This is a genomic window from Kitasatospora sp. NPDC018619 (assembly GCF_044391605.1).
Taxonomy (GTDB): Bacteria; Actinomycetota; Actinomycetes; order Streptomycetales; family Streptomycetaceae; genus Kitasatospora.
Genome location: NZ_JBISAI010000006.1, coordinates 229,968 through 340,668, shown reverse-complemented (window position 1 = coordinate 340,668; position 110,701 = coordinate 229,968). Strand labels below are relative to the sequence as shown.

Annotated in this window: 106 protein-coding genes, 1 tRNA gene and 1 riboswitch (1 of these 108 running past the window's edge); of the genes, 57 read left to right on the top strand and 50 right to left on the bottom strand. The window is 74.4% G+C overall.

Annotated features, from left to right (window positions below):
- Nucleotides 1-1,254, bottom strand: the 5' portion of a protein-coding gene (locus tag ACH5AR_RS12380; RefSeq protein ID WP_396301311.1) for a glycosyltransferase family 4 protein. The gene continues 57 nt to the left of window position 1, outside the view; the window shows 1,254 of its 1,311 coding nt (coding positions 1-1,254); the start codon lies at nt 1,252-1,254; its stop codon lies beyond the left edge, outside the window.
- Nucleotides 1,255-1,510: 256 nt separating this feature from the next.
- Here ACH5AR_RS12380 and ACH5AR_RS12375 point away from each other — a divergent pair, with 256 nt between their 5' ends.
- The 9 genes from ACH5AR_RS12375 (at nt 1,511) to ACH5AR_RS12335 (ending at nt 12,443) form a co-directional block, all read left to right on the top strand.
- Nucleotides 1,511-2,119 carry a TetR family transcriptional regulator gene (locus ACH5AR_RS12375; RefSeq protein ID WP_396301369.1) on the top strand — a complete coding sequence of 203 codons (609 nt, stop codon included), beginning with the start codon at nt 1,511-1,513 and terminating at the stop codon, nt 2,117-2,119.
- A 115-nt stretch (nt 2,120-2,234) separates the two neighbouring features.
- Nucleotides 2,235-2,316: riboswitch (cobalamin riboswitch) on the top strand.
- A gap of 107 nt (nt 2,317-2,423) precedes the next feature.
- Nucleotides 2,424-3,668 carry a prenyltransferase/squalene oxidase repeat-containing protein gene (locus ACH5AR_RS12370; protein WP_396301310.1) on the top strand — a complete coding sequence of 415 codons (1,245 nt, stop codon included), beginning with the start codon at nt 2,424-2,426 and terminating at the stop codon, nt 3,666-3,668.
- Nucleotides 3,668-4,336 carry an SCO2322 family protein gene (locus tag ACH5AR_RS12365; RefSeq protein ID WP_396301309.1) on the top strand — a complete coding sequence of 223 codons (669 nt, stop codon included), beginning with the start codon at nt 3,668-3,670 and terminating at the stop codon, nt 4,334-4,336. The genes ACH5AR_RS12370 and ACH5AR_RS12365 overlap by 1 nt, the downstream gene beginning before the upstream one ends.
- A 62-nt stretch (nt 4,337-4,398) precedes the next feature.
- The gene (locus tag ACH5AR_RS12360) at nt 4,399-5,508 is read left to right on the top strand and encodes a CbiQ family ECF transporter T component (RefSeq protein ID WP_396301308.1); all 1,110 of its coding nucleotides are present in this window, start codon (nt 4,399-4,401) and stop codon (nt 5,506-5,508) included.
- Nucleotides 5,505-7,106 carry an ABC transporter ATP-binding protein gene (locus ACH5AR_RS12355; protein WP_396301307.1) on the top strand — a complete coding sequence of 534 codons (1,602 nt, stop codon included), beginning with the start codon at nt 5,505-5,507 and terminating at the stop codon, nt 7,104-7,106. Before ACH5AR_RS12360 ends, ACH5AR_RS12355 begins: the two co-directional genes overlap by 4 nt.
- A 116-nt stretch (nt 7,107-7,222) precedes the next feature.
- Entirely contained in the window at nt 7,223-8,092 is an 870-nt protein-coding gene (locus tag ACH5AR_RS12350; protein WP_396301306.1) for an ECF transporter S component, read from the top strand.
- A gap of 489 nt (nt 8,093-8,581) precedes the next feature.
- On the top strand, nt 8,582-8,998 hold the full coding sequence (locus tag ACH5AR_RS12345; protein WP_396301305.1) for an NUDIX hydrolase: 417 nt from the start codon (nt 8,582-8,584) through the stop codon (nt 8,996-8,998).
- Nucleotides 8,999-9,145: 147 nt separating this feature from the next.
- Nucleotides 9,146-11,440 carry an excinuclease ABC subunit UvrA gene (locus ACH5AR_RS12340; RefSeq protein WP_396301304.1) on the top strand — a complete coding sequence of 765 codons (2,295 nt, stop codon included), beginning with the start codon at nt 9,146-9,148 and terminating at the stop codon, nt 11,438-11,440.
- Nucleotides 11,441-11,597: 157 nt separating this feature from the next.
- Nucleotides 11,598-12,443, top strand: coding sequence for a LysR family transcriptional regulator (locus ACH5AR_RS12335; protein WP_396301303.1), 846 nt, complete (start codon nt 11,598-11,600; stop codon nt 12,441-12,443).
- A gap of 57 nt (nt 12,444-12,500) precedes the next feature.
- On the opposite strand, the gene ACH5AR_RS12330 is transcribed toward ACH5AR_RS12335, so the two are convergent.
- Entirely contained in the window at nt 12,501-12,824 is a 324-nt protein-coding gene (locus tag ACH5AR_RS12330) for an antibiotic biosynthesis monooxygenase family protein (protein ID WP_396301302.1), read from the bottom strand.
- 178 nt (nt 12,825-13,002) lie between these two features.
- Here ACH5AR_RS12330 and ACH5AR_RS12325 point away from each other — a divergent pair, with 178 nt between their 5' ends.
- Entirely contained in the window at nt 13,003-13,194 is a 192-nt protein-coding gene (locus ACH5AR_RS12325) for a hypothetical protein (RefSeq protein WP_396301301.1), read from the top strand.
- Between the two features lie 62 nt (nt 13,195-13,256).
- Here ACH5AR_RS12325 and ACH5AR_RS12320 read toward each other — a convergent pair whose 3' ends face one another.
- On the bottom strand, nt 13,257-13,667 hold the full coding sequence (locus tag ACH5AR_RS12320; protein ID WP_396301300.1) for a cupin domain-containing protein: 411 nt from the start codon (nt 13,665-13,667) through the stop codon (nt 13,257-13,259).
- 62 nt (nt 13,668-13,729) lie between these two features.
- Between ACH5AR_RS12320 and ACH5AR_RS12315 the strand changes: the two genes are divergently transcribed.
- Nucleotides 13,730-14,206 carry a MarR family winged helix-turn-helix transcriptional regulator gene (locus ACH5AR_RS12315; protein ID WP_396301299.1) on the top strand — a complete coding sequence of 159 codons (477 nt, stop codon included), beginning with the start codon at nt 13,730-13,732 and terminating at the stop codon, nt 14,204-14,206.
- 100 nt (nt 14,207-14,306) lie between these two features.
- Here the strand turns inward: ACH5AR_RS12315 and ACH5AR_RS12310 are convergent, their stop codons facing one another.
- Together ACH5AR_RS12310 and ACH5AR_RS12305 are read right to left on the bottom strand one after the other, a co-directional pair.
- Nucleotides 14,307-14,789: a CYTH domain-containing protein gene (locus ACH5AR_RS12310; protein WP_396301298.1), complete on the bottom strand. Its 483-nt coding sequence runs from the start codon at nt 14,787-14,789 to the stop codon at nt 14,307-14,309.
- Nucleotides 14,790-14,815: 26 nt separating this feature from the next.
- Nucleotides 14,816-16,888 (bottom strand): MFS transporter, encoded by a 2,073-nt coding sequence (locus ACH5AR_RS12305; protein WP_396301297.1) that lies wholly within the window; start codon nt 16,886-16,888, stop codon nt 14,816-14,818.
- A gap of 328 nt (nt 16,889-17,216) precedes the next feature.
- Here ACH5AR_RS12305 and ACH5AR_RS12300 point away from each other — a divergent pair, with 328 nt between their 5' ends.
- Nucleotides 17,217-18,452, top strand: a complete 1,236-nt coding sequence (locus tag ACH5AR_RS12300) for a hypothetical protein (protein WP_396301296.1) — start codon at nt 17,217-17,219, stop codon at nt 18,450-18,452.
- Between the two features lie 46 nt (nt 18,453-18,498).
- On the opposite strand, the gene ACH5AR_RS12295 is transcribed toward ACH5AR_RS12300, so the two are convergent.
- The 4 genes from ACH5AR_RS12295 to ACH5AR_RS12280 all read right to left on the bottom strand — a co-directional run bounded on the left by ACH5AR_RS12295 (nt 18,499) and on the right by ACH5AR_RS12280 (nt 23,249).
- Nucleotides 18,499-19,083, bottom strand: coding sequence for a TMEM165/GDT1 family protein (locus ACH5AR_RS12295; protein ID WP_396301295.1), 585 nt, complete (start codon nt 19,081-19,083; stop codon nt 18,499-18,501).
- 246 nt (nt 19,084-19,329) lie between these two features.
- Nucleotides 19,330-20,115 (bottom strand): ABC transporter permease, encoded by a 786-nt coding sequence (locus ACH5AR_RS12290; RefSeq protein ID WP_396301294.1) that lies wholly within the window; start codon nt 20,113-20,115, stop codon nt 19,330-19,332.
- A gap of 27 nt (nt 20,116-20,142) precedes the next feature.
- Nucleotides 20,143-21,756 (bottom strand): dolichyl-phosphate-mannose--protein mannosyltransferase, encoded by a 1,614-nt coding sequence (locus ACH5AR_RS12285; RefSeq protein ID WP_396301293.1) that lies wholly within the window; start codon nt 21,754-21,756, stop codon nt 20,143-20,145.
- 185 nt (nt 21,757-21,941) lie between these two features.
- A complete protein-coding gene (locus ACH5AR_RS12280; protein ID WP_396301292.1) occupies nt 21,942-23,249 on the bottom strand; it encodes an MFS transporter in 1,308 nt (435 codons plus the stop codon).
- 143 nt (nt 23,250-23,392) lie between these two features.
- Between ACH5AR_RS12280 and ACH5AR_RS12275 the strand changes: the two genes are divergently transcribed.
- Together ACH5AR_RS12275 and ACH5AR_RS12270 are read left to right on the top strand one after the other, a co-directional pair.
- Nucleotides 23,393-23,974: a MarR family winged helix-turn-helix transcriptional regulator gene (locus ACH5AR_RS12275; RefSeq protein WP_396301291.1), complete on the top strand. Its 582-nt coding sequence runs from the start codon at nt 23,393-23,395 to the stop codon at nt 23,972-23,974.
- 92 nt (nt 23,975-24,066) lie between these two features.
- Nucleotides 24,067-24,618: a hypothetical protein gene (locus tag ACH5AR_RS12270; RefSeq protein WP_396301290.1), complete on the top strand. Its 552-nt coding sequence runs from the start codon at nt 24,067-24,069 to the stop codon at nt 24,616-24,618.
- A 114-nt stretch (nt 24,619-24,732) separates the two neighbouring features.
- Here ACH5AR_RS12270 and ACH5AR_RS12265 read toward each other — a convergent pair whose 3' ends face one another.
- From ACH5AR_RS12265 to ACH5AR_RS12255, 3 genes are all read right to left on the bottom strand, one after another.
- Nucleotides 24,733-26,562, bottom strand: a complete 1,830-nt coding sequence (locus ACH5AR_RS12265; RefSeq protein ID WP_396301289.1) for a glycosyl hydrolase family 18 protein — start codon at nt 26,560-26,562, stop codon at nt 24,733-24,735.
- A gap of 304 nt (nt 26,563-26,866) precedes the next feature.
- Nucleotides 26,867-27,487, bottom strand: a complete 621-nt coding sequence (locus ACH5AR_RS12260) for a hypothetical protein (protein ID WP_396301288.1) — start codon at nt 27,485-27,487, stop codon at nt 26,867-26,869.
- Nucleotides 27,488-27,619: 132 nt separating this feature from the next.
- Complete coding sequence (locus tag ACH5AR_RS12255) at nt 27,620-28,180, bottom strand: DoxX family protein (RefSeq protein ID WP_396301287.1); 561 nt, start codon at nt 28,178-28,180, stop codon at nt 27,620-27,622.
- A 275-nt stretch (nt 28,181-28,455) separates the two neighbouring features.
- Here ACH5AR_RS12255 and ACH5AR_RS12250 point away from each other — a divergent pair, with 275 nt between their 5' ends.
- On the top strand, nt 28,456-29,088 hold the full coding sequence (locus ACH5AR_RS12250) for a MarC family protein (RefSeq protein ID WP_396301286.1): 633 nt from the start codon (nt 28,456-28,458) through the stop codon (nt 29,086-29,088).
- 40 nt (nt 29,089-29,128) lie between these two features.
- On the opposite strand, the gene ACH5AR_RS12245 is transcribed toward ACH5AR_RS12250, so the two are convergent.
- Both ACH5AR_RS12245 and ACH5AR_RS12240 read right to left on the bottom strand, forming a co-directional pair.
- Entirely contained in the window at nt 29,129-29,668 is a 540-nt protein-coding gene (locus tag ACH5AR_RS12245) for an NADPH-dependent FMN reductase (RefSeq protein ID WP_396301285.1), read from the bottom strand.
- A gap of 46 nt (nt 29,669-29,714) precedes the next feature.
- The gene (locus ACH5AR_RS12240) at nt 29,715-30,149 is read right to left on the bottom strand and encodes an Lrp/AsnC family transcriptional regulator (protein ID WP_396301284.1); all 435 of its coding nucleotides are present in this window, start codon (nt 30,147-30,149) and stop codon (nt 29,715-29,717) included.
- Nucleotides 30,150-30,364: 215 nt separating this feature from the next.
- Between ACH5AR_RS12240 and ACH5AR_RS12235 the strand changes: the two genes are divergently transcribed.
- The 5 genes from ACH5AR_RS12235 (at nt 30,365) to ACH5AR_RS12215 (ending at nt 34,646) form a co-directional block, all read left to right on the top strand.
- Nucleotides 30,365-31,195: a tryptophan 2,3-dioxygenase gene (locus ACH5AR_RS12235; protein WP_396301283.1), complete on the top strand. Its 831-nt coding sequence runs from the start codon at nt 30,365-30,367 to the stop codon at nt 31,193-31,195.
- Between the two features lie 86 nt (nt 31,196-31,281).
- On the top strand, nt 31,282-32,508 hold the full coding sequence (kynU, locus tag ACH5AR_RS12230) for a kynureninase (protein ID WP_396301282.1): 1,227 nt from the start codon (nt 31,282-31,284) through the stop codon (nt 32,506-32,508).
- A 96-nt stretch (nt 32,509-32,604) separates the two neighbouring features.
- A complete protein-coding gene (locus ACH5AR_RS12225; protein WP_396301281.1) occupies nt 32,605-33,240 on the top strand; it encodes a TetR family transcriptional regulator in 636 nt (211 codons plus the stop codon).
- Nucleotides 33,237-34,001 (top strand): glucose 1-dehydrogenase, encoded by a 765-nt coding sequence (locus ACH5AR_RS12220; RefSeq protein ID WP_396301280.1) that lies wholly within the window; start codon nt 33,237-33,239, stop codon nt 33,999-34,001. Before ACH5AR_RS12225 ends, ACH5AR_RS12220 begins: the two co-directional genes overlap by 4 nt.
- 135 nt (nt 34,002-34,136) lie before the next feature.
- Entirely contained in the window at nt 34,137-34,646 is a 510-nt protein-coding gene (locus ACH5AR_RS12215; protein WP_396301279.1) for a hypothetical protein, read from the top strand.
- 99 nt (nt 34,647-34,745) lie between these two features.
- Here ACH5AR_RS12215 and ACH5AR_RS12210 read toward each other — a convergent pair whose 3' ends face one another.
- Nucleotides 34,746-35,696 carry a hypothetical protein gene (locus tag ACH5AR_RS12210; RefSeq protein WP_396301278.1) on the bottom strand — a complete coding sequence of 317 codons (951 nt, stop codon included), beginning with the start codon at nt 35,694-35,696 and terminating at the stop codon, nt 34,746-34,748.
- A gap of 76 nt (nt 35,697-35,772) precedes the next feature.
- On the opposite strand from ACH5AR_RS12210, the gene ACH5AR_RS12205 reads away from it, so the two are divergent.
- Nucleotides 35,773-36,414 carry a TetR/AcrR family transcriptional regulator gene (locus ACH5AR_RS12205; RefSeq protein ID WP_396301277.1) on the top strand — a complete coding sequence of 214 codons (642 nt, stop codon included), beginning with the start codon at nt 35,773-35,775 and terminating at the stop codon, nt 36,412-36,414.
- A 90-nt stretch (nt 36,415-36,504) separates the two neighbouring features.
- Here the strand turns inward: ACH5AR_RS12205 and ACH5AR_RS12200 are convergent, their stop codons facing one another.
- Nucleotides 36,505-37,905: a choice-of-anchor A family protein gene (locus tag ACH5AR_RS12200; protein ID WP_396301276.1), complete on the bottom strand. Its 1,401-nt coding sequence runs from the start codon at nt 37,903-37,905 to the stop codon at nt 36,505-36,507.
- Between the two features lie 322 nt (nt 37,906-38,227).
- Between ACH5AR_RS12200 and ACH5AR_RS12195 the strand changes: the two genes are divergently transcribed.
- The 3 genes from ACH5AR_RS12195 to ACH5AR_RS12185 all read left to right on the top strand — a co-directional run bounded on the left by ACH5AR_RS12195 (nt 38,228) and on the right by ACH5AR_RS12185 (nt 40,558).
- Complete coding sequence (locus ACH5AR_RS12195; protein WP_396301275.1) at nt 38,228-38,935, top strand: 4'-phosphopantetheinyl transferase family protein; 708 nt, start codon at nt 38,228-38,230, stop codon at nt 38,933-38,935.
- Nucleotides 38,936-39,062: 127 nt separating this feature from the next.
- Nucleotides 39,063-39,545 (top strand): DUF2269 family protein, encoded by a 483-nt coding sequence (locus ACH5AR_RS12190; protein WP_396301274.1) that lies wholly within the window; start codon nt 39,063-39,065, stop codon nt 39,543-39,545.
- Between the two features lie 137 nt (nt 39,546-39,682).
- Entirely contained in the window at nt 39,683-40,558 is an 876-nt protein-coding gene (locus tag ACH5AR_RS12185; RefSeq protein WP_396301368.1) for a helix-turn-helix domain-containing protein, read from the top strand.
- Here the strand turns inward: ACH5AR_RS12185 and ACH5AR_RS12180 are convergent.
- Together ACH5AR_RS12180 and ACH5AR_RS12175 are read right to left on the bottom strand one after the other, a co-directional pair.
- Complete coding sequence (locus tag ACH5AR_RS12180; RefSeq protein ID WP_396301273.1) at nt 40,555-40,992, bottom strand: hypothetical protein; 438 nt, start codon at nt 40,990-40,992, stop codon at nt 40,555-40,557. The genes ACH5AR_RS12185 and ACH5AR_RS12180 overlap by 4 nt on opposite strands.
- Before the next feature lie 127 nt (nt 40,993-41,119).
- Nucleotides 41,120-42,112: an Lrp/AsnC family transcriptional regulator gene (locus tag ACH5AR_RS12175; RefSeq protein ID WP_396301272.1), complete on the bottom strand. Its 993-nt coding sequence runs from the start codon at nt 42,110-42,112 to the stop codon at nt 41,120-41,122.
- 120 nt (nt 42,113-42,232) lie between these two features.
- On the opposite strand from ACH5AR_RS12175, the gene ACH5AR_RS12170 reads away from it, so the two are divergent.
- Nucleotides 42,233-43,114 carry an inositol monophosphatase family protein gene (locus tag ACH5AR_RS12170; RefSeq protein ID WP_396301271.1) on the top strand — a complete coding sequence of 294 codons (882 nt, stop codon included), beginning with the start codon at nt 42,233-42,235 and terminating at the stop codon, nt 43,112-43,114.
- 149 nt (nt 43,115-43,263) lie between these two features.
- Here the strand turns inward: ACH5AR_RS12170 and ACH5AR_RS12165 are convergent, their stop codons facing one another.
- From ACH5AR_RS12165 to ACH5AR_RS12145, 5 genes are all read right to left on the bottom strand, one after another.
- Complete coding sequence (locus ACH5AR_RS12165) at nt 43,264-44,898, bottom strand: acyl-CoA dehydrogenase family protein (protein WP_396301270.1); 1,635 nt, start codon at nt 44,896-44,898, stop codon at nt 43,264-43,266.
- Nucleotides 44,882-45,589 carry a TetR/AcrR family transcriptional regulator gene (locus ACH5AR_RS12160; protein ID WP_396301269.1) on the bottom strand — a complete coding sequence of 236 codons (708 nt, stop codon included), beginning with the start codon at nt 45,587-45,589 and terminating at the stop codon, nt 44,882-44,884. The genes ACH5AR_RS12165 and ACH5AR_RS12160 overlap by 17 nt, the downstream gene beginning before the upstream one ends.
- A gap of 156 nt (nt 45,590-45,745) precedes the next feature.
- A complete protein-coding gene (locus ACH5AR_RS12155; RefSeq protein WP_396301268.1) occupies nt 45,746-47,272 on the bottom strand; it encodes a S28 family serine protease in 1,527 nt (508 codons plus the stop codon).
- A 233-nt stretch (nt 47,273-47,505) separates the two neighbouring features.
- Complete coding sequence (locus tag ACH5AR_RS12150; protein ID WP_396301267.1) at nt 47,506-48,360, bottom strand: serine protease; 855 nt, start codon at nt 48,358-48,360, stop codon at nt 47,506-47,508.
- 152 nt (nt 48,361-48,512) lie between these two features.
- Complete coding sequence (locus ACH5AR_RS12145) at nt 48,513-49,142, bottom strand: TetR family transcriptional regulator (protein ID WP_396301266.1); 630 nt, start codon at nt 49,140-49,142, stop codon at nt 48,513-48,515.
- Between the two features lie 119 nt (nt 49,143-49,261).
- Here ACH5AR_RS12145 and ACH5AR_RS12140 point away from each other — a divergent pair, with 119 nt between their 5' ends.
- The 3 genes from ACH5AR_RS12140 (at nt 49,262) to ACH5AR_RS12130 (ending at nt 50,831) form a co-directional block, all read left to right on the top strand.
- Nucleotides 49,262-49,417 carry a hypothetical protein gene (locus tag ACH5AR_RS12140; RefSeq protein WP_396301265.1) on the top strand — a complete coding sequence of 52 codons (156 nt, stop codon included), beginning with the start codon at nt 49,262-49,264 and terminating at the stop codon, nt 49,415-49,417.
- A 54-nt stretch (nt 49,418-49,471) separates the two neighbouring features.
- Nucleotides 49,472-49,735 carry a DUF4190 domain-containing protein gene (locus ACH5AR_RS12135; RefSeq protein ID WP_396301264.1) on the top strand — a complete coding sequence of 88 codons (264 nt, stop codon included), beginning with the start codon at nt 49,472-49,474 and terminating at the stop codon, nt 49,733-49,735.
- 211 nt (nt 49,736-49,946) lie between these two features.
- Complete coding sequence (locus ACH5AR_RS12130; RefSeq protein WP_396301263.1) at nt 49,947-50,831, top strand: metallophosphoesterase family protein; 885 nt, start codon at nt 49,947-49,949, stop codon at nt 50,829-50,831.
- A 75-nt stretch (nt 50,832-50,906) separates the two neighbouring features.
- Here ACH5AR_RS12130 and ACH5AR_RS12125 read toward each other — a convergent pair whose 3' ends face one another.
- The 6 genes from ACH5AR_RS12125 to ACH5AR_RS12100 form a co-directional block, all read right to left on the bottom strand.
- Nucleotides 50,907-51,197, bottom strand: a complete 291-nt coding sequence (locus tag ACH5AR_RS12125) for an SHOCT domain-containing protein (protein ID WP_396301262.1) — start codon at nt 51,195-51,197, stop codon at nt 50,907-50,909.
- Nucleotides 51,198-51,455: 258 nt separating this feature from the next.
- Complete coding sequence (locus ACH5AR_RS12120; RefSeq protein WP_396301261.1) at nt 51,456-52,133, bottom strand: response regulator; 678 nt, start codon at nt 52,131-52,133, stop codon at nt 51,456-51,458.
- Nucleotides 52,130-53,398 (bottom strand): sensor histidine kinase, encoded by a 1,269-nt coding sequence (locus tag ACH5AR_RS12115; RefSeq protein ID WP_396301260.1) that lies wholly within the window; start codon nt 53,396-53,398, stop codon nt 52,130-52,132. The genes ACH5AR_RS12120 and ACH5AR_RS12115 overlap by 4 nt, the downstream gene beginning before the upstream one ends.
- 92 nt (nt 53,399-53,490) lie before the next feature.
- The gene (locus ACH5AR_RS12110) at nt 53,491-56,022 is read right to left on the bottom strand and encodes an ATP-dependent Clp protease ATP-binding subunit (protein WP_396301367.1); all 2,532 of its coding nucleotides are present in this window, start codon (nt 56,020-56,022) and stop codon (nt 53,491-53,493) included.
- 246 nt (nt 56,023-56,268) lie between these two features.
- Entirely contained in the window at nt 56,269-56,973 is a 705-nt protein-coding gene (locus tag ACH5AR_RS12105) for a VIT family protein (RefSeq protein WP_396301259.1), read from the bottom strand.
- Between the two features lie 90 nt (nt 56,974-57,063).
- Entirely contained in the window at nt 57,064-57,687 is a 624-nt protein-coding gene (locus tag ACH5AR_RS12100; protein ID WP_396301258.1) for an HAD family hydrolase, read from the bottom strand.
- A 583-nt stretch (nt 57,688-58,270) separates the two neighbouring features.
- Here ACH5AR_RS12100 and ACH5AR_RS12095 point away from each other — a divergent pair.
- The 6 genes from ACH5AR_RS12095 to ACH5AR_RS12070 all read left to right on the top strand — a co-directional run bounded on the left by ACH5AR_RS12095 (nt 58,271) and on the right by ACH5AR_RS12070 (nt 63,871).
- On the top strand, nt 58,271-59,734 hold the full coding sequence (locus ACH5AR_RS12095) for a pyridoxal phosphate-dependent decarboxylase family protein (RefSeq protein WP_396301257.1): 1,464 nt from the start codon (nt 58,271-58,273) through the stop codon (nt 59,732-59,734).
- Nucleotides 59,735-59,809: 75 nt separating this feature from the next.
- Nucleotides 59,810-61,372 (top strand): hypothetical protein, encoded by a 1,563-nt coding sequence (locus tag ACH5AR_RS12090; RefSeq protein WP_396301256.1) that lies wholly within the window; start codon nt 59,810-59,812, stop codon nt 61,370-61,372.
- Nucleotides 61,373-61,433: 61 nt separating this feature from the next.
- Nucleotides 61,434-61,946, top strand: a complete 513-nt coding sequence (locus tag ACH5AR_RS12085) for a hypothetical protein (protein WP_396301255.1) — start codon at nt 61,434-61,436, stop codon at nt 61,944-61,946.
- Between the two features lie 28 nt (nt 61,947-61,974).
- A complete protein-coding gene (locus ACH5AR_RS12080) occupies nt 61,975-62,772 on the top strand; it encodes a hypothetical protein (protein ID WP_396301254.1) in 798 nt (265 codons plus the stop codon).
- A gap of 43 nt (nt 62,773-62,815) precedes the next feature.
- Nucleotides 62,816-63,250, top strand: a complete 435-nt coding sequence (locus ACH5AR_RS12075) for a hypothetical protein (RefSeq protein WP_396301253.1) — start codon at nt 62,816-62,818, stop codon at nt 63,248-63,250.
- Nucleotides 63,251-63,316: 66 nt separating this feature from the next.
- Nucleotides 63,317-63,871: a hypothetical protein gene (locus tag ACH5AR_RS12070; RefSeq protein ID WP_396301252.1), complete on the top strand. Its 555-nt coding sequence runs from the start codon at nt 63,317-63,319 to the stop codon at nt 63,869-63,871.
- Nucleotides 63,872-63,938: 67 nt separating this feature from the next.
- Here ACH5AR_RS12070 and ACH5AR_RS12065 read toward each other — a convergent pair.
- A tRNA-Val gene (locus ACH5AR_RS12065) sits at nt 63,939-64,010 on the bottom strand.
- Between the two features lie 146 nt (nt 64,011-64,156).
- Here ACH5AR_RS12065 and ACH5AR_RS12060 point away from each other — a divergent pair.
- Nucleotides 64,157-65,563, top strand: coding sequence for a hypothetical protein (locus ACH5AR_RS12060; protein WP_396301251.1), 1,407 nt, complete (start codon nt 64,157-64,159; stop codon nt 65,561-65,563).
- A 111-nt stretch (nt 65,564-65,674) separates the two neighbouring features.
- Nucleotides 65,675-65,893, top strand: a complete 219-nt coding sequence (locus ACH5AR_RS12055) for a zinc ribbon domain-containing protein (RefSeq protein ID WP_396301250.1) — start codon at nt 65,675-65,677, stop codon at nt 65,891-65,893.
- 30 nt (nt 65,894-65,923) lie between these two features.
- Here ACH5AR_RS12055 and ACH5AR_RS12050 read toward each other — a convergent pair whose 3' ends face one another.
- From ACH5AR_RS12050 to ACH5AR_RS12040, 3 genes are read right to left on the bottom strand one after another with little or no spacing between them, the layout of a single operon-like run.
- Nucleotides 65,924-66,757 (bottom strand): HAD family hydrolase, encoded by an 834-nt coding sequence (locus ACH5AR_RS12050; RefSeq protein WP_396301249.1) that lies wholly within the window; start codon nt 66,755-66,757, stop codon nt 65,924-65,926.
- Nucleotides 66,757-69,261 carry a phosphoribosyltransferase gene (locus tag ACH5AR_RS12045; RefSeq protein WP_396301248.1) on the bottom strand — a complete coding sequence of 835 codons (2,505 nt, stop codon included), beginning with the start codon at nt 69,259-69,261 and terminating at the stop codon, nt 66,757-66,759. Before ACH5AR_RS12045 ends, ACH5AR_RS12050 begins: the two co-directional genes overlap by 1 nt.
- Nucleotides 69,262-69,311: 50 nt before the next feature.
- Nucleotides 69,312-70,520, bottom strand: coding sequence for an HpcH/HpaI aldolase/citrate lyase family protein (locus tag ACH5AR_RS12040; RefSeq protein WP_396301247.1), 1,209 nt, complete (start codon nt 70,518-70,520; stop codon nt 69,312-69,314).
- A 356-nt stretch (nt 70,521-70,876) separates the two neighbouring features.
- On the opposite strand from ACH5AR_RS12040, the gene ACH5AR_RS12035 reads away from it, so the two are divergent.
- Nucleotides 70,877-72,019: a TerD family protein gene (locus tag ACH5AR_RS12035; protein WP_396301246.1), complete on the top strand. Its 1,143-nt coding sequence runs from the start codon at nt 70,877-70,879 to the stop codon at nt 72,017-72,019.
- A gap of 51 nt (nt 72,020-72,070) precedes the next feature.
- Here ACH5AR_RS12035 and ACH5AR_RS12030 read toward each other — a convergent pair whose 3' ends face one another.
- On the bottom strand, nt 72,071-72,811 hold the full coding sequence (locus ACH5AR_RS12030) for a Tellurium resistance (RefSeq protein WP_396301245.1): 741 nt from the start codon (nt 72,809-72,811) through the stop codon (nt 72,071-72,073).
- A 340-nt stretch (nt 72,812-73,151) separates the two neighbouring features.
- Here ACH5AR_RS12030 and ACH5AR_RS12025 point away from each other — a divergent pair, with 340 nt between their 5' ends.
- Nucleotides 73,152-74,279: a DUF2637 domain-containing protein gene (locus ACH5AR_RS12025; RefSeq protein WP_396301244.1), complete on the top strand. Its 1,128-nt coding sequence runs from the start codon at nt 73,152-73,154 to the stop codon at nt 74,277-74,279.
- A gap of 88 nt (nt 74,280-74,367) precedes the next feature.
- Here ACH5AR_RS12025 and ACH5AR_RS12020 read toward each other — a convergent pair whose 3' ends face one another.
- The 5 genes from ACH5AR_RS12020 to ACH5AR_RS12000 form a co-directional block, all read right to left on the bottom strand.
- Nucleotides 74,368-75,468, bottom strand: a complete 1,101-nt coding sequence (locus tag ACH5AR_RS12020; protein WP_396301243.1) for a DUF475 domain-containing protein — start codon at nt 75,466-75,468, stop codon at nt 74,368-74,370.
- A 147-nt stretch (nt 75,469-75,615) separates the two neighbouring features.
- The gene (locus ACH5AR_RS12015; RefSeq protein ID WP_396301242.1) at nt 75,616-76,194 is read right to left on the bottom strand and encodes a TerD family protein; all 579 of its coding nucleotides are present in this window, start codon (nt 76,192-76,194) and stop codon (nt 75,616-75,618) included.
- 228 nt (nt 76,195-76,422) lie between these two features.
- Nucleotides 76,423-76,998, bottom strand: a complete 576-nt coding sequence (locus ACH5AR_RS12010) for a TerD family protein (RefSeq protein ID WP_396301241.1) — start codon at nt 76,996-76,998, stop codon at nt 76,423-76,425.
- A gap of 230 nt (nt 76,999-77,228) precedes the next feature.
- Nucleotides 77,229-77,687, bottom strand: coding sequence for a peroxiredoxin (locus ACH5AR_RS12005; RefSeq protein ID WP_396301240.1), 459 nt, complete (start codon nt 77,685-77,687; stop codon nt 77,229-77,231).
- 256 nt (nt 77,688-77,943) lie between these two features.
- Nucleotides 77,944-78,384, bottom strand: coding sequence for a DUF3052 domain-containing protein (locus ACH5AR_RS12000; RefSeq protein WP_396301239.1), 441 nt, complete (start codon nt 78,382-78,384; stop codon nt 77,944-77,946).
- A gap of 518 nt (nt 78,385-78,902) precedes the next feature.
- Here ACH5AR_RS12000 and aceE point away from each other — a divergent pair.
- Together aceE and ACH5AR_RS11990 are read left to right on the top strand one after the other, a co-directional pair.
- Nucleotides 78,903-81,653, top strand: a complete 2,751-nt coding sequence (aceE, locus tag ACH5AR_RS11995; protein WP_396301238.1) for a pyruvate dehydrogenase (acetyl-transferring), homodimeric type — start codon at nt 78,903-78,905, stop codon at nt 81,651-81,653.
- 354 nt (nt 81,654-82,007) lie between these two features.
- On the top strand, nt 82,008-82,244 hold the full coding sequence (locus ACH5AR_RS11990) for a nitroreductase/quinone reductase family protein (RefSeq protein WP_396301237.1): 237 nt from the start codon (nt 82,008-82,010) through the stop codon (nt 82,242-82,244).
- Between the two features lie 53 nt (nt 82,245-82,297).
- Here the strand turns inward: ACH5AR_RS11990 and ACH5AR_RS11985 are convergent, their stop codons facing one another.
- The gene (locus ACH5AR_RS11985) at nt 82,298-83,899 is read right to left on the bottom strand and encodes an MFS transporter (protein ID WP_396301236.1); all 1,602 of its coding nucleotides are present in this window, start codon (nt 83,897-83,899) and stop codon (nt 82,298-82,300) included.
- A gap of 216 nt (nt 83,900-84,115) precedes the next feature.
- On the opposite strand from ACH5AR_RS11985, the gene ACH5AR_RS11980 reads away from it, so the two are divergent.
- The 7 genes from ACH5AR_RS11980 to ACH5AR_RS11950 all read left to right on the top strand — a co-directional run bounded on the left by ACH5AR_RS11980 (nt 84,116) and on the right by ACH5AR_RS11950 (nt 91,613).
- Nucleotides 84,116-84,802 carry a TetR/AcrR family transcriptional regulator gene (locus tag ACH5AR_RS11980; RefSeq protein ID WP_396301235.1) on the top strand — a complete coding sequence of 229 codons (687 nt, stop codon included), beginning with the start codon at nt 84,116-84,118 and terminating at the stop codon, nt 84,800-84,802.
- A gap of 115 nt (nt 84,803-84,917) precedes the next feature.
- A complete protein-coding gene (locus tag ACH5AR_RS11975) occupies nt 84,918-86,228 on the top strand; it encodes a sensor histidine kinase (RefSeq protein WP_396301234.1) in 1,311 nt (436 codons plus the stop codon).
- On the top strand, nt 86,225-86,899 hold the full coding sequence (locus ACH5AR_RS11970) for a response regulator (protein ID WP_396301233.1): 675 nt from the start codon (nt 86,225-86,227) through the stop codon (nt 86,897-86,899). Before ACH5AR_RS11975 ends, ACH5AR_RS11970 begins: the two co-directional genes overlap by 4 nt.
- A 140-nt stretch (nt 86,900-87,039) precedes the next feature.
- Nucleotides 87,040-88,164: an alpha/beta hydrolase gene (locus ACH5AR_RS11965; protein ID WP_396301232.1), complete on the top strand. Its 1,125-nt coding sequence runs from the start codon at nt 87,040-87,042 to the stop codon at nt 88,162-88,164.
- 26 nt (nt 88,165-88,190) lie between these two features.
- The gene (locus tag ACH5AR_RS11960) at nt 88,191-89,507 is read left to right on the top strand and encodes an acyltransferase (protein ID WP_396301231.1); all 1,317 of its coding nucleotides are present in this window, start codon (nt 88,191-88,193) and stop codon (nt 89,505-89,507) included.
- Between the two features lie 138 nt (nt 89,508-89,645).
- Nucleotides 89,646-89,981 (top strand): MmcQ/YjbR family DNA-binding protein, encoded by a 336-nt coding sequence (locus ACH5AR_RS11955; protein ID WP_396301230.1) that lies wholly within the window; start codon nt 89,646-89,648, stop codon nt 89,979-89,981.
- A 417-nt stretch (nt 89,982-90,398) separates the two neighbouring features.
- Nucleotides 90,399-91,613 carry an alpha/beta hydrolase gene (locus ACH5AR_RS11950; RefSeq protein ID WP_396301229.1) on the top strand — a complete coding sequence of 405 codons (1,215 nt, stop codon included), beginning with the start codon at nt 90,399-90,401 and terminating at the stop codon, nt 91,611-91,613.
- 49 nt (nt 91,614-91,662) lie between these two features.
- Here the strand turns inward: ACH5AR_RS11950 and ACH5AR_RS11945 are convergent, their stop codons facing one another.
- Complete coding sequence (locus ACH5AR_RS11945; RefSeq protein WP_396301228.1) at nt 91,663-92,646, bottom strand: helix-turn-helix transcriptional regulator; 984 nt, start codon at nt 92,644-92,646, stop codon at nt 91,663-91,665.
- Nucleotides 92,647-92,747: 101 nt separating this feature from the next.
- Here ACH5AR_RS11945 and ACH5AR_RS11940 point away from each other — a divergent pair, with 101 nt between their 5' ends.
- A complete protein-coding gene (locus ACH5AR_RS11940; protein ID WP_396301227.1) occupies nt 92,748-93,326 on the top strand; it encodes a TIGR03086 family metal-binding protein in 579 nt (192 codons plus the stop codon).
- Between the two features lie 105 nt (nt 93,327-93,431).
- Here ACH5AR_RS11940 and ACH5AR_RS11935 read toward each other — a convergent pair whose 3' ends face one another.
- The gene (locus tag ACH5AR_RS11935) at nt 93,432-94,445 is read right to left on the bottom strand and encodes an aldo/keto reductase (protein WP_396301226.1); all 1,014 of its coding nucleotides are present in this window, start codon (nt 94,443-94,445) and stop codon (nt 93,432-93,434) included.
- Nucleotides 94,442-94,945, bottom strand: coding sequence for a MerR family transcriptional regulator (locus ACH5AR_RS11930; RefSeq protein ID WP_396301225.1), 504 nt, complete (start codon nt 94,943-94,945; stop codon nt 94,442-94,444). The genes ACH5AR_RS11935 and ACH5AR_RS11930 overlap by 4 nt, the downstream gene beginning before the upstream one ends.
- Before the next feature lie 145 nt (nt 94,946-95,090).
- Between ACH5AR_RS11930 and ACH5AR_RS11925 the strand changes: the two genes are divergently transcribed.
- Nucleotides 95,091-95,924 (top strand): serine hydrolase domain-containing protein, encoded by an 834-nt coding sequence (locus ACH5AR_RS11925; protein WP_396301224.1) that lies wholly within the window; start codon nt 95,091-95,093, stop codon nt 95,922-95,924.
- Between the two features lie 9 nt (nt 95,925-95,933).
- Here the strand turns inward: ACH5AR_RS11925 and ACH5AR_RS11920 are convergent, their stop codons facing one another.
- Complete coding sequence (locus tag ACH5AR_RS11920; RefSeq protein WP_396301223.1) at nt 95,934-96,710, bottom strand: pirin family protein; 777 nt, start codon at nt 96,708-96,710, stop codon at nt 95,934-95,936.
- Between the two features lie 218 nt (nt 96,711-96,928).
- On the opposite strand from ACH5AR_RS11920, the gene ACH5AR_RS11915 reads away from it, so the two are divergent.
- From ACH5AR_RS11915 to fabF, 5 genes are all read left to right on the top strand, one after another.
- Nucleotides 96,929-98,125 (top strand): PucR family transcriptional regulator, encoded by a 1,197-nt coding sequence (locus tag ACH5AR_RS11915; protein WP_396301366.1) that lies wholly within the window; start codon nt 96,929-96,931, stop codon nt 98,123-98,125.
- A 91-nt stretch (nt 98,126-98,216) separates the two neighbouring features.
- Entirely contained in the window at nt 98,217-99,167 is a 951-nt protein-coding gene (locus ACH5AR_RS11910) for an ACP S-malonyltransferase (RefSeq protein WP_396301222.1), read from the top strand.
- The gene (locus tag ACH5AR_RS11905) at nt 99,164-100,195 is read left to right on the top strand and encodes a beta-ketoacyl-ACP synthase III (protein WP_396301221.1); all 1,032 of its coding nucleotides are present in this window, start codon (nt 99,164-99,166) and stop codon (nt 100,193-100,195) included. Before ACH5AR_RS11910 ends, ACH5AR_RS11905 begins: the two co-directional genes overlap by 4 nt.
- Before the next feature lie 74 nt (nt 100,196-100,269).
- The gene (locus ACH5AR_RS11900) at nt 100,270-100,512 is read left to right on the top strand and encodes an acyl carrier protein (RefSeq protein WP_396301220.1); all 243 of its coding nucleotides are present in this window, start codon (nt 100,270-100,272) and stop codon (nt 100,510-100,512) included.
- A 183-nt stretch (nt 100,513-100,695) separates the two neighbouring features.
- Complete coding sequence (gene fabF, locus ACH5AR_RS11895; RefSeq protein ID WP_396301219.1) at nt 100,696-101,961, top strand: beta-ketoacyl-ACP synthase II; 1,266 nt, start codon at nt 100,696-100,698, stop codon at nt 101,959-101,961.
- Nucleotides 101,962-102,035: 74 nt separating this feature from the next.
- On the opposite strand, the gene ACH5AR_RS11890 is transcribed toward fabF, so the two are convergent.
- Nucleotides 102,036-102,530 (bottom strand): DUF3145 domain-containing protein, encoded by a 495-nt coding sequence (locus ACH5AR_RS11890; RefSeq protein WP_396301218.1) that lies wholly within the window; start codon nt 102,528-102,530, stop codon nt 102,036-102,038.
- Nucleotides 102,531-102,891: 361 nt separating this feature from the next.
- Entirely contained in the window at nt 102,892-103,920 is a 1,029-nt protein-coding gene (locus ACH5AR_RS11885; RefSeq protein WP_396301217.1) for an NADP-dependent oxidoreductase, read from the bottom strand.
- Between the two features lie 128 nt (nt 103,921-104,048).
- Here ACH5AR_RS11885 and ACH5AR_RS11880 point away from each other — a divergent pair, with 128 nt between their 5' ends.
- Together ACH5AR_RS11880 and ACH5AR_RS11875 are read left to right on the top strand one after the other, a co-directional pair.
- Nucleotides 104,049-104,513, top strand: a complete 465-nt coding sequence (locus ACH5AR_RS11880; RefSeq protein ID WP_396301216.1) for a MarR family winged helix-turn-helix transcriptional regulator — start codon at nt 104,049-104,051, stop codon at nt 104,511-104,513.
- A gap of 119 nt (nt 104,514-104,632) precedes the next feature.
- Nucleotides 104,633-106,207, top strand: a complete 1,575-nt coding sequence (locus tag ACH5AR_RS11875; protein ID WP_396301215.1) for an LCP family protein — start codon at nt 104,633-104,635, stop codon at nt 106,205-106,207.
- A gap of 45 nt (nt 106,208-106,252) precedes the next feature.
- Here ACH5AR_RS11875 and ACH5AR_RS11870 read toward each other — a convergent pair whose 3' ends face one another.
- The 4 genes from ACH5AR_RS11870 to ACH5AR_RS11855 form a co-directional block, all read right to left on the bottom strand.
- A complete protein-coding gene (locus ACH5AR_RS11870; RefSeq protein WP_396301214.1) occupies nt 106,253-107,164 on the bottom strand; it encodes a 1-aminocyclopropane-1-carboxylate deaminase/D-cysteine desulfhydrase in 912 nt (303 codons plus the stop codon).
- 152 nt (nt 107,165-107,316) lie between these two features.
- Entirely contained in the window at nt 107,317-107,985 is a 669-nt protein-coding gene (locus ACH5AR_RS11865; RefSeq protein ID WP_396301213.1) for a GPP34 family phosphoprotein, read from the bottom strand.
- Nucleotides 107,986-108,023: 38 nt separating this feature from the next.
- Nucleotides 108,024-108,320, bottom strand: coding sequence for a hypothetical protein (locus ACH5AR_RS11860; RefSeq protein ID WP_396301212.1), 297 nt, complete (start codon nt 108,318-108,320; stop codon nt 108,024-108,026).
- A gap of 9 nt (nt 108,321-108,329) precedes the next feature.
- Nucleotides 108,330-109,277, bottom strand: a complete 948-nt coding sequence (locus ACH5AR_RS11855) for an SPFH domain-containing protein (RefSeq protein WP_396301211.1) — start codon at nt 109,275-109,277, stop codon at nt 108,330-108,332.
- Nucleotides 109,278-109,836: 559 nt separating this feature from the next.
- Here ACH5AR_RS11855 and ACH5AR_RS11850 point away from each other — a divergent pair.
- Nucleotides 109,837-110,190: a beta/gamma crystallin domain-containing protein gene (locus ACH5AR_RS11850; RefSeq protein ID WP_396301210.1), complete on the top strand. Its 354-nt coding sequence runs from the start codon at nt 109,837-109,839 to the stop codon at nt 110,188-110,190.
- The last annotated feature ends 511 nt before the right edge of the window (nt 110,191-110,701 follow it).

Genomic DNA, 110,701 nt, shown 5'->3' with positions numbered 1-110,701 from the left:
GATCGCCGCGCGGTAGGCCTCGGCGGTCAGCTCGGCGGCCCGCTCCCAGGTGAACCGGGCCAGCACCCGCTCCCGCCCGGCCGCGCCGAGCCGGGCCCGCAGCGACGGGTCGTCCAGCAGCCGGCCGAGCGCGGCGGCCAGCGCGTCCGCCTCCCCCGGCGGCACCGCCAGGCAGGTCCGCCCGTCCGGCCCGGCCACCTCGGGGATCGCCCCGCCGGTGGTGGCGACCAGCGGGGTGCCGGTGGCCATCGCCTCGGCGGCGGGCAGCGAGAAGCCCTCGTACAGCGAGGGGACGCAGGCCACCTCGGCCGAGCGGTAGAGGTCGACCAGCTCCCGGTCGGTCAGGCCGCTGCGGAACTCGATGTGCCCGGCCAGCCCGAAGCGGCGCACCGCGTCGGCCACCGGCCCGTCGTCCTTCTGCGGCTTGCCGACCACCACGAGGTGGGCCTCCCGCTCGGTGCGGACCTTGGCGAGCGCCTCGACCAGGAAGACCAGGCCCTTCAGCGGGACGTCCGCGCTGGAGGTGGTGACGATCCGGCCGGGGACCCGGTCGACCGCCGCCGAGGGCGACCACAGCCGGGTGTCGGCGCCGATCGGCACCACCGAGATCGCGTCCGGCGCGGCGCCCAGGTGCTCGGCGATCTCGCGCCGCGAGGTGCCGGAGACGGTGATCACGTGGTCCAGCCGGGCGGCGACCCGGCGCTGCATCCGGGTGAAGGCGTACCAGCGGCGCAGCGACAGCCGCCTGCCCCGGGTGGTGGCGGCGTCCAGCTCCAGCTGCCGGTCCACGGTGATCGGGTGGTGGATCGTGGTGACCAGCGGGAAGCCGTGCCGGGCCAGGCCGAGCAGGCCGTAGCCGAGGGTCTGGTTGTCGTGCACCACGTCGTAGCGGCCCTTGTGGGCGGCCAGGTAGCGGCGGGCGCGCAGCGAGAAGGTGAGCGGCTCGGGGAAGCCGCCGGTGCGCATGGTGGCGTACTCCAGCACGTCCACCGGGCCGCGGAACTCGCCGCGGGCCGGGGTGCGGAAGGGGTCGTCGGCGCGGTAGAGGTCCAGGCTGGGCAGCTCGACCAGGCGCACCGAGCCGGGGCCGTCCACCTCGTCCAGCACCGGGAAGGGCTGGGCCCCGATCACGTCCACGTGGTGGCCGAGCCCGGCCAGCTCCCGGGAGAGGTGCCGTACGTACACGCCCTGACCGCCGCAGAACGGGTCCCCGCGGTACGACAGCAGGGCAATCCGCAGCGGCTGCGCGATCATCCTGGGCCCTCTTCTCTAGCTGCTATCGGTGCTGCCGGTCGTGCGTCCGGTCGCTAAAGTAGATCAGGTTCCAGTGGCTGGGGAACTCGTCGTCGACCACGTGAACAATGAGAGACCTCGAAGATACCGGCCCGTAGCTTTCCCCCAGGAGCCAGGGCTGGTGATTCCCGCCACGCCGAACCCCGCCGACCACGTGGAGCACCCCGCCACTCTCGCCCGCCCGGGAGCACCCTTGCCGCCACCCCCTCCATCGACGCTGCCGCCGCTCTCGCCGTCCGCACCGCCCCCCGGCGAGCCGCAGCTGACCGCGCGCCAGGCCGAACGGCGCCGGCGCATCCTGCGGGCCGCCACCGCGCTGGCGGTGCGCGGCGGGTACGAGGCGGTGCAGATGCGGGAGGTCGCGGAGAGCGCCCAGGTCGCCCTCGGCACCCTCTACCGGTACTTCCCGTCCAAGGTGCACCTGCTGGTCGCGGTGATGCTGGAGCAGCTGCAGGGCCTGCACGAGCACATCCGGCGGCACCCGCCGACCGACCGGGAACCGGCGCCGAGGGTCGCCGACACCCTCACCCGGGCCTTCCACGCGCTGCAGCGCGAGCCGCTGCTCGCCGAGGCGATGGTCCGGGCGCTGTCCTTCGCGGACCGCTCGGTCGGGGCCGAGGTGGACCGGGTCAGCGCGGCCACCGGGCAGCTCATCCTGGATGCGATCGGCCAGTGCGGGCCGCCCACCGAGAGCCAGCGCGCGGCCGTCCGGGTGATCGAGCACACCTGGCACTCGGCGCTGGTCTCCTGGCTCTCCGGACGCTCCTCGATCGCCGAGGTGCGAGCCGACCTGCACACCGCGGCGCGGCTGCTCACCCTGCCCTGAGCGGGCCGCCGCCCGCGCCGCCGACTGGAACCTGTTCCTGCCCGCGCGGAGCCGCCGCCCCGGCCGCGGCGGCTAGAGTCGACGGGCAGCACAACTCCATCCCGCCCCTCCCCCGGGGGAAGCCGGTGCGAATCCGGCGCTGACCCGCAGCCGTGAGACCGGCGCCGCCCCGGCGGCCCGGTCGAGTCGGAGCACCCGGGGACGGGCGAGCGGCCAGTCCGGACGTACGCGCCCGGCACCCGTCGAGGACTACGGAACGGCCCCGCCCGGGCCACCACCGCTCACCGAAAGGCACCCCCGCACCATGCTGACCGCCGCCCGCCTGGGCGCCGCCGCCCTGTCCGCCGCGCTGCTCACCGGCCTCGCCGCCGCACCGGCCCTCGCCGACACCCCCGCACCCGCCGTCCCGGACGGCCTGTACGGCAGGAGCGACCCGACGTACGACGGCGTCTGGCGGCAGTCGCTGGCGCTCACCGCGCTGATGGCGGCCGGTGTCCGGCCCGCCGACTCGGCGGTCGAGTGGCTCACCGGGCAGCAGTGCGAGGACGGCGGCTGGCCCTCGTACCGGGCCGCCGGCGCCGCCTGCGTCGCCACGGCCGAGGACAGCAACGCCACCGCCGTCGCCATCCAGGCCCTGACCGCCCTCGGCGGGCACCAGGAGGCCGTCGACAAGGGCGTCGGCTGGCTCAGGAGCACCCAGAACGCCGACGGCAGCTGGGCCTACAACCCGGGCAGCCCGGGCGACGCCAACTCCACCGGCCTCGCCGTCAACGCGCTGTTCGCCGCCAAGGCCGACCCGGCGGGCGTCGCCAAGGCCGGCAAGTCCGCCTTCGACGGGCTCGCCCGGTTCCAGCTCGGCTGCGCCGCCCCCGCCGACCAGCGCGGGGCCTTCGCCTACCAGGCCGACCCGGCCGGCGGCCCGCTCACCCCGAACGCCCTGGCCAGCGGCCAGGCCGCGCTCGCCGCCGCCGGCGGCCACCTGCCGGTCGCCGGCTCGGTGCACGCCGACACCGCGCCCAAGGCCCTCGCCTGCGCCTCCGACGCCTCCGCCGCCGCGGCCCCGGTGCCGCACGCGGACTCCGGCGAGGCCGCCGGCGCCTACCTCACCGCCCGGCTTGCGGCCGAGGGCGGCCACCTCAGCCTCACCACCCCGGGTGCCGAGCCGAAGCCCGACTACACCGCCACCGCGTGGGCCGCCCTCGCCCTGATCCAGAGCGGCCACCCCGAGCAGGCCGCCGGCGCCGTCGACTGGCTCGCCACGGAGGGCGCCGCCTGGACGAAGGACGGCAGCGACGCCGGCGCCACCGCGACCCTGCTGCTGGTCTCCGAGGCCGCCCACCGCGACACCGCCGCCCTGACCGGCCGGCTCACCGCCCTCGGCCCGGCGCCCAAGGCCACCGCCGCCGCCTCCGCCGAGGCCTCCGCCCCGGCGAAGAAGAAGGACGGCGGCGGCATCGGCCAGTACTGGCTCATCGGCGTCGGCCTGCTCGTCGGCATCGGCGGCGGGCTGCTGCTCAGCCTCCAGCGCAAGCGCAACCCGCACCTCTGATGCGGCCCGCCACCCGCCCCGCGCCCGCCGCGCTGCTCCTGCCCCTCCTCGGGGCGGTGCTGCTGCTCGCCTCGGCCGCGCCCGCGCAGGCCGCCGGGTACCGCTACTGGTCCTTCTGGCGCGGCGCCGAGGGCGGCGCCTGGACGTACCAGCAGCAGGGGCCCGCCGTCGCGGTGCCGCCGGACGGCGCGGTGGACGGGTGGCGGTTCGCCCTGAGCCCGGACGGCGGACAGGACGCCGCGAAGCCCCGGCAGGCCGGGAGCTTCGCGGAGCTCTGCGCGGACACCCCCGCCCAGGAGGGGCGCAAGCGGGTGGCCGTGGTGCTGGACTTCGGGACGGCCGAGGACGCCGGCTCCGCCGCCGCCCCGGTGCCCGGGCCGCGCACCGCCTGCGCCGCCGTCGCCCCCCGCGCCACCTCCGCCGAGGTGCTGGCCGCCGTCGCCCCGCCGCTGCGCTACGACACCAACGGGCTGCTCTGCGCCATCGCCGGGTATCCGAAGGCGGGCTGCGGCGACCAGGCCGGCGCGGCGGGCGCCGCCGGACCGGACACCGGCGGCGGGTCCGCGGACCACGGCGGCAGCGGGCCGGACGTCGGCCTGATCGCCGGCGGCGCCCTCGTCGCCGTCCTGGTCGCCGGCGCCGTCCTGCAGGCGCGCCGGCGCCGCTAGCCGGTCGGCCCCCACCAGTCCCCCGCCCAGGTAGCCGTCCAGGAAGCCCGCCAGGAACCCCCGTGAGCAGCAGCACCGCCCGAAGCAACCGGCCGCCCGCCGGCCCCCGTCAACTGCACCCCGGCGCCTGGTGGCTGTGGGCGCTCGGGCTGGGCGCGGCGGCGACGCGCACCACCAACCCGGCGATCCTGCTGCTGCTCGCCGCCGTCGCCGGGTACGTCGTCGCGGCCCGGCGCGGCGATGCGCCGTGGTCGCGCTCCTACGGGGCGTTCCTGCGGCTGGGCCTGCTGGTGCTCGGCATCCGGCTGGTGTTCGCGGTGTTCCTCGGCTCGCCCGTCCCCGGCACCCACGTGCTGTTCACCCTGCCCGAACTCCCCCTGCCCGCCTGGGCGCAGGGCGTGCGGATCGGCGGGCGGGTGACCGCCGAGGGGCTGCTCGCGGCGCTGTACGACGGCCTGCGGCTGGCCACCCTGCTGGTCTGCGTCGGCGCCGCCAACTCGCTGGCCAGCCCGGCCCGGCTGCTGCGCGCCCTGCCCGGCGCGCTCTACGAAGCGGGCGTGGCCGTCGTCGTGGCGATGACCTTCGCGCCCAACCTCGTCGCGGACGTCCGCCGGCTGCGGGCCGCCCGGCGCCTGCGCGGCCGCACCGACAAGGGCGTCGCGGCCGTCCTGAGCGTCGGACTGCCGGTGCTGGAGGGCGCGTTGGAGCGGTCCATCGCCCTGGCCGCCGCCATGGACACCCGCGGCTTCGGCCGCACCGCCGACGTCCCGCGCCGGCTCGCCCGGGCGACGGCCGCGCTCACCCTGGCGGGCCTGCTCGGGGTCTGCCTGGCCGCGTACGGGCTGCTGACCGCCGGCGGCGCGGGCTGGGCGCTGCCCGTCCTACTGACCGGCCTGGCCGCCGCCTTCGCCGGACTGCTGCTCGGCAGCCGACGGTCCGTCAGGAGCCGCTACCGGCCGGACCCGTGGGCCCTGCCCGAGTGGCTGACCGCCGGATCCGGCGCGGCCGTGGCGGCCCTCACCGGCTACCTGGCCGTACGGGACCCGACCTCCTTCGCCCCCACCGTCGTCCCGCCGGCCGTCCCCGCGCTGCCCCTGGCCGCCGTGCTGGCCGTGCTGCTCGGCCTGGCACCGGCGCTCGCCGCCCCGATTCCGCCCCGGAGGGCATCGTGATCACCTTCGAGCAGGTCTCCGTCCGGTACGCGGACGCCGCCGCGCCCGTCCTGAACGGCGTGGACCTCACCGTCCCCGAGGGCGAACTCTGCCTGCTGGTGGGCCCGTCGGGCGCCGGCAAGTCCACCCTGCTGGGCACGGTCAGCGGCCTGGTGCCGCACTTCACCGGCGGGGTGCTGCACGGCCGGGTCACCGTCGGCGGCCGGGACACCCGCGAGCACCGGCCGCGCGAACTCGCCGACCTGGTCGGCACGGTGGGGCAGGACCCGGCGGCGCACTTCGTCACCGACACCGTCGAGGACGAACTCGCCTACGGCATGGAGTCGTTGGGCCTGCCCGCGGACGTGATGCGCCGCCGGGTCGAGGAGACCCTCGACCTGCTCGGCCTCGCCGACCTGCGCGACCGCCCGCTGGGCTCGCTGTCCGGCGGGCAGCAGCAGCGCGTCGCGATCGGCTCGGTGCTCACCGTGCACCCGCGCGTGCTCGTCCTGGACGAGCCCACCTCCGCGCTCGACCCGGGCGCGGCCGAGGAGGTGCTCTCCGTCCTCCAGCGGCTGGTGCACGACCTCGGCACCACCGTGCTGATGGCCGAGCACCGGCTGGAACGGGTCGTCCAGTACGCCGACCAGGTGCTGCTGCTCACCCCCGACGCCCCGCCCGTCCTCGGCGAGCCCGCCGCGGTGATGGCGCACTCCCCCGTGCACCCGCCGGTGGTCGGCCTCGGCCGGCTCGCGGGCTGGCGACCGCTGCCGCTCTCCGTCCGCGACGCCCGCCGCAAGGCGGCGGGGCTGCGGGACCGGCTCGACGGCCGGGCGCCGGCCGCCGCTCCCGCCCCGTCCGGCGCCCCGATCGCCGCCGCCGACCGCCTCGCCGTCCGGCGCGGCCCGGTCCAGGCGCTGCGCGGGGTGGGCCTCGCGCTGCGCCCCGGCGAGGTCACCGCCCTGATGGGCCGCAACGGCGCCGGCAAGTCCACCCTGCTCGGCAGCCTGGTCGGCCTGCACGCCCCCGCCTCCGGCAGCGTCACGGTGGGCGGCCGCACCCCGCACCGCACCCGCCCCGCCGAGCTGATCCGCGAGGTCGGCCTCGTCCCGCAGGACCCGCGCGACCTGCTGTACGGCGAGTCGGTCGCCGCCGAGTGCGCCGCGGCCGACGGCGACGCCGGCGCCGCCCCCGGCACCTGCCGCGCCCTGGTGGAACGCCTGCTGCCCGGCATCGCCGACGACACCCACCCGCGCGACCTCTCCGAGGGCCAGCGGCTCACCCTCGCCCTCGCCGTGGTGCTCACCGCCCGGCCCCCGCTGCTGCTGCTGGACGAGCCGACCCGGGGCCTCGACTACGCCGCCAAGGCGCGGCTGGTGGAGATCCTGCGCTCGCTGGCGGCCGAGGGGCACGCCGTGCTGCTCGCCACCCACGACGTCGAGCTGGCCGCCGAACTCGCCCACCGCACGGTGATCCTGGCCGAGGGCGAGATCGTCGCGGACGGGCCGACGGCGCAGGTCGTGGTCTCCTCGCCGGCGTTCGCCCCGCAGGTCGCCAAGGTGCTGGCGCCCGGGCCGTGGCTCACCGTCGGGCAGGTCGCGGAGGCGCTGGACGCATGAGCACCCCTGCCGTTCCGCCGGGCACCCCGCCCGTTCCCTCGGATCCCCCGCCCGTTCCCTCGTCTCCCCCGCCCGTTCCCTCGGGCACCCGTCCCGTCCGGCCGGGCGCCCGGCCCGTGCCGCTGGGGCGCCGGTCCGTCGCGGCGCTGCTGGCCGTCACGTTCGTCGGCGTGGCCGCCTTCGGCTGGCCGCTGCTCGCCTCCACCGGGTCCGCGCTGGTCGGCCACTCGGCGGACGCGCCGTGGCTGTTCGCCCTCCTCCTCCCCCTGCTCCTCGCCGTCGTCATCGCCCAGATCTCCGAGGGCCGCTCGGCGGGCGGCGGGGCGCCGGGGCTGGACGCCAAGTCGGTCGCCCTGCTGGGCGTGCTGGCCGCGGCGGGCGCGGCGCTGCGGCCGCTCGGCGCGGGCACGGCGGGGCTGGAGCCGATGTTCTTCCTGATGGTGCTGTCCGGGCGGGTGCTCGGCCCGGGCTTCGGCTTCGTGCTCGGCTCGCTGTCGATGTTCGCCTCGGCGCTGCTGACCGGCGGGGTGGGGCCGTGGCTGCCCTTCCAGATGCTCGCCATGGGGTGGGTGTGCCTGGGCGCCGGGCTGCTGCCGGGGGCCTCCTGCCTGCGCGGCCGCCGCGAACTCTGGCTGCTCGCCGGGTACGGGGCCGTCGCGTCCCTGCTGTACGGCACGGTCATGAACCTCCAGGGCTGGCCGTACATCGGCGGCCTGGCCGGATCGATCTCCTTCGTCCCGGGGGATCCGCTGCCGGCCAACCTGGTCCGCTTCGCCGCCTACTGCCTGACCACGTCGCTGGGGTGGGACCTGCCCCGAGCCGCGCTGACCGTCGTCCTGTGCCTCACCCTCGGCACCCCCGTCCTGCGCGCCCTGCGCCGCACCACCCGCCGCGCCGCCTTCGACGCCCCGGTCGCCTTCCGCCCGCCGGAGCAGCGGCCGGAGGACCGGCCGGAGCAGCGGCCGGAGCAGCGGCCGGAGCGTTAACGGCACACCCCGCACAGCCGTCCCGCCCCGGCGGCGGGCCGCCCGCACATCCCGCGCCGCCCGGGGCACTCGTGCCGGCGCGGGCCGCCGGCGTCCCGGAGTTCCTGGAGCGCCTACGCACCGCCTGAGCGCCCGCCGGGAGGACGGGGCAACGCTCCCGTGGCACGGATTCCCCTCCCCGGGGGACGTGTCGGTCGAGACGGTCCTGGTGTCCGACCGGCGGTGGCCGCGATCCCCGCCGCGGAACGCGAACGGCTGCCGGACGTGCGGCGCGGTGGTGACGGGCCGTCGGGAGGCGGGCGGCCGCTGCCCACCCCCACCCCCGTGACCGGCGGTGCGCCGTCCGCGCTCCACGGGTCGGCGCACCGGTGGCCGCCAGGGGTGGCCGCCGGGGCCGGCGCGACACGCGGCCGGCCGCGCGCTGCCGACCGGGCCCGCCGCCCCGGGCCAGGATGGCGTCGACACCGCCCCCGTCCGAGGAGCAGAGCCATGACCGAGCAGAGCCCCGAGCAGCAACCCCCCGCCGTCGCCGTCGCGATCGTCGTCAGGGACGGCCGGGTGCTGATGGTGCGGCGGCGGGTCGCCGAGGGTGAGCTGTCCTGGCAGTTCCCGGCCGGGGAGGTCGAGCCGGAGGAGTCCCCCGAGGCGGCGGCCGTGCGCGAGACCGCCGAGGAGACCGGCCTGCGCGTCGCCGCCGCCCGGCGGCTCGGCGAGCGGGTGCACCCGCAGAACGGGCGGCGGATGACGTACACGGCCTGCGAGGTGGTCGGCGGCACCGCGATGGTCGCGGACTCCGACGAGCTGGACCGGGTGGTGTGGGCGTCCCGCGCCGAGCTGGCCGAGTACGTGCCGTTCCCGCTGTTCCCGCCGGTGCAGGAGTACCTGGACGGCACGCTCGCCGGATAGGGGGCGGGCGGACCTCGCGCAGGACGTCGGACGGGCCGACGTCCTGCGCGAAGGCCCACGCGCTCGCCCGCCCGGTCGGCCGGTGGTCCCACCCGTTCCGCCCGTCCCATACCGGGCGTTTTCCCGAACAAACCTATGATGGCGGGCATGGGCGTTCAGCATTCCACCGACGAGGCCGTCATCCGCGTCGTGGGGGCGGCCGTCAACAACCTCAGGAACGTCAGCCTGGACCTGCCGAAGAAGGCCCTGACGGTCGTCACCGGAGTGTCCGGATCCGGCAAGTCGTCGCTCGTGCTCGACACCGTCGCCGCCGAGGCCCAGCGCCTCGTGAACGACACCTACGCCTCCTTCGTGCGCAACCGGCTGCCGCACATGCCGGCGCCCGAGGTGCAGTCGATGAGCGGCCTGACCTTCACCGCGATCATCGACCAGCGCCGCTTCACCGGGAACGCCCGGTCGACCGTCGCCACGGCCTCCGACCTCGCCCCGCTGCTCAGGCTGGTGTTCTCGCGGATCGGCGAGCCCTCCGCCGGGTTCTCGCCCGCGTACTCCTTCAACGACCCGGCGGGCATGTGCCCCGACTGCGAGGGCCTCGGCACCGTCGTCGACATCGACGTCGAGGAACTGATCGACCCGGAGCGGAACATCGACGAGGGGCCGGTGCGGTTCAGCCAGTTCCGGCCCGGCGTCTACCGCTGGAAGCGCTTCGCCTACTGCGGGCTGTTCGACCGCAGGAAGCCGCTGAAGGACTACTCGGAGGAGGAGATGCGGCTCTTCCTCTACGCGGACCAGCTCAAACTGCCGAACCCGGATCCGCGCTTCCCGAAGACCGCCCGGTTCGACGGGGTCATCACCCGGATGCGCGACGTCTACGTGAAGAACCGGCCGTCCAAGATGTCCCCGCAGGTGCGCGAGGAGCTGGAGCGCCTCACCACCCACCGGGTCTGCCCGGCCTGCGGCGGCGCCCGGCTGAACGCCGCCGCCCGCGCCAGCCTGATCGACGGGCGTTCGATCGTGGACTGGTCCGCGCTGTCGGTGGCCGAACTCCGCGCCCTGCTGGAGACGGTGGACGATCCGCGGGTCGAGCCGGCGCTCGACGGCATCCGCCGCACGCTGGACGCGCTGCTGTCGGTCGGCCTCGGCTACCTCTCGCTCGACCGCGAGTCCTCGACGCTGTCGGGCGGCGAGGCGCAGCGGGTGAAGATCGTCCGGCACCTCGGGAGCGCCCTCACGGACATCACGTACGTTTTCGACGAGCCGTCGACCGGCCTGCACCCCGCCGACGTGCAGCGCCTCAACCAGCTCCTGCTGCGGCTGCGCGACGCGGGCAACACCGTCCTGGTCGTGGAGCACCACCCCCAGGTGATCCGGATCGCCGACCACGTGGTCGACATGGGGCCGGGCGCGGGGGCGGACGGCGGCCTGGTGCGGTTCCAGGGGACGCCGGCGGAGCTGCGCGGGAGCGGCACCGTCACCGGGCGGCTGCTCTCCACCCCGCTGGAGGTGCGGCACACGGTGCGCGAGCCGCGCGGCCGCGTCCGGGTCGTCCGCGCCTCGGCCCACAACCTCACCGGCTTCGACGTCGACGTACCGCTGGGTGTCCTCACCGCCGTCACGGGTGTCGCCGGCTCCGGCAAGAGCTCGCTGGCCGTCAACGAACTCCCGCGCCAGCACCGGGAGTTCACGGTGGTCGGGCAGGACCCGCTGCGCGGCGGGGTGCGGTCGATGCCGCTGAGCGTCCTCGGCGTCGCGGACGGCGTGCGCGAGGTGTTCAGCGCCGCGTCCGGGCTCGAAGCGGCCTGGTTCAGCTTCAACTCCAAGGGGGCCTGCCCCGCCTGCCGGGGCAAGGGCCACATCACCACCGAACTCGCCTTCCTGGACGACGTCGCCACGCCGTGCGACGCCTGCGGGGGCGAGCGCTTCAACCCCACGGCCCTGAAGGCGGAGCTGGACGGCCACACCGTCGCGGACGTCCTGCGGATGGCGGCGGGACCGGCGGCCGAACTCTTCGCCGACCGCCCGCAGATCGCGGAGCCGCTGCGGTGGCTGGAGCGCGTCGGGCTCGGCTACACCGCCGTCGGGCAGTCCCTCGACACCCTCTCCGGCGGCGAGAAGCAGCGCCTCCTGCTCGCCCGGCACCTAAGCGCCTCCGCCGGGTTCGCCGAGGAACGGATCGTCCTCGACGAACCGACCACCGGCCTCCACCCCAGCGACGTGGAACGGCTGGACGCGCTGTTCGCCGAACTCGTGGACGCGGGGGCGACGCTGGTCGTCGTCGAGCACAACCTCCGCGTCGTGGCGCAGGCCGACCACGTGATCGACATCGGGCCGGGCGCCGGGGCGGACGGCGGGCGCCTGCTCTTCACCGGCCCGCCGGCGGAGCTGGCCCGTCGGACGGACTCGCTCACCGGCCGGGCCCTGGCCGAGGCGGCCGCCGGGTAGCCCGCCGACGCCCGCCACCCCCGAGGCCCCCGAGGCCCCCGGAACCGCCCGATTCCCCGAAGTCCCCCGCGCACCCGCCGTACGCTGTCCGGCAGCACGAGCACGAGCACGGTACGAACCTTCGGTGGAACCGGGGAAACCAGTGGAACTACGTCAGTTGCGCGTCTTCGAGGCCGTCGTCGCCCACCGCACCGTCAGCGGCGCGGCCGTGGCGCTCGGCCTCGCCCCGGCCTCCGTCTCCGAGCAGGTCCGCACCCTCGAACTCAGCCTCGGCGCCGACCTGTTCGACCGGGCCGCGCGCAGCCTGACGCTCACCCCGGCCGGGGAGCGGCTGCTGCCCTGGTCCCGCCGGCTCCTCGCCCAGGCCGAACAGGCCCGCCGCGAGGTCGTCGTCCCGCCCGCCGCCCGGCCCCGGCTGCGCCTCGGCGTCCTGAAGGCCGTCGCCGCCTCCCACCTCCCGGCCGCCCTGGCCCGCCTCACCGACCACCGCCCCGACCTGGAGATATCCCTCCGCACCGACGCCACCCGGGACACCCTGCTCGACGGCGTCGCCGCCGGAGCCCTGGCGGCGGCCCTCGTCCTGGACGCCCCCGGCCCGCTCGGCGCCCTCGGCTTCCCCCTGCCGCCCGCCCTGCTCGACCACCTCGACCTCCAGGACGTCCCCCTCGCCCTGGTCGCCGCCCCCGCCCACCCGCTGGCCCGCGCCGCCGAGCTGACGCCCGAGCACCTCCGCGGCCACCGCCTCCTCGTCGATTCCCCCTCCTGCTCCTACCGCCTCGCCGGCGAGCGCCTCCTCGGCCACCACGTCCGGCGCCTCCACACCGGCGCCGTCCCCACCACCCGCGCCTGCGCCGAGCAGGGCCTCGGCATCGCCCTCCTCCCCGCCCACGCGGTCCATGCCCACGTCGCCGCCGGCACCCTCACCCGCCTCCCCCTCGACCCCCCACCCCTGCGCCTGCGCCTCCTCTGGCCCGCCGGCCACTCCCCCCTCGCCCCCGCCTGAACAGCCGCGCGCCCCGGGGCTCCCCGAACCCCGGGGCGCGCAACCGCCGTACGGACGTCAGGCCTTGGGGCCCCCGGACTGGACGACCTCGAAGGACCAGAGGGTGGAGCCGGAGGCGGCGGGGCGCTTGGGGGCCTCGCCGGAGGGGCCGTGCTGGTGGGCGGCCTTCATGGGGCCCTCCATCCAGGCCGTGAAGTCCTCCTCGCTGCGCCAGCGGGTGTAGACGAGGTACTGGTCGGTGCCCTCGACGGGACGGAGGAGTTCGAACCACTCGAAGCCGTCCGAGTTCTCCACCGCGCCGGCGCGGGCGGCGAAGCGCTGCTCCAGCACCTCGCGCTGTTCGGCCGGCACCGTCAGGACGTTGATCTTGACGACGGACATGGTGCTCCTTCTGCTGAGCGTGACTGCTGACGGGCAGCAGTCTGCTACACCTCACGGGCGGGCCGTCCGCGGGCGCCGGTGGTCACGGCGCGTGGCGGGCGGTCGACGTGCGGGGACGGAGCCGCGGTGGAAGCCTGGAGGTAGAACCCAGCACCCGAGGACAACGTGGGGAGTGGTCATGGGTATCGGCGACAAGTTCCGCGACAAGGCCCAGCAGGCGGCGGACGAGGCCAAGCAGCGCATCGGCAGCCAGCAGCCACAGGAGGGCGACGACCAGCAGAAGGCCTCCCAGGCCCAGCAGCAGGCCCAGGAGCAGGCCCAGCAACAGGGTCAGCAGAACCCGGACGACATCGAGGGGCAGCAGCCGTAGCCACGCGCGTCAACCATGGGGACGGCCCGGGCGACCCGGAGCCGTCCCCAGCCGCGTCGGCCTCAGGCGATCCACGGCGGGAGGATCCGCTGGTCGTCTCGCGGGGCGAGCGCGCAGGCGCCGGGCGGGGTGACGGCGCCGGGGTTGTAGGCGTGCGCGGGCGAGAGGGAGGCGACGACCGCGGTGAAGCCGGTGCCGGTGGCGATCCGGCGCGCGGTGTCCGCGGGGAGGACGGCGGTGTCCCCGGTCGCGAGGGCGAGGGCCTCCCCCGCCAGGTCGATCTCGGCGGTGCCGGCGAGCAGGGTCCAGACCTGCTCGGTGTCCATGGCGTGCAGCGGCCCCCGGGCCCCGGCGGCCATCTCGACCTGCCAGACGGCGAGGGCGGCGGAGCCCTGGGTCGGCGAGGCCCAGGTGGTCATGACGGCGTTCGGCGTCTCGGTGCGGCGGGCGTCGGTCCGGCGGATGACGGGCATGGCGAGGGAACCCCCTAAGATGGACAATGAAGTTGTCTATATGGTCAATGAGGTTGTCTATCGTGTCAAGTGACCTGCCCCCGCCGGGTTTCGAGCTGCCCCTGCGCCTGCTCCTGGCCTTCCGGACGATCATCGACGAGCTGCACGAGCGCATCGCCCGCGAGGGCCACCCCGACCTGCGACCGATGCACGGCTTCGTCTTCCAGGCGATCGGCCCGCACGGCACCACGGCCTCCGAGCTCGGCCGCCGCCTCGGCGTCACCAAGCAGGCGGCCGGCAAGACCGTCGACAGCCTGGAGCAGCTCGGCTACGTCGAGCGCGCCGCCGATCCGGCCGACACCCGGCGCAAGGTGGTGCGGCTCACCGGGCGGGGGGTGGACTGCCTGCGCCGCTCGGCCCGGATCTTCGACGAGCTGCGCGAGGAGTGGGCGGCGGCCCTGGGCGAGGAGCAGCTGCGGCAGGTGGAGGACGGGCTGCGCCGACTCGCCCCCGGCGACCCGTTCCGCCTCGACACCCCGCGCTGGTTCGGCTCCCCGTGAAGCCCGGAGGCCCGGGGGCCCAGGGGCCCAGGGGCCCGGGGGCCCAGGGGCCCGGGCCAAGGCGCCTCCCGTCCAAGGAAGTTCGGGCCGTCCGGGGCGTTCAGTCCCCCGGAAGGCCCCGGACGGCGAGGCTCTGGTTCTGGTACGCCCGCACGCCGGTGATCTCGGCCCCGAACCACTCCGGCGCCGAGAACGCCCGCGCGTCGGCCTCCGAGCCGAACTCGACCTCGGCGGTGCGCAGTCCGGCCAACGCGCCCTGGTAGACGTCCACCTGGACCGTGACGCCGGAGACCTCGAAGGTGTAGCGGTCCTTGACCAGCCGCGCCCCCTCGGTGGCCGGCCAGAGCTCGGTGAACTCCCGTTCCCCGAGCTCGCGTTCCACCTCGACCCGGACCGGGGAGCCCTCCGCGGAGGACGTGCCCCGCTTGACGCCGAGGACGTGGCCGGCGCCGGTGCGCCGCAGCCGCACCTCCGTCCCGTCCTCCTTGATCGCGATGTAGCCCTGTTCGATGTGCTGCCGCACCGCCGTCCGCGGCGGCTCGAAGGCGTCCAGCAGGAACTTGCGCTCGATCTCCAGCGGCATCGCCGCACCACCTCTCCGGCAGGCCGTCAGAACGACCGCCCCTCCCCACGGTACGGCCCGCGGGGCCCCGACGGGTCGGGCCGGTCTCGCCGGTCCGCGCACAGCGAGGAGCTGAGCCGGTTCAGCAGCCCGGCGAGTTCGGCGTACCGCTGCTCGTCCCAGTCGCCCAGCAGTTCGGCGAGCTGGGTGCGCCGGGCGGCGACCAGCCGCAGCGCCGCCTCCTCCCCCGCCTCGGTGAGCCGCAGCGGCAGCCCGCCGGCCCTCGCCGCCAGCCCCCGGCCCTCCACCTCCCGGGCGGCCTCCTCGATCACGGCGGCCGGGACGATCCGCCGCTCGGCCAGTTCGGCCGGCTCCGCCGAGCCGTGCTGGTGCATCTGGAGGAGCAGCCAGCTGGAGGCGGGACGCAGGTCCAGCCCGGCGGTCTCGGTGATCCGCCGGAAGAGGTCGCGCCGGGCCTCCCGGCTGTTCAGCACCGCCAGCGCGCGGGCGATCTCGTCCAGCGAGGTGCGCTCGACCGGGTTGACCCCGATGGACTCGCCGAGGTCCGGCGCGGTGACGGTGGAGCGCAGCTTCTGCTCGCGCAGGAACAGCGACAGCACGAAGGCGACCACCGCGACGGGCACCGCGTACAGGAACACCCGGGTGATCGACTCGGCGTACGCGTGGTAGACCCCGGGCTGGACGGCGGCCGGCAGCCGGGGGATGAGCCGCGGGTCGGAGGTGATGGCCTCGGGCCGGAAGCCGGGCGGCAGCGGCACCCCCGCCAGGGCGTCGGCGAGCCGGCTGCGCAGGCCGCTCGCGAAGACCGTCCCGAAGACGGACACCCCGAAGGAGGCCCCGATCGAGCGGAAGAAGGTGGCGCCCGCGGTGGCCACGCCGAGGTCCTCGTAGCCGACCGAGTTCTGCACGATGAGCACCAGCACCTGCATCACCAGGCCCAGCCCGAGGCCGAACACCAGGAAGTAGAGGCTCATCTCGGCGGTGCTGCTGTGCTCGTCCAGCCGGGAGAGCAGCAGCAGCCCGACGGTGGTGACGGCCGTCCCGGCGATCGGGAAGATCCGGTAGTGGCCGGTGCGGGCGACGATCTGGCCGGAGCCGATCGAGGTCAGCAGCATGCCGAGCACCATCGGCAGCATGTGGACGCCGGAGAGGGTGGGCGAGACCTGCTGGACCACCTGGAGGAAGGTCGGCAGGTAGGTCAGCGCGCCGAACATCGCGAAGCCGACCACGAAGGAGATCACCGCGACCAGGCTGAACGTCCGGGAGCGGAACAGCCGCAGCGGCAGCACCGGCTCCGCGGCCGTCCGCTCGACCAGGACGAAGGCCAGCAGCAGCACCAGCCCGAGCACGGCGAGGCCGACGACCTGCCAGGAGCCCCACGCCCAGGTCGTCCCGCCGAGCGAGGTCATCAGCACCAGGCAGGTGGCGACGGCGGCGATCAGGGCGGTGCCGAGGTAGTCGATCCGGTGCTCGCGCCGCACCTCCCGGCCGTGCAGCACGGCCGCGATCACCAGCAGGGCGACGATGCCGATCGGCAGGTTGACGTAGAAGACCCAGCGCCAGCTGAGGTGGTCGACGAACACCCCGCCGAGCAGCGGGCCGAGCACGCTGGTGACGCCGAACACGGCGCCGAACAGGCCCTGGTAGCGGCCGCGGTCCCGGGGGGCGACGAGGTCCCCGACGATCGCCTGGGAGAGCACCATCAGCCCGCCGCCGCCCAGGCCCTGGAGGGCGCGGAAGGCGATCAGCTCGCCCATGTTCTGGGCGATCCCGCACAGGACCGAGCCGAGCAGGAAGATCACGATGGAGGCCTGGAAGAAGCGCTTCCGGCCGTACATGTCGCCGAGCTTGCCCCACAGCGGGGTCGCGGCGGTGGAGGCCAGCAGGTAGGCGGTGACCACCCAGGAGAGGTGGTCGAGGCCGCCGAGGTCGCTGACGATCGTCGGCAGCGCGGTGGAGACGATGGTCTGGTCGAGGGCGGCGAGCAGCATCGCCAGCAGCAGGGCGCCGATCGGCACCCAGAGGTTGGGAACGGTGACCGCCGGCGGGCCGAACTCGCCCGCCGGGCTCCGTTCGGACCCGGTGCGCGGCTCCGTCATGGCCTCTCCATGGGGTCGCGGGCCCGTCGGCCGGGCCGTGCGGATGATCACTCCCAGCTCACCGCGCTGGTCGGTTTCGTCCCGGGATGTTCCACGGGGTTGAGCCGAGCGTAAGCGCCGGGGGCGGCCACCGCGCCCCGGGCGGTCCCGGAGGGGCCAACCCGCACCAACCGGCGCAACACCCCCGCCGGGGGGCGGATGCCCCTGTCCCCCCTCCGGGCCGTCCTGCATAATCAGGCGCGTCCGTGCGCCCGGGCCCGCCCGGGGCGGCGCCGGACGACCGGACGACCGCCCGCGCAGCCGACCCGAAACCGAGGAGGACCGGCCGATGCCGGACCAGCACTGCCCGACGTGCGGCACCGCACGCTCCACCGGGTGCGGCTGCGTCCCGGACCGGAGCCTCACCGAGACCGCCGTGTTGCCCCATCCGGAGGGGCCGCCGCTGGTCCGCCCGTACGTGCCGCAGACCGCCGACCAGGTGGCCGACGAGAGCCACCCGGGCACACCGGTGGTGGACCCGTTCGCGACCACGGTGCTGCCGCCGGTCGCCCCGGGGCGCCCCGCGCCCGGTCGGGCGGCCGCTCCCCCGCTGGGGCCGGACGCGGACGCGTACGCCACCACGGTGCTGCCGCCCGTCGCCGCAGGGCCGGGCCGGGAGCACGGGCAGGCGCCGGCCCAGCCGTACGGCACCGGCCGGGCGCCGTACGGCACGGAGCGGGCCCCGTACGGCACGGAGCAGGCGCCGTACCCCGCTCCCGCCGACGGGCACCCGCAGGCCCACGCCACCGCCCTGCTGCCACCGGTCCCGCCCGCCGAGCCGAGTGCGCCCGAGATCGGCCTCTTCCCCTTCGGGCAGGCCCCGGGCCCCGGCCGGGCCGCGGCGGCGCCCGGCCCGGAGGACGGCGGCGGCCGGGCCGCCCGACGGGCCGCCGAGCAGACCGGGCGCCCGCTCGCCCGGCGCAAGGGGCTGCTCGCCGGGATCGGTGCCGCCCTGGTCGCGCTCACCATCGGCGTCGCGTACGCGGTGACGCCCTCCCCGGAGCCGCCGGCCAGGCAGGCACAGCCGCTGCCGACGGCCACCCTGGCCCCCGGGCCGGTGGACCCGCCCACCCTGGCGACGCCCGTCCCGAGCGCGGCGCCGACCAGCGAGGCGCCGAGTCCGGCGCCGACCCCCACCCGCAGGCCGAGCCCGACCAGGACGGCCGCCCCGTCGCCGACCACCGCGCCGGCCACCGGGGCCGCGGCCGCTCCCCCGGCGGCCCCGGCCCCGGCCCCCACCCCGACCGCGCCCGCGCCCACCTCCTCGGCCCCCGCCCCGACGCCCACCGCCGCCGCGACCCCGAGGGTCCTGCAGTACGGGATGAGCGGCCCCGACGTGACGGCGCTCCAGCAGAAGCTCTCCGTCGTGGTCTGCTGGGCGAGCGTCCCGGTGACGGGGCTGTACGACGACGCCACGGTGAACACCGTCGGCTACGTCCAGTGGATGTGGGACGTCAAGGGCGACAAGCGGGGCGTCTTCGGGCCCAACACCCGTGCCGCCCTGGACCGGCACAGCACCTGCTGAGGCAGCACCTGCCGACCGGTGCGGCGCCCGGCGCCCGTCCTGACGGTCAGCCGGTGATCGCGCCGACGATGCTGATGCCCGCCAGCACCACCATGATGGCCGCCGCCACCCGGACGATCAGCTTCATCGGCACGAGCTTGAGCAGCTTCTGCCCGCCCACGATGGCGATGCCGCCGACCGCGCACAGCGCCAGCCAGGAGCCGATCCCGACGGCCAGCGGGTCGGCGTACTTGGCGGCCAGGTTGGCGGTCATGATCTGGGTCAGGTCGCCGAACTCGGCGATCGCCACGACCACGAAGCTGGCCCCGGCCACCTTCCAGAAGCTGTTCGAGGACGGTTCCTTGGCCGCGTGCCCCTCCTCGTCCTCGCCGCCGTGGAAGAGCAGCATCGCCGCACCGACCAGGAACAGCAGGCCGGTCACGCCCTCCACCCAGCGGTGCGGCAGCAGCGAGAGCAGGTGCCCGGCGGCGAGCGCGATGCCCACCTGGAGGGCGAAGGCGGCGGCGATCCCCGCGAACACGTAGCTCGCGCGGTACCTGGTGCCGAGCACCAGGCTGGCCAGCGCGGTCTTGTCCGGCAGTTCGGCCAGGAAGATGATGCCGAAGGTCAACGCGGCAACGGTCAGACTCATCGATGGATCCTCGGTCGGGCTGCCCGACCGCCGCGGCTCCGTCAGGGGACGCTCCGGCCCGACAGCACTGGTCATGTCACAGCACTGCGGCCGAAGGTCTCGCCGGCGCCGCTCTGCGAGCGGTGCCCCGGGCGCCGGGCCCCTGGGGGCCAGTATGTCGACGGTCCGGTGGAGGGCTACTCCCCTTCAACGGCTCCCAGCCTACCCGACGGCGCCGCCGGGCCCGTCCGCAGGCACGGACGCGGCCTACCCGACGGCGCCGGCCGGCTCGGCGGCCACCAGCCCGCGCCCGACCAGTTCCAGCACCACCACGATCGCCACCGACTCCACCGCCAGCAACCCGATCAGCACGAACAGCTGCACCGCACCCGCCTGGACCGGCGACGCCCCGCCCAGCAGCATCCCGACGAACGCCCCGGGCAGGGTGACCAGGCCGACCGTCCGGGTCTGGTCCAGCGCCGGGACGAGCGAGGTCGCCGCCGCCGTCCGGCAGATCTCCAGCCGGGCGTCGCGCTCCTCGAAGCCGAGCGCCAGCGCGGCCTCCACCTCGCCGCGCCGCAGCCGCAGCTCGTCCAGGGCCCGCCGCCCGGCCAGCGAGGTCGCGCTGAGCGCGCCGCCGATCAGGATGCCCGCGACCGGGATGACGGACAGCCCCTCGGCCGGCAGCAGGCCGACCCCCAGCAGCAGGGCGAGCACCGGCAGCACCCCGGCGCCGATCGGTGCGGCCGCCCAGACCCAGGCCGGGCCCGGGGTCATCCGCCGTCCGGCGGTGCGCACCGCGACCGAGAACATCAGCAGCACGAACAGCGCCGACCACCAGAGCGAACCGACCACCCAGGTGATCACCGCGGCGACGGCCGCCAGCTGCACCACCGCCCGCAGGCCGGCCCGCAGCACGGCGTGCCCGTGGCCGAGCAGGCCCCGCCCGGCCACCGCGACGGCGGCCAGCAGCAGCACCGCGGTGACCACCCCCAGCACCGGGGTGACCGGCAGCAGCTGGCCCCCGGAGGCCGCCAGGCCCGCTGGCTCCATCGGTTCCCGCCCCTCCGGTCCGCCCGGTCAGATCCAGCTGGTGAACCACATCCGGTCCTGCCAGGACGACATCGGGATCACCTCCGCCGTGTACAGCGGGTAGAAGAACGCGAAGCAGCCGACGATCGCGAGCACGACCGCCCCGGCCCCGATCGCCCCGATCCGGCGGCGCCGGGGATCGCACCCGGCCGGGCCGAGCACCGCCCCGAGCAGCTGGGCGACGGCCAGGCACAGGAACGGCACCAGCACGACCATGTAGAAGGAGAAGATCGTCCGCTCCTGGTACCGGAACCAGGGCAGGTAGATCGCGGCCACCGCGCAGAGCACCGCGCCCGAGCGCCAGTCCCGCCGGAAGAACCAGCGCCACAGCAGGTAGACCAGCGCGAAGCAGGCCGTCCACCACAGGAACGGCGTGCCGAGGCCGAGGATCTGCGCCGCGCAGCCGCCCGAGGCGGTGCAGCCGCGCTGCCCGTACGGGATCTGCTCCCAGTACATCGAGACCGGGCGGCCGTCGACCAGCCAGGCGAAGGGGTTGGACTGGTACGTGTGCGGGGTGCTCAGGCCGGTGTTGAAGTCGTACATCTGGGCGTGGTAGTGCCACAGGCTGCGCAGCGGGGCGGGCACCCAGCTCATCGGGACCTGCGGCAGCGGGACGCCGAGGAAGCTGTCCGGGGAGAGCCCGGCGCGCCCGTCCGCCCAGTGCCGGTCGTAGCCGCTTCCGGTGGCCAGCCAGCCGCTCCAGGCCCCGACGTACACCACCACGGCGGAGCCGACGGTGGCGAGGAAGGCGGGGACGGCGTCCAGGCGCAGCATGGAGCGCCAGGGGCGGCGGGCGCCGGCCCCGCGGCGGCCGGCCTGGTCCCACAGGACGGTCAGCACGCCGAAGGCGGCCAGGATCGGGGCACCGTTCCACTTGACCGCGCAGGCGGCCCCGACGAACACCCCGGCGGCGATCCGCCAGGGGCGCGGGCCGAGCCGGACGGTGTCGCCGTTCCCGCCGGCCGCGACCCCGCGCGCGAGCCGGGCGCGGGCGTGGTCGCGGTCGACCAGCAGGCTGCCGAAGGAGGCGAGCACGAAGAACATCTGGATGCCGTCGAGCAGGCCGACCCGGCTCATCACCAGCTGGAGGCCGTCCACCGCCATCAGCAGCGCGGCGGTGCAGCCGATCAGGGTGGAGCCGAAGAGGCGGCGGCCGATCCGGGCCAGCACCAGGACGGCGACGGTGCCGAGCAGGGCGGTCATGAACCGCCAGCCGAGCGGGTTCAGCCCGAACAGCTGCTCGCCGACCGCCATCACCCACTTGCCGAGCGGCGGGTGCGCGACGAACTCGGGTGCCGAGCCCAGCGGGATCGACTGCGGGACGGAGAGGATGTCGGCGTTGGCGTGGTCGGGCCAGGTGCCCTCGTAGCCCTGCCGGAGCAGCGACCAGGCGTCCTTGGGGTAGTACGTCTCGTCGAAGACGAAGGCGTCGGGGTGGCCGAGGTTCCAGAACCGCAGCAGGCCGGCGAAGAGCGCGACGGCGATCGGTCCGAGCCAGCCGGAGTGGTCGGCCGCCCAGCGGACCAGGCCGCCGCGCGGGGCCGGGGCCGGGGCGGCAGGGGCCGGGGCCGCCGGTGGGTGCGTGAGCGCCGCTTGCGTCATAGCCTCGCCGATTCGCCTGTCTGCTCTGCCCGGGGCTGGCTCCGCCCGGGTCGCGCCGCCCGGGCGGGGCCGGACGGTCAACAGCCACTGACACTATGTGGCGGTGCGCGCGAAGCCAAGCGCGACGGGCGCCGACCAGGTGACCTGGCCGGCGCCCGTTTCGAACCCATGTGTGGGACGCCCCGCTACGCGGCGGTCTGGAGCTCCCGGACCGGGGCCGGCGTGCGGGCCGCGGCCGGGGCCGCGTTGTCCTGCTCCGGCGTGAGGTGCGGGCGCAGCCGCAGCGCCAGGACGACGACCAGCAGCGTGGAGCCCGCCATGGCCGCCAGGTAGAGCGGCCAGGTGCCGGAGCCGACCATCAGCACGCCGACGGCCGGGCCGACCGCGATCGCGATCTGCTTCACCAGGGCGTACCCGGCGTTGTAGGTGCCGAGCAGCCGGGCCGGGGCGAGGTCCGCGACGATCGGGCCCATGGTGGGCGCGAGCAGCGACTCGCCGACGCCGAACAGGGCGTAGATCGAGACGATGGCGACCGTGGCGGCCAGCGCCTCCGTCCGGATCAGGCCGGCGACCAGGGCCATCGCCCAGGCACCGAGCCAGACCAGGCCGGCCGCGGCCATCGCGGTGGTGCGGCGGCGGCGCGCGGTGATCCGCACCATGAACATCTGCAGCACCACGATGGTCAGCGCGTTGGCGCCGATCGCGAAGCCCAGGGTGGAGGGCGCGGTGCCGACGGTGTCGGTGGCGAAGGCCGCGACGCCGGACTCGAACTGGCCGTAGCAGGTGAAGAAGATCAGCCCGGCGAGGACGCAGAGCCGCACCATCGCCTTGTCGGCGAGCAGGGCGCGCAGGCCCGTCGGGCCGTCGGCCTTCCCGTGCAGGGCGGTCAGCTGGACCTTGGGCATCCGGGCGGTGCCGGTGACCAGGGCGAGGCCGAGGAACGTCGCCGCCTCGATGGTGAACAGCCGGGTGAGGCTGGCCGGGTCGGCCACGTTCACGATCTGCCCGCCGACCAGCGCACCGATGCCCATGCCCAGGTTGACCAGGGTGAACTGGAGCGCGAAGGCGTGCGAGCGGGTGGCCGCCGTCGAGCAGCGGACGATCATCGTGGCGAGGGCCGGCTGGCAGGTGGTGACGCCCGCGCCGAACAGGAAGGACGAGACCAGCAGGGCCGGGGTGCCGGTGGCGTGGCCGAAAGCGAACGCGCCGGTGGCGGCGAGCGCCGTACCGGCCAGCAGCACCGGGCGGGGACCGTACCTGTCGATGCCCCGGCCGGTGAGCGGCAGGACGGCGAGGGCCGCCAGCGCGAAGACGGTGAACACCATCCCGGCCGCCAGCGAGCCCAGCCCGCGCACCTGGTCCACGTACACGAACATGTACGGCATCGTGAACCCGCTGCCGAACGCACTGAGCGCGTTGCCGATCTGGACGCGGCGCAGCGGGCCGCCCGCTCCACGCCGCTGCCGCCTCTGCTGCTTCACCGTGCCGGTCACCGTGCACATCCCTTCCTGGTTCGACTGGATACTCTTGAGTCCAGAAGATTTCAGAGCTAAAGTTTGACGAGATAAAGTCTTAGCACCAGAAGAGTGCCGAGTCAAAGGCTTAAGGGGTGCACCCTCGTGCGACACTGGTCCGCATGACTACGGACAAGCCGCGGCCGGCCGCCGACAAGCCCGCCCCGGCCACCCCGCTGGAGTTCGGCATCGCCGAACAAGTGGCCCTCTACCAGAGGGAGTTCCCCACCGTCGACCCCCAGGTGGAGACCATCGTGCAGACCCTCCTGCGGGTCTCCCGGCGGATGGGCGTGGCGTACGACCGGCAGCTGACTGTGCTCGGAATCACCTCCGCCGAGTGGGAGGTGCTCAAGGCCCTGGTGGTCTCCGGCAGCCCGTACCGGCTGGGCCCGGGCGAGTTGGCCAAGCGGCTCGGGCTCACCCCGGCGGCGATGACCCACCGGATCGACCGGATGGTGGCCGACGGGCTGGTCACCCGGGACCGGGACGAGACCAACCGGGTGCGGGTGATCATCGAGCTGACCGAGACCGGCCGGGACAAGTGGCTGGAGTCGATGCGGATGGCGGCGGTGTTCGAGGAGGAGTTCCTCCAGGACGTCGCGGGCTCGGAGCGCGCGGCGCTCTCCGCGACGCTGGGCCGGATGCTGCGGCGGATCGAGGAGAGCCAGCCGGACGCGCTGGGGCGCACCGCCGACCTGGCGTAGGGCCCGGGACGGCGGAGGAGCGCGGTCCCCGCGGAAGTCGTTGGCCTTCGGCCTTTTCCTATGACAATCTGCCTGGCGCCAGAACGCTGCTGATGTTCCGTTACCGATTGGGCCCCACCATGCAGATCAAGCGCGCCTCCGCCCTGCTCGCCACCGTCGTCGTGGCCGGATTGGGGCTCACCGCCTGCAACGGCGACAGCTCGTCCCCCGCCGCCGCGACCACCGCCGCGAGCGCCCCCGCGGCGACCGCTCCGGCGACTCCGGCCGCCTCCTCCTCCGCCCCGGCGGCCGCGCCCTCCACCCCCGCCACCGGCGCCCTGGCCACCACCCCGGCCGCTCCGGCGGCGGGCGGGGCCGATCCCGCCGCCGCGGTGGTCAACGGCAAGACCAGGCCGGCCGACCTGCCCGCCGACATCCCGCTGCCCGCCGGGAAGATCACCACGGTCAACGGCGCGAGCGGCGGCTACCTGATCACCTGCGAGGCCGCCGACGGCGACCTCGCCAAGTACGAGGCGGCGCTCAAGGCCGCCGGCTTCGAGGTGACCAGCATGGGCGGGGGTTCGAGCCTCGCCGAGAAGGGCGCGAGCAACCTGCTGATCACCAGCTCGTCGACCTCGATCACGGTCACCTACGCCAAGATCTGAGCGGCCGGACGGCAACGCGACGGGCGGCCCCGGACGAGCACTGCGCTCGTCCGGGGCCGCCCGGGTTCGGTTCGGGGGTCCGTCAGGCCCCTCCGTCACTCCGTCGTGGGTGCGTCAGCAGGGGCCGTTGTCGGTCCAGACGCCCCACTGACCGCTCAGGCTCGGGTCGTCGCCCTTGGTCCACCACTTGTTGGTGTAGTAGTGGCCCTTCCACGAGACCTTGGTGCCGCCGGCCGCGTAGGTGGTGTTCGCGTCCCAGCTCGGGGCGGCCGGGCAGGAGGCCGGGGTGGTCGGGGTGCCGGTCGGGGTGCCCGTGGGGGTGCCGGTCGGCGTGCCGGTCGGGGTGCCGGTCGGCGTACCCGTCGGCGTGCCGGTCGAGGTCGGGGTCGGAGTCGGCGTGCCGGTCGGCGGGGCCGGGCAGGCGGAGGCGGAGCCGTTGGTGGCGCTCACCATCTTGTCGAACAGGGCGGTCCTGGTGCCCAGGTCGTAGAGCGAGAAGGCGAAGGAGCCGCCGAGGCCGTTGCAGTGCGCGTAGTCGAGCTTGGCCTGGATGGACCTGGCGTCCTCACCGCTCCAGAAGGTGTTGCCGTCGTAGAAGTACGTGGCCTGCGCCGCGTCGTCCCAGAAGGTCTTGGACGGGTTGTCCACGAAGCCCGCGAGCTCCTTGAACATCTGGATGCCGGGGACGTTGCCGGACATCGCCGCACCGGCGGCCGGCTGGGTGGCGGGCTGGTACAGGCCGTGCTTGCCGTTGTCCTTCACCCCGGTCCAGCCGCGGTAGTAGAACGGCACACCGATGTTGATCTTGTTGGCCGGGAAGCCGCCGGGGATGCCGTACTCCTTGTCACCGACGGTCCACGCCTTGATGGCGTTGTCGATGGAGTACTTGCCGTTGCCCGGCTTGGCCGGGGACGACGGGTCGTCCGGGGTCGAGTACAGCCCGGCCTGGTGGTTGGTCGGGCCCTGGGCGTCCCAACCGCCGTGCATGTCGTAGGTCATGACGTCGAGGAAGGTCAGGTACTGACCGATCTTGTCGGTCTCGACGTTCATGATCTTGTCCTGGCCGGCGCCGACCGCCGCCGCCAGGGCGTAGGTCTTCTTGTCGGCCGCGCCCTGCGCGTCCAGCTGGGTGCGGAACTCCTTCAGCAGCGCGGTGAAGTTCTGCTTGTCCGCGGGGCTGGAGATGTTGCCGGTGTGGCCGCCGCCGCCCGGGTACTCCCAGTCGATGTCGATGCCGTCGAAGACGCCGGCCGCCGAGCCCGGGCCGCCGAAGCCGGCGTCGTTGGGCAGGTTGCCCTTGATGAACATGTCGATGCAGGAGGAGACCAGGTGCTTGCGCGAGGCGTCCGTGGCGGAGGCCGGCGAGAAGTACTTGGAGTAGGTCCAACCACCGATCGAGAGCAGGACCTTGAGGTTGGGGTTCTTCGCCTTCAGCTTCTTCAGCTGGTTGAAGTTGCCCGCGATCGGCTGGTTCCAGACGTCGCCGACGCCGTCGACCGAGATGTCCGCGCCGAAGCTCTTCTGGTAGTCGGCGAACGCGTCGGCCGCGCCGTCACCCGCGTTGGGGTTGTTGTCGTTCGTGTCCGCGGCCTTGGTGGCCTCGAAACACCCCAGGTCGGTCGGGTGGATGTTGGCGAAGTCGTAGATCAGGTAGTCCAGCTTCCCGGCGACGCCGGTGTCCTGGATCGTCTTGGGGTAGTACGCGTTCGCGTAGACCGACCACTGGTCGTAGTACGCGACCTTGATGCCGCCGCTGGTGGCGGGCGCACCGGTGGAGTTGGTGGTCGCGGCGTTGGCCGAGGCGCCGCCGGTCAGCGCGAGGCCGGCGCCGAGCAGCAGGGAGGCGGCGGTGCCGGCCGCGAGCGCGGCCGTGCTCTTGGGGCGGCGTCGGCGGCCGCCCTGCGGTGCCGGCGTCCCGGCCCTTTCAATGCGTGAGCGCAGCATGGGTGCGTGACTCCTGGTTGTGGGGGTACCCGTCGGCCCCGGGGGCGAGCGTCCGGGGTGGGGCCGGACGACCGGGACATGACAGGCATGGGTGGGGAATCGAGCGTGGACGGACCATGACGGACTACCGGGATGTGCCGAACCGGCGCCCGCGGCACGAGGCCGCCGACGCCGGTTCAGGGGCTCCCTGCACCTGGGCAATAAAAATGGACTAGACCAACTCGCCCGTCAAGGGGTCCTGTTGGGCCTTGAGTCCCGCTTAAGGTTCCACGCCCGCGCTGACCTGGGCGGCAGGCGGCCGGAGTCAGTAGCGGACGGCGTTGGCCACCTCGGCCCGGACCGTGCCGTTCAGCGCCCGGTTGGCGTGCCCGGTCGCCTCGGCACTCTGCCCGGCGGCCACGTCCTGGAGCGTCACCGCCGTCGCGTCCAGCACCTTGCCGGACTCGTCGGTGAAGTTCAGCTGGACCACGTACCGGTACGACTGCTTCCCGTGGTTGGTGACGGTCAGCGGCACCTGCGGCCGACCGTCCGAACCCGTGGTCACCGCCCCGGCGGCGACGTCCCCCTTGGCGTCCAGGCCGCCCTTGATCCCGGCGACGGCCGAGGAGGCCGCCGACACCGCTGCCGAGGCCTGCGCCTGCGCCTGCGCCGAGGCGATCGCCGCCCCCGCCCCGGCCGCCCCCGAGGCCAGCGCCGACGCGGCCGAGGCGGCGGCGCTCGCGCCCTTCTCCACCGCGGCCGCCGCCGAGGAGGCCACGCTGCTCGCGCTCCTGCCCGAGGAGCAGCCCGCGAGCACCGCCGCACCGGCCACGGCCAGCGCCAACGCCCCTGCCGCCGTCCGCCGCCGGCGACTCGGCGGCGGCGCGCCCAGGCCCTGCGCGGTGGTCCTCGGGGAGCTGCCTCGGGTCAGCGGCTGGCGGTCCATGCGGTCCTCGCTTCCGGTCGGCGCCGGGCTGCCCGGCACGCTGCACGCCCACCCTCCGAGCGCCGACGGACCGCCGCCAGCAGGGCTGCTGCCTCCGGGTGAGCCGGCCCCGCCGGGCGGGAGCGCCGAGCGCTACGAGAGACCCGAGCCCTCCTGGGTGTCCGCCTCCACCGCGGCCCGCTCCTCGCGCAGCCGGACCTGGTGGCGGCGCCGGGCGACCACGCCGTACGCCGCGGCCGCGCTCGCCGCGAAGGACGCCAGGCCGACCCACGGCCGGTCGAAGACGTGGCCGGTCGCGTGGTCCAGCGAGTACCGGCCGGCCCCGGCCAGGCCGATCGCCAGCCCCGTCGCCCCGAGGAAGGCCGGGTACTCGTAGCCGCCGGACATCGCGAAGAAGCCGGCCGGAGCGTGCACCGACACCGCACCCGCCATCGTCCCCGCCACCACCGCGCCGGCCGCCGGGGTGGCCAGCCCCGCCACCAGCAGCGCGCCGCCGCCCGCCTCGCCGACGCCGGCCGCGATCGCGCTCTGCCGGGCCGGGTGGAAGCCCATGTGCTCCATGGCCTGGGTGGTCCCCTCCAGGCCGCCGCCCCCGAACCAGCCGAACAGCTTCTGGGTGCCGTGCGCGATCAGCACCCCGCCGACCGCGCTGCGCAGGGCCAGCAGGCCCAGGTCCTTACGGTTCAGGCACATGACGCTTCCTCGTTTCCGCGGCGCGGTGGCCCCGCGCGGGGGCCGTCCTCCCTCCATGGCAACCGAGAGCGCCCGCCCCTTCGAGCCGGGGCCGCCATCCGGGCGAACCCGGGCCGGGCCGGGGACAGGACGGGGGCCGGGAGCAGGGCGGCTCCGGGAACGGGCCGGGGCCGGGAACGGGCCCGGCCGGAAGGCCGCCCCGGGAGACGCAGGCCACCCCCCGCCGCGGGGCGTGGCGGACCGGCCGCCCGCCGCCGCGCGGTCATGCTGGGCCCATGTTCGTCTTCAACCTGGGCAGCGCCTTCATCACCTTCTTCGCCGTGGTCGGCCCACCGAAGACCCTGCTGGCCTTCGCCCGGCTGGCCGGAACCCGGAGCAACCTGGAGCTGCGCCGGCTGGCGGCGCTCAGCACGGCCGTCTCGGCGGTGATCGGCCTGGTGCTCGGCTTCGGCGCCGACGAACTGACCACCCTCTTCCACATCAGCGACCAGTCGCTCCAGCTCGCGGGCGGGGCGATCTTCTTCGTCTACGCCGTCGCGCTGGTCTTCGGCGTCCACCTCGGCTCGGACGGCGAGGACGACGAGCACCTGGCGAACCCGCTGGTGGACGGCATCCGCGAGCTGCTGCTGCCGTACATCGCCAGCCCGCTCGCCATCACGGCCGTCCTGGTCGCCTCGCTCAACCAGGACGACTGGGGCTGGAAGGCCGCCGTCGCCGGGGCGTACGTGGGCGTCGCGGTGATCAACTACCTCTGCGTCGCCGTGCTCGCACCGCTGATGCGGCGCACCCACCGCACCTCGCTGGAGGTGCTGTCCCGGCTGCTCGGGCTGCTGCTGGCGGCGGTCGGCGTCGAACTGTTCCTGGAGGGCCTGGCGGGGCTGGGGGTGCACCTGCCGGAGGGGCACTGAGCCCGGCGCCCCCTGCGGCCCCGGCCGCTCGGCCCGCCGGTCAGGCCGCCGCGAGCCGGGCCAGCACCTCGCCGATCCGCTCGCGCACCAGCGGGTCGGCGACCAGCCCGTCCGGGCCGACCGCGCCGTGCTCCAGCGGGAGCCGGACGCAGGCCCCGTCCAGCACGGCCGCGCCGGTGTAGCCGAGGACGGTGCGCAGGGCGGCCTCGGCGCCGCGGCCCCGGCCCGGGCCCGCCGCGTTGATCCAGCCGGCGGGCTTGTCCGAGATCTCGACCCCGCCGACCGTCCAGTCCAGCAGGTTCTTGAACGCGCCCGGCAGCGTCCCGGCGTACTCGGGGGTGCAGACCAGCAGCGCGTCGGCCGCCTCGACCGCGGCCCGCAGCGCGGCCACCGGCTCCGGCAGGGGGTCGGTGTCGTGGTCCGGGTTGAAGTGCGGCAGCCCGGCCAGCCCGGCGTAGTACGTGGCCCGCAGGCCCGGGGTGGTGTCGGCCACCGCGGCCGCGGTGCGCAGCACGGCCTCGTTGGTGGAGCCGGCCCGCAGGCTCCCGGGCAGCAGCAGGATGTGGCGCTCGTTCGACATGCCGGGCAACCTACCCCCTGCCGTCCGCGTCAGGGCCAGGCGCCGCTCAGCGCGGCACCACCGGCCGCCAGGGCACCGGGCTGGAGAGGATCATCGAGCTGGACGGCTGGCCGTAGCCGCCGAGCCGGTCGCACACCGCCTCGAACTCGGCCATCGTGGACACCGCGACCAGCAGCACGCAGCACGCCCCGCCGGTGACCCGGTGCAGCTGGACGACCTCCGGCCAGGTCGGCACCTCCGGGTCGCGCAGCACGCAGCGCGGGCCGTAGCACTGGATCTGGACCAGCGCGGTGATCGGCAGCCCGGCCCGGGTGAGGTCCACGTGGGCGTGGTAGCCGCTGATCACGCCCTCGGACTCCAGCCGGCGGACCCGTTCGGCCACCGCGGGTGCGGACAGGCTCACCCGGCGGGAGAGTTCGTTGTACGAGAGCCGGGCGTCGGCCTGGAGCTCGGCGAGCAGGCGGCGGTCGACGGCGTCCACGGCGGGCCTCCCGGGGGTCAGGATCGTGCGGTTTCCGTTCGGAAGGCGAATCGCGGGAACGCCTCGCGAACGACAACTGCGAAGGCGGTTGCGATGCCCGTCGACCATTCAAGCGGGGGGCACCGCCGCCGCACAATGGGCACCCGGTGGAATCCGGCAGTCCGGCCGGTCCGCCGCACCGGGCGACGCGGCCCGGAGGATCAGGAGGGATCGGGATGGGGCACGACACGGTGGAGACACCCAACCTGTCGTTCGGTCGGGGCACAGCGGCCGGCCGCGGCACCCCGTACGCCCAGTACGTGCGGCTGGAGGAGCTGCACGCCCTGCAGCACCCGCGCAGCGAGGAGCCCGCCGAGCTGTCGTTCATCGTCACCACCCAGGTGATGGAGCTGCTGTTCGACCTGCTACGGCACGAGTGGACGCTCGCCCTGCGGGCGCTGCGCGCGGACGACCTGCCCGCCGCGCTGGCCGCGCTGCGCCGGGGCACCCACGCCCAGGACGTGCTGGTGGAGTCCTGGGACCTGCTGGCCACCATGACCCCGCGCGAGTTCAACTCCTTCCGCCCGCTGTTCGGCGAGGCCTCCGGCTTCCAGTCCGCCGCCTTCCTGCGGCTGGAGTTCCTGCTCGGCAACAAGAACGCCGCACTGCTGTCGATGTACGAGGGGATGCCCGGCACCCAGGCCGAGCTGACCGAGGCGCTGCGCTCCCCCGGCCTGTACGACGAGGCGCTGGCGCTGCTGGCCCGCCGCGGCCTGGCCCCCCACCGGGCCGCCTCCGAACGGCGCTACCAGCCGTCCGCCGAGGTCGAGACGGCCTGGCGGCGGGTGTACACCGAGCCGGAGCTCGCCGGGCTCCAGCCGCTCGGCGAGGCCCTGCTGGACGTGGCCGAGCGGGTCACCCGGTGGCGCCAGCGCCACCTCGCGGCGGTCAAGCGCACGATGGGCGGCAAGCCCGGCTCGGGCGGCTCCAGCGGGCTGGAGTGGCTGCGCAGGTCGGCCGAGCAGGACGTGTTCCCGGAGCTGTGGACGATCCGGGACGAGCTGTGACGGGCCCCACCGGACCGGGGCGGGCTCTGGCGGGCCCCACCGGACCGGGGCGGCCGGTACGGACGGATGACGAGGGAGGGACGGGCATGACCACGCGCGAGGAGTGCGCGGCGCTGGACGCCGCGGACCCGCTGGCGGCGTTCCGCGAGGAGTTCGCCCTGCCGGCCGGGGTGATCTACCTGGACGGCAACTCGCTGGGCGCGCTGCCCGCACGCACCCCCGAGCGGGTGCGCCGGGTGGTCGAGCAGGAGTGGGGCCGGGAGCTGGTCCGCAGCTGGAACGACGCCGGCTGGTTCGAGCAGCCGTACCGGCTGGGGCGGCGGATCGCGCCGCTGGTCGGCGCCGACCCGGCGCAGGTGGTCGTCTGCGACACCACCTCCGTCAACCTGTTCAAGGTGCTGTCGGCCGCGTTGCGGCTGCGCCCGGGCCGGCGCACGGTGCTCGGCGACGCCGAGGCCTTCCCGACCGACCTGTACATCGCCGAGGGCGTGACCGGCCTGGTCGAGGGCGCGCGCAGCGCGCTGATCCGCCCCGAGGAGCTGGACCGGCACCTGGACGGGGACGTCGCCGCGGTCGTGCTCTCGCACGTGGACTACCGCACCGGCGAACTGCTGGACATGCCCGGGATCACCGCCCGGGTACGGGCCGCGGGCGCCCTGATGGTCTGGGACGTGTGCCACTCGGTGGGCGCGCTGCCCGTCGGGCTCGACGCCGCCGGGGCCGACTTCGCGGTCGGCTGCACCTACAAGTACCTGAACGGCGGCCCCGGCTCGCCGGCCTTCCTGTACGTCGCCGAGCGGCACCTGGCGGCCGGCCCGCGCCAGCCGCTGAGCGGCTGGTTCGGCCACGCCCGGCCGTTCGCCTTCGAGCCCGGGTACGACCCGAAGCAGGGCATCGGCCGGTTCCTGACCAGCTCGCCCTCGCTGCTGGGCCAGGCCGCCCTCGGCGCCTCGCTGGACGTCTGGGAGCGGGTGGACCTGGCGGCGGTGCGGGCGAAGAGCCTGGCGCTGACCGACCTGTTCGTCTCGCTGACCGAGGGGCTGGACGGCGTCGAGGTGGTGACCCCGCGCGCCCATGCCCGGCGCGGCAGCCAGGTCGCGCTGCGGCACGCCGACGGCTACCCGGTGGTGCAGGCGCTGATCGCGCGCGGGGTCGTCGGCGACTTCCGCGCACCGGACCTGATGCGCTTCGGCTTCACCCCGCTCTACCTGTCGTACACCGAGGTCTGGGACGCGGCCCGGCAGCTGGCCGAGGTGCTGGAGAGCGGCGAGTGGCGGGCGGAGCGCTTCTCCCGGCGGGGCGAGGTGACGTGACGGGGGGCGAGATGACGTGACGGGGGACGAGATGACGTGACGGGGGCGACGCCCCGGTCCTTTGCCTTTAATAATGCGCAGCATTAACCTTGCCGCATGGCAAGGACGTCGGCGGGCCACGAGACCCGCGAGAGGCTGCTGCGGGCGGCGGAGGAACTCTTCGCCACCCGGGGCGTGGAAGCCGCTCTGACCAGGGACATCATCCGACTGGCCGGGCAGAGCAACCCGTCCGCCGTGCAGTACCACTTCGGCTCCCGCGAGGGCCTGCTCGACGCGATCATGGCCGGCCGCCAGGAGCGCACCGAGCGGGCCCTCGCGCCGCACCTGCCCGCACTCGCGGACGCGGACCTGCCCGGACTGCTCGGTGCCCTGGTCGCGGCCGAGGCCACCGAGCTGCGCACCGAACAGGGCCGGCACTGCCTGCGGATCTCCGCCCAGGTCAGCCACAGCAGCGGGGTCCGCACCCGGACCCCGCACCCGACCCTGGCCGGCGGCGGCTACTGGCACCTGATCGAGCTGGTCGAGGAGCGGATCTCCGCCCTGCCCGAACCGATCCGGCTGGAGCGGATCGACCTGGTCCTCACCCTGGTCGGCGCGGCCCTGGCCGACCGCGCGCAGCAGTACCTCACCGGTTCGACCCCCCTGACGGACGAGGAGACCTTCCTCGCCGACCTGGTGACGATGTCCGCCGCCATGCTCTCCTCCCCCACCCCCCGAAGGAGCAGGTCATGAACGACCTCACCGGCAAGACCGTCATCATCACCGGCGGCGCCCGCGGCCTGGGCGCCGAGGCCGCCCGGCTCGCCGTCGCCTCCGGCGCCAGCGTGGTGATCACCGACGTCCTGGTCGAGGACGGCGAGGCCACCGCCGCCGAACTCGGCGACCGGGCCCGGTTCGTGCGCCACGACGTGACCTCGGAGGAGGACTGGCAGCACGTGGTGGACTTCGCGGCGGCGGAGTTCGGCGCGGTGCACGGCCTGGTCAACAACGCGGGGATCTCCACCGGCACGCTGCTCGCGGAGGAGAGCGTCGAGCACTTCCGCAAGGTGCTGGACGTCAACCTGACCGGCGTGTTCATCGGCATGAAGACCGTCGTCCCGGCACTGCGCGCGGCCGGCGGCGGCTCGATCGTCAACATCTCCTCGGCGGCCGGCCTGATGGGCCTGGCGCTGACGGCCGGCTACGGCGCCTCCAAGTGGGGGGTGCGCGGCCTGAGCAAGATCGGTGCGGTCGAGCTGGGCACCGAGCGGATCCGGGTCAACTCGGTGCACCCGGGCATGACCTACACGCCGATGACCGCCGCCGTCGGCATCCGGCAGGGCGAGGGCAACTACCCCAACACCCCGATGGGCCGGGTCGGCGAGGCGCCCGAGATCGCCACCGCCGTGGTCTACCTGCTCTCCGACGACTCCTCCTACGTGACCGGCGCCGAGCTGGCGGTGGACGGCGGCTGGACCACCGGCCCGACCGTCAGGTACGTCATGGGGCAGTGAGTCCCACGGCCTGCGGGGCGCCGCCGCCGACCCGGTAGGCCGCCGTGACGCGGCTCATGTCCGGACCGAGTTCGACCACCGCCGCCCTCGGGGATACTCCCGGCTGACGGGACGTCACCTCAGGGGAGGCCGCGCGTGACACTCGAACTCGGCCCGCTCCGGCCCGAACCGGCCCCGCTGCTCCTGGGCCTGGGCCTCTTCCTCCTGCTGCTGTGGGCGCTCGGCCGCCATCTGCTCCCCCGGATCGAACGGCTGCGGGCCGAACGCCGGGAGGCCACCGAGGGCCGCGCCGAACGCGCCGAGGCCCTGCTGGCCGAGGCCGAGGCCACCCGGGAGGCCCGGCTGCGGGAGCTCGCCGAGGCCCGGCACGAGGCGGCCCGGATCCGCGAGGAGTACGCCGAGCGCGGCGCGGCGGCGATGGCGGCGGCCCGTGCGGAGGGCGTCCGCAACCGGGACGAGCTGCTCACCGCCGGCCGCGCCAGGCTCGCCGCCGACCGGGCCGCGGCGGCCCGGCTGCTGCGGCAGGACGTCGGCGCCCTGGCCGTCGCACTGGCCGGGAGGGTGATCGGCGAGCCGGTGCACGCCGTCGCCGCCCGGCGACGGACGGTGGAGCGCTTCTTCGAAGCGAACCAGCGGGCCTCGTAGGCCTGTTGACCGCGCCCCTCGCCCCCGCACCGCCGGCCCGCCGGCGGCTCGGGCTTCGCCGGCCGGCTCCGTCGGCCGGCCTTCGTCAGTCGGCCTTCGTCAGTCGGCCTTCGTCAGCTCATCGACCAGGGCGCGGTAGACCGCGAAGGCCGGTTTGGGCGCGTAGTCGTCGCGCACCAGGCCGAAGTGCGGGAACAGCCCGGCCCCCGCGCTGTCCGCGTCGCGCAGGGCGAAGAACGCGTAACCGGTGACGTTGAGTTCGGCGGCCAGCCCGGCGACCTCCCGGACCACCTCCGCCACCGCCTCGGCCTGCCGCGCCTCGCTCCGCCCGGGGCCGGTGGGCCAGCCGTTCTCGCAGATCCGCACGGGCACGCCCGGCCCGATCCCGGCCCGGGGCAGGGCCTCCCGGCGGAACCCGGCGAGCACCGCCCGGACCGCGTCGGCGAGCCCGCCGGGCGGGACGGGGCGGAAGACGTCCGGGAAGAAGTCCAGGCCGACGTAGTCCAAAGCGCGGTGGAAGCGCTCGTCGGCGAGCCGCCCGAGCTCGGGCCAGAAGTCGTCCTCGGGGTCGAGGGAGGGCACCGCGTTGAAGCCGACGGCCAGCCGGTCGAACCCGCGGGCCAGCGCCTCCTCCTTGGCCGCGACCACGCCCTCGACCAGCGCCCGGCGGACGTTCGGGATGCTGCCGTCCACGGGCGGGAGGTCGAGGTTGGGCTCCTCGCAGACCTGGAGCAGGGCGAGGCGGTGTCCCTCGGTCCGGACCGTCCGCCGGACGAAGTCCAGCCAGCCGGCCAACTCCCCGCCGCGCTCCCGGTACTGGAGCACCAGGTCGAGCCGGCGGCCCTCGACGGCGTACTGCTCGGGCCGCTCCGGAGTGTGCTCGCCGCCCGGGTACGAGCGGTAGGCGCGGACCAGGAACTCCGCTGCGCCGCCCTGGAGTTCGCGCAGGGCGGCGGTGATCAGGGCCGGGTCGTCGGGGCGGACGGGCGCGAGGACGCCGGTCTCGTCGCCGGTCGATCCGCCGGGGTAGATGCCGAAGGTGAAGGTCATGCGGCCACCGTAGCCGATATTCTTGGTGTCACTGCAAATTTGAGCTGACACCATGTTTCGCCGGTAGGATCCGGCCATGGGACTTCGCGAACTCAAGAAGCAGCAGACCCGGGAGCTGCTCTCGGACACCGCCATGGGCCTGTTCGCCGAACGCGGCTTCGACCGGGTCACGGTGGTCGAGGTGGCCCGGGCCGCCGGGGTCTCGCCGAACACGGTCTTCAACTACTTCCCGACCAAGGAAGACCTGTTCTTCGACCGGCAGGAGGAGGTGGTCGCCCACCTGGCCGAGGTCGTCCGGCGCCGCCCCGCGGGCAGTTCCGCCGTGGACGCCGTCCGGACCGACCTGCTGACGGCCTTCGCCACCGGGGAGCCGACCGTCGGGCTGAACCCGGGGATCGCGGCCTTCTGGCGGATCGTCGAGGACAGCGCGGCCCTGCGGGCCCGGCTGCTGGAGCTCGGCGAACGGTCCGAGGCGGCGCTGGCGGCCGCCCTGGCCGAGGAGTCGGGGGCGGCGCCGGAGGACCCGCTCCCCCGGGTGCTGGCCGGAGCCGTCGCGGGGGCGCACCGGGCGGTGCTCGGCGAGATCCGGCGGGCCGTGGTGGCCGGGGAGCCGGCCGGGGCGGTGCGCGCCAGGGTCGAGGCGGCGGTGGAGCGGGCCTTCGGCCTGCTCGCCTCGGGCCTCGCCCGCTACCCGGCCCGGGGTCCGGCGGACCGGTAGGCCGCCAGGCCCGGAAACGGCGCGGGCCGCCCGGATCGACTCGACCCGGGCGGCCCGCACCGCCGTTCAGCGGCTCGGCCGCGGCGTCCGTCAGCCGTGGCGGCCGCGGCGGCGGGCGGCCAGCACGGCCAGACCGCCGAGGCCGAGCAGGCCGATGCCCGCCAGGCCGAAGACCGTCGTGGCGTTGCCCGCACCGGTGGAGGGCAGCTCACCGCCGGGGTGGTGGCCGCTCGGCTCCTTGGTCGGGTGGTGGCTGGTCGGGGCCGGGCCGGCGCTCGACGTCGTCGCGGTGGCCGACGGCGAGGTCGGCGCGGGCGAGGTGGGCGTCGGAGAGGTCGGCGCGGGGGACGTCGGCGTCGGGGACGTCGGGCCCGGCGAGGTGGGCGTCGGGGACGTCGGGCTCGGCGAGGTCGGGGAAGGAGACGTCGGCGAGGGGGACGGCGTCGGCGAGGTCGGCGACGGGCTGGGCGTCACCGCGCAGTCCGGCAGGTCCCCGTCGAAGGGGTAGCTGTGGATCTCGTAGCCGCCCGTCCCGGTGTGGACCAGGTTGCCCGCGAGGTACACCCGGCCGTTCAGGCCCGGCTGGGAGATGGTCATGGTGCCGCCGGGGTTGCCGGCCAGGACCGAGCCCTGGAACTGGGCGCTGCCGGTGATCTGCGCCGAGCTCGCGGTCGGGAAGTTGTAGATGAGCTTGGAGCGCATCTCGGTGGTCTGGTCGCCGGCCAGGCCCGTACCGGTGTAGGTGTTGATGACCGGGCTGTCCCCGAGCATGTTGACCACCACGGTGGCGCCGGCCGGGATGCCGGTGAAGACCAGGCCGATCTGCCCGCCGGTCGGCGAGGCGAGGTTCTGCGTGACGTTGAAGACCTGCTTCATGCTGGTCCCGTCGCCGGTGAAGGTCGCCTCGCTGGCGGTGACGGCGACGGTGCCGGTCGCGGCGGCCCGGCCGACGCAGTCGGAGACCTCCTCGATCTGGGTCAGCACCGACTGGTAGGGCGCGGCGGCGTTCGGGTCCTCGATCGACTGGCCGGGCGGGTCGATGCTGACGGTGCCGGTGACGGTGCCCGCGTGGCGCAGGTTGCCGTAGGCCGGGCCGCGCGAGTCGCTGCCGCCGATCAGGATTCTGTTGCCGGCCACCGCGTCGACGGTGCCGCCGGTGGTCACGAAGTCGCTGCCGTTCGGCGGCACCACGCGCGAGCCGACGCCGACCACGCCCATGTTGTAGACGCCGCCGCCGTTCTTGTCGACGGTCAGGTTCCCGAGCGTGACGATCTTCCCCTCGGCCTCCGCGGCGCGGCCGTTCACGGTGTAGTTGCCGCCGGTGAAGACGTTGACGGAGGCGTCGCGGCCGGGGAAGTCGCCGTTGTGCGGCGGCGGCCAGGTGGCCGGGCAGTCCGGGCCGGTGCAGGCGCCCAGCGGCGGGGCCAGCGGCGCGGCCGAACCGACCGTCAGCACCGCGGCCAGCGGCAGCGCCGTGACGGCGGTCGCCACCGCGATCCGGACGGCCCGGCGCCCGCGCGGGGCCCGGGGTCTCGCGGCGGTCGTTCTGTGATCCGGCGAACCGGTGGCCTGACCCATCGACAATTCCTCCGTGCATGAGCAAGGGACGGGTCAGGACGACCCGTCATGTTCTGTGTGATCTGCTGGCGAACTCACAGATCCGGGACATCCAACCCTAAAACGGACTATTTACACCCTACAGACCCTCAGATCGGATCCGAAATTCACCCGTCCGGCGCAGCGGTTCCCGGCGTGGCGCCACCCGACGGCCGCGCCTTGGGGCCGGTCGGGGACAGGCCGTAGGTTGGGAGCCATGACCACCGAGGCCCAGGAACAGAGCGCGCCGCTCGTCGCCGTCGCGTCCGCCGACGCCGTGCTGCGGCACCCCGAGGCGGGCGAGCACCTGCTGACGGCCGTGGAACGGGAGCGCGCCGCGCGCTTCCGGCACGACTCCGGGCGGATCGACTTCACCGCCGGCCACGTCCTGGTCCGCCTCTGCGCCGCCCGGTTGCTCGGCCTGCCGGCCGCCGACCTCGTGCTCGCCCAGCAGTGCCCGGACTGCGGGCTCGCCGACCACGGCAAGCCCTACCTGCCCGACCACCCCGGGGTGCACGTCAGCCTGTCGCACACCCGGGGCGTGGTCGCGGCCGGCGCCGGGTTCCGGCCGGTCGGGGTGGACGTGGAGCTGTCCACCCGGGGCGGCTCGCTGCACGCCGTCGCCCGCCGGGTGCTCGCCCCCGCGGAACTCGCCCTGGTCGAGGCCGCGCCGGACCCGGAGCAGGCGTTCCTGCGGCTCTGGGTGCGCAAGGAGTCGCTGATCAAGATCGGGCGGGCCACCCTGGACACCCTCGGCCTGGTCGACCTCTCCGCCCTGCCGTCCGCCGTCCCGCCGGGCGCCCCGCTGCACAGCCGGTACGAGGACCTGCACCTGCTCGACTGGACCGACCCCGGGCACGCCGCAGCCGTCGCGGCCGTCAGCACCGCCCCGCCCCGGCTCGTGGGGATCACGGCGGCGGGCTGAGCGGGCGCCGGCGCCGACCCGCGCGAGGGGCCGGCGGATAAGCGGTGTTAGCGTGCCTGCTCGTGGGCGCGCCGGACGCGCGTGCCCGCCGACCAGCTCCCCACCGGATCCCAAAGGGTGCCCCGCCATGGCCAAGTTCCTGCTGAGCCTGCACGTCCTCGTGTCGGTCCTGTTCATAGGCCCGGTCGCGGTGGCCGTCAGCATGTTCCCGCGCCGGGCGAAGGCCGCGCTGGCCGGCAGGCCGGACCGGGCCTCCGACGCCGGTGTGCTGCGCGTGCTGCACCGGATCACCCAGGTCTACGCGCTGCTCGGCGTCGCGGTGCCGGTGCTGGGCATCGGGCTGGCGCAGGTGATGGACGTGCTCGGGCAGTCCTGGGTGATCGTCTCGATGGTGCTGACCGCGGTCGCCGCGCTGGCGCTGCTGCTCTTCGTACTGCCCGGCCAGCAGGCCGCCGTGGACGCGCTCGACCTCGACCCCTCGGACGAGCGGCACGCCAAGGCCGTCGGCGGGCTGAAGCTGCTGCCGATGACCGCCGGGGTGTTCAACCTGCTGTGGGCCGTGGTCGTGGTGCTCATGGTCATCCGCCCGGGATCGAGCACCGGCGTCTGAGCCCCCGGGCTCCGGGCCCACCTGCCCGCCGGCCCCGCTCCTCCTGCTCCCCGGCCCTCCTGCTCCCCGGCCCTCCCGCTCCCCCGCCCCCTCCCGCCGGCCGGTCCGTTCGAGTACCGTCCTGAGCCATGACGATCATGGCGGGCATGAGCAGCCCGACGGGGACGGGCGTCGGCCCGCTGCTGCGCGGCTGGCGGGAGCGCCGGCAGCTCAGCCAGCTGCAACTGGCCCTGCGGGCGGACTCCTCGGCCCGCCACCTCAGCTTCGTGGAGAACGGCCGCTCCCGGCCGAGCCGGGACCTGGTGCTGCGCCTGGCCGAGCAGCTGGACGTCCCGGTGCGCGAGCGCAACACCCTGCTGCTGGCGGCCGGTTACGCCCCGCACTACCCCGAGACGCCGCTGGACGACCCGACGATGGCCGCGCTGCGCGGCGGGCTGGAACGACTGCTGGCCGCCCACGACCCGTACCCGGCGGTGGTGGTCGACGGCGCCTTCCGGGTGCTGGCGGCCAACCGCTCGCTCGGGCTGCTCCTGGACGGCGTCGCCCCGCACCTGCTGGAGCCGCCGTTCAACGCCATCCGCGTCACCCTCCACCCGGACGGGCTGGCCCCGCGCATCGCCAACCTGCGGCAGTGGCGGCAGCACCTGCTGGAACGGATGGAACGGCAGCTGGAGCTGGTCCGGGCCGAGCCGCTGCGCCGGCTGTACGAGGAGGTCCGCGGCTACCCGGAGCCCGCCGGGGAGCCGGCGGACGGCCCGCTGCCGGACGGCCTGCAGGGGGACGGCCTGCAGGGGGACGGCCTGCAGGGGGACGGACGGCCCGCCGACGGGTTCCCGTTCGCGCTGCCGCTGCGGATCCGGTCCGAGGGGCGGGTGCTGTCCTTCCTCTCCACCATCACGACCTTCAACACGCCGGTGGACGTCACCGTCTCCGAGCTGGCCATGGAGACCTTCCTGCCCGCCGACGCGCAGACGGTGCGCTTCCTGCACGCGGCGGTCGGGCCGGAACGCTAGGGCCTGTCCTCCCGGGTGCGGCGCCGCAGGGCGGCGAGCTGGAGCACGGCGAACAGGCCCACCGCCGCCGCCTGGGCCGGGATCCAGACGAGCCCGGCGGTGGTCGGCTCCAGCCACACCTCCATCGCGACCAGGCTGAGCACCACCCAGGCCAGGTTGACGTCGACCACCGTCCGTACCCCGACCGTCGGCGGCCGCCGCCGGGACGCCAGCGCGCCGACCGCGAGCGCGTACCCCAGGAGCAGCAGCCCGAGGTCGACGAGGGTGCCGCGGCCGGCGCCGAGGAGTTCGCCGAGCGGGCCGGAGAAGGCCAGGTAGGCCAGGGCGTTGGCGCCCGTGACGACGGCGTCCAGGGCGAGTGCGCCGCGCACCGTCCACGGCGACAGGACGGCGCCGGGCCGGTCGGGCGGGAGGGTGTTCGCGTGGGCGGACATGGCGGATTCGCCTCCTGTCAGGGGGTGGGAGCCCGGGACCGTGACGGCCGTACCGGGTGCCACCACCCTGCCCGGCGGGCCGGGCGGCGTCGATTACCCCGCGGGTAAGGCCCGGCCGACCGGCCGGCTACGGCCTGCGGGGCGGCTGCCGGAGCAGGACGCCGGCCCGCTTCACCGCGCGCGCGGTGATGGTGGTCTCGGCCCGGGCCACGCCGAGCGGGCCGAGGGTGTCGGTGAGGAAGCGGTACAGCTCGCCGTGGTCCCGGCAGAACACCGTGGCCAGCAGGTCGGCCGGGCCACTGGTGGCGAACACCCCGTGCACCTGCGGGTGGCGGGCCAGGGCCGCGCCGACCCCGGCGATCCGGCCGGGCGGCACGTCCAGCCAGAGGTTGGCGTCCACGGCCAGGCCGAGCAGCCGCGGGTCCACGGTGGCGTGGGTGCGCAGCAGCCCGGTCGCGTCCAGCCGGTGCAGTCGGCGCCGCACCGTGGACTCGGGCGCGCCGACGGCCGCGGCCAGCGCGGCGTGGGACTGCCGGGCGTCCTCGCCGAGCCGCTCCAGCAGCGCCCGGTCGAGGCCGTCCTGCGGCGGGGGCGCGGCGGGGCGCGGCACGACGGGCCGGGCGAGCGCGGCGGCCTCCTCCTCGGTCAGGTACCCGGCCCGCCACTGCCCGGCGTCGGCGAAGGCGTGCAGCACCGCGTGGGTGGTGGTCTCGGTGACGGCGCCGGTCGCGGGCAGCTGACCGTACAGCAGCCGGTCGCGGGAGCCGGCGTCGGTGAGCACCACGGCGCCGATCTCGTGACCGCCGAGCATCACGTCGACGAACGGCACGTCGGCGCGGTCGGCGAGGGCCCGTGCGACGGCGTCCACCCGGCCGCTCAGCACCCGGACCCGCAGCAGCAGCGCGCCCACCGCGGCGTCCTCGACGTCGGGCAGCCGGACCACCCGCACCACCCCGGCCTGCCGCATCCGGCCCAGCCGACGGGTGACCGTCCGGGCGGAGACGCCCAGCACCTCGGCGATCCGGCCGGGTTCGGCCCGTCCGTCCACCTGGAGCGCGCACACCAGTCGGCGGTCGAGGGCGTCCAGGACGCTGTCCGGATCCGCGGTGGAGAGGTCCATGGTGTCCGATCCCCGTCATGTCCGACGGCTGCTGCGTCCTGTCCGGCAGCCCTGACGGTACTCCTGGTCCGGGACGGCCGGGGGCGGACTCCGGCCCGGAGCGAGCGAGGAGGGGCCGCCGTGGCAGACGGGACGGACAGGACCGACGGGGTGGACAGGACCGAGGGGGCGGACAGGACGGACGAGACGGACCGGACGGGGACGGAGGGGCTGTGGGCGCTGGCGGAGGGCGTGGAGGCCGCGGTGCGCGGGACGGGTGCGGGGCTGGCGGCCCGCCGACCCGCCCGCCCGGTCACCGCGCGGACCGTCGGGGAGGCGGCGGCCCGCTTCGCCGAGCTGGACGGCCCGGCCGCCGCCGGCCTGCGGGAGCGGCTGACCGCGCTGCGCCCGCAGGCCGGCTGGGCGCCCGAGGAGCTCGACGGATCGGTGCCCGCCGAGGGCGAGTGGTGGCTGTGCGACGCGACCGACGGTGCCGTGCAGTACCTGCTCGGGCAACCGCACTGGGCCGTGACGGCCACGCTGGTGCGGGACGGCGCGGCGGTGCTGGCGGTGGTGCACGCCCCGGAGCAGGACGGCCGTACCTACCGGGCGGTGCTCGGCGGCGGGGCCGAGCTGGACGGGCGGCCGATCGCGCCCCTGGAACGGGAGTTGGCCGTCACCGTCGCCGCCACCAGCCAGCCGCCGCGGGTGGCCGCCGACCCGGTGGCGCTGCGCCGGGCAGGGGAGTCGCTGTCCGCCATGGCGGGGGCCGTCCTGGCGGTGCGCAACCTCGGCCCGACCGCGCTCCAGGTGGCGCAGGTCGGCTCCGGGCACCTGGCGCTGTTCTGGGAGTACGGCCCCGACGCGGGCAACCTGCTGCCCGGCGCGCTGATCGCGCGCGAGGCGGGCGCGACGGTGACGGACACCGCCGGGGCGCCCTGGACGGCCGGCTCCGAGGGCTTCCTCACCGCCGCGCCCGGACTGCACGCGCGGGCGCTGGAGGTGCTGCGGGCGGTGCGGTGACCGGGGCCGGTGACCGGCCGCGGTGGCCGGCCACGGTGACCGGCCTCGGTGGCCGGCCACCGGGCCCGGCTCCGGCTCCGGCTCCGGCTACGGCTACGGCTACGGCTACGGCTACGGGCCGATCGGGCCGGAGCCGGTGCCCCCGTCGCTCAGGCGGGCACCGGCAGGGCCCGGTCGATGATCGCCCCGGTGTCGACCCCGGCCGGCAGGGTGCCGAAGGCCGCGCCGTGGTCGCCGCCGAGCCGGCTCGCGCAGAACGCGTCGGCCACCGCCGTGCTGCCGTAGCGGACCAGCAGCGAGCCCTGGAAGGCCAGCGCCATCGACTCGACCAGCCGGCGGGTGCGGTACTCCAGCTCCCCCCGGTCGGTCAGCTCCTCGCGCAGCGCGGCGACGGCCGCGTCCAGCCGGCGGTCCGCGCCCGCGGCGGCGTCCAGTTCGGCGAGGAAGGCGTCGACGCTCTCCGGGCTCTTGGCCATGGCTCGCAGCGCGTCCAGGGCGGCGACGTTGCCGGAGCCCTCCCAGATCGACACCAGCGGCGCCTCCCGGTAGAGCCGGGGCATCCCGGACTCCTCCACGTAGCCGTTGCCGCCCAGGCACTCCAGCGCCTCGGCGGAGTGCGCCGGACCGCGCTTGCACACCCAGTACTTGGCCACCGCCAGGCCCAGCCGCCGGACCAGCGCCTCGGTCCCGTCCCCGGCCAGCGTCCGGTCGGTGGCCAGGGCGAGCCGCATGGCGACGACGGTGGCCGCCTCGGACTCCACGACCAGGTCGGCGAGCACGTTGCGCATCAGCGGCTGGTCGACCAGCGCCTTGCCGAACGCCCGCCGGTGCAGGGCGTGGTGCACCGCCCGGGTGGCGCCGTAGCGCATGCCGGAGGCCGCGCCGACGGTGCAGTCCAGGCGGGTCATGTTGACCATCTCGATGATGGTCCGGACGCCCCGGCCCTCCTCGCCGACCAGCCGGCCGACCGCGCCGTCGTACTCCAACTCGGCGGAGGCGTTGGACTTGTTGCCGAGCTTGTCCTTGAGCCGCATCAGGTGCAGGCGGTTGCGCGAGCCGTCCGGCAGGACGCGCGGCAGCGCGAAGCAGCTGAGGCCGCCCGGGGCCTGGGCGAGGGTCAGGAAGAGGTCGGACATCGGCGCCGAGGTGAACCACTTGTGGCCGGTGAGCCGGTAGGTGCCGTCGGCCTGCGGGACGGCGGTGGTGGTGTTGGTGCGGACGTCCGAGCCGCCCTGCTTCTCGGTCATCGACATGCCGGCGATCAGCCCGCGCTTGGTGCCCGGCTCGCGCAGCCCGTAGTCGTACTCCCGGGCGGCCAGCAGCGGCTCCAGCTCGGCGGCCAGGGCGGGGTTGGCGCGCAGCGCCGGGACGGCGGCGTAGGTCATCGAGACCGGGCAGGTGTGGCCGGCCTCGACCTGGCCCCAGACGTAGAACCGGGCGGCCCGGGCGGTGTGGGCGCCGGGGCGCTCGTCGCGCCACGGCGCGGCGTGCAGGCCGTAGGAGACGGCGATGCGCATCAGCTCGTGCCAGGCCGGGTGGAACTCGACCTCGTCGATCCGGTGGCCGAAGCGGTCGTGGGTGCGCAGCACCGGCGGGTTCTCGTTGGCCAGCCGGCCCCACTCGCCGGCCTGCTCGGACCCGGCCAGCCGGCCCAGCTCGCGCAGTTCGGGCTCCGCCCAGCCGGCGTCGGCCCGCCGGAGGGCGGCGAGCAGGGTGGGGTCGGCGGCGGTGTCGTGGCCGTACGGCAGGGGCACCTGGTTGGTGACCTCATGCGTCGCTGTCATCGCGTCCTCCCAGGGCACGCAGGGTGAAGGAGACCAGGGCGGGGACCACCGTGGCGGGGTCGGCGGCCTGCTCGGGGCGGGCCGCGTCGGCCGGTCCGGCGGGCGGGGCGGTTGCGGCCGGGGCGCTTCCCGCGGGTACGGCGGCGGGCGGGGCGGGCGGGGCGGCCGCGAGCGGGCCGGCCAGGGCCTCGCCGACCGCGCCGACCAGGGCGGCGGCGGTCAGCACCGGGTCCTGCTCGGGCAGTTCGCCGGCCGCCACGGCGGCGGCGATCTCGGTGGCGATCACGTCCCGGAACGCCCGGCGGAACACCAGGCGCTCCTCGTCCACCACCGCGTCGGCCGGTTCGACCAGCAGCGCGTACGCCAGCCGGGGCGCGCGCAGGGCCCGGGCGGCGAAGGTCTCGACCACGGCGGCGATCCGCTGCCGGGGGGTGTCCCGGAGCGCGACGGCGGCGTTGACCGCGTCGATCTCGTGGCCGACCACCCGGCGGAACAGCTGCACCGACAGCTCGGCCTTGCCCGTGAAGTGCTGGTAGAGGCTGCCGGTGGCGATCCCGGCGCGGTCCGCCACCGCGGCCATCGTGCAGCCGCCGTACCCGCGCTCGGCCAGCAGGCCGACCGCCGACTGGAGCACCGCTTCGCGCTGGGCGTCCAGGCGGGCTTGTACGGCGGGCGTGCGTCGGTAGGCCATGAAAGCATTGAAGCACTGATTCACCGCTTCGGGGAGGGCTCGGCGCGCAGCGACGCGAGGACGGATCGGCGGGCAGCGACGCGAGGAGGCCGCCCCGGAACCGGGGCGGCCTCCTCTTCGGGTTCGTACCGGGTGGTGCGGTCCGGCGCGGGAGCGCTACAGCGGGCGGCGCTCCTGCTCCTGCCGCCGGTTCTCGACGTCCAGCGGACCGAACTCCGCGGCGGCCCGGGGCGCCTTGGCGAGCGAGCGGGCGTTCGGGTCGCTCAGGCCCGCCCACTCCTGCACCTTGGCGACGGCCTCCGCCGACTGGGCGGCGGGCAGCTGCTCGATCTTGGAGCCGTGGTTGCCGCCGGGCACGGTGTAGACGTAGCTGTCCTCGCTGCCCCGACCGAGGCGGAAGGGCTTGGCGCCCCACGGGTCGTTGCCCCCGTAGACGTACATGATCCGCTCGCCCTCGCGCTTCACCCAGCGGTCGATGTCGGGCATCGCCTTGGGGTTGAAGACGGTCGGGATCTCCTTCGGCACGTAGCTGCGGACGGAGTAGAGCTCCTTGTAGTCGTAGTGCAGCACGTCCTTCAGGTGCGAGACGTCGAAGAACGGCGCACCCAGCTCGGTGGCGGCCTGGTAGTAGTACGCGGTGTACTTCGCCAGCGACTGGTCGCTGTTGCCGGTGACGCCGGACTGCGAGTCGAACCAGGCGTACAGCTCGTCGTCGGTCGCGGTGGCGGCGACCGGAACCTTGGCGCAGTCGGACTCCAGGCTGTACTGCCAGAAGGCCCAGACCACGTCCAGCACCCCGGCCTCGTAGGCGCGGTCCGGGCTGCCGAGGGTGTTGAAGGTGGAGCCGGCCGCCTTGTTGTCGGCCACGAAGCGGGCCTCCAGGCGGTCGCGGCGCGCCAGCAGCTCGTGCTGGGCGGCGTTCAGCCGGGCCCGGCACTCGGGGGTGCCGACGGTGCGGAAGAACTCGGAGTACGCCGCGTAGTCGTTGACGTCGGTGTTGTTCGGCGCGACGTAGGCGATGGTGCCGGCCACGTCGTCCGGGTAGAAGCGGCGGTAGAAGGTGGAGGACATGCCGCCCTTGCTGGCGCCGGTGGACAGCCACTCCTCCTGGTAGATCCGCTTCAGTGCGGTCACCAGCCGGTGCGAGTCCGCGGCGCCCTGGCGGATGCCGGCCTTCGTCCAGTCCGCCGGCTCCGGGCGGGAGGGGGTGAAGAACCGGTACTCGATGGACACCTGGTTGCCGTCCACCAGCCGGGTCGGCTCGGTGCGGGACGGGTTGGTGCCCAGGGTGTAGCCGTTGGTGTAGAAGACCGTCGGGCGGTCGTAGCCGCGGTGCAGCAGGCTGAAGCGCTGCTGGAAGGTGCCCAGCCAGGGGCGGTTGTGGTCGATCGGCTGGGTGTACGTGGCGATGAAGTAGCGGTGACCGGTGGTGGTCGGCTTCTCCTCGGTGACGGTCACCCCGGGGATCGCCGCCAGGCGGTCCTTGATGTCGGCGGTCGGGTCGTCGGCGGGGCTCCGGCCGTGGCGGGCCCCGTTGCCCCGGTCGCCCTGCTCCCCCTGGGCTCCCTGGGCACCTTGCGTGCCCTGGCCGTCGGCGGCGGACGCCGGGCTCGCCAGGCCGCCGACCGCGAGCAGCGGTATCAGCAGGGCCGAGGCCAGCAGCCTTCTCACGGTGGTGGTCATCAACTCTCCATCTGGTCAGGTGACATGACTGCCGCCTGGCGGTGCGGCCGGGCGGCACGGGTGGTGCGGACAGTGCGGACGGTGCGGATGGTGCGGGCATCGCGGGCGATGCGGCTCCTGCGGCTCCTGCGGGTGGTGCGGTGGACGGCCGGTGGACGGCCGAAAGGGCCACCCGCCGTTCGCGGATGGCCCATCGGGCAGGACGTGCTGGTCAGCGGGGTCGTCCTGACGGCTTACGGGCGGGGCAGGACACAGCCGGGGCGGGTGAGGTCGAAGGCGTTGCCGGCGCCGAAGCAGGCCGGGATCCCGTACGTCTCCTGGGCGTAGCCGATGCCGGGACGGACCGTCACCGCGCCGTTCTGGTCCACCTCACAGGGGTTGTCCAGGGTGCAGCTCTGGCCGCTCTCGTTGATCGTGTTGTTGACGGCGACCACCTGGCCGGTCGAGGCGTCGACCACCGGCGAGCCGGAGGTACCGCCGATCACGTTGCAGGTGGAGGTGTAGCGGACCGAGTCCTTGAAGGTCCAGTCCGCCTCCTTCAGCCGGTAGGCGAAGCCGTCGATCGAGCAGGAGTAGATCTTCTTCCAGTAACCGGAGACGACCTTGATCGCGGTGCCCTGGACGGGGTGGGTGGCCGCGATGGTCAACGGGGCTATGCCGTACCGGGACTGGATGGAGGCGTAGGTGGTGTTCAGCTGGTAGATCGACACGTCGGTGTCGGTCATCGCGCCATAGACGATCTTGTTGGCGCGCAGCGTGGCGACGCCGCCGCCGCTCGCGTTGAGCAGGGTGAAGGTCCGGCTGGAGGCGCGGTTGAGGACCACCTCGCCCGGACCGGGCATGCCGGTCTCCAGGCAGTGGCCGTTGGAGAGGATCAGGGCCGGGTCGGTCGCGGCCGATCCGGGCATCCGCACCAGCGAGCCGGAGCAGTTGCTGAGCGCGACCGTCCCGGCGAAGCTCACGGCGGCGACGGGTTGGGCGGCGGGCTTGGCGGCGGGGGCTGCGGCCTGGGCCGGAACGGCTCCGACGAGGGCGGTGGCCCCGGCGACCAGCAGGGTGGCGACCGTGCCTATGAGCGGCTTCTTCATGAGAGACCTCTCGGATGTGGGGGGTCCACGGGTGGGGGTGCACCAAAGCTGTCGCGGACATGACTCACTGTCAAGAGTCAAGACGACACCAAGAACCCCTCAAGCCGCAATGGCCGGTTACCGCCGCCGCCCGGGGCGGCCCCCGGAGGCAGTCACCCCGCGGGCCAGTGCGCCCGGCCGAGGCTGATGAGCCGCAGTTGGAGGCGGGCGGTGTCGGCGATCCTCCGCTCCCGGCCCGGATCCGTCTCCAGCGCCTCCAGGAAGGCGGCAGCCGTGGAGACCATGTGGTCGACGTACAGCTCGGCGAGCATCCGCAGGTCCTGCCCGCTCCAGCCCCGGGACTCCGGCTGGAGGGCCAGGGCGGCCCCCACCTCGGCGGCGAAGCGGCCGAGTTCGGCGTCGATCGCCTCGCGCACCTGCCGCACCCCGCCGTGCCGCTCGCGCGCGAGGAAGCGGACGTGTGCCCGGTGCTCGCGGACGTGCCGCTCGATCACGCCCACCGCACGGTCGATCAACTCCTCGGCGTCGTCGGCCTCGGCGAGCACCGCGCGGATCATGACGTGCAGGTTGGCGAGCGACTCCTCGACCAGCGCGACCCCGAGGGCGGCGAGGTCCGGGAAGTGCCGGTAGAAGGCGGCCGGGGAGAGCCCCGCCCCCCGGGTGACCTCGCGCACCCCCAGGCTCGCCAGGTTCTGGTCCGCCAGCAGGTGCAGCCCGGCGTCCAGCAGGGCCCGGCGGCTCTGCTGCTTCTGGGCCTGTCTGGCCCCCACGGTGTGACTCACGCCATTCAGTAAACAAGCGTTTGCCGAACTTGGCCAGCCGGACGTAGAGTGAGGACCAGTCAGTGAACACTTGTCAACTGAAGTCGGCTCAGCCCCAGTCCCAGCCGAAGGAGTCAGCCGTGATCCTGTTCTCCGCCCTCGTCGCCATGGGCATCCTGATCGGCACCGCCGCCCACACCTCGCTCCCGGTTTTCCTCGCCGCCTCCGCCGGCATCACCGCCTGGCTGCTCGCCTTCGGCGCGCGCGAGGGCCTCGCCCGCCTCCGGCACCGCTGACCGGGCCGCTGCGCCTACCCACCCGCGGCCGCTCCCCAGAGAGGACGCACCACCATGAGCACCGTCACCGACCGTCAGAGCACCGCCGACGCCGACGGCCTCGCCGTCGCCTCCTTCCTCCTCGGCCTGCCCGGCCTGCTGCTGTTCAACATCGTCCTCGGGCCGATCGCCATCACCCTGGCCGTCCTGGCCCTGGCCCGCGGCACCCGCCGACGCGGCCGCGCCCTCCTCGGCCTGACCATCGGCATCGCCTCGCTGGCGATCCTCGCCGTCACCACCGCCACCTCCCACGGGGTGCTCATCGACCTCGGCTCCTGACCACGCCCCGCCTCCTCCCCGGCCCTGCCTCACCTCTCCTTCCGGCACCGTCCAGCCGAGGCTCCCGACCTCTTCTCCCCTTCCCCCCCGGCCCGGCCCGCCCCGCCTGTCGGCCCGACGGTGCGAGGGGCCGATCCCGGCAACCCTCCCCCATCCCCCCGCCCGCCACGTAGGGTGGGCCCCATCGGCCGGGCAATCTCAGGGGGCAGGAGTGACGACGGGGAACCGCAGCGACGCACAGCCGGCAGGACCCACCCCGACGGGTGGACGGCTGCTCGCCGTCAGCGATCTGCACATCTCCTACCAGGAGAACCGCGAGCTGGTGGAGAAGCTCCAGCCCTCCCACCCCGGCGACTGGCTGCTCGTCGCCGGCGACGTCGCCGAGATCACCACCAGTATCGAGTGGGCCCTCGGCCTGCTCGCCGAGCGCTTCGCCCGCGTGGTGTGGGTGCCCGGCAACCACGAGCTGTGGACCCACCCCGAGGACCCCGTCCAGCTGCGCGGCGTGGCCCGCTACGAGCACCTCGTCGAGCGCTGCCGCCGCCTCGGCGTGGTGACCCCCGAGGACCCGTACCCGCTCTGGGAGGGCCCCGGCGGCCCCGTCCGCATCGCCCCGCTCTTCCTCCTCTACGACTACACCTTCCGTGCACCGGGCACGACCACCAAGGAGGCCTCCCTGGCGGCCGCCTACGAGAGCGGCATCGTCTGCGCGGACGAGCGGATGCTCCACCCGGACCCGTTCCCGGACCGCGACTCCTGGTGCCGCGAGCGCGTCCGGCTGACCGAGAAGCGGCTGGCGGCCTGCGACCCGGACGTCCCGCTCGTCATGGTCAACCACTACCCGCTGGTCCGTCAGCCCACGGACATCCTCTGGTACCCCGAGTTCGCCCAGTGGTGCGGGACCGAGCTGACCGCCGACTGGCACACCCGGTTCAACACCGCGGCGATGATCTACGGCCACCTCCACATCCCACGCCGGACCACCTACGACGGCGTCCCGTTCACGGAGGTCTCGCTCGGCTACCCCCGCGAGTGGCGCAAGCGCGGACTGCCGGACCCGCTCGTCCGGGAGGTCTTCCCGCAGGCCGCCGGCTGACCGGGCCGCCGAGGCCGTGGCTCCGCACGGCACCGGTGGCCCGGTCGGTGGCGCCCCGAGCGGCGCCCGAGGTGGTCACGTTCCGCCACCTCCTCGTGCGCCCTCCCGTGGCGACGGCTCACTGAGCACGGCCCGCTTGGCGCGGTACTCCTCGGCGTCGATGTCGCCCTCGGCGTAGCGGCGGCCCAGGACGGCGAGCGGGTGCTCCGCCGCGCTGACGGCGCCGGTCCCGAAGCCGCAGCCGTGCCGCCGCCAGACCGTGCGGCGCAGCAGCGCGACCACCAGGACCACCACGGCGATCCAGACCAGGGGGATCAGCAGGATCCACGGGCCGGGGCCGTGCCAGTCGGCCAACTGGGTGTACATGGTGTCCAACTCCTCGGTGGTGAGCTTCCCGGACCTCGGGTGGTTCCCGAGTTGTCCACAGCGTGCCTCCGAGGAGCCTCGTCACGCGTCCTACCGGCAGCGGCAGTTGCGGTACTCCCGGGAGAGTACGGACCGCCCGGGACACGCCGCGCCGGAAGTAGCCGCTCACCGCAGGCCCGGCGGCAGCCGTCGCACCGCCGCCCCGGGAACGGCCCGCGCCGCCACCCCGGGAAACGGCCCGCACCGCCGCCCCGAGGCTCAGCCCAGCCAGCCCGGCCGCACCAGCCCCGACTCGTAGGCCAGCACCACCAGTTGTGCCCTGTCCCGCGCCCCGAGCTTCAGCATCGCCCGGCTGACGTGCGTCTTGGCCGTCAGCGGGCTGACCACCAGCCGCCGGGCGATCTCCTCGTTGGACAGCCCCATCCCGACCAGCGCCAGCACCTCGCGCTCCCGCTCGGTCAGCGCCGAGATGTCCGGGAGCCCCTGCGGCGAGGCCTCGGGCGCTTTCGACCGGGCCGCGAACTCCCCGATCAGCCGCCTGGTGACCCCCGGCGAGAGCAGCGCGTCCCCCGCCACCGCGACCCGGATCGCACGCAGCAGGTCGGCCGGCTCGGTGTCCTTGACCAGGAACCCCGCCGCCCCCGAGCGCAGCGCCTCGAAGACGTACTCGTCCAGCTCGAAGGTGGTCAGCACGACCACCCGCACGGAGGACAGCGCCGGATCCCCGGCGATCCGCCTCGTCGCCTCCAGCCCGTCCATCCGCGGCATCCGGACGTCCATCAGCACGACGTCCGGCACGAGCTCGCGGGCGAGCCGCAGCGCGGCCTCGCCGTCGTCCGCCTCGCCGACCACCGTGAGGTCGTCCTGGAGGTCCAGCAGGGCCCGGAAGCCCGCCCGCACCAGCAGTTGGTCATCCGCCAGCAGTACCCGAATCACTCGCTCTCCGCCTCCGGTGTCGGCAGCTCCGCCCGGACCCGGAAGCCGCCGCCGGGCACCGGCCCCGCCGTGATGGTGCCACCGAACGCCGCAGCGCGGTCCCGCATCCCGACCAGCCCGCTGCCGGAGCCGCCCGCGTCGCCGAGCACCGCGGGCCCCGGATCCTCCACCCGGACGACCAGCACGGAGCGGTCCGTCCAGTCCAGCACCACGACGGCCTGCCGGGCCGCGGAGTGCCGGACGACGTTGGTGAGCGCCTCCTGGACGATCCGGAAGGCGGTGAGGTCGACGGCGGGGGACAGCGCGCGCCGCTCCCCGCGCTCCTGCACCTCCGCCTCCAGGCCCACCCGGTCCGCCTGCTCGGCGAGTTCGTCCAGCCGGTCCAGCCCCGGGGCCGGCCCGCGCGGCGCCGCCCCGGGCCCGCGCAGCGTCGCGAGCACCTGGCGGACCTCGCCGAGCGCCTCCTTGCTGGTCGACTTGATGGTGACCAGCGCGCTGCGGGCCTCCTCCGGCCGCCGGTCGAGCAGCGCGAGCGCGGCCCCGGCCTGGATGTTGATCAGCGACAGGCTGTGCGCCAGGATGTCGTGCAGTTCCCGGGCCATCCTGAGCCGTTCCTCGTTGGCCCGGCGCTCCTCCAGCTGCTGCCGGTAGGCCCGGTGGGCGGCGATCCGCTCGCGCCGGAAGCGGGCCAGCTCGCCGCCCGCCATCACCAGCAGCAGCCAGGCCGACAGCCCCAGCTCGGCCGGCCAGACGCGGCCGGTGGGCGGGGCAGCGCGCTGCCAGCTCTCCGGCAGCGCGAAGGTGACCAGCAGGTGCACCAGGTAGACCCCGGCCGCGCCCGCCCAGGCCGCCCGGCGGTGCCCGGAGCCGATCGCCGCGCAGCAGGCGACGAGCCAGCTCACGAAGACCGGCCCGTACGGGTACCCGGCGGCCAGGTACCCGGCGGTGACCACGGAGGTGCCGGCCACCACCGCGACCGGCCGCCGGCGGCGCAGCACCAGCTGGGCCGGCCCGAGCAGCAGCAGGAGGTAGCCGAAGGCGTCCAGCGGGACCCGCCCGTGCTGGCCGTGCCCGGCGGCGGTCGAGCCGACCACCTGGACCAGTGCGACCGCCGCCGCCAGCCCCAGCGGGAAGCCCGCCCGGGCCGCGCGCGCCCACGGGGGGCGCCACGGCTCGGGCGGGCCCTGCGGCGGGCTCCCGGACGGCCCGCCGGGCGGCCGCTGCGCCGGAGGCGGCCCGGGCGGCGGGGACGTGGGCGGCATCATGTCCACAAGCTAGACCCGCGCCGCCTGCCCGCGCGTCCTCCACCGGTGGCGTTCGGGCGTACTCCCCGTGGAGTACGCCCCCTTCCCTCTGCTCAGTCCTCCGTTGCCGCCCCGGCCTTCGCCTCCGCCTCCTCGAAGGTCGCCGAGGCCTCCGGCCGGGCCAGCGCGACCACCAGCTCCCCGTCGCTCACCTCCGCGACCACGGTGTCCCCCTCGCGCACCGAGCCGTCCAGCAGCAGGTTGGAGATCCGGTTGTCCAGCTCCGACTGGATCGTCCGGCGCAGCGGCCGGGCCCCGAACTCCGGCTGGTAGCCCCGGTTGACCAGGAACTCCTTGGCCGCCTCGGTGACCTCCAGCCGCACGTCCTGGGCCCGCAGCCGGCGCCGGCTGCGCTCCAGCAGCAGGTCCACCACCGACAGCAGGTCCTTCCGGGTGAGCGCGTGGAAGACGATCACCTCGTCGATCCGGTTGAGGAACTCCGGCCGGAACTGCTGCCGCAGGTCGCGCATCAGGTCGTCCCTGATCTCGTCCACGTTGCCCGCGTGGTCGAGGATCCGCTGCGAACCGATGTTGCTGGTCATGATCACCACGGTGTTGCGGAAGTCGACCGTACGTCCCTGGGAGTCGGTCAGCCGTCCGTCGTCCAGTACCTGGAGCAGCAGGTTGAACACGTCCGGGTGGGCCTTCTCCACCTCGTCGAAGAGCAGCACGCTGTACGGCTTGCGGCGCACCGCCTCGGTCAGCTGCCCGGCCTCCTCGTAGCCGACGTACCCGGGCGGGGAGCCGACCAGCCGGGAGACGGTGTGCTTCTCCTGGAACTCGCTCATGTCGAAGCGGATCATCCGGTCCGGGTCGCCGAACAGCAGCGCCGCCAGCGCCTTGGCCAGCTCGGTCTTGCCGACGCCGGTCGGCCCGAGGAAGAGGAAGGAGCCGGTCGGGCGCTCCGGGTCGCCCATCCCGGCCCGGCCGCGGCGCACCGCCTGGGCGACGGCGGTGACCGCCTCCTCCTGGCCGATCACCTTCTCGTGCAGGTGCTCCTCCAGCTTGAGCAGCCGCTCCTTCTCCGTCGCGTTCAGCTCCGCGACCGGGATGCCGGTCCGGGAGGAGAGCACCTGGGCGATGTCGTCGGCCGTCACGTCGACGACCTCCTCGCGGGACTCCGCGATCGACGCCAGCTCGTCCTCGGTCTGCCGCAGCTCGGTCTTCAGGTTGGCGGCCCGGACGAACTCCTCGTCCGCCACGGCCTCGTCCAGCTCCCGCTTCAGCTTGGTGATCCGGTCCTGCACCCCGGTCGCCTCGGTGGACCCGCTCAGGCTGCGCAGCCGGACGCGCGCACCGGCCTGGTCCAGCAGGTCGATCGCCTTGTCGGGCAGGAAGCGGTCGCTGACGTACCGGTCGGAGAGCGTCGCCGCGGCGTCCAGCGCCTCGTCGGTGAACCGCACCTGGTGGTGGGCCTCGTACGCGTCGCGCAGCCCCTGGAGGATCTCGACCGTCTCCTCGACGCTCGGCTCGGGCACCAGCACCGGCTGGAAGCGGCGCTCCAGTGCGGCGTCCTTCTCCACGTGCTTGCGGTACTCGTCCAGCGTGGTCGCGCCGACCACGCTCAACTCGCCGCGCGCGAGCGCCGGTTTGAGGATGTTGCCGGCGTCCATCGAGCCCTCGCCGCCGCCGCCCGCGCCGACCACGGTGTGCAGCTCGTCCAGGAACAGGATCACGCTCTTCTCGGCCGCGGTGACCTCGTCGATCACGTTCTTCAGCCGCTCCTCGAACTCGCCGCGGTACTTGGAGCCGGCCACCAGGGCGGTCAGGTCGAGGGTGACCACCCGCTTCTCCCGCAGGCTCTGCGGCACGTCCCCGGAGACGATCCGCTGGGCGAGGCCCTCGACGATGGCGGTCTTGCCGACGCCCGGCTCGCCGATCAGCACCGGGTTGTTCTTGGTCCGCCGGGAGAGGATCTCGACGGTCTGCTCGATCTCCTCGGCCCGCCCCACCACCGGGTCCAACCGGCCCGAGCGCGCCTCCTCGGTGAGGTCGCGCCCGTACTCGTCCAGCGTCGGCGTCTCGCTCGGGCGGGCGCCGGTGCTGCTGCGCTCGCCGCCGGTGCCGCGCCCCTCCAGCACCGACTTCAGCGCCTCCTGCGAGGGCGCCGCGTTGCGCAGCGCCACGCCGGCGCCCGAGCGCTCCTGGTCGAGCAGCGCGCCGAGGATGTGCTCCGGTCCGATGTACGAGGCCCCGGCCTCCTGGGAACGGGCGTGTGCGGCGAGCAGCGCGCGCTTGGCCGAGGGGGTGAGCGCGGGGCGGCCGTCCACCTCCCCGGGGTCGCCGGTGGGCAGGGCGTGCTCCAGGTCGCCGGAGAGCCGGTCCGGGTCGATGCCGGCCCGTTCCAGCATCCGGCGCGAGGGCTCCACCCGGGTGGCCGCCCAGGCCAGGTGCGCGGTGTCGAGGTCGCTGGAACCGTCCTCGGCCGCCCGCTGCGCGGCCAGCGCGAGCAGTTCCTGCGAGGACTCGCTGAGCAGCCGCCCGATCGGCACCCGTTGCACGGCGGGCGGGGAGGCCAGCGGGCTCATCCCGAAGAACCGGCTGAGCAGGTCGGAGAACGGATCGTTCGATCCGAACGGGGGCATGGTCACGGCGCTTCACCTCTCCCAAGCGGTTTGCAGCCACACAAACACAGGCCGCCCGGGCTCGCCCGTCGAGCCGCCCGAGCCGCCCGAGCTGCCCGAGCTGCCCGAGCTGCCCGAGCTGCCCGAGCCGAGCGGACCGCCCGCGCCGTGACCCGCCGCGCCCGGACAGGGCCGTGCCCGGGCAGAGCCGCGCCCGGGCAGAGCCGAGGTCGGGCAGAGCCGAGGTCGGCGGCAGCCCGCCCGCGTTCACCCGGTCACCTGCTCCAGCAGCACGCCACCGGTGTACGTCACGGCCATCGCCAGCAGCCCGCCCGCGACGTTGCGCAGGACCGCCCGGGCCGGGCCGGCGCCGCCCAGCCGGGCACTCGCCCAGCCCGACAGGGTGAGCGCAGCCACCACCGCCACCACCGTCACCAGCAGCCGCCACGACGTCGGCGGCAGCAGCACCGCCAGCAGCGGCACCAGCGCACCCAGCGTGAACGCCGCCGCGCTGGCCAGGGCGGCCTCCCACGGACTGGTCAACACGTCCGGATCGATGCCGAGTTCGGTCTGCGCGTGGGCGGCCAGCGCGTCCTGATCGGTCAGCGCCAAGGCCACCTCCCGCGCCAGGCCGTCCGTCAACCCGCTGCCCCGGTAGTAGTCGGTCAGCTCGTCGAGCTCCCCCTCCGGGTCCTCCGCGAGCTCCTGCCGTTCCAGCGCCAACGCGGCCCGCTCGGTGTCCCGTTGGGTGCTGACCGAGACGTACTCGCCGGCCGCCATCGACATCGCCCCGGCCAGCAGCCCGGCCACCCCGGCCGCGAGCAGCGTGCCCCGGGAGCCCGACGCACCCGCCACGCCGGTCACGATGCCCGCCGTCGACACCACGCCGTCGTTGGCCCCCAGCACGGCCGCCCGCAGCCAGTTCAGCCGCGAGGACAGCTCGGCCCGCGTCTGCCCGACCCGTTCAGCCATCCGCCCACCGCTCTCAGGGGTCCGACCGGTCCCCCCGATCCTCGCCCGGGGCCCGCCGCCCCGCCACCTCGACGGCGGGCCGGCGGCCGCTCAGGGCGCCTCTCCCAGCACCGCGGCGAGCGCCCGCCGCAGGTCCTCCGGCCCCCGGTAGCGCACCCCGGTCATGCCGAAGGCCACCGCCGCGTCCACGTTCTCCTGGCGGTCGTCCACGAACAGGCAGCGCTCGGGCGCCGCCCCGGCCCGCTCGGCGGCGATCTCGTAGATCCGCCGGTCGGGCTTGGCGGCGCCCACCCGGGAGCTGTTCACCACCTCGTCCGCCAGGTCCGCCAGCCCCAGCAGCGCCAGGTCCTCGTCCAGCCACGTCGTCGCGTTGGTCACCAGCACCAGCCGGCAGCGCTGCCGCGCCCGCCGCAGCAGCCGCACCACCGACTCGTCCGCACGGAACGGCGCGTCCGCGAACGCCCCTGCCAGCTCCCGTGCCTGATGTGGCGTCACATGCTCGGCGAGCCCCCGCGCGATGGAGTCCACCCACTGCGCCTTCCCGATCCGCCCGAGCAGCAGGGGCCGGTCGTTCTCCGGCGCGAACCCCACCGCCGCCGTCGTCCCCGCCGCGACCCCCGCCGCCCGCTCCAACTCCGCCACCCGGTCCCCGTCGAAGAACCGGATCACCCCGTCCACATCGCACAGCACCGCGTCGAACGCCACCTCAGCCATCCCCCCTGCCTACCATCCGGCGCCGCCGGACCCCGACGCGGGGTGCGGCGCCAGGGGCGGGCGCTCCCCGGCGCCGGGCCCGCCACCGTGCGACAAGGGAGGCGGCCGCGAGGAACGGGACGGGTGCGACGCACGGGACGGGGCCCGGCCCGCCCGTTGCCGGCCGGAAAGGCCGAAACGGCCCGGTCGAACGGCCCGGTGAAGAAATCCGCATATTCCCGGCGCTCGTTCGATTATTTACCGCATCGTTCGATTGCAACGTTCGAAATGTGATAAACGGCGCCGCTCGTCCGACCAGCGGCATCACCGGTGATCACCCGGCGGAGTCGAACCGCGACGCCTTGCAATCGAACGCGGATAGAAAACGAAGGTTCACCCGTTGGGGTGATGCAACTGGACATGCGCCATGCCGGAAAGGGAAAGTCTCGATGTCCTCGACAAGGGCCATTGGGGGGCTCCTATGGTGGAATCTCGCTCGAATCAGAAGACGATCGAGCAAAAAGGCGGAGTCGGATCACTGCTCGACACGCAGAAGTCGAGCCGAACCGCATCTCCCGGGGTCGGAAAACCGCACGACGGCGTCATGCCGGCGGACACCTTCGACCCCGGGCTGTTCCGGGAGAATTCGGAGACGGTACTGGGCCGGCTGGAAAGCCATCTGGCCGATTCCTCGATCAGAGGGCTGGAACTGATCGACCCCGAAACGCTCACCCAGGCCGCCAGGGCGCTGATGACCTCCGAGCGCGAGCGGATCGCCGCCTTCGACGAGAAGCGGCTGGACGCCATCACCGACCTGTACGTGCGGACGGGCATCCCGGTCCACTCCCCCGGCTACATGGGCCGGCAGTTCTCGGGCGTGGTGCCGCTCGGCGGGGTGGTCGACTTCGTCAGCTCGGTGGTCAACCAGCCGTCCTCGTTCTACGAGGCGGGCCAGCTGCCCAGCGTGGCCGAGCGCATCATGGCCGAGGAGTTGAACCGGTTCATCGGGTGGGAGCCGGACACCTTCGCCATGATCACCACGTCGGGCGGGTCCCTGGCCAACCTGACCGCCCTGCTGGCGGCCCGGAACAAGGTGTTCCCGGACTTCTGGTCGGGCGGCAGCCCGGCGGACGACCAGCCCCGCCCGGCCATCGCGGTCGGTGCGGACGTGCACTACAGCGTCTCCCGGGCGGCCGGGATCCTGGGCATCGGCGAGTCGCAGATCGTGCGCCTGCCGATCAACCGGGAGCAGCAGATCTGCCTGGAGCAGGTGCGGCCCGCCCTGGCGGCCGCGGAGCAGCGGGGGCTGAAGGTCTTCGCCCTGGTCGCCTCGGCGGGCACCACCTCGGTCGGCGCCTTCGACCCGCTCGACGGGCTCGCCGAGATCACCCGGGAAGCCGGCATCTGGCTGCACGTCGACGGCGCGCACGGCGCCAGCCTGCTGGTCTCCGACCGGCTCCGGCACCGGCTGCGGGGCATCGAGAAGGTCGACTCGCTGGCCTGGGACGCGCACAAGATGATGTTCGTCCCGGCGCCCTGCACCCTGCTGTTCTACCGGGACAAGGAGGACAGCCTCGGGGCCTTCCAGCAGCGCGCCAGCTACGTCTTCGACGAGGAGCCGGACCGCTACACCGAGCTGGACAGCGGCGCCCGGAACTTCGAGTGCACCAAGCGGCCCATGATCATGCCGCTGTGGACCCTGTGGTCCGTCTACGGCCGGGCCCTGTTCGCCGAGAAGATCGAGTACCTCTGCGAACTGACCGAGGAGATCCACGGCGTCCTCCGGGGCGAACCCGATTTCGAGACGCTGCACCGCCCGGAAGCCAACATCCTCTGCTTCCGCTACCGACCGGCAGAACTTCCGGACGAGCACGTGCACCGCCTCCAGGTGGCGATCAGGAACCGCATCAAGATCCGGGGGAACTTCTTCATCTCCAAGGTGAACATCGACGGCGTCGCCGCCCTGCGGGTGGTCCTGATGAACCACCAGATCACCGCCGAGCACTTCCGGATGCTGCTGGGCGAAATCAGGCGGGTCGGCTCCGACCTGCTGGCCGACGCCGGGTGAATTCCACAGAAGAATCGTGGCCGAACGAACGACGGCCCAGGAAAACGTGAACAACAGAAGGACGGGGAATTGACGATGAGTGCAGTGAGCGCCCTGCCCGGGCGGCCGGCCGCGCCCGGCGGCGGCGTCGACGAACTGGCGAGCTGGCTGATCCCGGAGTGGGAGCTGAACCCGGAGTCGGTCGGCGCGGTGGCGAAGCTCCCCTCGTTCGCGAGCAAGCTCCGCGAGTGCGAGCGGGTCTGCCAGGCGCCGTACAGCGAGGCCTCGCACGAGCTCCAGGACGCCCTGGTGCTGCGCCGCCTCCAGCAGTTGGTCAACACCGTGCGGCTCAACCCGCTCTGGCGCAGCCGTCTGTCCGGCGCCGGCGTCGACGGCGCGCCGCGGACGTACGAGGAGTGGCAGCGGGTCCCGCTGTCGGACAAGGAGACCCAGCGCGAGTTCTTCATGGGCTCGCGCCCGGGCATGGTGGTGCCGCTGAACCGCGGCGGCTTCGAGATCGTGGCCAGCGGCGGCACCAGCGGCGGCAAGCCGCTGGAGTCGGTGTACTCGCTCCAGGAGCTCCGGGACACCTACGAGGTGGCCGGCCGCTTCATGGGCACCTACCAGCTCGCCGGCTACCTGCCCGGCGACGACCCCAAGTGGCTGTACACCACGCTGGCGGACTACCAGATGTGGAGCAGCGGCACCATGGTCGGCGGGGTGCTGGCGCAGGTGCCGGGGGTCAACTACATCGGCGCGGGGCCGGTCACCGCCCCGGTGCTGGAGCACATGTTCTCCTACCCCGGCCCGAAGGCGCTGATGGGGATCACCGCGGGCATCGCGATCCTCAGCGAGCTCGGCGCCGGCATGAGCCAGGAGGCCAAGGAGAGCTTCCGGGTGGCGCTGTACGGCAGCGGGGTGCTGCCGCAGCGCAAGCGGGCGGAGCTCAAGGCGATGTACCCGAACCTGACGATCCTCAGCTACTTCGCCGCCACCCAGGCCGAGACCATCGGGCTCCAGCTGACCGAGGAGTCCCCCTGCCTGGCGGCCGTACCCGGCCTGCACCTGGTGGAGATCGTCGACGAGCAGGGCCGCTGGGTCGCCGAGGGCGAGGAGGGCGAGCTGGTCGTCACCCGCCTGCACGGGCACGAGGCCCCGCTGCTGCGGCTGAAGCTGGGCGACCGGATGATCCGCCGCCCGCGGCTGGACGGCCCGGGGCTGAAGACCGGCCAGTTCGAGTTCGCCGGCCGCACCGGGGACATCCTGCACCTGAACGACAGCCAGTACTCGGCCCCGCGGGCGTACGAGGCGGTGCGGGAGGACCTGCTCAAGGCCACCGCGATCGACCTGGACGTGGTCGCCCACGAGATCCAGTTCGTGAACCACCGCGAGGGCAAGACGATCACCCTGCTGGCCGCCGTCGACGACGTCGCCGGCCTCACGTACCGGACGGACGCCTCGCTCGGCCCGTACGGCGTCCAGCACGTCTTCGTCAATGCGCTGCCCCGCTCGCTCTCGCTGTTCAACCAGGGCGAGGCGAACCCCGCCTCGATCGAGAAGACCGGTTACCGGTTCCTGGTCAAGTTCGTGCCCAGGGCGTCCGCGGAGATCGAGCGGACGTCGGTCGGCAAGGTGCCGCTGGTCCGCGACCGGGGCTGACAGGACCGGCGGGACGGTACGACTGCCGCTCCGGAACGTTGGTTTGAGGAATGGAGTGAGTATGAAGCCGCAAGTGAACATCGCCGTCGTGGTCGACGTGATCGGCGCGCTCTCGGACAGGACGCTGCTCAACGGCAACCTCTGTCTGATCGACGACGGGTCGTTCGACAGCAAGAACCAGGGCACGCCCGACCTGGTCACCGTGGTGGTGCCCGGCCAGGTGGTCCAGTGGACCGCCCTGGCGGTGGACCTCCAGACGCCCGTCGAGATCCGGAGCATCAGCTTCGTCCCGGCGGACGGGGGCGCGGCCGCGGCCGCCCACGGCGCGGACCCGGCCGGCGCGGCCGAACCCGCCGTCGGCGGGGCGGAGGCCGGCGCGGCGGACGGCGCGCAGGGCGCTCCGCCGGCCGGCCACCAGCTGTCGAGCGGGCAGCTGGACCTCAACGCCTGGACGGGCGTGGTGCCGCCGTACCTGGTGCCCGGGGTGCCGTACCGGTACCGGCTGGAGCTCCAGATGTACGAGGGCGAGCACAGCGTGCTGCACGTCGACTCGCCCGCACTGATGTGCCTGTAGGCGGAACACCGACAAGGAGGGTGGGCGCATGGCCCAACAACTGGCGATCATCGTGCTCGTGGACGTCGGCAACGCGCTGGAGTCCCGGACGCTGACCGGTAACACCTATCTGTTCGACAACATGAAGCTCCAGGGCTCCCTGAACCAGGGCACCGGCGAGTTGGTCACCGCGATCAACGGCGCCTACTGGAGCGACGGCTCGCAGGCCAGCGAGCAGGTGCTCAACTGGCTGCCGTACAGCCTCGGTTCGATCCCCCCGACGGTGCCCCGCGGGTACCACACCCTCCGGGCGCGGGCGGCCGAGCGGGAGGCGCTGACGGAGCTCGCGAACCTCACCGAGAAGCCCGGTACGGCGAACGGCGACACCGAGGCCGCGCTCACCCGGATCCGGAAGGCCGTCGGCACCCGGGTCAACGGCGCCTCCAGCAGCCGGGCCCTCGCCGGGCAGCGGGTCCTGGACGTGACCGGCAGGGTCGTCTCCGACCACGGCCAGGACACCCACAGCTACCCGGCGCCGGTGATCACCGACATCTTCGGCGAGGCCGTGGACGAGAAGATCATCTACCCGGCCGAGTACGGCTCCCCGGACCTGGTCACCGACGGCTGGTACTGGTCGGCGACGATCGACACCTCCCGCCCCGGGACGTACACCTACAAGATGCGGATCCAGCTCCACGAGCTGGTCCAGCGGGCGGGCGAGTGGACCTGGGAGCCGGTCAACCTCACCTGCGAGTCGAAGCTCCGGATCACCGCGGAGCCCAAGCGGAACGGCTTCACCGGCGCGGGCATGGGCTACCTGCCGATCGCCCCCGCCGCCTTCGGCTGAACCGCCGACCCAGTCAGTCCCCAAGGACGAGGAGGAGGAGTAGATGACCACCAAGACACGGCTGAAGACCACGCCGAAGCGCCCGATCTCGATCACCGCGGTGGTGGACTGCGTGGGCATGCTGGCGTCCCAGAGCACCCACGGCCACCTGTACCTGTACGACACCAACAAGGCCGGCGGATCGACCGACTTCGGCACCGAGGAGCTGCGGACCAGGGTCAAGGCCGGCGACCAGCTGCTCTGGAACGTGCTGGCGCTCGAGTGCGAGGCCTTCGTGGCCATCGACGGGATCGAGATCGACCACGAGGTGTGCGAGCCGGTCCGCCGGGTCTACCCCGGCACCGACGTCGCCTACTGGACCGGGACGGTGAAGAAGGACGCCCCGGCCGTCCCGTACCGGATCAGGTTCCGGCTGGGCACCCAGGTCGAGCCGATCACCACCACCGTGTCGCCCGTCCTGGTCGGCCAGGCCACCTGACAGCCCTGGACGGCGGACCGCTCCGGGCGGGGGACCGCTCGCAGCGGCGCACTCGAAGGAGGAACCTTGACAACCAGTGCCAGCAGCTCCACGACGGGGAAGCAGAACCCCGGGCAGCTGAACTCGGTCCAGCTCAACGTCGTCACGCTCGTCAACATGGAGCGGGCCACGGCCAACCGCTCGCTGGGCGACGCGATGTACATGATGGACAACAGCGTCGGCGGCTCCGGCCAGGGCACCCGGCAGCTGGAGACGGTCTGCAAGCAGGGCCAGGTGATCAACTGGATCATCCGCCCGATCGACATGGAGCGGAGGCTGGACGGCACCTGGCCGCCCATGCCCAAGATCAACAACATCGTGGTCCTCGACACCGAGCTGGGTGACGAGGAGGACGTGGCCGAGCGGAAGCTCTTCACCGAGCTGAAGATCTACGGCATGCCCGACCGCATGCGCTCCCCGCTGACCCCGGTCTACTACTACTGGGCCGGCACCGTGCTCAGCACCGCCAGGCCCGGCCTCTACCGGTACCGGCTGGTCGTCGAGCTGGAGCAGGAGGGCACCAAGGAGAAGCTCTACCTCAACACCGTCGACCACCCCGCCCTGCGGGTGATCGAGGTCTGAGCCGCCCGAAACGCCGGGAGCCCGGTGCCCCCGACCTGCACGGTCGGGGGCACCGGGCTCCCCACTGTGGGCGCGGACGGTTTCGAACCGCCGACATCTGCTTTGTAAGAGCAGCGCTCTACCACTGAGCTACGCGCCCCCTGCCGTGGCCCGGCGGGCGCACGACGAATGCTTAGGGTACCTGGTCCCCGGGGGTGGTGCGGCCCGGGTGCCCGGCGGGCGGGGCGGGGCCGTGCGGCGCAGGGGGCGGGAGGGGGTGACGGGCCGGCGGGGTGATCGGGGAGAATGGGGGCCGGATCAGCGGGTCGGAACAGGGAGCGCGCAGTGACGGTGGCCGGCGGGAGCGGGCGGGGGCGGCGTCGGGCGGGGGGTGCGCTGGCCGACGCCCTGGTGTTGCCGGTGGTACTGGCGGGTGCGCTGGGCGCGGTCGGGCTGGCCTCGGCCGGGAGCGGCGGCTGGTGGGGGCGGCGCGGCGGCGAGGGCGGCCGGGCGCAGGCCCGGGAGGCCCGGGCGGCGGCCCAGGAGGCGTTCTACGAGCTGGAGGAGACCCAGCGCGAGGTGCAGCTCGCGGTGGAGACCGTCCGGGCGGCCGAGGAGGGCCCGGCGGCGCAGCGGGTGCTGGCCGACCTGGCGGCGATCTCCGGGCGGGTCGACCAGGTCACGGTGAACTACCTCGCCGCGCTCGACGCCCACAACCTGGACAGCGAGACCCTGGACGCGGGCGCGGCCGCCCAGGCCAGGCGCCAGTTGGAGGACGTCAGGGGCCAGCTCGGCTCGGCCCGGGCGGAGCTGAACGACTTCCTGCGCCGTCTCCAGCCGGCCGTCGAGCACGCCGAGCAGCAGCTGATGAGGGTCACCCCGGCGGTCGAACTGGCCAAGCGCGCGCTGCTCGCGGCCACCACCGCGCTGGACGGGGCGCGCGGCGCCGGCCTGCGGGCGGACGACCTGGCGGCCCGGCTGGCCGAACTGGCGCCCGAGCTGGGCCGGCTGAACGAGGGCCCGGCCCGGCACGGCGTCGCGGACACCCTGCGGCGCGCCGACGACGTGCGGCAGCGCGCCGAGGCGATCGCCGCCGACGCCGGGCAGTTGCCGGAGCGGGCGCAGGAGATCGACCGCCGGGTGGCGAGCCTGCGGACCCGCATCCAGGCGCTGGAGACCAAGGCCGCGACGGTCGAGCCCGCGCTGAGCGAGCTGCGCCGCCGCTTCAGCACCGCCTGCTGGCAGGACCTCCAGCGGGTGCCGGACCAGGTCGCGGAGACCGGGCGCGCCGCCGAGCGCAAGCTCGCCGAGGCCGCCCGGGCCCGGGACGAGCAGCGCTGGGCGGACGCCACCGCCGCGATCGGGACGGTCCGCGCGCTGCTGGAGACGGCCGACGGCTCGGTGCTCGCGGTGAACGAGCGGTTGCGGCAGCTGAACGAGGTGCAGCACGACCCGAACCGGGAGATCGAGCGGGCCCGCTTCGCCCTCCGGGACGCGCAGCGGCTGGCGATGGCCGGGCGCACCGCACCGGACCCCCGGCACGCCGGCCCGCTGGACGAGGCGGTGGCCCGGCTGGACCGCGCGGTGGCCGCGCTGGAGGCGGCCGGCCGCCACCCCGACTACTGGCACTTCCTGACCGAGCTGGCGGCGGTGCGGGACACCGCGGCCCGGGTGATCGAGCTGATCCGCGGGGACCTCGGCGGCCACCGGTAGCGGTGCACGGCCTCCGCCGGCGGTGCGCGGCCTCCGGAGGGCTGCCGGAAGACACCGGAAGGACACCGGAACCGGGAGACCGGCGGGCGCACCGCTCGGTACCCTGCCGGTATGCCTCGCTACGACTTCCGCTGCCGCTCCTGCGGCACCACCTTCGAGCTCCGCCGCCCGATGGCCCGGGCGGGCGACCCCGCCGTCTGCCCGCAGGGCCACCAGGACACCGTGAAGCTGCTGTCCACCGTCGCCGTCACGGGCGGCACGGCCGCCGCCCGGCAGGCCCCGGCCGGCGGGGGCGGCGGGGGTTGCTGCGGCGGGGGCTGCTGCGGCTGAGCGGCGTCAGCCCCCGACCGGCAGGCGGCGTCAGCCCCCGACCGGCAGCGCCGTGGCGCCCGCCAGGAACCGCCGGACGATCTCCTCCCCGGCCGCCACCCCCACCTCCGCCAGGGCGGTGACGCCGGGGGCCGTCCAGCCGCTGTCGGCGAGCTCGCCGTGCCCCGGGCGCCAGCCCGCGTCCGCCGCGAGCAGCAGGTCCGCGTCGAGCAGCGAGTCCCCGGCCGCCAGGACGGTGTGCGCGCCGCGGCGCCGGACGACCTCGGCGAGCGCGGCGCTCTTGGTGAGCGGCGCGGGCACCGCGTACACCTTGCGGCCCTGGAGGGAGACCGTCCAGCCGCGCTCGGCGCACCAGCCGGTCAGCTCCGCCAGCCAGCCCTCCGGCAGGGCCGCGCGCTCGACCACCAGGTAGGCGAACAGCTCGTCGGCGACCCGCCGCCGGTGCGTCCACTCCGGATCGGCGCACAGGGCGAGCCGCCGGACGACCTCCTCCAGCGGGGCCGAGCCGGCCGCTATCCGCCCGGTGATCTCGGCCCGCCAGTCGCCGTCCGGCACGCCGTCCACCAGCAGCTGCCCGCCGTTGGCGCAGATCGCGTACTCGGGGCCCCGGTCCGCGGCCGGGCCGGGCAGGTGGACCCGCCCGTACTGCTCCGGCGTGCGGGTGGTGGCCGGGACGAAGCAGGCCTGCCGGGCGAGCTCGGCGAGCAGCCCGGCGGCCCGTTCGGTCATGAAGGACAGCGGCCGCCCCTGGTACACCTCGACGCAGAGCAGCCTCGGCGCCGACCGGTCCGGCCCCTCCAGGGCCATCGACCGCTCGGAGTAGATCAGCGTCCGGTCGAGGTCGCTGGCCACCAGAACACCCATCAGGATTCCCTCCCCGTGCTACCGCTCCCGCCGTGCCCGCCGCCGACGGCCCGCCCGTCGCCCCCGGTCGCCCCACGGCTGTAGCGGGGGTGGATCAGGCCGACGCAGGTGTACGGCAGGCCGTCCACCTCCTCGACCGCGACGCCGCGCTGGGCGGCGAGCAGCCGGACGTGGTCGAGGTCCGCGCCGGCGCCGCGCCGGGCGAGGATCCGCCAGGGGACGCGGCGCAGCAGGACCCGGGTGGTCTCGCCGACCCCGGGCTTGACCAGGTTGACGTTGTCGATCCCGTACTCGGCGCTGATCCGCTCGACGGCGGCCCAGCCGGCCCAGTCGGGCGAGCGGTGCGGGTCGTCGGCGAGCCGCCCGGCGCCCTCGACCGCCGCGGCGCGGACCTCGGCGAAGCGGTCGGCCACCGCGTCCAGGAAGACCGCCGAGACGTCGCTCCCGGCCAGGGCGGCGTAGTGCTTGGCGCCGTGGAAGTCGTCCGGCCCGATCAGTCCGGGCCGCAGCACGGTGCGCGAGACCAGCCCGGAGACGGTGGAGTTGAGGCAGGCGGACGGGATCAGGAAGTCGTCCCGGGTGCCGTACGTGCGCACGCAGCGGCCCGGGTCGGCGAGCACCGCGAGGTCCGGGTCGAAGCCGGTGCCGGCCAGCGCGTCGGCCAGTTCGCGGGTGATCGCGCCCTTGCCGGTCCAGCCGTCCACGAACACCACGTCCCGCGCCGGGTGGTGAGCCGCCAGGTACCGCAGCGCGACGGGGTCGACGCCGCGGCCGCGCACGATCGAGACCGCGTAGTGCGGCACCGACAGGCCGTGCGCGAAGGCCAGCCAGCGGCGGACCAGGATGCCGACGGGCGTGCCGGCCCGGGCCAGCGAGGCGAGCACCAGCCCGGGGCCGCGCTCGCGCAGCAGCGTCTCCGCGACGGTGCCGACGGCGAGCGCGATCCGGCCGGCACTGTCGCGCAGCGCCCGGTGGAACAGGTCCTGGTACCCGGGGCCGGGCTGGTACTCGACCGGCAGCGACTCGGCGTAGTGGGCGCCGCCGTTCTGGACGGCCTCCTCGCGCTCCTCGGTGGGCGCTTCGAGCGCGACCCCGGAGAGGTCCTTGAGCAGCCAGGCCACCTCCTCCGCCGGGTACGAGGAGAACGCGGGCCCGTACAGCGGGGCGGGCAACACCGGCGACGGCGACGGCGGCACGCTCCGCGCGACGGGCGGCACGGGCACCGGCCGATGCGAGGGCACCACCGCGAGCACCACCCGGTCGGTGACCCGCCGCAGCTGGCCGAGCAGCGCGCGCTCCCCCTCGTGCAGCGCCGGGGTGTCGGCCACGTCGTCCACCACCAGCACCACGGCGTCGAACCGCCGCGCCGGGTCGCTGCCGGGGGCGACGTTGTACGCGTAGCGCTCGGCGGAGCCGCCGTCCCGCGGGTCGTCGTGGGCGGGGAAGGCCAGCCGGGTGCGGATGGCGTAGCCGGGGTCGTCGACCGCCAGGACGGGCGAGCGGGTGGTGGTGGAGAACCGGACGCGGTCGCCGCCGAGCCGCTCGGCGAGGGCGCCCGCCAGGCGCAGCGGCGTGTACATCAGCTCCTCGAAGCCGAGCACCAGCACCCGCCGTGCCTCGGCGGGCACGGCCGCGGCGAGCTGTCCGGCCAGCCGGGGCAGTGCGGCCTCCAGCCGGGCGCGATCGCGGGCGGTGAAGCCGTGCCGGCCGCCGTCCGGGAGCCCGGCGGGCCAGTCCAGTGCGACCCGGGCCAGCGGTGCGGCGGCGGCCGTCGGCGCCGGGCCGTCGCCCGGGGCGGCCCCGGCGATCAGCCGCTCGGCCCGTGCCACCACGTCCTCGGGGAGCTCGACGCCCCCGCTCGCGGCGGCCACCAGGTCCAGCCGGACGCCGAGTTCGGCGGCCGCCTCGTCGAGCCGCCGCCGGTCGGCCGGGGAGCGCAGGTCCACCAGGGCGACCACCACGTAGTGCTCGCGCGGGTGGCGGGCGTGCAGTTCGCGGATGGTGTTGAGCACCGTCGTGCCGGTGGAGAACTCGTCGTCCACCAGCACCAGCGGCCCGTCCCCGGCGAGCAGCGCGGGCTCCGCCGGGAGCAGCAGGTGCGAGGTGGCGTGCGAGTGCTCCTCCTCGAAGCCGCCGAACGGGGGTATCCCGGGCACCGGGCGGCGGGTGGAGTGCAGGTAGGGGGCGTCCAGGCCGTCGGCGACGCTGTGGCCGAGGCCGGTGGCGGTCTCCGCGTAGCCGAGCACGACGGCCCGCGCGGCCGCCGGCGCGCCGAGCAGTCCGCGGACCCGGCGGCCGAGGTCGAGCCCGGCGCCGTGGACCACCGAGGGCCGCTGCGGCACGTGCTTGCCGAGCACGGTGGAGACCAGCAGGTGGGCGCGCCGGGGGTTGCCCGAGCGCAGTGCCAGTCCGACGAGTTCGGGCAGCCGCGCGGAGCCGGTCAGGGCGATCCCGGCCCGGTCGGCGACCCAACGGCCGGTCCACGTCTGGGGTGTTGCTGTCACTGCTGGTCCTGCCTTCGGTGGTGCGGGGGTCGGTCGCTGGTCTCGGGCGGTCAGCCGCACAGGCAGGCCGACAGCAGTTCGGCGAAGCTCACGTCCTCCCGGGCGACGCCGAACACCTCCGCCCGCAGCAGCACCCGCTCCGCCCAGGCCCGGTGCGGCCGGGCCTCGTTCATCTTGTTGGTGTACGCCGAGCGCAGGACCCCGCCGCCGTCCTGCTCCTGCCGGAGGATGTCGCGGGCGTCGCAGTATTCCTCGTGCGTGACCACGGAGAGGGCGTGCACGGCCGGCACGTGGCTGGGGTGGATGCAGGTCTTGCCCAGCAGGCCGTTGGCCCGGTCGAGTTCGACCTCCCGGATCAGCCCGTCCAGGTCGTGCGCGATGATCCGCCGGCGGACCTCCTCGCCGGAGGCCCGCGGCACCCCCGCGGCGACCGGGAACGAGGCCCCGGCGAACGGGGTCCGGCGCAGCTGCGGCTTGAACATCCGCTCCTGGACCGGGAAGTACTCCCAGACCGGTCCGGTGACGGTGTACCCGGTGCCGTCCGCCCGGCCGAGCACGTTGACCACGTCCCCGATCACCGCCGCGACCAGTGCCACGTCGTACGCGGTGAGGTCGGGCGAGCGCCGCAGCCCGTACGCGGAGCACAGGTCGGTGACGCCGAGCCGGACGGCGAGCACCCGCTCGCGGTGCCCGGCGAGCAGCTCGGCGATGCCGAACAGCTGCTCCCGCCGGGTCTCCAGGTGGGCGAGTTCGGGCGACTCCAGGACGGGCATGGCGAACAGCCGCCGGCCGGTCGCGGCCTCGGCGGCGGCCAGCGCGGCCAGGTACCCGCCGCCGTTGCCGGGGGTGAACTTCGGCAGCACGAAGCCGCTGAGCAGTCCGACGGCCGGGCCGAGCCGCTCGGCCAGGTCGAGGATCTGGGCGGCGGCACGGACCCTGATGAAGAGCAGGGGGTGGCCCTGTGTGGAGTCGGTGAAATCCTTGACCAGGTCGTTCAGCTGCTCGACCAGGTTCCGCTCGCCCGCGTCCACCTCGTGGTCGGCGATCGCGTCCTCCAGGCAGAGCACCATCGACACCACGCCCCGACCAGCGAGTTTGCGGATGTCGGCGGCCAGGGAGGGCCTGGTGGCCGGGCTGTAGAGGGTGCCGCCGAGGGCGGTGGCCAGCAGCGCGGACCCGCTCTGCGCGCTGAACGCGCGCGGCTGCTCCAGGAAGAGCCGGTCGCGTACGTCCTCGGCGAGGTGGCCGAAATGCCGCAAGGTGCTCTCCTCCGGGAAGTGGACGGGCCGCCGCCCGTTGCCGCCGTCGCCCTGGTCAACCGGCCGACCGGGCGCCGTGGTTCCCGGGGCGCGCCTGCGCCGGACGCCCTTCCGTCCGGCTCCCGGGGACCTTTCGACCGCCCATCGTACGGACGGGATCCGGCCGCCCCCGGTTCCGCGGCACTGAACTCCCGGAACATCCCGGTCCACTTCGACGATCTTGGAGGACCGGTGGCCGATCCGGGAAACGACGGCGGCAAACCTCCGAAAGCGCAAGTCTTGGCAAAGTCCGACGCGGCACGGACCGGTCCGGTCACGTTGTCCGAAGGGGTGGCGAACAGGCAGGATGGTCGGCTATGACGCACGTGATGGCCAAGGGCGCCAACATCGCACTGCCGGCGGCGGCGGTCCGCGCCGTGCTGCGCTGGAGCGCCACGCCCGGTGCGCCGGACGTGGACGCGTCCGCGCTGCTGCTCGGCGCCTCCGGCAAGGTCCGCTCGGACGCCGACTTCGTCTTCTACAACCAGCCCCGCCACCCCTCCGGCCTGGTCCGCCACCTGCCCAAGCAGCAGACCGCCGGCGGCGCCGAGATCATCGACACGGTCGAGGTCGAGCTGGGCAAGCTGCCCGCCGAGGTGGACCGCGTGGTGCTGGCCGGCTCCTCCGAGGGCGGGTCGTTCCGCGCCGTCCCGGGGCTGCGCCTGGCGCTCTTCGACGCCGCGGCGGGCGAGGGCGCGCCCCCGCTGGCCGAGTTCGCGATCGACGACCCCGAGAACGTCACCGCCCTGGTCGCGGGCGAGCTGTACCGCCGCTCCGGGGCGTGGAAGTTCCGGGCGGTCGGCCAGGGCTACACCTCCGGACTGGTCGGCCTCGCCACCGACTTCGGCATCACCGTGGACGACGAGGCGGAGCCCGACCCGACGCCGCCCCCCGTGTCGGCGTCCGGCGCGTTCGACCCGCGCACCACCCCGCTGCCGGACCCGCGCTCCGCCGCCCCCGAGCCGGGCACCTTCACCCTGGCCCCGGCCGTCCCGCAGGCCCCGCCCGCCCAGGCCGCGGCGCCCGCAGCGGCCGCCGCGGCCGCCCCGACGGCCCCGCCCCCGCCCTCGGCCCCGCCGACCGTGCCCCCGCCGCCCGCCGCTCCCCCGGGCCACCAGAGCGGCACCGGCTACGGCTACCCCCAGCAGTCCGGCGCGGGGTACGGCGGGCCCGGGCAGCAGCCCGCCGGCGGCTACGGCTACCCGCAGCAGGGCGCCGGCCCGCAGCCCTACCAGCAGCCGGGCGGTTACGGCTACCCCCAGCCCAGCCACCCGGCCCCGAACCCCCCCGCCCCGAACCACCCCGCGCCCCCGCAGCAGCGCCCGGCCGGCTACGGCTACCCCCAGCAGGGCAGCGGCCAGCAGCCGCCCGTCCCGCCGCAGCCCCCGGCCGCCCAGCCGCCGGCCCCCGGCGAGGACTTCGCGCTGCCCCCGCAGGGCCCGCAGTTCCAGCCCCGCTGACGCCCCCGGCGGGGCTGCCCCGCCCCGCCGCCCCGGACGCCGCCGGCGCGGTCACTCGCCCTTGTACCCGCGCTGCCACTGCATCCCGAAGCCGTACAGCCGGTCGATGTCCGCCTGGAACCCGTTGACGTAGCGCACCTCGCGGCGCACCGTCAGCTGGTTGTCCCCCTCGTTCTCGATCAGCACCACCGCGCAGGAGCGCGCCGCCCGGGCCCGCTCCTCCAGCTTGATCTCGATCCGCGGCCCGGTCTGCGGGACGATGGTGACCACCGCGTGCGACTGCTCGAAGGCCGGCGTGCCGTCGTAGATGTAGACGAAGATCAGCAGCCGCTTGAACCTGTCCTTCTTCTCCAGGTTGACGTACATCGTCTCGCCGGACGGCGCCCCGTACTGGTCGTCGCCGCTGAGCTTGATGTACGGCGCGTTCTGGAGGTCGCCGAAGAGCCCGCCGAGCGGTTGCACCACCCCCGTCGTGCCGTCCGAGAGCTCGTACATGCAGGCGAGGTCGAGGTCGACGTTCGTCGGCCCGCTGAGCTGTGCCGCGTCCGGCTCCTGCGGGCGCAGGAACCGCGGGCTGAAGAACCGCCTGACGGACTCCAGCACGCCCGGCCGGGGGCCGCCGCCGGCACTCATCGTCCAGTGCAGGTTGACGTAGAGGTAGCCGGTGGTGGCGGCCGGCCCGGTGATGGCGTGCTGCGGGGCCGACTTGGTGAGTATGACCTTGTGCTGGCCGCCGGGGTTGTCGAAGGTGTAGCTCCTGTCCCCGCGCAGGTACTCCCAGATCGAGACCATGCCGTCCTCTCCCCCTGCTCCCGCCAGGCGTTCTGACGGTCCGCCGACCAATGATCGGGCATCGGCCCGGGCGTCCGATACCCCGTCCGGCGCCCGTGCTACCCATCCGGCCCCCACCGGCGGGTCGACTGGCTCCGGGAAGCCGCCCTCCCGTAACATGCCGCCCCCTCGGACGCGATATCGTCTAGCCGCACAGGCGTCCCGTCCGCCCCTGCGCGGATGCGGCGGGCATGCCGTGCGGCGACGAACGAACCGTCAGGCAGTGCCCGCCCGGCGGGCCCTGACCGCCTGTGTCGCGCTGTGAACCTGTCCCCTGCGGAAACCCGAGGCCCGACCCGCAATGAACCTGACCTCCATACAGCTGGTCTGGACCGTCGTCGGCGGCGCAGCCCTGCTGTTCGTCGCCCTCCTGATGGCGACGCTGCGATTCAAGAACTCGAAGAAGGACGAGTCCGGCGACTCCTGGGAGCGCAGCGAGGAGCGCCGCCGGCGCAAGGAGATGATCTACGGCATCTCCTCGTACACGCTGCTGTTCTGCTGCGCCGGTGTCGCCGCGGCGCTGTCCTTCCACGGCCTGGTCGGTTTCGGCAAGGAGAACCTGGGCCTGTCCGGCGGTTGGGAGTACCTCGTCCCGTTCGGCCTGGACGGCGCCGCGATGTTCTGCTCGGTGCTGGCCGTCCGCGAGGCCAGCCACGGCGACGCCGCGCTCGGCTCGCGCCTGCTGGTCTGGGTGTTCGCGATCGCCTCGGCCTGGTTCAACTGGGTGCACGCCCCGCGCGGCGTGTCGCACGACGGCGCCCCGCAGTTCTTCTCCGGCATGTCGATCTCGGCGGCGATCCTGTTCGACCGGGCGCTCAAGCAGACCCGCAAGGCCGCGCTGCGCGAGCAGGGCCTGGTGCCGCGCCCGCTGCCGCAGATCCGCATCGTCCGCTGGCTGCGCGCCCCGCGCGAGACCTACGCGGCGTGGTCGCTGATGCTGCTGGAGAACGTCCGCAGCCTGGACGAGGCGGTCGAGGAGGTGCGCGAGGAGCGCCAGGCGAAGCTGGACGCCAAGGCCCGCGCCCGGACCGCCGACCGCCGCGAGCGGGCCGAGCTGAAGGCCATCTCCCGCCAGGGCGGCATGCTCGCCCGGGCCCGCGGCGGCCGCCAGGTCCCCGCCCTCACGGCTGCCGGAGACGGCCCGAGCGCTACGGAGCCTGCCCTAGCCGCGGGATCCGACGCCACCACCCCGACCGCCTCCGCCGCCGACTCGCTGGAGCCGGCCGCCCTGGACGCCGCCCGCCGCCCGCGCGCCGCCGTCGGCTCCTCCTCGTACCCGTCCTCGTACTCGTCGTCCCCGGCGACCGGCACCGGGTCGTCCCGCAGCGGCTCGACCATCGACCTGACGGCCGACGACGACACCCTGTCGATGCCGAAGCTGGACTCGCTGGAGCGCAAGCTGCGCGCGATCGAGCAGCAGCTCGGCTGACCGGGCGCCCGTCAGGGACCAGGAACCACGCGAACGGCCGCCCCCGGAAGACCCCGGGGGCGGCCGTTCGCGTGTGCGGGCGGGAGCGCTACTTGCCGCTGCCGACCAGCTCCGGCTCCTCGCCCTCGTCCGCGCCCTCGCGCCGGTTGCGCAGGACGGACGAGCCGAGTGCCAGCCCGATGAAGGCGACGCCGATCAGGCCGGTGACGATCTCCGGGATGTGGTACTTGATGCCGACCAGCAGGATCGCCGCCAGCGCGCCGATCGCGTAGTGCGCGCCGTGCTCCAGGTAGACGTAGTCGTCCAGGGTGCCCTTGCGGACCAGGAAGACGGTCAGCGAGCGGATGTACATCGCGCCGATGCCGAGGCCCAGGGTGATCTGGAAGATGTCGCTGGAGATCGCGAACGCGCCGACCACGCCGTCGAAGGAGAACGAGGCGTCCAGGACCTCCAGGTAGAGGAAGAGGAAGAACGCCGCCTTGCCGCCGACCTGGACGATCGACTTGCCGGCCTTCTCCGCCTCCTCCTCGCGCTCCTCCTCGGCCTCCAGGCCCGATTCGAAGAACGAGGAGAGGCCGTTCACCGCGAGGTAGGTGACCAGGCCGAGGACCCCGGCGAGCAGCACCGTCTCGGCGTGCTCCCCGGCGAAGAAGTTGGAGGCCAGCAGCAGGGCGACCAGCGCGACGACGGAGGAGAAGGCCTCCAGCTTGCCGACCTTCTCCAGCGGGCGCTCGATCCAGGACAGCCAGTTGTGGTCCTTCTCCTCGAAGAGGAAGTCGAGGAAGATCATCAGCAGGAAGACGCCGCCGAAGGCCGCGATGGCCGGGTTGGCCGCCTCCAGGTACTGGCCGTAGGTGAGGCCGTCGTGGGTCTTGTCGGAGTGCAGCGCGAGGTCGATGACCGTCGCCGGGGCGAGCTTCGCGGTGAGGCCCACGACCAGCAGCGGGAAGACCAGGCGCATGCCGAAGACCGCGATGAGCACACCGACGGTCAGGAAGATCTTCTGCCAGTACGGGTTCATCCGCTTCAACACCGTGGCGTTGACCACCGCGTTGTCGAAGGACAGGGAGATCTCCAGGATGGAGAGGATCAGCACGATGCCGAAGCCTTGGGCTCCCCAGAGCAGTCCGGCCGCGACCAGGCCGATGGCGGTGATCGCGAACGACCAGCCGAATGTGCGGAGGAACACGGGAGTTGGGTACCTTTCGGGTTCTGGCCGTGCCGGGGATGCCTCGTCCCCGAGACGTCCCTGACCGGGCCGGGCCCGGTCAGGTCACCCCCGCACTGCCCTCTGTTCTCATGATCGGGTCGGGTGCGATAAGTCCGATTTCCGCCCTTACTGTACGTTCACACCGAAGTCGAGCGCGATGCCGCGCAGGCCGGAGGCGTACCCCTGGCCCACCGCGCGGAACTTCCACTCGCCCGCGTAGCGGTACAGCTCGCCGAAGATCATCGCGGTCTCGGCGGACGCGTCCTCGGACAGGTCGTAGCGGGCGATCTCCTGGCCGTCGAGCGAGTTGACGACCCGGATGTAGGCGTTGCGGACCTGTCCGAAGTTCTGGAGCCGCGCCTCGGCCTCGTAGATCGAGACCGCGAAGACCACCTTGTCGGCCTGGGCCGGGACGAGGTCCAGGTTGACCTGGACCACCTCGTCGTCACCCGTTTCGTCGCCGCCGGTGAGGTTGTCGCCCTGGTGCTCCACCGAGCCCTCGGGGCTCTTGAGGTTGTTGTAGAAGACGAAGTACTCGTCGCCGAGCACCCGCCCGCCACCACAGATCAGGGCGCTCGCGTCGAGGTCGAACGGGGCGCCCGTGGTCGAACGGGCGGACCAGCCGAGGCCGATCTGGACCTGCGTCAGGTTCGGCGCGGCCTTGGTGAGCGAGACGTTGCCGCCCTTGGCGAGCGTGACCACCATGTCGTTCTTCCTCCCTTGCTTCTCCCCGGGGCGCCATCCAGGTGTAGCCCCCCGAGGCCCCGGCCGACCGGCTCCGGTCGGCTGAACTTCCTGAACTCACATCCTCGCAGCGCCGCGGACCGGCGCGGCACCGGGGCGCACGGAACCGGGGCGGCCCCGGACCACGGAGGTCCGGGGCCGCCCCGGGTGCACGGCGCGCGGCCCGCGCCGCAGGGTGCCGGCGAGGGCTCAGACGTTGACGCCGAAGTCCTGCGCGATGCCCCGCAGGCCGGAGGCGTAGCCCTGGCCGATGGCGCGGAACTTCCACTCGGCGCCGTTGCGGTACAGCTCGCCGAAGACCATCGCGGTCTCGGTCGAGGCGTCCTCGGAGAGGTCGTAGCGGGCCAGCTCCGAGTTGTCCGCCTGGTTCACCACGCGGATGAACGCGTTGCGCACCTGGCCGAAGTTCTGGCTGCGGGTCTCCGCGTCGTAGATCGACACCGGGAAGACGATCTTCTCGACGTCCGCCGGGACGGCGGACAGGTTCACCTTGATCGACTCGTCGTCGCCCTCGCCCTCGCCGGTCAGGTTGTCACCGGTGTGCTCGACCGATCCGTCCGGGCTCTTCAGGTTGTTGAAGAACACGAAGTTGCCGTCCGAGGTGACCTTGCCCTGGGCGTTGCACAGCAGGGCGCTGGCGTCCAGGTCGAAGTCGGCGCCGGTGGTGGTCCGGACGTCCCAGCCCAGGCCGACGACCACGGCCGTCAGACCCGGCGCCTCCTTGGTGAGCGAGACGTTGCCGCCCTTGCTGAGGCTGACTCCCACGTGTCCTCCAAGAATCGGGAGGCACGTCCGTCGGTGCCCCCGGTGGTGCGGTCCGGGGCGGCGGGAGGCCGGTCGGCCCCCGCTTCCCACCCCGCCAACGGCCCGAGCGTAGTACGGGGTTCCCGTCCGCACCTCTGATCAGGCCGGACACGGCCCCACGGCACCCGGCCGGCGGTGCCCCGGGGGTGCCGGAGCGGCCCGGTGCGCCTGAGGAGCCCCGGGCCGGGGCCTCAGAGCGCCGCGAGCACCCGCAGGTACTCCTGCTCGTCCCGGGCGTCCGGGAGGCCGTTGACGACGCTCCAGCGCACCGTCCCGGAGGTGTCGACCACGAAGGACCCGCGCAGCGGGCAGCCCCGCTCCTCGTCGAGGACGCCGTACGCCCCGGTGACCTCGCCGTGCGGCCAGAAGTCGGCCAGCAGCGGGAACCCCAGGCCCTCGCGGTCGGCGAGGACCCGCTGGGAGAACTGCGAGTCGCAGGAGATGCCGAGCACCTGCACGGCGTCGTTCTGGAGGCCGGCCAGCTCCCGCTGGATCGCGCCCAGCTCGCCGGTGCAGACCCCGGTGAAGGCGAACGGGTAGAAGACCAGGAGGACGTTCTTCCGGCCGCGGAAGTCGGAGAGCCGGACGGCCTCGCCGTGCTGGTTGTTGAGCTCGAAGTCCGGAGCCTGGGTGCCGACCTCGATGGCCATGAACGGGACCTTTCTGACGCGACCGCGCCGCGCGGCGGGCGCGGCAGGCCACATCCTCGCATCCGCTTACGGCCGTTGCGCCGAACGGATGAGGCAGCGCGGCGGGGCCCGCCGCGTTCGCCGTCCGCGAACGGGCCGGCGGGCCGTCCGGGGGACGGGGCGCCGCGGCGCGGGGCGGCCGGACCGGCGGGGAATGCAGCGGGCCCCGCCGGAGGGGTTCCTCCGGCGGGGCCCGGTGCGGGGCCTCAGAACCCGCTCAGCGCTTGCCGCCCGGCTTCGCCGTGGACTTGGTCGTGAGCCGGGTGGCCGCCCAGTCCTTGACGATGTTGATCGAGCTGGTCTGGGACAGACCCGCGGTCTTGGCAGCGTCGCTGATGTCGGACGCCTCGATGTGGCCGTCCCGCCCGGTCTTGGGCGTCATCAGCCAGATCAGGCCGCCCTCCGCGAGGTACTCCAGCGCGTCGACGAGGGCGTCGGTGAGGTCCCCGTCGTCGTCGCGGTGCCACAGCAGGACGGCGTCGGCGACGTCGTCGTAGTCCTCGTCGACGAGATCCGTCCCGGTGATCTCCTCGATGCCCTCGCGGAGATCCTGGTCAGTGTCGTCGTCGTACCCCAGCTCCTGAACGATCTGGCCCTCTTCGAAGCCGAGACGGGTCGCCGGGTTGGACTTGTCCGCGGGGTCCGCGGTCGCGCTCACGGGAATAACCTCCAGTATTCGGCTCGGCATCCATGCCGAGGCTGTGGCCGTAGTCCACACGGGCGCGGCGGTTCGCGCAAGTACCCGACCTCCGATCCCCTCCAAAGGTTGACGTGTCGCAGCGGGACACGCCGCGGGAGGTGGCGGGAATCACACCGATTTGCCCTTTTCTGCATGTGCCGAGGATGCTTCGGGTGGTCCCGGTCCACAGGCCGTACACGTGCCCGAGATGCGAACGGCATTCGGGGTCCGCGCGTGCGCGGGCGTAGAGTCTCCTGTTGGCCCTCACCCCGGCCGCCCGCCATCGGGCGGACGGGACACCAGGTCGGACCACCTCTTTTCGTAACACCCGGGGGTGTACGGAGCGGACGGCAGACGCCCGCACCGCGCACCGCCAGACCGGCCCGCCCACCAGGCGGAACGGTTACCGATCGGTAGAGATGACGGATCTCCGAGCGCGGTAGCACGATGGAGGCGGCGCGACACACCTCAGTTTCGACCGACAGTGAAGGAACAGCGTGGCTTCCGGATCCGATCGCAACCCGATCATCATTGGCGGCCTTCCGAGTCAGGTCCCGGACTTCGATCCCGAGGAGACCGCGGAATGGCTGGAGTCGCTCGATGCGGCCATCGACGAGCGGGGGCGCGAGCGTGCCCGCTACCTGATGCTGCGGCTGATCGAGCGCGCCCGCGAGAAGCGTGTCGCCGTGCCCGAGATGCGCAGCACGGACTACGTCAACACCATCGCGACCAAGGACGAACCGTTCTTCCCCGGCAACGAGGAGATCGAGCGGAAGATCCTCAACGCGACCCGGTGGAACGCGGCCGTCATGGTCTCCCGGGCGCAGCGCCCGGGCATCGGCGTCGGTGGCCACATCGCCACCTTCGCCTCCTCCGCGTCGCTGTACGACGTCGGCTTCAACTACTTCTTCCGCGGCAAGGACGCCGAGGGCGAGTCGGGCGACCAGGTCTTCTTCCAGGGCCACGCCTCCCCCGGCATCTACGCCCGCGCCTTCCTGCTGGACCGGCTCACCGAGCAGCAGCTCGACGCGTTCCGCCAGGAGAAGTCGAAGGCCCCGTACGGCCTCTCCAGCTACCCGCACCCGCGGCTGATGCCGGACTTCTGGGAGTTCCCGACCGTCTCGATGGGCCTCGGCCCGCTCGGCGCGATCTACCAGGCCCGGATGAACCGGTACCTGGAGCACCGCGGCATCAAGGACACCTCCGACTCGCACGTCTACGCCTTCCTGGGCGACGGCGAGATGGACGAGCCCGAGTCGCTCGGCCAGCTGTCCCTGGCCGCCCGTGAGGGCCTGGACAACCTGACCTTCGTGGTCAACTGCAACCTCCAGCGCCTGGACGGCCCGGTCCGCGGCAACGGCAAGATCATCCAGGAGCTGGAGTCCCAGTTCCGGGGCGCCGGCTGGAACGTGATCAAGCTGGTCTGGGACCGCAGCTGGGACCCGCTGCTCGCGCAGGACCGCGACGGCATCCTGGTGAACAAGCTGAACACCACCGTGGACGGCCAGTTCCAGACCTACGCCACCGAGACCGGTGCGTACATCCGCGAGCACTTCTTCGGCGGCGACCTGCGCCTGCGCGCCATGGTCGAGAACATGACCGACCAGCAGATCCAGCACCTGGGTCGCGGCGGCCACGACCACAAGAAGATCTACGCGGCGTTCAAGGCGGCCCGCGAGCACAAGGGCCAGCCGACGGTCATCCTCGCCCAGACGGTCAAGGGCTGGACGCTGGGCCCCAACTTCGAGGGCCGCAACGCCACCCACCAGATGAAGAAGCTGACGGTCGAGGACCTGAAGCGCTTCCGCGACCGGCTGCACCTGCCGATCACCGACAAGCAGCTCGAGGACGGCCTGCCGCCGTACTACCACCCGGGCCGCGACTCGGAGGAGATCCAGTACATGCACGACCGCCGGCAGGAGCTCGGCGGCTACGTGCCGACCCGCAAGGTCCGCCCGCGGAAGCTGGAGCTGCCCGGCGACGACGCGTACAAGGCGGTCAAGAAGGGCTCCGGCAACCAGACCATCGCCACCACCATGGCGTTCGTCCGGCTGCTCAAGGACCTCATGCGGGACAAGGGCATCGGCAACCGCTTCGTGCCGATCGCGCCGGACGAGTACCGCACCTTCGGCATGGACTCGCTGTTCCCGTCGGCGAAGATCTACAACCCGCTCGGCCAGACCTACGAGTCGGTCGACCGGGACCTGCTCCTCGCCTACAAGGAGTCGCCGAAGGGCCAGATGCTGCACGACGGCATCTCCGAGGCGGGCTGCACCGCCTCGCTGATCGCCGCCGGCTCGTCCTACGCCACCCACGGCGAGCCGCTGATCCCGGTGTACGTCTTCTACTCGATGTTCGGGTTCCAGCGCACCGGCGACCAGTTCTGGCAGATGGCCGACCAGCTGGCCCGCGGCTTCGTGCTGGGCGCCACCGCCGGCCGCACCACGCTGACCGGTGAGGGCCTCCAGCACGCGGACGGCCACTCGCACCTGCTGGCCTCGACCAACCCCGGCGTGGTGGCCTACGACCCGGCGTACGGCTTCGAGATCGCGCACATCGTCCAGGACGGTCTGCGGCGGATGTACGGCTCCAGCGCCGAGCACCCGCACGGCGAGGACGTGTTCTACTACCTCACCGTCTACAACGAGCCGATCAGGATGCCGGCCGAGCCCGAGAACGTGGACGTCGAGGGCATCCTCAAGGGTCTGCACAAGTACGCGCCGGGCACCGCCGGCCAGATCCCGGCCCAGATCCTCGCCTCCGGCGTGGCCGTGCCGTGGGCCCTGGAGGCCCAGCGCATCCTGGCCGAGGAGTGGAACGTCAAGGCCGACGTCTGGTCCGCGACCTCCTGGAACGAGCTGCGCCGCGACGCGGTGGAGGCCGAGGAGTTCAACCTGCTGCACCCCGAGGAGCAGCAGCGCGTGCCGTACGTCACCCGGAAGCTCCAGGGCTCCGAGGGCCCGGTCGTCGCGGTGTCCGACTGGATGCGCGCGGTGCCGGACCAGATCGCCCGCTGGGTGCCGGGCCAGTACCAGTCGCTGGGCGCCGACGGCTTCGGCTTCGCCGACACCCGTGGCGCGGCCCGTCGCTTCTTCCACATCGACGCGCAGTCGGTCGTCCTGGCGGTGCTCACCGAGCTCGCCAAGCAGGGCAGGATCGACCGCTCGGCGCTGAAGGACGCGATCGACCGCTACCAGCTGCTGGACGTGGCCGCGGCCGACCCGGGCGCCGCCGGCGGCGACGCCTGACCGGCCCGTAGCAGGCCCTGAGGGGCCGGACCTCCGCACGGAGGTCCGGCCCTTCGGCGTTCCCCGGCCGGTGTCCGGCGTCCGGCGCGATCCGGCTCCGGTTCGCCCTTCACACCGGTGTGAGGCCCTGCGCTCGGCGGCATGACGAACGGACGAGGCCCGGCGCCCGCGGACCGCACCCCGAACCCGGCGACGGCTTCAACCGGAACGTCATCGCGGAGTTCCGCGCCCGGCAGGGGGTGGTCGGCGGGGCGCTCGCCGACGCTCCGGTCCTGCTGCTCACCGTGGTGGGCGCCCGCAGCGGCGAGCCTCCGCACCACCCCCCTGGTCCACCTGGCGGACGGCGGGCGGCTGGTGGTCTTCGCCTCCAACGGCGGCAGCCCCACCGATCCGCTCTGGTACCGCGACCTGCCGGCCCGCCCCGAGGTGACGCTCGAGGTCGGCGCCGAGCGCTACCCGGCGCTGGCGGCCCCCGTCGACCCGGCCGAGCACGACGCGCTCCGGGAGCGCCGGATCGCGGCCCAGCCCCGGTTCGAGGGCTTCCGGGCCGCTCCCCGGACCATCCCGCTGGTGGCGCTCGCCCGGGCCTGAGCGACGCGAGGGCCCCGGCCCCCACGCGGGGTCCGGGGCCCTCGGCCCGCCGGTCAGATGTGCACGGCCGGGCCGGCGTCGGTGCTGCCGCGGCGGGTGAGCAGGCCGAGCACGGCGGCGGCGAAGGCCACCACGGCGGCCACCGCGAAGGCCAGCGACATCCCGCTCACGAAGGACTCGTGGACGGCGCCGGCCATCGCGTCCACCGCCTGCTGGGGGGTGCCGGCCGGGGCCGGCGGGGCGATGCCGAGCTGGGCGGCCTGCCTGAGGCCCTCGCCGGCCGCGCCCTCGACCGGCGGCAGGCCGGCCCTGGCCCAGTTGCCCGGCAGCACGTCGCCGACCTTCGCGGCCATCAGCGCGCCCAGCACCGCGGTGCCCAGGCTGCCGCCGACCTGCATCGCGGCCTGCTGGAGGCCGCCGGCCACGCCGGAGAGCTCCAGCGGGGCGTTGCCGACGATCACCTCGGTGGCGCCGACCATGACCGGGCTGATGCCGAGGCCCATCAGGACGAACCAGAGCGACATCACGCCGTTGCCGGAGCCGGTGTCCAGGGTGGACATGCCGTACATCGCGAGGGTGGTGACCAGCATGCCGGCCACGATCGGGACGCGCGGGCCCAGCCTGCCGATCGCGATGCCCGCCAGCGGGGAGCCGATGATCATCATGCCGGTCATCGGCAGCAGGTGGACGCCGGCCTCGACCGGCTTCATCCCGTGCACGTTCTGGAGGTAGAAGGTCACGAAGAAGATCGCGCCGAAGAACGCGAAGGCCATCAGCACCATCAGCAGCACGCCCGCCGACAGCGGCACCGAGCGGAACAGCCCGAGCGGGACGAGCGGCTCGCGGGCCCGGCCCTGCCAGAGCGCGAACAGCACCATCAGGAGCACCGCCCCGCCCAGGAACAGCAGCGTCCGCCCGTCGCCCCAGCCCCACTCGGGCGCCTTGATGATGCCGAAGACCAGCGCGAACATCCCCACCGAGAGCAGCGCGATGCCGGGCAGGTCGAAGGACCTGGCGGCCTTCTCGGCCCGGACGTCCCTGAGGATCCACAGGCCCAGCGCCAGTGCGACCAGGCCGACCGGGACGTTGATGAAGAACACCGACTCCCAGTTGACGTGCTCGACCAGGAGTCCGCCGACGATCGGGCCGGCCGCGGTGGAGGCGCCGATCACCCCGCCCCAGATGCCGATCGCCATGTTGAGCCGCTCGGCCGGGAAGGCGCCGCGCAGCAGGCCGAGCGCGGCCGGCTGGAGCAGCGCGCCGAACAGGCCCTGGAGCACCCGGAAGGCGATCACGGTCCGGATGTCGCCGGCGAAGCCGATCGCGGCCGAGGTGGCGGCGAAGCCGACCGCGCCGACCAGGAAGGTGGTCCTGTGGCCGAAGCGGTCGCCGATCTTGCCGGCGGTGACCAGGAAGACGGCCAGGGCCAGCAGGTAGCCGCTGGTGACCCACTGGATCTCGGAGGGCGCCGCGTGCAGCTTCTCCTGGATCACCGGGTTGGCGATGGCGACGATCGTGCCGTCGAGCGCGACCATCATCACGCCGACCGCGACGGTCAGCAGGGTCAGCCAGGGGTGCCCCCGCAGGCCGCTGCCCGACGGCGGGTTCGGCGGCGGCGCCTTTGCCTCGGAGTTCTCGACGACGGACTGGCTCATCTGTGGCCCTCCGGGGAGGTGGCTGGTGCGGGACGTGGTCGTGGCGCCCCGGCCCACCCGTCCCCACAGGTGCCCCGGCCCGACGGGCGCCACCCCGGCAGATTATGTCAGTGTCTGACATTCGGCAAACAGTGACTTCTGGCCATTACTGCCATTTGTCAGAACGCTAGAGTTGTGCTTCCCACGTCCGCCCAGCGCTCCGGAAGGCCCCAGCTCATGGCCGCTCACACCGCCCGCACCACCGACGCCCCGGAGCGCCCCGGGCGCACCCCCGGACTGCGCGAGCGCAAGAAGCAGCAGACCCGGTACGCCCTGATCCAGGCCGCCCACGTGCTCTTCCTGCGGCAGGGCTTCGCCCGCACCACCGTCGACGAGATCGCCTCCGCCGTCGACGTCTCCCAGCGCACCTTCTTCCGCTACTTCGCCAACAAGGACGAGGTCGCCCTGGCCGTGATGGCCGTGGCCGAGGACTACTTCATGGAGTGCCTGCGCAACCGCCCCGCCGAGGAGACCCCGCTCCAGGCCCTGCGCGCCGCGATCGTCAAGGCCTGGCGCGACCTCGGCAGCGAGGAGGCCTCCGGCCCCGGCTCGATCCACAGCGCCCTCGAACTCATGCGGGTGATCGAGGAGACGCCCCCGCTGCTCGCCGCCCACCTGCGGCGGGTCACCGAGCAGGAGCGGCTGGTCGTCCGGGTGCTCGCCGAACGCGAGGGCCTGGACCCGGCCGAGGACCTGCGCCCGGCGGTGCTCGCCGCCGTCTTCGGCAGCCTGCTGCGCGCGGCCCACCTGTCCTGGAGCGCGGAGCGCGAGCCGGCCGGCCCCGAGGGGATGGTCGCGGTGATCGAGCGCTACTTCGACCAACTGGGCCCGGCCCTGGCCGGCCACTGGCACGGCCGCGGGTAGCCCCGCACGCCCCCGGGGTCATACCGGGGTATCACCCCGGTACCCCGGTAGCCCCCCGGAAGTTCGCGCTCCAGTGCGACGACGGCGCGGTGCGGCGCTCCTAGGCTGGCCCGCGATGAAGACTCCCACCACCGCCGACGCCCGCGGCTACGCACTGCGCCGACTGCGCGTCCTGCGCCACCACCTGACCACCCCGAGCGAGGACGAGACCCCGCTGCTGGCCACCGCCCGCCGGCCCTGGGTGCGCCGACTGCCGTACGTCGTCGCGCTCGTCCTCCAGGCCTCGCTGATCCCCACCGGCATCGCCAACCTCGTCGGCTTCTACGACGTGGTGCTGCCGGTGGCCGGCGCACTGACCGTCGCCCAGACCGCGCCGCTGCTGCTCGCCGTCACCCGGCCGCTGGCCGCCTGGTGGATCAGCGCCGCCGCCCTGGTCACCACCGCCGCCGTCACCGCCCGCCACGACCAGCTGGCGGGCAGCTGGCCGTGGACGGCGCCGATGATCATCGCCTACTGCTTCCTGATGGTCGCCCTGGCGCTGCGGGAGAGCCGGGCCACCCTGGTCTCGGTCTGGCTGGCCACCGTCGCGCTCACCGTGCTCACCACCACGCTCGGCCTGCCCCGCTCCGGCGACGGCACCACCATGCTGCTGATCGCGCTCAGCGGCGCCGCGCTGCTGCTCGGCTGGGCCGTCCGGGACCGTGCCGAGGCGCGCCGGCTGCTCTCCGAGCAGGAGCACATCAGCGAGGTCGAGCGCGAACGCCGCACCCTCCTGGAGGAACGCGCCCGGATCGCACGGGAGTTGCACGACGTGGTGGCGCACCACATGTCCGTCATAGCGGTGCAGGCGGCGAGCGCGCCGTACCGGATCACCGGGGTGCCGGACGAGGCCGCCGAGGAGTTCACCGCGATCGCCGGCACCGCCCGCGAGTCGCTGGCCGAGATGCGCCGGCTGCTCGGCGTGCTGCGCAGCGAGGAGTCCGGCGGGGAGAGGGCCCCGCAGCCCGGCGTCGGCCAACTCGCCCAGCTGGTCGAGACGGTGGGCCGGGCCGGGGTGCCGGCCGAGCTGAGGGTGGAGCCCGGCCTGGCGGACCGGGTGCCGCAGGCCCTGGGCCTGTCCGCGTACCGGATCGTGCAGGAGGCGCTGGCCAACGTGGTGCGGCACGCCCCCGGCGCCCGGACGTGGGTCTCGCTCACGGCGGACGGCCCGGCGCTGCTGGTGACGGTGGTCAACGCGCCCCCGCCGGAGCGCACCGAGTCGCTGGAGGCCTCCGTCGAGGGCACCGGGCAGGGGTTGGTCGGAATGCGCGAACGCGTCCGGCTGGTCGATGGCAGGCTGGACACCGGCCCGCTGCCGGACGGCGGCTTCAAGGTGGCCGCCGTCCTGCCCCTCGACCGCCCCAACCCCCGGGAGACCACCGCATGACCATCCGCGTGATCATCGTCGACGACCAGGCCATGGTGCGCGCGGGCTTCGCGGCCCTGCTCAACGCCCAGAGCGACATCGACGTGGTGGGGGACGCGGCGGACGGCGCCCAGGCCCTGGAGGTCAACGGCCGCACCCACCCCGACCTGGTGCTGATGGACGTCCGGATGCCCGTCATGGACGGCCTGGAGGCGGCCCGGCGGCTGCTCGACCCGTCCGTGCCCGGCGCCCACCGGCCCAAGGTCCTGATGCTGACCACCTTCGACGTGGACGACTACGTGTACGAGGCGCTGCGCGCCGGGGCCAGCGGCTTCCTGCTCAAGGACGCCCCGCCGGCCGACCTGATCGCCGCGGTCCGGGTGGTCGCGGCGGGCGAGGCGCTGCTCGCCCCCTCGGTGACCCGCCGGCTGATCGAGGACTTCGCCCGCACCCGGCCCGCCCGGCGCCACGACCCCAGGGTGCGGCTCAACGGCCTGACGCCGCGTGAGACCGAGGTGCTGGAGCTGATCGCCCGCGGCCTGTCCAACCAGGAGATAGCCGCCGCGCTGGTGCTCGCCGAACAGACCGTCAAGACGCACATCGGGCGGATCCTCGGCAAGCTCAGCCTGCGCGACCGCGCCCAGGCCGTGGTGCTGGCCTACGAGTCCGGCCTGGTGGCACCCGGCCAGTAGCCCCGACCCGCCTGATACCCGGGTAGCACCCGGGAGTTGGCCCCGCGGTGTGACGTCCGCGGGGCCGCCGCATTCCTACCTTCCTCCACGTCGGAAGCCGAACCGAGTCGGCGGCCGAACGGACGAGGGGGAGTAGGGACATGCGCACGTTTCGGGCCCGCCGGGCGATCGCCGCAGCAGCACTGGCCGTGGCGGCCGTGCTCGGCGCGGGCGGCTGGACCGCCGACACCCAGACCGCCGTCACCGGCCCGCCGCCCGGCAGCGCCGCGTGGACGGCCGACGACTCGCTCGGGCTGCGGCTGCCCGACCCGGCCACCACCGCCCCGGCCCGGGTCGCCGACTTCTTCGCCGGGCTGGGCCCGGCCCGGCAGGACGCCCTGGCCGCCCGGCACCCCCTGGTGGTCGGCAACCTGGACGGCGCGCCGGTCGCCCTCCGGTACCGGGCCAACGCCCTGGCCCTGGCCGCCGAGCGCGCCCGCGAACTCGCCCGGGCCGCCGACCCGGCCCTCACCCCGCAGGACCACGAGGCCGCCCGCGCCCGCGCCGAGCGCTACCGGACCCTGCTCGACGGCGGCCGGCGGATCCTCGCCTTCGACCCGCGCGGGCGCGGCCAGGTCGCCGAGGTGTACGGCGACCTCGCCACCGCCCGCCGCACCGCCGTGGTCGTCCCCGGCTCGGACATCGACCTGCTCGGCTTCGACCGCACCACCCGCCCGTACGGCACCCCGGCCGGCATGGCCCGCGCGCTCCTGGACGCCACCGACCGGCAGACCGCCGTGATCGCCTGGGCCGGCTACACCACCCCGCTCGGCCTCGGCCCGGACGCCGCCACCGAGGACCTGGCCCGGGCCGGCGCCCCGCGCCTGACCCGGCTGCTCGACGGACTCGCCGTCACCACCCGCCCGCAGGCCCCGCCCACCCTGTTCTGCCACAGCTACGGCTCGGTGGTCTGCGGCCTGGCCCGCCCCACCCCCGCGCAGGCCTCCGGCGTCGTGGTGCTCGGCTCGCCCGGCATGGGCATCGGCTCGGCCGCGGACCTCGACCCGGGCGTCCCGCTGTGGGCCACCGCCCGCAACGGCTCCGACTGGATCGGCCGCGTACCGCACGTCCGGCTGTTCGGCCTCGGCCACGGCGCCGACCCGACCGCCCCCGGCTTCGGCGCGCGCCCGCTGCCCGCCACCGGATCCCACGGCCACGACGGCTACTTCGCCCCCGGCACCGCCTCCCTCGCCGCCTACGCCGCCGTCGCGCTCGGCCGCGCCTGACCACCCGCACCGGAAGGAGCACCACCATGGCCGGCACCGCCGCCCCGACCAGCCCCGCCCCGACCAGCCCCACCTCCACCCGCCCCGGCGGCGCGCGGACCCGCACGCCCCGCGCGCCGCGCCCGCTCCGCGCCCTGCGCCGCGCCGCCGCACAGGTCGACGCCAGGACCCCGGCCGACCGCGACCGCGCCCTGGACGGGCTGCGTGCCCTCGCCCTGCTCGCCGTACCGGTCGGGCACTGGATGCTCGGCGGCTTCACCCGCTCCCCCGACGGCGCCCTGCACAACGCCAGCCCGCTCAGCACGCTCGGCTTCTTCGCCCCGCTCAGCTGGGTGCTCCAGATGCTCGGGGTGTTCTTCCTGGTCGGCGGCCACTCCTCGGTCCGCTCGCTGGAGCGGGCCCGCGCGAGGGGCCTGACGTACGGCGGCTGGCTGCGGGCCCGCTCCGTCCGGCTGCTGCGCCCGGTCCTCGGGGTGGCGGCCGTCTGGGCGGCGCTGATCCCGCTGCTGCCCGCGCTCGGGGTGCCCGCGGACACCGTGCGCACCGGCGCCACGCTGGTGGTGCAGCCGCTCTGGTACATCGGGGTCTACCTGGGCCTGACCGCGCTCACCCCGCTCTGCGCAGCCGCCGGGCGCCGGCTGGGCGGCTGGTCGGCGGGCCTGCTGGTGGCCGCGGTCGCCGCCGTCGACCTGCTGCGCTACGGGCCGTGGGCCGAGGCGGTGCCGTCCTGGATCGCGCTGCTGAACATCCTGCCGGGCTGGCTGTTCGGCTACCAGCTGGGCGTGCTCTGGGCGCAGGGCCGGCTCGGCCGCCCGGCGGCCCGGGTGCTGCTGCTCGGCGGCGGCGCGCTGTTCGCCGCGCTGCTGCTGGTCTTCCACTACCCGGCCAGCATGGTCGGCGTGCCCGGGGCCGCCCGGACCAACTCCCACCCGCCGTCCCTGCTGGTGCTCGCCCTGGCCGCGTTCCAGTGCGGCGCCGCGGTGCTGCTGCGGGAGCGGCTGGGCCGGCTGCTGGCCCGCCGCCCGCTGCTGTGGCTGCCGGTGGTGGTGGTCAACCTGTCGGCGATGACGATCTTCTGCTGGCACCAGAGCGCGATGCTCGCGGTGGCCGTGCCCGGCGCGGCCGGCCTGGGCGCCGTCCCGGGGCTGACCACCGCGCCGGACTCGCTCGGCTGGGTGGCCGCCCGGCTGGCTCTGCTGCCGCTGTTCGGCGCCGTCCTGGTGGGGCTCGGCTGGTTCACCCGCCGGTTCGACGGCCCGTGGACGGCCTTCTCCCGGGGCGGCAAGGCGGCGGCCGGCGCCGCGGCGGCGCTGTTCGCGGCGTACGCGCTGGGCGTGGTGTGACGCTCGGCCACAAGGAGCAGGCGCGAACATCACGACGGGGGCGTGTACCGGCCGGTCCACGCCCCCTCGGGCGTCGCCACCAGCACTCGGCACGCCGGGGGCGCGCGCCTTGTCGGCCCCCTGCCCTACCCTGCCGCCATGGTGACGTTCGACGAGTTCCGCGCGATGGCCCTGGCCCTGCCGGAGGCCGCCCCGGAACCGACCTGGGACATCGAGACCCTGCGGGTCCGCGGCCGGATCTTCGCGATGGGCGCGCCCGACGGCGACCGGGCCACCGTCAAGGCCTCCCCCGAGGACCAGGCCGAACTGCTCGCCGCCGAGCCGGAGGTGTTCTCCTCGGCCCCGTACGTCGGCCGGCACGGCTGGGTGAGCGTCCGGCTGGACCGGGTGGACCGGGACGAGCTGCGCGAGCTGCTCACCGAGGCCTGGCGGCGGACGGCGCCCAAGCGCCTGGTCCGGACGTTCGACGCCTGAACGCGCCGTGGGCGAACGGCCGTGGGGGGGGGGGCCCCCCCCCCCCGGCGGCGCCGCCCCGCCCCCCCCCCCGGGGGGGGTGGGGGCCCCCAGTTATGGGGGACCGGCCCCCCCACCCCGCGGCCGCCGCGGGGGGGGCGGCGGGGCCCACGGGGGCGGGGGGGGGGCGGCCCCCCCGGCCCCGGGCCCGGGGGGGCCCCCCCCCCCCCGGGGGGGGGCCCCCGGGGGGGCGGGCCCCCCCCCCCACCACTGGGAGACGCCGCGCGGACATCCCTGGTTCATGTGATCCATCCCACAGTTTAGGCGTCCCCTGCCACCCCTCCGGGCGCCCTAGGCTTGCGCAGGGAAGTCAACAGAGCTATCGCACCCTCCGGGCACCGCCCGCGAAACGGTGACGGGCCCAAGGGAGTTGGTGCGGTGCGCAACCGTCGGCGCTGGAAGCGGGTACTGATCGGGGCGTTCGCCGGCTGCGCCGTGCTCGCCGACGCCGGAGGCGCCGCCGCCGCGGCCGCCGTCTCCTCCGAGCAGCTGGCGATCTCCACGCCTCCGGCCGGCAGCGCCGCCTGGATCGCGGACCACTCCTTCGGCCGCGCCCTGCCCGACCCGGCCACCACCACCCCGGCCGCCGCCGCGGAGTTCTTCGCCTCGCTCGCGCCCACCGAGCTGGACCGGCTGATCCGGGACTACCCGCTGGTCGTCGGCAACTACGACGGGGCCCCGCTGGACCTGCGCTACCGCGCCAACCGGATCGCCCTGGCCGCCGAACGCGACGCCGCCCGGGCCCGCGCCGCCGACCGCACGCTGGACCCCGACACCCGCGCGCTGGCCGTCTCCCGCGCCAACGACGTCGAGCACCTGCTCGCCCCCGACCGGCAGATCCTCGCCTTCGACCCGCGCGGCCGCGGCCTGGTCACCGAGGTGTGGGGCGACCTCGCCGACGCCGAGCGGATCTCGGTGCTCGTCCCCGGCTCGGACGCCGACCTCGGCCACCACGACCAGGCGGCCGATCCGCTGCGCTCCCCGGCCGGCATGGCCCGCGCCCTGTACGCCGAGGATCAGCGCCAGGCCCCGGGCACCCGCACCGCCGTGATTTCCTGGACCGGCTACGTCACCCCCTCCGGCCTCGGCCCGGACGCCGCCACCGCGCGGCTCGCCGACGTCGCCGCCCCCCGGCTGGAGCGGCTGCTCGCCGGGCTCCGCGAGACCGCCCGGCCGGACGCGCCGCCGTCGCTGTTCTGCCACTCCTACGGCTCGGTGGTCTGCGGCACCGCCGCCCCGCACATCCCGCGCGCGGCCGCCTCGCCGTCCGACACCTCCGGCATCACCGACCTGGTGGTCTTCGGCAGCCCGGGCATGGGCGTGCAGAGCACGGCCGAGCTGGGCGCCGGCGTGCACGTCTGGGCCACCCGCAACCCCAGCGACTGGATCGGCAACGTGCCGTTCCTGGAGGTCGGCGGGCTCGGCCACGGCGCCGACCCGACGGCCGGCGGCTTCGGCTCCGAGCAGATCTCCTCGGCCCGCGCGGCCGGCCACAACGGCTACTTCGCCCAGGGCACCGACAGCCTGCGCAACTTCGCGGCGATCTCCCTCGGCCACTACCAGGACGTGGCCCGGGCCAACCCCGGAGCCTGAGGCCGGCCCGACGGGCCCGGGCGGCGGGTCCGCGCCACGCCCTGGCTAGCTAGTCCTGGTAGAGCCGCAGGGCGTCGGCCGCCGCCCGGGCCAGCTCGCGCCGGGCGGCCGGCGGGGCCAGCACCTCGACGTCCGCGCCGAAGGCCAGCAGCGAGCGGGCGGCCGCCGGCGCCGGGAAGGCCATCGCCACCTCGACCCAGTCCTCGGCCGGCCCGGCGCCCGGCTCCGGCGGCGGCGCGGTGAGCCGGGCACCGTGGATGCGCACGAACATGTCCAGCCGCCCGCGCCGGACGCGCACCCGCACCGGCACCTCCTTCGGCAGCCGCTCGACCTGCTCGCGCAGCACCGCCCAGACCTCGCCGAGCCCGACCCCGGCCCGGCGCCGCACCGCCTCCTCGGTGGTGTCGGCGGCCACCACCCGGTCGGCCCGGAACAGCCGCGGCTCGCCGTGCAGATCGGCCACCAGGTACCAGACCGCGGCCTTGCTCACCAGCCCGTACGGGTCGACGGTGTACTCCACCGGCGCGGGCGTGCCGCTGTGCCGGTAGCGCAGCCGCAGCCGCCGGTCGGCGAACACGGCGTACTGCAACTCGCCCAGGTCCGGCCCGGCGGCGGGTCCGCCCGGGTTGGCGGGGTGCATCCAGCGGGCCGGGTCGACCAGGATCCGCTCGCGGATCCGCTCGGCGGCCGGCCGGTGCGGGGCCGGCAGCGCCGCCATCACCTTGCGCAGCGCCGAGCCGAGCGCGCCGTCCAGCCCGAGGTCGCTGTGCGCGCCCCGGGTGGAGAGCACGAACAGCGCCCTGGCCTCATCCGCGGTCAGGCCGGTGACGTCGGTGCGGTAGCCCGGCAGCAGGCTGATGCCGCCGTGCCGCCCGCGCTCGGTGAACACCGGCACCCCGGCGGCGGAGAGCGACTCGACGTCGCGGTAGATGGTGCGGACGGACACCTCCAGGCGCTCGGCGAGCTCGGTGGCGGGCACCCGGCCGCGGGTCTGGAGCAGCAGGAGGATCGAGAGCAGGCGGTCGGCCTTCATGTCCCAAGAATCCCAGTAATCCTGACGGCCGTTGTCAGGTTTTACTGGGAGATTGCGTTCCGAGCCCGAAAGACCACCCGAGACCAGGGAGTTGAGCGCGGATGACCGCCCTCCAGGATGCCCGCCCGCAGTACCGGACCGCCCTCGACCAGCTGGAGAAGCTGTTCGCCACCGTCACCCCCGCCGACCTCGGACGGCCGACCCCCTGCACCGAGTTCACCCTGCGTCAGCTGCTCAACCACGTGGTCGGCGGCATCCACCGGTTCGCCTACATGGGCGAGGGCGGCCTCTCCCAGGACACCGTGGCCGCCGTCGAGGACCCGTCCGACACGGGCTGGCCGGCCGCGCTGGGCCGGGCCCGGGCCCGGGTGACCGCCGCCTGGGCGCAGGACGCCAAGCTCGGCCGCCCGACCGGCGCCCCCTGGGGCGAGGTGCCCGGCGCGGTGGCCGTCGGCGGCTACCTGATGGAGCTGGTCACCCACTCCTGGGACATCGCCCGCAGCCTCGACACCGGCTTCGTCCTGGACGACGGCCTGGCGGCGGCGGCCCTGGGCATCGCCGAGATCGTGCTGCCGGCCGGGCAGCGGGGGCCCGACGTGCCGTTCGGCCCCGTCCGGGAGGTGGCCGCGGACGCCGACGTGCACACCCGGCTCGCCGCCTGGATGGGCCGTACGGTCTAGGGGCGTGTCTGACAATTCTCGTCGGGTGCGCGGCGAATTGTCAGACACGCCCTGGCGGGCCCCCGGCCCGGAGCGGTCCGACCGCTCCGGGCCCGCCGGTGCCCGCTACTCGCGCGCCGCCGAGGTGGAGCTCATGTCCGCGTAGCGGCTCCCCGCGACCCGGTCGGCCAGCGGCTCCAGCAGCGCCAGCTCCTCGGCCGTCAGCCGCAGCGTCGCCGCCGCGGTGTTCTCGGCGAGCCGGCTGCGCTTGCGGGTGCCCGGGATCGGCACCACGGCCAGCCCGTGCACCTCGGCCTGCTGGTGCACCCAGGCCAGCGCGACCTGGGCGAGCGTCACGCCGCGGGCCCCGGCGATCGTCCGCAGCGGGGCGAGCAGTTCCGCGTTGGCCGCCGCGTTGTCGCCGGTGTAGCGGGGGTGGGCGCGCCGGTAGTCGTCCTGCGAGAGCTCCGTGGCGTCCTGGAAGGCACCGGTCAGGAAGCCCCGCCCGAGCGGCGAGTACGGCACGAAGGCGACGCCCAGCTCGGCCGCGGCCGGCACCGCGGTGCGCTCGACGTCGCGGGCGAACACCGACCACTCGGACTGGAGCGCGGCGATCGGGTGGACGGCGTGCGCCTCGCGCAGCTCGGCGCCGGTCACCTCGGACAGCCCGAGGTGGCGCACCTTGCCGGCCTGCACCAGCTCGGCCATCGCGCCGACCGAGTCGGCCAGCGGCACGGCCGGGTCGCGGCGGTGCATGTAGTACAGGTCGATCACGTCCACGCCGAGGCGGCGCAGCGAGGCGTCCACCGCGGTGCGGATGTACGCCGGGTCGTTGCTGATGCCGCGGGTGGTGCCGTCCTGCTCGTCGCGCAGGATGGAGAACTTGGTGGCGAGCACCACCTGGTCGCGGTTGGCCCGCACGAACGGGCCGATGAGCTCCTCGTTGCGGCCGGAGCCGTACATGTCGGCGGTGTCGAAGAGGGTGACGCCGGTCTCCAGCGCGGCGTCCAGGGTGGCGAGCGCCTCACCGGTGTCGGTGGGGCCGTAGAACTCGCTCATGCCCATGCAGCCGAGGCCCTGGACGCCCACCAGGGGGCCGCCGGTGCCGAGTTCGACGGTGGGAAGGACGGTCTGAGTCATGCGCTCTGCTCTTCCTCTACACGGTTGTTCTGGCAGGTGGCCGGGACGCCGGTGCCGTCGGGGGCCTTCCCGGCATAGAGATCGATCTTGTAGTCGAGGACGGCGAGGGTCGCCTGGAGGTCCACGATCCGCTGCCGGACCTCCTCGCGCTGGGCCTCCAGCAGCAGCCGCCGCTCCTCGTAGGTCTGCTCGCCCTGGCGGGCCATGTCGACGTACCTGAGCATGTCCGCCACCGACATGCCGGTCAGCCGCAGCCGGCCCAGGAAGGCCAGCCGGTGCAGGTCGGCGTCGCAGTAGCGGCGCTGGCCGCCGGCCGCGCGGTCGACCGGGTCCAGCAGGCCGATCCGCTCGTACCAGCGCAGGGTATGGGCGGTCAGCCCGCTCGCCGCGGCCACCTCGCTGATGGTGTGCCTCGGGGTCCGGTCCGGGTCCCCGGCCGGGCGGCTGTACACCTCGGAGCAGGTGCGCAGGTCGATCCGGATGCGTTCGGGTGCGGCCATCGCTCGTTCCCCCTGTCCTGGGCTACCGTCCGGTGCGCCGTGGACGACGCTACCGAGTTGGAGTGCACTCCAGGCAAGCCCGCCACCCCGGCGACCGCGCCACCACCTCTTCCGGGGATCGCCCGGGCGACTACAGTCGGGTCCCATGGAGAGCTTGCGGATGATCGAGAACTGGCCGGTGCCCCATGCCGCGGCGGCGGTGGTCCGGGCGGCCGACGGCGCGGTGCTGGGCGCGCACGGGCCGCAGCAGCACCTGTTCCCGCTCGCCTCGGTCACCAAGCTGCTCACCGCGTACGCGGCGCTGGTCGCCGTCGAGGAGGGCGTGTTCGAGCTGGACGACCCGGCCGGCCCGCCCGGCTCCACCGTCCGCCACCTGCTCGCGCACACCTCCGGCCTGGGCTTCGACGAGGACCGGGTGTTCGGCGAGCCCGGCAGGCGCCGGCTCTACTCCAACGCGGGCTTCGGCGCGCTGGCCCGGGCCCTGTCCGAGGCCGCCGGGATCGAGTTCTCCCGCTACGCCGCCGAGGCGGTCTTCGAGCCGCTGGGCATGACGGACACCCTGGTCAACACCGCGCACAAGTCCCCGGCCGGGGCCGGCGGCCTGTCCACCGTCGCCGACCTCGCCCGGTTCGCCGCCGAGTTGCAGGCGCCCAAGCTGCTGGACCCGTCCACCGTCCGGCAGGCGACCCGCGAGGTCGCCTTCCCCGGCACCAGCGGTGTGCTGCCCGGCTACGGCCACCAGCGCCCGAACGACTGGGGCCTCGGCTTCGAGATCCGCGACGGCAAGAGCCCGCACTGGACCGGCGCCGCCAACTCCCCGGAGACCTTCGGGCACTTCGGCCAGTCCGGCACCTTCCTGTGGGTCGACCCCCGGGCGGGCGCGGCCTGCGTCGTGCTCACCGACCGGGACTTCGGGCCGTGGGCGGTCGAGGCCTGGCCGGCCTTCTCGGACGCGGTGCTGGCGGAGCTGGCCGGCTGACGGAGCCGGCTAGCCGTACGAGACCGGCGAGTGCATCTCCCAGAGCAGGAGTTCGGCGCCGGTCTCCCCGGCCGCCGGGTCGGCGAAGGCCTCCCCGGTGATCCGCACGCTGTCGCCCGGCACCATCGAGCGGCCGGCGCCCCTGGGCCCCGGGACGGTGCGGTAGCCCAACGAGCCCGCCGTCAGGTGCGCGTAGCGCCAGGGCGCCGCGGGCAGCGGCGGCAGCGGCTGCCACGGCCCGGCGGTGGCCAGCCAGAGCGCGGCGTCGCTGCGGCGCAGCCGCAGGGCGTCCGTCCCGGCGTCGCGCGCCATCCCGGAGGCCAGCAGCGTCAACCCGCCGTCCGCGGGTTCCGCCCTGCGCAGGCCGTACGCGGGGGGCGCGCCGAACTCGTCCGGCTGGAGCCACATCTGGACGAAGCGGACCGGCCCGGTGGCGCCGCCGACGTTGCGCTCGGTGTGGGTGACGCCGGAGCCGGCGCTGAGGTGCTGGACCATCCCGGGGCGGACCACCCCGCTGTGCCCGTACGAGTCCCGGTGGGCCAGCGCGCCCTCCAGCACCCAGGTGAGGATCTCGGTGTCCCGGTGCCTGTGCTCGTCGAACCCGGCACCGGGGGCGAGGAGTTCCTCGTTGCACGCGAGCAGCGCGCCGAAGTGGGTGTTCTTCGGGTCGTAATGGCCGGAGAAGGAGAACGCGTGCCTGGTCTCGACGCCCTCGGCGGGGGCGGAACGGTAGCGCTCGGCGGTGCGTCGCAGGTCGGCGCGGGGGCGGTCGGCGGCTTCGGTCACGCCCCCACCGTAGTGGCCGGGGCGCGCGGTGTGACTCCTGCCACCGCGCCGCTCCACCGGGGGGTGTGCGCGAGCAGTGACCCGCGTGAGGCAGTCTTGTCCTTGTGCCAGCCGCTTCCGCGAACTCCAAGAGCGAACCCAGCCCCGCCCCCGAACCCGCCGGGAAGAGCCCGTCCGCCCGGACGGGCCGCGACCGCCCCGGGCGCGCGGCGCCCCGTCTGACCGCGCAGGAGCGCAGAAACGCCGCCGAGCGCGCCGAGCGCCGGGCCGCGACCCTCAAGCGGCTGGAGAAGTCCTCCGGGAAGCTGGCCACCGCCGCGATCTCGCGGATGGACGACCAGCTCGGCTGGTACCGGCGGATGCCCCCGGAGCACCGGTCCTGGATCGGCCTGGTCGCCCAGGCCGGCATCGCCGCCTTCACCGAGTGGTACCGCCACCCCGACGCCGCCCAGGCGATCTCCACCGACGTCTTCGGCACCGCCCCGCGCGAGCTGACAAGGGCGATCACCCTGCGCCAGACCGTCGAGCTGATCCGCACCACGATCGAGGTGATGGAGGAGGCCATCGAGGAGGTGGCCGCCCCCGGCGACGAGGCGGACATGCGCGAGTCGGTGCTGGTCTACGCCCGGGAGATCGCCTTCGCGACGGCCCAGGTGTACGCCCAGGCCGCCGAGGCGCGCGGCGCCTGGGACGCCCGGCTGGAGGCGCTGGTGGTCAACTCGCTGCTGTCCGGCGACGCCGACGAGGGCGTGCTCTCGCGCGCCGCGGCGCTCGGCTGGGGCCAGCCCAGCCAGGTCCGGGTGGTGATGGGCAGCGCGCCGGACGGCGACAGCGAGCTGGTGGTCGAGGCGATCCGCCGGGCCGCCCGGTACGCCAAGCTGAACGTGTTGACCGGGGTGCTGGGCAAGCGCCTGGTGGTCGTGGTCGGCGGCGAGAAGGAGCCCGTGCACGCGGCCCGCGCGCTGATCGGCCAGTTCGCGCCGGGCCCGGTGGTGGTCGGTCCGACCGTGCCCGACCTGCTCTCCGCGACCCGCTCGGCACACGCCGCCGCGGCCGGCCTGCGGGCCTGCGCGGCCTGGCCGGACGCCCCCCGCCCGGTGCTGGCCGACGACCTGCTGCCCGAGCGGGCGCTGGCCGGCGACCAGGCCGCGCGCCGCCAGCTGGTGGAGGAGATCTACACACCGCTGGACGAGGCGGGCTCCGCCCTCCTGGAGACGCTGAGCGTCTACCTGGAGCAGGCCTCCTCGCTGGAGGGCGCGGCCCGGATGCTCTTCGTCCACCCCAACACGGTGCGCTACCGGCTGCGACGTGTGACTGACGTCACGGGGTACGCCCCCTCCGACGTGCGTTCGGCGTTCACCCTGCGGATCGCGCTGGCCCTCGGCCGGCTGGACGCCGTCGGAGACCCCGGCTGAGCCGGAGTGTAGGGACCATACAATCCCGGATGGTTTTCTTCGTTACCGTCGCCTACCCGCCCCTGGGCGCCTGGCGAGAGAGGGTTGAACCGTGCTCGTAATCGTCGCCCCTGGACAGGGTGCCCAGTCCCCCGGATTCCTCAGCCCCTGGCTGGAGCTCGACGGCGTCGCCGACCGCCTGCGCGGCTGGTCCGAGGTCGCCGGGCTCGACCTGGTGCACGCGGGGACCGAGGCGTCCGCCGAGGAGATCAAGGACACCGCCGTCGCCCAGCCGCTGCTGGTCGCGGCCGGTCTGATGACCGCCCGGGAGCTCTTCCCGGACGAGGACGCCGCCCGCAGGCTGGTCGGCGCGGTGGCCGGCCACAGCGTCGGCGAGATCACCGCCGCCGCCGGCGCCGGGGTGCTCACCGCGCATGACGCGCTGACCTTCGTGCGCGAGCGCGGCCGGGCCATGGCCGAGGCCGCCGCCGTCACCGAGACGGGCATGCTCGCCCTGCTCGGCGGCGAGCCGGAGGAGGTCGCGGCGAAGCTGGCCGAGCACGGGCTGACCGCGGCCAACAACAACGGCGGCGGCCAGATCGTCGCCGCCGGCACGCTGGACCAGCTGGAGGCGCTGAAGGCGGACCCGCCGGCCCGCTCCAAGCTGGTCGCCCTCAAGGTGGCCGGCGCCTTCCACACCGAGCACATGGCCCCGGGCGTCGAGCGGCTGGCCAAGCTGGCCCCGACCCTGACCGCGGCCGACCCGCAGGTCCGCTACGTCTCCAACAAGGACGGCGCGGTCGTGGACAGCGGCGCCGAGGTGCTCGCCCGCCTGGTCTCGCAGGTGTCCAACCCGGTCCGCTGGGACCTGTGCATGGAGACCCTCGGGCAGCTGGGCGCGACGGCCGTGATCGAGCTGTCCCCCGCGGGCACCCTCACCGCACTGCTCAAGCGCAACCTCAAGGGTGTGGCGACGCTCGCCCTCAAGACCCCCGCCGACCTGGACAAGGCCCGCGCGCTCGTCGCGGAGCACGGCGGCCAGGAGCAGGAGAACCAGGCATGACCAAGCCCCAGATCCGCCCGGTGGGCGGCGCGCAGTACTCGCGCATCCTCGGCGTCGGCGGCTACCGTCCGGTCCGGGTCATCCCCAACTCCGAGGTCCTGGAGTGGATCGACTCCTCGGACGAGTGGATCCGCACCCGCAGCGGGATCGCCGAGCGCCGCTGGGCCGGCCCGGAGGAGTCCGTCTCCGAGATGTCCGTCCAGGCCGCCGGCAAGGCGATCGCCCAGGCCGGGATCTCCGCCGGGCAGATCGGCGGCGTGATCGTCTCGACCGTCTCGCACTTCAAGCAGACCCCCGCGATCGCCACCGAGATCGCCGAGCGGCTCGGCTGCGGCACCGCCCCGGCCTTCGACATCTCGGCCGCCTGCGCCGGCTTCGGCTACGGCCTGGGCCTGGCCGACGGCATGATCCGCGGCGGCAACGCCGAGTACGTGCTGGTCATCGGCGTGGAGCGGCTCAGCGACCTGACCGACCGGTCGGACCGCTCCACCGCCTTCATCTTCGGCGACGGCGCCGGTGCGGCGGTCGTCGGCCCGTCCGACACCCCCGGGATCGGCAAGCTGGTCTGGGGCTCGGACGGCTCGCAGGCCGAGCTCATCACCCAGACCGAGGCCTGGGACACCGCCTTCGCCAAGTCCGACGCCGTCAACGGCGCGGGCGAGGAGACCAGGTGGCCGGCCCTGAGGATGGACGGCCAGCCGGTCTTCCGCTGGGCGGTGTGGGAGATGGCCAAGGTGGCCCAGCAGGCGCTGGACGCCGCCGGGGTCACCGCCGACCAGCTCGGCGCGTTCATCCCGCACCAGGCCAACATGCGGATCACCGACGCCATGATCAAGGCGCTCAAGCTGCCGGCATCGGTGCCCGTCGCCCGCGACATCGCCGAGACCGGCAACACCTCCGCGGCCTCCATCCCGCTGGCGATGGAACGCATGCTGGAGAGCGGTGAGGCCCACAGCGGGGACCTGGCCCTGATCATCGGGTTCGGGGCGGGTCTCGTGTACGCCGCGGCAGTCGTTACTCTCCCCTAGGCGCATTCGCCCAATCCCGAGCCTGTGTCCGGCCGCCGGCCGGACGCGTACAACACCGAAGAGGAGCAGCCAGTATGGCTACCAAGGACGAGGTCCTGGAAGGTCTCGCCGAGATCGTCAACGAGATCGCCGGTATCCCGACCGAGGATGTCGCGCTCGACAAGTCCTTCACCGACGACCTGGACGTCGACTCGCTGTCCATGGTCGAGGTCGTCGTGGCCGCCGAGGAGCGCTTCGACGTCAAGATCCCGGACGACGAGGTCAAGAACCTGAAGACCGTCGGCGACGCGGTGGACTACATCATCACCAACGCCTGAGCGATCCCCTCGTTCGACTCGGCCAGCCGGTCCGGCGTCCCGTACGCCGGCGCGGGCTGACCGGTCGGTCGGGCTCGTGGAGCCCGGCCGACCCGCCGGCCGGGACGCCCCCACCGGGGCGCCCGGCCGGGCCCTTCCTCGGCAACGCCGCCGACCCCGCACACGTGAGAGAAGAAGAAACCAGTGACCGCTGAAAACCGCACCGTGGTCGTCACGGGTATCGGCGCCTTCACGCCGCTGGGCGCCGACGCCGCCGGCACCTGGGCGAACCTGGTCGCCGGCAAGTCCGGCGTTGTCGCCCTGACCGAGGAGTGGGCCGAGGACCTGCCCGTCAAGATCGCGGCCAGGACCGCCGTCGAGCCCGGGACGATCCTGCCCCGCCCGCTGGCCCGCAAGCTGGACCGCTCGGCCCAGTTCGCGCTGATCGCCGCCCGCGAGGCCTGGGCCGACGCCGGCTTCGAGACCCCCGCCACCGACGAGTCCTCCAAGCTCGCCCCCGAGCGCCTGGGCACCGTCATCGCCTCCGGCATCGGCGGCGTGACCACCCTCCTCGACCAGTACGACGTGCTGAAGGAGAAGGGCGCCCGCAAGGTCTCCCCGCACACCGTCCCGATGCTGATGCCCAACTCCCCGGCGGCCAACGTCGGCCTGGAGGTCGGCGCCCGCGCGGGTGTGCACACCCCCGTCTCCGCCTGCGCCTCCGGCGCCGAGGCGATCGGCTACGCGATCGAGATGATCCGCACCGGCCGCGCCGACGTCGTGGTGGCCGGCGGCACCGAGGCGGCGATCCACCCGCTGCCGATCGCCGCGTTCGCCAACATGATGGCGATGTCCAAGAACAACGACGAGCCCGAGCGCGCCTCCCGTCCGTACGACAGGGACCGCGACGGCTTCGTGCTGGGCGAGGGCGCCGGCGTGGTCGTGCTGGAGTCGATCGAGCACGCCGAGGCGCGCGGCGCCCGGATCTACTGCGAGGCCGTGGGCCAGGGCCTGTCCTCGGACGCCCACCACATCGCCCAGCCCGAGCCGACCGGCGCCGGCGTGGCCCGTGCGCTGGCCGACCTGTTCGAGCGCAACGAGCTGGACAAGGCCGAGATCGTGCACGTCAACGCGCACGCCACCTCGACCCCGCAGGGCGACACCGCCGAGCTGAAGGCGCTGCGCAAGGAGCTGGGCGAGGACCTCGACCACATCGCGATCTCGGCCACCAAGTCGATGACCGGCCACCTGCTGGGCGGCGCCGGCGGCATCGAGACCGTCGCCACCGTGCTGGCCCTGCACCACCGGACCGCCCCGCCGACCATCAACGTGGACGAGCTGGACGAGGACGTGGACGCCGACATCGTCCGCGGCGAGGCCCGCAAGCTGCCCGAGGGCCGGATCGCCGCGCTGAACAACTCGTTCGGCTTCGGCGGCCACAACGTGGTGCTGGCCTTCCGCACCCGCTGACGCCCGCGACGAAGGGGCCGGCGCTCGTGACGAGCGCCGGCCCCTTCGTCGTGGACGGGCGGTGGCCGCCGGCCTCAGACCACCTGGTGCAGCCAGCGCACCGGGGCGCCCTCGCCCGCGTACCGGAACGGCTCCAGCTCGTCGTCCCAGGGCTTGCCGAGCAGCCGGGCGATCTCGGCCTCCAGGTCGGCCCCCTCGTTGCGGGCGCGCACCAGGACGGCGCGCAGCCGGTCCTCGGGGATCAGGATGTCGCCGTGGATGCCGGTGACGGCATGGAAGATGCCGAGCGTGGGCGTGCTGCTGTACCGCTCCCCCTCCGCCGTGGCGCAGGGCTCGCTGGTCACCTCGTACCGCATCAGCTGCCAGCCGCGCAGCGCGGAGGCGAGCTTCGAAGCCGTACCGGGCTCCCCCTGCCAGGAGAGCTCGGCACGCCAGTGCCCGGGCGCGGCCGGCTGGCGGATCCAGTCCAGACTCACCCGCACCCCGAGCACCCCCGCGACGGCCCACTCGACGTGCGGGCACAGCGCGCGGGGCGCGGAGTGGATGTACAGAACTCCACGTGTCGTCACCGGGACCTCCAGGCTGTGGACGAGGGTCGCCTTCCCCAGCTGCCTCGTGCCTGTAGTTGATCCGCAGTTACTCACGTTAGCCGACATTAAGCTACTAAATTGAGCAAAACGGACAGGCTTTCGCTCAATGCTAGTCGAATCCTCAACGAGGTCTACCCCTCGGCCGGATCTCTCCCCCGAACGGCCCCATCGCCGGCGGGACCACCGTACCGCGCCGCCCCGCCCGATGGATGACGCGCTTTCGGATCCGGCCCGAATGCGGTAGTGCGGCCGCGGCACTCCCGCCCGGCCGCGGGGCCGCCCACGGCAGCGCCCCGCCACCCGGACGGGGTGGCGGGGCGGTCAGCGTCCTGACGGGCCGTCAGCCTTCCAGGCGGACGACCATCTTGCCGGTGTTGACGCCGCGCAGGAGGTCGAGGAAGGCCTCGACGGCGTTCTCGAAGCCGTCCACCACCGTCTCCTCCGTGTGCAGTTCACCCGACGTCAGCCAGCCGGCCACCTCCTCGACGAACTGCGGCTGGAGGTCGGCGTGGTCGCGCACCAGCATGCCCTCCAGGCGCAGCCGCTTGCCGATGGCGAGCGCGAGGTTGCGCGGGGCCGCGGGGGCGGAGGTGTCGTTGTACTGGGCGATCGCGCCGCAGAGCACCGCCCGGCCGTGCACCGTCAGCGCGCCGATCGCGGCCTCCAGGTGGTCGCCGCCGACGTTGTCGAAGTAGAGGTCGATGCCCTCCGGGGCGGCCTTCGCCAGCTGCTCGGCGACCGGGGCGTCCTTGTAGTTGAAGGCCGCGTCGAAGCCGTACTCGTCCACCAGCTTGGCCACCTTCTCCGCCGAGCCGGCCGAACCGACCACCAGCGAGGCGCCCTTGAGCCTGGCGATCTGGCCGACCAGCGAGCCCACCGCACCGGCCGCGCCGGAGACGAAGACCCTGTCCCCCTCCTTGAGGGCGCCGACGGCGAGCAGGCCGGCGTAGGCGGTCAGGCCCGGCATCCCGAGCACGCCGAGGTAGGCGGAGAGCGGGGCGGCGGCCGGGTCGACCCTGACCGCGTGCCGGGCCTCCACGGTCGCGTACTCGCGCCAGCCGAGCCCGTGCAGCACCGCGTCGCCCGGGGCGAAGCCCTCGGCCTCGGAGGCGACGACGTACCCGACCGCGCCGCCGTCCATGGCCCGGCCGAGCTGGAACGGCGGGACGTACGACTTCACGTCGTTCATCCGGCCCCGCATGTAGGGGTCGACCGAGAGGAAGGCGTTGCGGACCAGGATCTCGCCCGGGCCCGGGGTCCGGACCGGGGCCTCGACCAGGGCGAAGTCGGCCGGCACCGGCCAGCCCCGGGGCCGGGCGGCGAGGTGCCATTCACGGGCGGTCGCGGGGGCGGTGGCCTGCTCTGCCATGGGGCACTCCTTGGGTTCTGGAGGGGTCGGGGACCAGGCGCCGTTCAGGCGCATGAAAGGTTGAGCAACTGAAGTAACGATGGACATGAAAGGTTCACCTTGTCAACTTTTCAGGTAGACTCTGACGCATGGAGACCCAGCCGACCGAGGACGCCGCGCCGCGGCCCGACGAGATCACCCGCGAGGTCGTCGACCTGATGGCCAACCTCGTCGCGCTGTTCCACCGCGAGTACGAGGAGGCCGCCGCCGCCCGCTCGCTCACCGGCGCCCAGGCCAAGGTGCTCGCCCTGCTGCGGCGCGGGCCGATGCCGATGCGCCAGATCGCCCAGACGCTCAGCTGCGAGCCGTCCAACATCACCGGCATCGTCGACCGGCTCGAGTCCCGGGGCTTCGTCACCCGCGAGGCCGACCGGCACGACCGCCGGGTCAAGCTGGTCGCCGCCACCGGCTCCGGCTCGGCCGCCTCCGAGGAGCTCCGCGAGTCGCTGAACTTCGCCCGCGAGCCGCTGGCGGCGCTCGGCCCGGACGAGCGGACCGCCCTGCGCGACCTGCTCCGGAGGATGCTCGCGAACGCCTCCGGCCCCGGCGCGTGACCAGCATCACAGGCCCCGGGGAACGTCCGTAGCCCCTGAGGGGGTAACCGAACCGCCTTCCGGAACGTCTAACGTTCGAACATCGAACGCGAGAAACCTGAAGACGGGGGGCACGGACGATGAGCAGCAGCACGCGCCGACGCCGCTACCTGCGGACCGCCATCGGCCTGGCCGCCGTACTGGTGCTGTCGGTCGTGGGTGCGGGAGCCTGGTTCTACCACCGGCTGGACAACAACATCACCACCTTCGACCCGGGCGGCGTCGCCACCGAGCGCCCGCCGGCGGCCGTTCCGGCCACTCCCGGCGCCCAGGTGCCGGTCAACGTCCTGCTGCTCGGCTCGGACACCCGGGACGACGGCAACGACTCGCTGGGCGGCGGCGACGAGGGCGTCGGCCACTCGGACACCGCGATCCTGGTGCACGTCTACGCCGACCACAAGCACGCCGTCGGCGTCTCGATCCCCCGCGACACCCTGGTCACCATCCCGTCCTGCAAGCTGCCGAACGGCACCTGGACGACGCCGAAGACCGACCAGATGTTCAACTCCGCCTTCACCGTGGGCCTGGGCCCCAAAGGCAACCCGGCCTGCACCCAGAACACCGTCGAGAAGCTCACCGGCCTGCGGATCGACCACACCGTCGTGGTCGACTTCAAGGGCGCGGCCGCGATGTCCGACGCCGTGGGCGGCGTGGAGGCCTGCGTGCCCAACGACGTCAACCAGTACGGCATACACCTCAGGAAGGGCCTCCAGAAGCTCTCCGGGCAGTCCGCGGTGGACTACCTGCGGGCGCGCCACGGCATCGGCGACAGCTCCGACATCGGCCGGATGAAGCGCCAGCAGGCCTTCCTCTCCTCGATGATCAAGAAGGTGCAGGCCCAGGGCTTCTCCCTGCCGACCCTGCTGCCGCTGGCCGACGCGGCCACCAAGTCGCTCACCGTGGACGAGGGGCTGGGCACCGCGATGAAGCTGGTGGACTTCGCCCGCTCGATCGAGGAGATCAAGCTCTCCGACGTCACCTTCGTCACCGCCCCCTGGCGCTTCGCCGGGGAGCGGGTCCGGCTGGTCCAGCCGGACGCCGACACGCTGTGGAAGCTGCTGCGCGAGGACCGCACCCTGGACGGGCAGAGCACCGCCGGGACGGGCCAGGCCGCCGCCTCCCCCGGCGCCGATCCGGGCGCGCCGTCCGCCCCGGCGGCCCCGCTCACTCCGGAGCAGAGCGCGGCGCCGATCACCGTGGTCAACGGGGTCGGCACGGCCGGGCTGGCCGGCTCCGGCGCCGAGACGCTCAGGGCGCGCGGCTTCCGGAACGTCACGCTCGGCCACAACTCCCCCGGGCAGCACACCACCCGGGTCTCCTACGACCCCGCGCTGAAGGCCACCGCCGACCAGGTCGTGGCGCTCTTCCCCGGCGCCAAGGCGGTCGAGGAGCCCGGCTCGGAGGCCGTCACCGTCACCCTCGGCGCCGACTACCGCGCGACGGCCGGCACCCGGATCGACGCGGTGGGCGCGCCGAGCCCGGAGCCCGGGGCCGGAGTCGGGGCCGATGCCGGCGCCCCGGCCGCGGCTGCCCCGACGCCCGGCGCGAGCGGCACCCCCGGCACCCCCGGCGTCCCGGCCGACATCCCCACCGGCATAGCGGAGAACACCCGCAACGCCGACACCGACCCGTGCGCGAACCTGACCTTCGGCTGACCGCGGCCGCGCCCGGGCCCCGACCGCGGCGCCCGGGGGCGGCCGCTACCGCGGGTCGGGCAGCCCGGTGACGACGGCGGTGAGGCGGGTGCCGCGGGGGAAGGCGCCCGCCGCCGTCAGGTCGGCCAGCGCGGCCAGCAGCTTGGCCACGTAGCGCAGTTCCAGCGGGACCCCGTGCCGGCGCTCGAACCGCTCGGCGAAACCGGCCAGCCCGGCCGGGACCTTCCCGTAGCCGCCGCCGTGGTGCGCGTGGTCGATCCGCCAGTTGCCGAACCCGCGTCCGTACGCGGCCCGGTGCAGCCGGTCGACCTCCGCCTCCAGGTAACCCTCGCCCCCGCGCAGCACGGCGACCCCCAGTGCCCGGGCGCCCGCCGGCAGCCCGGCCGCGATGCCGGCCAGGGTGCCGCCGGTGCCGACCGGGCAGCAGACCACGTCCCGCCCGCCGAGGTCGGGCAGTTCGGCCGGGATCGCGGCCGCGCCGACGGCGGCCAGGGCGTTCGAACCGCCCTCCGGCAGCACCAGGCAGCGGCCCCAGCGGCGGAGCAGGGCGTCCGTGCCCGGCTCCCCCTCGGCCCGGCCGGTGGCCTGCCGGTACTCGGCCCTGGTCAGGAACTCCAGCCGCATCCCGGCCGCCTCGGCGGCCCGCAGCGACCAGTTGCGCGGCCGGTCGGCCAGTTCCGCGCCGCGCACCAGCCCGACGCTCTCCAGCCCGAGCGCCCCGGCGGCGGCCGCGACGGCCCGCAGGTGGGTCGAGTAGGCGCCGCCGAAGGTCAGCAGCCGGGTGTGGCCCTGGGCCACGGCGGCGGCCAGGTTGGGCGCCAGCTTGCGCCACTTGTTGCCGGGGACGGTCGGGTGCAGCAGGTCGTCCCGCTTCAGCCGCAGCTCCACCCCGGCCCGGGCGAAGGCCTCGTCGGGGCAGTCCACCAGCGGGGTCGGCAGCAGGGCGGGTTCGAGCATCCGGCCAGCTTAGGGGGTGTCCGGCCGGCTCAGGATCCGTCCGGTTCGGGGCCGGCCGGCTCGGGCCCTGGCCGGCTCAGGATCCGTCCGGCCCGGGGCCCGTCTTGGGCCGCTCGGGTCCCGGACGGGCCGTCACCCCCGTGGACGGCCCGTCAGCCCAGGGCCGCGGCCTCCGCCGAGTGGCCCGCCATCCGCCAGGCCAGGGCCGTGCCGAGGGCGCGCGGGACCGGGCCGGCCGCCGGGGCCAGCTTCCCGATCCGGCCGCGGTGCTCCCGGCGCTCCCTGGAGCTGAGCACCGTGCGGAGCTTGCCCGCCGCGACCAGCGCGGTCAGCGCCGCGTCGGCCGGGTCGACCCGGCTCAGCGGGCCCGTCAGCGCCCCGGTGACCCGGGCCGCGAGCGCCGTGCGGACCGCGGGGTCGTCCAGGGTGACCACGGTCGCCGGGAAGAGGCCGGCCACCCGGTGCGGGCGGAGGGTGATCCGGCCGGCCTCGGCCAGGCCGTCCCGCACCCGGCGGATCGGCTGGTCGCGCCCGGTGCTCCTGGCCCGGCCGATCCACGCGCTCCAGCTGTGCGGCCGGGCGCCCCTGATCTGGGCCAGCAGGTGGGCGCTGTACGGGTCGAGGCCGGCCACGGCCGCGCCGTCCCGGGCCCGGGCGACGGCCTTGCGGCCGTCCTCGTGGAGCAGGCCCCGGCGCAGCAGTTCGGTCAGCGCCGCCGCCTGGAGCAGCAGGTTGAGCGAGGAGTGCTGGGTGGTCCGCGCGCGCCGCGGGTCGTAGGCGAGCAGGTAGAGCTTCTCGGGGAGGGTGGCTGGCAGGTCCATCGTGGTCTCCGAAGGGTCTTCGCGGGCCCGGCCTCCGGTCAGCCCGGCTCGGAGCCGGGCCGACCGCGCTCGGGGGTGTGCTCGCCCGGGCCGTCGTCGGCCGGGCTCTCCTTGGGCGGGCTCTCCCGGTTCTCCGGGCTCCCCTTGGGCGGGCGTCCGCGACGGGGAAGCCTGGCCGCGCCGCCGGGCATCCGGCCCGCGTCGGTGAGGGCGCGGCGGAGCAGGAACTCGATCTGCGCGTTGGTGCTGCGCAGGTCGTCCGCGGCCCAGCGGGCGAGCGCGTCGTGAACTGAAGGGTCCAGTCGCAACAGGAGCTTCTTCCGTTCCGTCGCCAAGGCCTCGCCTTACTGGTAGAGGGAGCCCGTGTTCACGACGGGCTGGGTGCCGCGGTCGCCGCAGAGCACCACCAGGAGGTTGCTCACCATGGCGGCCTTGCGCTCCTCGTCCAGCTCCACGACATCGCGTTCGGCGAGCCGGTCCAACGCCTCCTCGACCATACCGACGGCGCCCTCGACGATCAGCCTGCGCGCCGCGACCACGGCCCCGGCCTGCTGGCGCTGGAGCATCACCTGCGCGACCTCCGGAGCGTACGCGAGCCTGGTGATCCGCGACTCGATGACCCGCACCCCGGCCGAGGCGACCCGGGCGGCGATCTCCGCGGAGAGCTTGCGGGCGATCTCGTCCGCGCCGTCGCGCAGCGACAGCTGGCCCTCGTGGTGGGCGTCGTACGGGTAGCTGGTGGCGATGTGCCGCACGGCCGTCTCGGTCTGGATGGCGACGAAGTCGGCGTAGTCGTCCACCTCGAACACCGCCATCGCGGTGTCCTCGACCTGCCAGACCACCACGGCGGCCATCTCGATCGGGTTGCCGTCCGCGTCGTTGACCTTGGTGGTCTCGGTCTCGTGGTTGCGGATCCGGGTGGAGATCCGGCGTCGGCTGGTGAACGGGTTCAGCCAGGTCAGGCCCGCGGCGCGAACGGTGCCCCGGTAGCGCCCGAGCAGCTGGACCACCCGGGCCTGGCCGGGCGAGACCACCGTCAGCCCGCACAGCAGGAGCACCGAACCGAGCACCAGCAGCGGCCCGGCGGCCACCAGGGCGACTCCCAACCCGTTGGTCCGCACGGACAGTTGGGCCGCGCCGACGACGAACGAGCCGATCCCGGCCAGCAGGCCGAGCAGCGCGCCGCCGAGCACCGGCAGGCCGGCCGCCCCGGTGATGACCCGTTCGGTGATCTTGGGGACCGGCAGGTCCAGGACAGGGCCGTCCTCGACGGCGGAAGGCGATGTGGTCACGGGAATGACTCCCCCCAGTGCGATGGTCGCTGCGCGGGTGCCCGCATCAGCTGTCAAAGTGATATCACTTTTTTTCCGCACCGCGCCAGGGCCGACGACGGCCGGCGGGCGGACGGCCCCCCGGCGCGAACGGGGGCGGAGGGTAGGCCAACCACCGACCGGACGCCCCTTCCGGCCGCCACCCCACGGCCGGTTCCACTCATCCGTCCACCGCGGGCCGGCGCGCGTCGGCGCTCCGGTCGGCCCTGAGGCCGTCGGCCCGGCCGTCGCTCCAGGCCGGAGCAGGACGGGCGCCAAGGGGCACCGCCCGGCAGCCCGTGGCCGGGCACCCTCCGCGGGCATCCACTCCCCGCCCCACCGGCACCACGGGCCCCAAGGGACCCAGCCGGCACAAGACGCCCGGCCGGATGTGTCCGAGAAGTGGTCGGCCCGCGACGGACGCGATTGACCGCACCACCGGCCGCCGAGATGCTGGTCGGGCACGATGCGTCCGGGAATTCCAGGAATGGTGCGTTCCCGATCCACTGTTCGATTCGATTCGATTTCTCCGAGGAGAACCGTGATCTCGAAGACGAAGAAGCTCGTGACTTCCGCGACCGCCGCTCTCGCCGCGGCAGCCGCTCTCACCGTGGCCGTCCCGTCCGGCAACGCCTTCGCCATCGACCACGTCGAGTGCCGGGGAGGTGAGAACTTCCTGAAGATCTGGTCGCACAACGGCAACCGCCAGAGCGTCGACTGCTACGCGAACGCCGGCCGGACCTCGTTCGGCAACTGGTGGGTCGACCGGATCTCCACCGGGAACAACGACCTGATCTACTACGACGCCAACGGCGACTCCGTCAGGATCCCGCGCTGGACCGACATCACGTACCCGAACCGCCCGCCGCTGGTCAAGGACATCGAAATCCTCTGACGCCCCGCCGGAAAAAGCCCGTGGCGGGAATGCGGGCGGGAATGCGGGCGTGAATGCGGGCGTCAATGCGGGCGTCAATGCGGGCGCGAACAGGCACCTGGTGCGACTGGCCGCGTTCGAGCAGCGTGCGGGTCGCCCTCGGCGACGGCTTCCACCCCGCCTCCCGGACGGCATGGAGACGGGCGGGGACCACGAACGACACGGAGAAGAAGAGGCACTTCATCCTCTCCTCCTGCGTCGCCTCCGGCACTGGCGCCCGGGACTGCTTCCCACGGTGGGGCCTGCCGCCGGACGCCGGGGCGAAGGAGGGCACCCGGGGTGGCCGTCAGGCCCGTGGGGGCCCCGGGGGTCCGGCCCGGCAAGCCCCGCCCGTCGGACCTCTGCCCGGGCCGCCGGGGGGGGGGGGGGGGGGGGGGGGGGCCCCGGGCGGCCCCCCCCCCCCCCCCCCCGGCCCCCCCCCCCCCCCCCCCCGCCCCCCCCCCCCCCCCGGGGGGGCCCCCCCCCCCCCCCA

Coding starts and splice junctions, on each gene's coding strand:
- ACH5AR_RS12370 (WP_396301310.1), top strand. CDS start 2,424: ATGCTGACCGCCGCCCGCCTGGGCGCCGCCGCCCTGTCCGCCGCGCTG.
- ACH5AR_RS12365 (WP_396301309.1), top strand. CDS start 3,668: ATGCGGCCCGCCACCCGCCCCGCGCCCGCCGCGCTGCTCCTGCCCCTC.
- ACH5AR_RS12345 (WP_396301305.1), top strand. CDS start 8,582: ATGACCGAGCAGAGCCCCGAGCAGCAACCCCCCGCCGTCGCCGTCGCG.
- ACH5AR_RS12340 (WP_396301304.1), top strand. CDS start 9,146: ATGGGCGTTCAGCATTCCACCGACGAGGCCGTCATCCGCGTCGTGGGG.
- ACH5AR_RS12330 (WP_396301302.1), bottom strand. CDS start 12,824: ATGTCCGTCGTCAAGATCAACGTCCTGACGGTGCCGGCCGAACAGCGC.
- ACH5AR_RS12325 (WP_396301301.1), top strand. CDS start 13,003: ATGGGTATCGGCGACAAGTTCCGCGACAAGGCCCAGCAGGCGGCGGAC.
- ACH5AR_RS12320 (WP_396301300.1), bottom strand. CDS start 13,667: ATGCCCGTCATCCGCCGGACCGACGCCCGCCGCACCGAGACGCCGAAC.
- ACH5AR_RS12310 (WP_396301298.1), bottom strand. CDS start 14,789: ATGCCGCTGGAGATCGAGCGCAAGTTCCTGCTGGACGCCTTCGAGCCG.
- ACH5AR_RS12305 (WP_396301297.1), bottom strand. CDS start 16,888: ATGACGGAGCCGCGCACCGGGTCCGAACGGAGCCCGGCGGGCGAGTTC.
- ACH5AR_RS12300 (WP_396301296.1), top strand. CDS start 17,217: ATGCCGGACCAGCACTGCCCGACGTGCGGCACCGCACGCTCCACCGGG.
- ACH5AR_RS12295 (WP_396301295.1), bottom strand. CDS start 19,083: ATGAGTCTGACCGTTGCCGCGTTGACCTTCGGCATCATCTTCCTGGCC.
- ACH5AR_RS12290 (WP_396301294.1), bottom strand. CDS start 20,115: ATGGAGCCAGCGGGCCTGGCGGCCTCCGGGGGCCAGCTGCTGCCGGTC.
- ACH5AR_RS12285 (WP_396301293.1), bottom strand. CDS start 21,756: ATGACGCAAGCGGCGCTCACGCACCCACCGGCGGCCCCGGCCCCTGCC.
- ACH5AR_RS12275 (WP_396301291.1), top strand. CDS start 23,393: ATGACTACGGACAAGCCGCGGCCGGCCGCCGACAAGCCCGCCCCGGCC.
- ACH5AR_RS12270 (WP_396301290.1), top strand. CDS start 24,067: ATGTTCCGTTACCGATTGGGCCCCACCATGCAGATCAAGCGCGCCTCC.
- ACH5AR_RS12265 (WP_396301289.1), bottom strand. CDS start 26,562: ATGCTGCGCTCACGCATTGAAAGGGCCGGGACGCCGGCACCGCAGGGC.
- ACH5AR_RS12260 (WP_396301288.1), bottom strand. CDS start 27,487: ATGGACCGCCAGCCGCTGACCCGAGGCAGCTCCCCGAGGACCACCGCG.
- ACH5AR_RS12255 (WP_396301287.1), bottom strand. CDS start 28,180: ATGTGCCTGAACCGTAAGGACCTGGGCCTGCTGGCCCTGCGCAGCGCG.
- ACH5AR_RS12250 (WP_396301286.1), top strand. CDS start 28,456: ATGTTCGTCTTCAACCTGGGCAGCGCCTTCATCACCTTCTTCGCCGTG.
- ACH5AR_RS12245 (WP_396301285.1), bottom strand. CDS start 29,668: ATGTCGAACGAGCGCCACATCCTGCTGCTGCCCGGGAGCCTGCGGGCC.
- ACH5AR_RS12235 (WP_396301283.1), top strand. CDS start 30,365: ATGGGGCACGACACGGTGGAGACACCCAACCTGTCGTTCGGTCGGGGC.
- kynU (WP_396301282.1), top strand. CDS start 31,282: ATGACCACGCGCGAGGAGTGCGCGGCGCTGGACGCCGCGGACCCGCTG.
- ACH5AR_RS12225 (WP_396301281.1), top strand. CDS start 32,605: ATGGCAAGGACGTCGGCGGGCCACGAGACCCGCGAGAGGCTGCTGCGG.
- ACH5AR_RS12220 (WP_396301280.1), top strand. CDS start 33,237: ATGAACGACCTCACCGGCAAGACCGTCATCATCACCGGCGGCGCCCGC.
- ACH5AR_RS12210 (WP_396301278.1), bottom strand. CDS start 35,696: ATGACCTTCACCTTCGGCATCTACCCCGGCGGATCGACCGGCGACGAG.
- ACH5AR_RS12205 (WP_396301277.1), top strand. CDS start 35,773: ATGGGACTTCGCGAACTCAAGAAGCAGCAGACCCGGGAGCTGCTCTCG.
- ACH5AR_RS12195 (WP_396301275.1), top strand. CDS start 38,228: ATGACCACCGAGGCCCAGGAACAGAGCGCGCCGCTCGTCGCCGTCGCG.
- ACH5AR_RS12190 (WP_396301274.1), top strand. CDS start 39,063: ATGGCCAAGTTCCTGCTGAGCCTGCACGTCCTCGTGTCGGTCCTGTTC.
- ACH5AR_RS12185 (WP_396301368.1), top strand. CDS start 39,683: ATGGCGGGCATGAGCAGCCCGACGGGGACGGGCGTCGGCCCGCTGCTG.
- ACH5AR_RS12180 (WP_396301273.1), bottom strand. CDS start 40,992: ATGTCCGCCCACGCGAACACCCTCCCGCCCGACCGGCCCGGCGCCGTC.
- ACH5AR_RS12175 (WP_396301272.1), bottom strand. CDS start 42,112: ATGGACCTCTCCACCGCGGATCCGGACAGCGTCCTGGACGCCCTCGAC.
- ACH5AR_RS12165 (WP_396301270.1), bottom strand. CDS start 44,898: ATGACAGCGACGCATGAGGTCACCAACCAGGTGCCCCTGCCGTACGGC.
- ACH5AR_RS12160 (WP_396301269.1), bottom strand. CDS start 45,589: ATGGCCTACCGACGCACGCCCGCCGTACAAGCCCGCCTGGACGCCCAG.
- ACH5AR_RS12155 (WP_396301268.1), bottom strand. CDS start 47,272: ATGACCACCACCGTGAGAAGGCTGCTGGCCTCGGCCCTGCTGATACCG.
- ACH5AR_RS12150 (WP_396301267.1), bottom strand. CDS start 48,360: ATGAAGAAGCCGCTCATAGGCACGGTCGCCACCCTGCTGGTCGCCGGG.
- ACH5AR_RS12135 (WP_396301264.1), top strand. CDS start 49,472: ATGAGCACCGTCACCGACCGTCAGAGCACCGCCGACGCCGACGGCCTC.
- ACH5AR_RS12125 (WP_396301262.1), bottom strand. CDS start 51,197: ATGTACACCCAGTTGGCCGACTGGCACGGCCCCGGCCCGTGGATCCTG.
- ACH5AR_RS12115 (WP_396301260.1), bottom strand. CDS start 53,398: ATGATGCCGCCCACGTCCCCGCCGCCCGGGCCGCCTCCGGCGCAGCGG.
- ACH5AR_RS12110 (WP_396301367.1), bottom strand. CDS start 56,022: ATGCCCCCGTTCGGATCGAACGATCCGTTCTCCGACCTGCTCAGCCGG.
- ACH5AR_RS12105 (WP_396301259.1), bottom strand. CDS start 56,973: ATGGCTGAACGGGTCGGGCAGACGCGGGCCGAGCTGTCCTCGCGGCTG.
- ACH5AR_RS12100 (WP_396301258.1), bottom strand. CDS start 57,687: ATGGCTGAGGTGGCGTTCGACGCGGTGCTGTGCGATGTGGACGGGGTG.
- ACH5AR_RS12095 (WP_396301257.1), top strand. CDS start 58,271: ATGCCGGCGGACACCTTCGACCCCGGGCTGTTCCGGGAGAATTCGGAG.
- ACH5AR_RS12090 (WP_396301256.1), top strand. CDS start 59,810: ATGAGTGCAGTGAGCGCCCTGCCCGGGCGGCCGGCCGCGCCCGGCGGC.
- ACH5AR_RS12085 (WP_396301255.1), top strand. CDS start 61,434: ATGAAGCCGCAAGTGAACATCGCCGTCGTGGTCGACGTGATCGGCGCG.
- ACH5AR_RS12080 (WP_396301254.1), top strand. CDS start 61,975: ATGGCCCAACAACTGGCGATCATCGTGCTCGTGGACGTCGGCAACGCG.
- ACH5AR_RS12075 (WP_396301253.1), top strand. CDS start 62,816: ATGACCACCAAGACACGGCTGAAGACCACGCCGAAGCGCCCGATCTCG.
- ACH5AR_RS12060 (WP_396301251.1), top strand. CDS start 64,157: ATGGGGGCCGGATCAGCGGGTCGGAACAGGGAGCGCGCAGTGACGGTG.
- ACH5AR_RS12055 (WP_396301250.1), top strand. CDS start 65,675: ATGCCTCGCTACGACTTCCGCTGCCGCTCCTGCGGCACCACCTTCGAG.
- ACH5AR_RS12050 (WP_396301249.1), bottom strand. CDS start 66,757: ATGGGTGTTCTGGTGGCCAGCGACCTCGACCGGACGCTGATCTACTCC.
- ACH5AR_RS12035 (WP_396301246.1), top strand. CDS start 70,877: ATGACGCACGTGATGGCCAAGGGCGCCAACATCGCACTGCCGGCGGCG.
- ACH5AR_RS12030 (WP_396301245.1), bottom strand. CDS start 72,811: ATGGTCTCGATCTGGGAGTACCTGCGCGGGGACAGGAGCTACACCTTC.
- ACH5AR_RS12025 (WP_396301244.1), top strand. CDS start 73,152: ATGAACCTGACCTCCATACAGCTGGTCTGGACCGTCGTCGGCGGCGCA.
- ACH5AR_RS12015 (WP_396301242.1), bottom strand. CDS start 76,194: ATGGTGGTCACGCTCGCCAAGGGCGGCAACGTCTCGCTCACCAAGGCC.
- ACH5AR_RS12005 (WP_396301240.1), bottom strand. CDS start 77,687: ATGGCCATCGAGGTCGGCACCCAGGCTCCGGACTTCGAGCTCAACAAC.
- ACH5AR_RS11985 (WP_396301236.1), bottom strand. CDS start 83,899: ATGAGCCAGTCCGTCGTCGAGAACTCCGAGGCAAAGGCGCCGCCGCCG.
- ACH5AR_RS11980 (WP_396301235.1), top strand. CDS start 84,116: ATGGCCGCTCACACCGCCCGCACCACCGACGCCCCGGAGCGCCCCGGG.
- ACH5AR_RS11975 (WP_396301234.1), top strand. CDS start 84,918: ATGAAGACTCCCACCACCGCCGACGCCCGCGGCTACGCACTGCGCCGA.
- ACH5AR_RS11970 (WP_396301233.1), top strand. CDS start 86,225: ATGACCATCCGCGTGATCATCGTCGACGACCAGGCCATGGTGCGCGCG.
- ACH5AR_RS11965 (WP_396301232.1), top strand. CDS start 87,040: ATGCGCACGTTTCGGGCCCGCCGGGCGATCGCCGCAGCAGCACTGGCC.
- ACH5AR_RS11960 (WP_396301231.1), top strand. CDS start 88,191: ATGGCCGGCACCGCCGCCCCGACCAGCCCCGCCCCGACCAGCCCCACC.
- ACH5AR_RS11955 (WP_396301230.1), top strand. CDS start 89,646: ATGGTGACGTTCGACGAGTTCCGCGCGATGGCCCTGGCCCTGCCGGAG.
- ACH5AR_RS11945 (WP_396301228.1), bottom strand. CDS start 92,646: ATGAAGGCCGACCGCCTGCTCTCGATCCTCCTGCTGCTCCAGACCCGC.
- ACH5AR_RS11940 (WP_396301227.1), top strand. CDS start 92,748: ATGACCGCCCTCCAGGATGCCCGCCCGCAGTACCGGACCGCCCTCGAC.
- ACH5AR_RS11935 (WP_396301226.1), bottom strand. CDS start 94,445: ATGACTCAGACCGTCCTTCCCACCGTCGAACTCGGCACCGGCGGCCCC.
- ACH5AR_RS11930 (WP_396301225.1), bottom strand. CDS start 94,945: ATGGCCGCACCCGAACGCATCCGGATCGACCTGCGCACCTGCTCCGAG.
- ACH5AR_RS11925 (WP_396301224.1), top strand. CDS start 95,091: ATGGAGAGCTTGCGGATGATCGAGAACTGGCCGGTGCCCCATGCCGCG.
- ACH5AR_RS11905 (WP_396301221.1), top strand. CDS start 99,164: ATGACCAAGCCCCAGATCCGCCCGGTGGGCGGCGCGCAGTACTCGCGC.
- ACH5AR_RS11900 (WP_396301220.1), top strand. CDS start 100,270: ATGGCTACCAAGGACGAGGTCCTGGAAGGTCTCGCCGAGATCGTCAAC.
- ACH5AR_RS11885 (WP_396301217.1), bottom strand. CDS start 103,920: ATGGCAGAGCAGGCCACCGCCCCCGCGACCGCCCGTGAATGGCACCTC.
- ACH5AR_RS11880 (WP_396301216.1), top strand. CDS start 104,049: ATGGAGACCCAGCCGACCGAGGACGCCGCGCCGCGGCCCGACGAGATC.
- ACH5AR_RS11875 (WP_396301215.1), top strand. CDS start 104,633: ATGAGCAGCAGCACGCGCCGACGCCGCTACCTGCGGACCGCCATCGGC.
- ACH5AR_RS11870 (WP_396301214.1), bottom strand. CDS start 107,164: ATGCTCGAACCCGCCCTGCTGCCGACCCCGCTGGTGGACTGCCCCGAC.
- ACH5AR_RS11865 (WP_396301213.1), bottom strand. CDS start 107,985: ATGGACCTGCCAGCCACCCTCCCCGAGAAGCTCTACCTGCTCGCCTAC.